This is a genomic window from Pantoea latae, assembly GCF_002077695.1.
Taxonomy (GTDB): Bacteria; Pseudomonadota; Gammaproteobacteria; order Enterobacterales; family Enterobacteriaceae; genus Pantoea; species Pantoea latae.
Genome location: NZ_MWUE01000004.1, coordinates 225763 through 339044, shown reverse-complemented (window position 1 = coordinate 339044; position 113282 = coordinate 225763). Strand labels below are relative to the sequence as shown.

General features: G+C 62.3%; 106 protein-coding genes, 3 tRNA genes and 1 riboswitch (2 of these 110 only partly in view). Of the genes, 72 read left to right on the top strand and 37 right to left on the bottom strand.

What is annotated here, in order from left to right:
* From sucC to B2J69_RS02995, 16 genes are all read left to right on the top strand, one after another.
* Positions 1–823: the 3' portion of an ADP-forming succinate--CoA ligase subunit beta gene (gene sucC / locus B2J69_RS03070; protein WP_033751700.1), read on the top strand. The gene continues 344 nt to the left of window position 1, outside the view; 823 of the gene's 1167 nt are visible here — the last part of the coding sequence; its start codon lies off the left edge, out of view; its stop codon occupies positions 821–823.
* Positions 823–1698: a succinate--CoA ligase subunit alpha gene (gene sucD / locus B2J69_RS03065; RefSeq protein WP_033751698.1), complete on the top strand. Its 876-nt coding sequence runs from the start codon at positions 823–825 to the stop codon at positions 1696–1698. The genes sucC and sucD overlap by 1 nt, the downstream gene beginning before the upstream one ends.
* A gap of 586 nt (positions 1699–2284) precedes the next feature.
* On the top strand, positions 2285–3856 hold the full coding sequence (gene cydA, locus B2J69_RS03060) for a cytochrome ubiquinol oxidase subunit I (protein WP_081136269.1): 1572 nt from the start codon (positions 2285–2287) through the stop codon (positions 3854–3856).
* Positions 3857–3867: 11 nt separating this feature from the next.
* On the top strand, positions 3868–5007 hold the full coding sequence (cydB, locus tag B2J69_RS03055) for a cytochrome d ubiquinol oxidase subunit II (protein ID WP_081136268.1): 1140 nt from the start codon (positions 3868–3870) through the stop codon (positions 5005–5007).
* A 15-nt stretch (positions 5008–5022) separates the two neighbouring features.
* Positions 5023–5136: a cytochrome bd-I oxidase subunit CydX gene (gene cydX, locus B2J69_RS03050; protein WP_081136266.1), complete on the top strand. Its 114-nt coding sequence runs from the start codon at positions 5023–5025 to the stop codon at positions 5134–5136.
* The gene (gene ybgE / locus B2J69_RS03045; protein ID WP_081136264.1) at positions 5136–5429 is read left to right on the top strand and encodes a cyd operon protein YbgE; all 294 of its coding nucleotides are present in this window, start codon (positions 5136–5138) and stop codon (positions 5427–5429) included. The genes cydX and ybgE overlap by 1 nt, the downstream gene beginning before the upstream one ends.
* Positions 5430–5605: 176 nt before the next feature.
* Entirely contained in the window at positions 5606–6010 is a 405-nt protein-coding gene (gene ybgC, locus B2J69_RS03040; protein WP_081136263.1) for a tol-pal system-associated acyl-CoA thioesterase, read from the top strand.
* Complete coding sequence (tolQ, locus tag B2J69_RS03035) at positions 6007–6693, top strand: Tol-Pal system protein TolQ (protein ID WP_081136261.1); 687 nt, start codon at positions 6007–6009, stop codon at positions 6691–6693. The genes ybgC and tolQ overlap by 4 nt, the downstream gene beginning before the upstream one ends.
* 12 nt (positions 6694–6705) lie before the next feature.
* Complete coding sequence (tolR, locus tag B2J69_RS03030; protein WP_033751683.1) at positions 6706–7134, top strand: colicin uptake protein TolR; 429 nt, start codon at positions 6706–6708, stop codon at positions 7132–7134.
* 27 nt (positions 7135–7161) lie between these two features.
* Complete coding sequence (gene tolA, locus B2J69_RS03025; protein WP_081136259.1) at positions 7162–8520, top strand: cell envelope integrity protein TolA; 1359 nt, start codon at positions 7162–7164, stop codon at positions 8518–8520.
* A 115-nt stretch (positions 8521–8635) separates the two neighbouring features.
* Positions 8636–9931, top strand: coding sequence for a Tol-Pal system beta propeller repeat protein TolB (gene tolB, locus B2J69_RS03020; RefSeq protein WP_081136257.1), 1296 nt, complete (start codon positions 8636–8638; stop codon positions 9929–9931).
* Between the two features lie 63 nt (positions 9932–9994).
* Positions 9995–10525 (top strand): peptidoglycan-associated lipoprotein Pal, encoded by a 531-nt coding sequence (gene pal, locus B2J69_RS03015; RefSeq protein ID WP_081136255.1) that lies wholly within the window; start codon positions 9995–9997, stop codon positions 10523–10525.
* A gap of 9 nt (positions 10526–10534) precedes the next feature.
* The gene (cpoB, locus tag B2J69_RS03010) at positions 10535–11329 is read left to right on the top strand and encodes a cell division protein CpoB (protein ID WP_081136253.1); all 795 of its coding nucleotides are present in this window, start codon (positions 10535–10537) and stop codon (positions 11327–11329) included.
* A 166-nt stretch (positions 11330–11495) separates the two neighbouring features.
* Positions 11496–11571 (top strand) — tRNA-Lys (locus B2J69_RS03005).
* 68 nt (positions 11572–11639) lie between these two features.
* Positions 11640–11715: transfer RNA gene (locus B2J69_RS03000), tRNA-Lys, on the top strand.
* A gap of 43 nt (positions 11716–11758) precedes the next feature.
* Positions 11759–11834: transfer RNA gene (locus tag B2J69_RS02995), tRNA-Lys, on the top strand.
* 248 nt (positions 11835–12082) lie between these two features.
* On the opposite strand, the gene B2J69_RS02990 is transcribed toward B2J69_RS02995, so the two are convergent.
* A complete protein-coding gene (locus tag B2J69_RS02990) occupies positions 12083–13546 on the bottom strand; it encodes an AlkA N-terminal domain-containing protein (protein WP_081136251.1) in 1464 nt (487 codons plus the stop codon).
* Between the two features lie 156 nt (positions 13547–13702).
* On the opposite strand from B2J69_RS02990, the gene B2J69_RS02985 reads away from it, so the two are divergent.
* The 3 genes from B2J69_RS02985 to pnuC all read left to right on the top strand — a co-directional run bounded on the left by B2J69_RS02985 (position 13703) and on the right by pnuC (position 16144).
* Positions 13703–14233, top strand: a complete 531-nt coding sequence (locus B2J69_RS02985; protein WP_081136248.1) for a methylated-DNA--[protein]-cysteine S-methyltransferase — start codon at positions 13703–13705, stop codon at positions 14231–14233.
* Positions 14234–14360: 127 nt separating this feature from the next.
* A complete protein-coding gene (gene nadA / locus B2J69_RS02980; protein ID WP_081136246.1) occupies positions 14361–15422 on the top strand; it encodes a quinolinate synthase NadA in 1062 nt (353 codons plus the stop codon).
* Positions 15422–16144, top strand: a complete 723-nt coding sequence (gene pnuC / locus B2J69_RS02975; protein ID WP_081136243.1) for a nicotinamide riboside transporter PnuC — start codon at positions 15422–15424, stop codon at positions 16142–16144. Before nadA ends, pnuC begins: the two co-directional genes overlap by 1 nt.
* On the opposite strand, the gene zitB is transcribed toward pnuC, so the two are convergent.
* The 4 genes from zitB to B2J69_RS02955 all read right to left on the bottom strand — a co-directional run bounded on the left by zitB (position 16138) and on the right by B2J69_RS02955 (position 21154).
* On the bottom strand, positions 16138–17097 hold the full coding sequence (zitB, locus tag B2J69_RS02970) for a CDF family zinc transporter ZitB (RefSeq protein ID WP_081136241.1): 960 nt from the start codon (positions 17095–17097) through the stop codon (positions 16138–16140). The two genes, pnuC and zitB, sit on opposite strands and share 7 nt — an antisense overlap.
* Positions 17075–20146, bottom strand: coding sequence for a hybrid sensor histidine kinase/response regulator (locus tag B2J69_RS02965; RefSeq protein ID WP_081136239.1), 3072 nt, complete (start codon positions 20144–20146; stop codon positions 17075–17077). The genes zitB and B2J69_RS02965 overlap by 23 nt, the downstream gene beginning before the upstream one ends.
* A complete protein-coding gene (locus B2J69_RS02960; RefSeq protein WP_081136237.1) occupies positions 20128–20709 on the bottom strand; it encodes a response regulator transcription factor in 582 nt (193 codons plus the stop codon). Before B2J69_RS02960 ends, B2J69_RS02965 begins: the two co-directional genes overlap by 19 nt.
* Before the next feature lie 88 nt (positions 20710–20797).
* Positions 20798–21154: a YbgS-like family protein gene (locus B2J69_RS02955; RefSeq protein WP_167376550.1), complete on the bottom strand. Its 357-nt coding sequence runs from the start codon at positions 21152–21154 to the stop codon at positions 20798–20800.
* A gap of 287 nt (positions 21155–21441) precedes the next feature.
* Here B2J69_RS02955 and aroG point away from each other — a divergent pair, with 287 nt between their 5' ends.
* Complete coding sequence (gene aroG / locus B2J69_RS02950; protein WP_081136233.1) at positions 21442–22494, top strand: 3-deoxy-7-phosphoheptulonate synthase AroG; 1053 nt, start codon at positions 21442–21444, stop codon at positions 22492–22494.
* 281 nt (positions 22495–22775) lie between these two features.
* On the opposite strand, the gene gpmA is transcribed toward aroG, so the two are convergent.
* From gpmA to modE, 6 genes are all read right to left on the bottom strand, one after another.
* The gene (gene gpmA, locus B2J69_RS02940; RefSeq protein WP_081136229.1) at positions 22776–23528 is read right to left on the bottom strand and encodes a 2,3-diphosphoglycerate-dependent phosphoglycerate mutase; all 753 of its coding nucleotides are present in this window, start codon (positions 23526–23528) and stop codon (positions 22776–22778) included.
* Between the two features lie 163 nt (positions 23529–23691).
* Positions 23692–24726 (bottom strand): galactose-1-epimerase, encoded by a 1035-nt coding sequence (galM, locus tag B2J69_RS02935; protein WP_081136227.1) that lies wholly within the window; start codon positions 24724–24726, stop codon positions 23692–23694.
* Positions 24720–25868 (bottom strand): galactokinase, encoded by a 1149-nt coding sequence (galK, locus tag B2J69_RS02930; RefSeq protein WP_081136225.1) that lies wholly within the window; start codon positions 25866–25868, stop codon positions 24720–24722. The genes galM and galK overlap by 7 nt, the downstream gene beginning before the upstream one ends.
* Positions 25865–26908 (bottom strand): galactose-1-phosphate uridylyltransferase, encoded by a 1044-nt coding sequence (gene galT / locus B2J69_RS02925; protein ID WP_081136223.1) that lies wholly within the window; start codon positions 26906–26908, stop codon positions 25865–25867. The genes galK and galT overlap by 4 nt, the downstream gene beginning before the upstream one ends.
* A 234-nt stretch (positions 26909–27142) precedes the next feature.
* A complete protein-coding gene (modF, locus tag B2J69_RS02920; protein WP_081136221.1) occupies positions 27143–28615 on the bottom strand; it encodes a molybdate ABC transporter ATP-binding protein ModF in 1473 nt (490 codons plus the stop codon).
* Positions 28616–28691: 76 nt separating this feature from the next.
* Complete coding sequence (modE, locus tag B2J69_RS02915; RefSeq protein ID WP_081136219.1) at positions 28692–29474, bottom strand: molybdenum-dependent transcriptional regulator; 783 nt, start codon at positions 29472–29474, stop codon at positions 28692–28694.
* 133 nt (positions 29475–29607) lie between these two features.
* Between modE and B2J69_RS02910 the strand changes: the two genes are divergently transcribed.
* The 4 genes from B2J69_RS02910 (at position 29608) to modC (ending at position 32412) form a co-directional block, all read left to right on the top strand.
* Positions 29608–29760 carry an AcrZ family multidrug efflux pump-associated protein gene (locus B2J69_RS02910; protein WP_033751635.1) on the top strand — a complete coding sequence of 51 codons (153 nt, stop codon included), beginning with the start codon at positions 29608–29610 and terminating at the stop codon, positions 29758–29760.
* Between the two features lie 134 nt (positions 29761–29894).
* Positions 29895–30668 (top strand): molybdate ABC transporter substrate-binding protein, encoded by a 774-nt coding sequence (modA, locus tag B2J69_RS02905; RefSeq protein WP_081136217.1) that lies wholly within the window; start codon positions 29895–29897, stop codon positions 30666–30668.
* Positions 30665–31354: a molybdate ABC transporter permease subunit gene (gene modB, locus B2J69_RS02900; RefSeq protein ID WP_081136215.1), complete on the top strand. Its 690-nt coding sequence runs from the start codon at positions 30665–30667 to the stop codon at positions 31352–31354. The genes modA and modB overlap by 4 nt, the downstream gene beginning before the upstream one ends.
* Complete coding sequence (gene modC, locus B2J69_RS02895) at positions 31354–32412, top strand: molybdenum ABC transporter ATP-binding protein ModC (RefSeq protein WP_081136213.1); 1059 nt, start codon at positions 31354–31356, stop codon at positions 32410–32412. Before modB ends, modC begins: the two co-directional genes overlap by 1 nt.
* Here the strand turns inward: modC and B2J69_RS02890 are convergent, their stop codons facing one another.
* A complete protein-coding gene (locus tag B2J69_RS02890) occupies positions 32413–33231 on the bottom strand; it encodes a pyridoxal phosphatase (protein ID WP_081136211.1) in 819 nt (272 codons plus the stop codon).
* A 159-nt stretch (positions 33232–33390) separates the two neighbouring features.
* Here B2J69_RS02890 and pgl point away from each other — a divergent pair, with 159 nt between their 5' ends.
* Entirely contained in the window at positions 33391–34389 is a 999-nt protein-coding gene (gene pgl, locus B2J69_RS02885; RefSeq protein WP_081136209.1) for a 6-phosphogluconolactonase, read from the top strand.
* A 48-nt stretch (positions 34390–34437) separates the two neighbouring features.
* On the opposite strand, the gene B2J69_RS02880 is transcribed toward pgl, so the two are convergent.
* Both B2J69_RS02880 and bioA read right to left on the bottom strand, forming a co-directional pair.
* Complete coding sequence (locus B2J69_RS02880; protein WP_081136206.1) at positions 34438–34914, bottom strand: kinase inhibitor; 477 nt, start codon at positions 34912–34914, stop codon at positions 34438–34440.
* 85 nt (positions 34915–34999) lie between these two features.
* Positions 35000–36289, bottom strand: a complete 1290-nt coding sequence (gene bioA / locus B2J69_RS02875; protein WP_081136203.1) for an adenosylmethionine--8-amino-7-oxononanoate transaminase — start codon at positions 36287–36289, stop codon at positions 35000–35002.
* Between the two features lie 88 nt (positions 36290–36377).
* Between bioA and bioB the strand changes: the two genes are divergently transcribed.
* Genes bioB through bioD form a run of 4 tightly spaced genes read left to right on the top strand, consistent with a single transcriptional unit; the run spans position 36378 to position 39952 of the window.
* Complete coding sequence (gene bioB / locus B2J69_RS02870; RefSeq protein ID WP_081136201.1) at positions 36378–37409, top strand: biotin synthase BioB; 1032 nt, start codon at positions 36378–36380, stop codon at positions 37407–37409.
* Positions 37409–38551: an 8-amino-7-oxononanoate synthase gene (gene bioF, locus B2J69_RS02865; RefSeq protein WP_081136198.1), complete on the top strand. Its 1143-nt coding sequence runs from the start codon at positions 37409–37411 to the stop codon at positions 38549–38551. Before bioB ends, bioF begins: the two co-directional genes overlap by 1 nt.
* Positions 38532–39287 (top strand): malonyl-ACP O-methyltransferase BioC, encoded by a 756-nt coding sequence (bioC, locus tag B2J69_RS02860; protein WP_081136196.1) that lies wholly within the window; start codon positions 38532–38534, stop codon positions 39285–39287. Before bioF ends, bioC begins: the two co-directional genes overlap by 20 nt.
* Entirely contained in the window at positions 39284–39952 is a 669-nt protein-coding gene (gene bioD / locus B2J69_RS02855; protein WP_081136193.1) for a dethiobiotin synthase, read from the top strand. The genes bioC and bioD overlap by 4 nt, the downstream gene beginning before the upstream one ends.
* A gap of 3 nt (positions 39953–39955) precedes the next feature.
* Here the strand turns inward: bioD and B2J69_RS02850 are convergent, their stop codons facing one another.
* The gene (locus B2J69_RS02850; RefSeq protein WP_081136190.1) at positions 39956–40678 is read right to left on the bottom strand and encodes an ABC transporter ATP-binding protein; all 723 of its coding nucleotides are present in this window, start codon (positions 40676–40678) and stop codon (positions 39956–39958) included.
* Between the two features lie 872 nt (positions 40679–41550).
* On the opposite strand from B2J69_RS02850, the gene uvrB reads away from it, so the two are divergent.
* Positions 41551–43572, top strand: a complete 2022-nt coding sequence (gene uvrB, locus B2J69_RS02845; protein ID WP_081136188.1) for an excinuclease ABC subunit UvrB — start codon at positions 41551–41553, stop codon at positions 43570–43572.
* A 4-nt stretch (positions 43573–43576) separates the two neighbouring features.
* Here uvrB and B2J69_RS02840 read toward each other — a convergent pair whose 3' ends face one another.
* Positions 43577–44482, bottom strand: coding sequence for a gluconeogenesis factor YvcK family protein (locus tag B2J69_RS02840; RefSeq protein ID WP_081136185.1), 906 nt, complete (start codon positions 44480–44482; stop codon positions 43577–43579).
* A 179-nt stretch (positions 44483–44661) separates the two neighbouring features.
* Positions 44662–44796: riboswitch (molybdenum cofactor riboswitch) on the top strand.
* On the opposite strand from B2J69_RS02840, the gene moaA reads away from it, so the two are divergent.
* The 5 genes from moaA to moaE all read left to right on the top strand — a co-directional run bounded on the left by moaA (position 44786) and on the right by moaE (position 47482).
* A complete protein-coding gene (moaA, locus tag B2J69_RS02835) occupies positions 44786–45772 on the top strand; it encodes a GTP 3',8-cyclase MoaA (RefSeq protein ID WP_081136183.1) in 987 nt (328 codons plus the stop codon). (Overlaps the previous riboswitch by 11 nt.)
* A 16-nt stretch (positions 45773–45788) precedes the next feature.
* Entirely contained in the window at positions 45789–46304 is a 516-nt protein-coding gene (gene moaB / locus B2J69_RS02830) for a molybdenum cofactor biosynthesis protein B (protein ID WP_081136180.1), read from the top strand.
* A 3-nt stretch (positions 46305–46307) separates the two neighbouring features.
* Positions 46308–46790, top strand: a complete 483-nt coding sequence (gene moaC / locus B2J69_RS02825; RefSeq protein WP_081136177.1) for a cyclic pyranopterin monophosphate synthase MoaC — start codon at positions 46308–46310, stop codon at positions 46788–46790.
* On the top strand, positions 46783–47028 hold the full coding sequence (gene moaD, locus B2J69_RS02820) for a molybdopterin synthase sulfur carrier subunit (protein WP_081136174.1): 246 nt from the start codon (positions 46783–46785) through the stop codon (positions 47026–47028). The genes moaC and moaD overlap by 8 nt, the downstream gene beginning before the upstream one ends.
* A 1-nt stretch (position 47029) precedes the next feature.
* Positions 47030–47482: a molybdopterin synthase catalytic subunit MoaE gene (gene moaE, locus B2J69_RS02815; RefSeq protein WP_081136171.1), complete on the top strand. Its 453-nt coding sequence runs from the start codon at positions 47030–47032 to the stop codon at positions 47480–47482.
* Here the strand turns inward: moaE and B2J69_RS02810 are convergent.
* A complete protein-coding gene (locus B2J69_RS02810; protein ID WP_081136168.1) occupies positions 47479–48264 on the bottom strand; it encodes an OBAP family protein in 786 nt (261 codons plus the stop codon). The genes moaE and B2J69_RS02810 overlap by 4 nt on opposite strands.
* Positions 48265–48419: 155 nt before the next feature.
* Between B2J69_RS02810 and B2J69_RS02805 the strand changes: the two genes are divergently transcribed.
* Both B2J69_RS02805 and B2J69_RS02800 read left to right on the top strand, forming a co-directional pair.
* Entirely contained in the window at positions 48420–49508 is a 1089-nt protein-coding gene (locus B2J69_RS02805) for a DUF1615 domain-containing protein (RefSeq protein WP_407944730.1), read from the top strand.
* 92 nt (positions 49509–49600) lie between these two features.
* Positions 49601–50308 carry a Bax inhibitor-1/YccA family protein gene (locus B2J69_RS02800; protein WP_081136162.1) on the top strand — a complete coding sequence of 236 codons (708 nt, stop codon included), beginning with the start codon at positions 49601–49603 and terminating at the stop codon, positions 50306–50308.
* 42 nt (positions 50309–50350) lie between these two features.
* On the opposite strand, the gene B2J69_RS02795 is transcribed toward B2J69_RS02800, so the two are convergent.
* The 3 genes from B2J69_RS02795 to B2J69_RS02785 are packed head-to-tail and all read right to left on the bottom strand — an operon-like array spanning position 50351 to position 53321.
* Positions 50351–51319, bottom strand: a complete 969-nt coding sequence (locus B2J69_RS02795; RefSeq protein ID WP_081136159.1) for a lysylphosphatidylglycerol synthase domain-containing protein — start codon at positions 51317–51319, stop codon at positions 50351–50353.
* A complete protein-coding gene (gene clsB, locus B2J69_RS02790; protein ID WP_081136156.1) occupies positions 51319–52563 on the bottom strand; it encodes a cardiolipin synthase ClsB in 1245 nt (414 codons plus the stop codon). Before clsB ends, B2J69_RS02795 begins: the two co-directional genes overlap by 1 nt.
* Positions 52560–53321, bottom strand: a complete 762-nt coding sequence (locus B2J69_RS02785) for an endonuclease/exonuclease/phosphatase family protein (RefSeq protein WP_081136153.1) — start codon at positions 53319–53321, stop codon at positions 52560–52562. The genes clsB and B2J69_RS02785 overlap by 4 nt, the downstream gene beginning before the upstream one ends.
* Positions 53322–53500: 179 nt before the next feature.
* Here B2J69_RS02785 and B2J69_RS02780 point away from each other — a divergent pair, with 179 nt between their 5' ends.
* The 4 genes from B2J69_RS02780 to B2J69_RS02765 all read left to right on the top strand — a co-directional run bounded on the left by B2J69_RS02780 (position 53501) and on the right by B2J69_RS02765 (position 57662).
* Complete coding sequence (locus B2J69_RS02780) at positions 53501–53893, top strand: YbhQ family protein (protein ID WP_081136150.1); 393 nt, start codon at positions 53501–53503, stop codon at positions 53891–53893.
* Positions 53894–54097: 204 nt separating this feature from the next.
* On the top strand, positions 54098–55447 hold the full coding sequence (gene rhlE, locus B2J69_RS02775; protein ID WP_081136148.1) for an ATP-dependent RNA helicase RhlE: 1350 nt from the start codon (positions 54098–54100) through the stop codon (positions 55445–55447).
* A gap of 4 nt (positions 55448–55451) precedes the next feature.
* Positions 55452–56402: a tRNA dihydrouridine(16) synthase DusC gene (dusC, locus tag B2J69_RS02770; protein WP_081136145.1), complete on the top strand. Its 951-nt coding sequence runs from the start codon at positions 55452–55454 to the stop codon at positions 56400–56402.
* 72 nt (positions 56403–56474) lie between these two features.
* Positions 56475–57662: an MFS transporter gene (locus tag B2J69_RS02765; protein WP_081136141.1), complete on the top strand. Its 1188-nt coding sequence runs from the start codon at positions 56475–56477 to the stop codon at positions 57660–57662.
* A gap of 16 nt (positions 57663–57678) precedes the next feature.
* Here B2J69_RS02765 and B2J69_RS02760 read toward each other — a convergent pair whose 3' ends face one another.
* Entirely contained in the window at positions 57679–59283 is a 1605-nt protein-coding gene (locus B2J69_RS02760; RefSeq protein ID WP_081136373.1) for an inorganic phosphate transporter, read from the bottom strand.
* Positions 59284–59512: 229 nt separating this feature from the next.
* Between B2J69_RS02760 and B2J69_RS02755 the strand changes: the two genes are divergently transcribed.
* The 7 genes from B2J69_RS02755 to B2J69_RS02725 all read left to right on the top strand — a co-directional run bounded on the left by B2J69_RS02755 (position 59513) and on the right by B2J69_RS02725 (position 67093).
* Positions 59513–61162 (top strand): ATP-binding protein, encoded by a 1650-nt coding sequence (locus B2J69_RS02755; protein ID WP_081136138.1) that lies wholly within the window; start codon positions 59513–59515, stop codon positions 61160–61162.
* A complete protein-coding gene (locus B2J69_RS02750) occupies positions 61159–61851 on the top strand; it encodes a response regulator (RefSeq protein WP_081136135.1) in 693 nt (230 codons plus the stop codon). Before B2J69_RS02755 ends, B2J69_RS02750 begins: the two co-directional genes overlap by 4 nt.
* A 159-nt stretch (positions 61852–62010) precedes the next feature.
* Positions 62011–63099 (top strand): ABC transporter substrate-binding protein, encoded by a 1089-nt coding sequence (locus B2J69_RS02745; RefSeq protein WP_081136132.1) that lies wholly within the window; start codon positions 62011–62013, stop codon positions 63097–63099.
* Between the two features lie 71 nt (positions 63100–63170).
* The gene (locus tag B2J69_RS02740; RefSeq protein ID WP_081136130.1) at positions 63171–64940 is read left to right on the top strand and encodes an ABC transporter permease; all 1770 of its coding nucleotides are present in this window, start codon (positions 63171–63173) and stop codon (positions 64938–64940) included.
* Positions 64933–66003, top strand: a complete 1071-nt coding sequence (locus B2J69_RS02735) for an ABC transporter ATP-binding protein (RefSeq protein ID WP_081136127.1) — start codon at positions 64933–64935, stop codon at positions 66001–66003. The genes B2J69_RS02740 and B2J69_RS02735 overlap by 8 nt, the downstream gene beginning before the upstream one ends.
* A 136-nt stretch (positions 66004–66139) precedes the next feature.
* Complete coding sequence (yajD, locus tag B2J69_RS02730; protein ID WP_081136124.1) at positions 66140–66487, top strand: HNH nuclease YajD; 348 nt, start codon at positions 66140–66142, stop codon at positions 66485–66487.
* Between the two features lie 78 nt (positions 66488–66565).
* A complete protein-coding gene (locus B2J69_RS02725; protein WP_094078472.1) occupies positions 66566–67093 on the top strand; it encodes a lysozyme inhibitor LprI family protein in 528 nt (175 codons plus the stop codon).
* Between the two features lie 39 nt (positions 67094–67132).
* Here the strand turns inward: B2J69_RS02725 and B2J69_RS02720 are convergent, their stop codons facing one another.
* Together B2J69_RS02720 and B2J69_RS02715 are read right to left on the bottom strand one after the other, a co-directional pair.
* Positions 67133–68212: a L,D-transpeptidase family protein gene (locus tag B2J69_RS02720; protein ID WP_081136120.1), complete on the bottom strand. Its 1080-nt coding sequence runs from the start codon at positions 68210–68212 to the stop codon at positions 67133–67135.
* Between the two features lie 163 nt (positions 68213–68375).
* Complete coding sequence (locus tag B2J69_RS02715; RefSeq protein ID WP_081136118.1) at positions 68376–70190, bottom strand: glycoside hydrolase family 15 protein; 1815 nt, start codon at positions 70188–70190, stop codon at positions 68376–68378.
* 118 nt (positions 70191–70308) lie between these two features.
* On the opposite strand from B2J69_RS02715, the gene B2J69_RS02710 reads away from it, so the two are divergent.
* Positions 70309–71091: an SDR family oxidoreductase gene (locus tag B2J69_RS02710; RefSeq protein WP_081136115.1), complete on the top strand. Its 783-nt coding sequence runs from the start codon at positions 70309–70311 to the stop codon at positions 71089–71091.
* On the opposite strand, the gene B2J69_RS02705 is transcribed toward B2J69_RS02710, so the two are convergent.
* The gene (locus B2J69_RS02705) at positions 71088–71663 is read right to left on the bottom strand and encodes a DedA family protein (RefSeq protein WP_081136113.1); all 576 of its coding nucleotides are present in this window, start codon (positions 71661–71663) and stop codon (positions 71088–71090) included. The two genes, B2J69_RS02710 and B2J69_RS02705, sit on opposite strands and share 4 nt — an antisense overlap.
* Positions 71664–71870: 207 nt before the next feature.
* Here B2J69_RS02705 and B2J69_RS02700 point away from each other — a divergent pair, with 207 nt between their 5' ends.
* From B2J69_RS02700 to B2J69_RS02690, 3 genes are all read left to right on the top strand, one after another.
* Positions 71871–72458, top strand: a complete 588-nt coding sequence (locus B2J69_RS02700; protein ID WP_081136111.1) for a Yip1 family protein — start codon at positions 71871–71873, stop codon at positions 72456–72458.
* 195 nt (positions 72459–72653) lie between these two features.
* Positions 72654–73601, top strand: coding sequence for a D-alanyl-D-alanine endopeptidase (gene pbpG / locus B2J69_RS02695; RefSeq protein WP_081136108.1), 948 nt, complete (start codon positions 72654–72656; stop codon positions 73599–73601).
* A 147-nt stretch (positions 73602–73748) separates the two neighbouring features.
* A complete protein-coding gene (locus tag B2J69_RS02690) occupies positions 73749–76187 on the top strand; it encodes a DUF3772 domain-containing protein (RefSeq protein ID WP_081136105.1) in 2439 nt (812 codons plus the stop codon).
* Between the two features lie 76 nt (positions 76188–76263).
* Here B2J69_RS02690 and dld read toward each other — a convergent pair whose 3' ends face one another.
* Positions 76264–77961 (bottom strand): D-lactate dehydrogenase, encoded by a 1698-nt coding sequence (dld, locus tag B2J69_RS02685; protein WP_081136102.1) that lies wholly within the window; start codon positions 77959–77961, stop codon positions 76264–76266.
* Positions 77962–78118: 157 nt separating this feature from the next.
* Here dld and bglX point away from each other — a divergent pair, with 157 nt between their 5' ends.
* The gene (bglX, locus tag B2J69_RS02680) at positions 78119–80416 is read left to right on the top strand and encodes a beta-glucosidase BglX (protein WP_081136099.1); all 2298 of its coding nucleotides are present in this window, start codon (positions 78119–78121) and stop codon (positions 80414–80416) included.
* A gap of 53 nt (positions 80417–80469) precedes the next feature.
* Positions 80470–81342, top strand: a complete 873-nt coding sequence (locus B2J69_RS02675; RefSeq protein WP_081136096.1) for an oxygenase MpaB family protein — start codon at positions 80470–80472, stop codon at positions 81340–81342.
* A gap of 84 nt (positions 81343–81426) precedes the next feature.
* Here the strand turns inward: B2J69_RS02675 and B2J69_RS02670 are convergent, their stop codons facing one another.
* Positions 81427–81720 (bottom strand): hypothetical protein, encoded by a 294-nt coding sequence (locus tag B2J69_RS02670; protein ID WP_081136093.1) that lies wholly within the window; start codon positions 81718–81720, stop codon positions 81427–81429.
* 263 nt (positions 81721–81983) lie between these two features.
* On the opposite strand from B2J69_RS02670, the gene B2J69_RS02665 reads away from it, so the two are divergent.
* The 3 genes from B2J69_RS02665 (at position 81984) to idi (ending at position 85805) form a co-directional block, all read left to right on the top strand.
* Positions 81984–83093: a suppressor of fused domain protein gene (locus B2J69_RS02665; RefSeq protein ID WP_081136090.1), complete on the top strand. Its 1110-nt coding sequence runs from the start codon at positions 81984–81986 to the stop codon at positions 83091–83093.
* Between the two features lie 163 nt (positions 83094–83256).
* Positions 83257–85152 carry a methyl-accepting chemotaxis protein gene (locus B2J69_RS02660; protein ID WP_081136087.1) on the top strand — a complete coding sequence of 632 codons (1896 nt, stop codon included), beginning with the start codon at positions 83257–83259 and terminating at the stop codon, positions 85150–85152.
* 119 nt (positions 85153–85271) lie between these two features.
* Positions 85272–85805, top strand: a complete 534-nt coding sequence (gene idi, locus B2J69_RS02655) for an isopentenyl-diphosphate Delta-isomerase (protein ID WP_081136084.1) — start codon at positions 85272–85274, stop codon at positions 85803–85805.
* Positions 85806–85838: 33 nt separating this feature from the next.
* Here the strand turns inward: idi and B2J69_RS02650 are convergent, their stop codons facing one another.
* Complete coding sequence (locus B2J69_RS02650) at positions 85839–87314, bottom strand: MFS transporter (RefSeq protein WP_081136081.1); 1476 nt, start codon at positions 87312–87314, stop codon at positions 85839–85841.
* Between the two features lie 208 nt (positions 87315–87522).
* Between B2J69_RS02650 and osmF the strand changes: the two genes are divergently transcribed.
* The 4 genes from osmF to B2J69_RS02630 are packed head-to-tail and all read left to right on the top strand — an operon-like array spanning position 87523 to position 91275.
* A complete protein-coding gene (gene osmF / locus B2J69_RS02645; RefSeq protein ID WP_081136078.1) occupies positions 87523–88437 on the top strand; it encodes a glycine betaine ABC transporter substrate-binding protein OsmF in 915 nt (304 codons plus the stop codon).
* A gap of 3 nt (positions 88438–88440) precedes the next feature.
* Complete coding sequence (locus B2J69_RS02640; protein ID WP_081136075.1) at positions 88441–89622, top strand: ABC transporter permease; 1182 nt, start codon at positions 88441–88443, stop codon at positions 89620–89622.
* Positions 89609–90544 (top strand): ABC transporter ATP-binding protein, encoded by a 936-nt coding sequence (locus B2J69_RS02635; RefSeq protein WP_081136072.1) that lies wholly within the window; start codon positions 89609–89611, stop codon positions 90542–90544. The genes B2J69_RS02640 and B2J69_RS02635 overlap by 14 nt, the downstream gene beginning before the upstream one ends.
* Positions 90544–91275, top strand: a complete 732-nt coding sequence (locus B2J69_RS02630) for an ABC transporter permease (RefSeq protein WP_081136069.1) — start codon at positions 90544–90546, stop codon at positions 91273–91275. The genes B2J69_RS02635 and B2J69_RS02630 overlap by 1 nt, the downstream gene beginning before the upstream one ends.
* 165 nt (positions 91276–91440) lie before the next feature.
* Here B2J69_RS02630 and B2J69_RS02625 read toward each other — a convergent pair whose 3' ends face one another.
* Entirely contained in the window at positions 91441–92181 is a 741-nt protein-coding gene (locus tag B2J69_RS02625) for a MerR family transcriptional regulator (RefSeq protein ID WP_081136066.1), read from the bottom strand.
* A 151-nt stretch (positions 92182–92332) separates the two neighbouring features.
* Between B2J69_RS02625 and B2J69_RS02620 the strand changes: the two genes are divergently transcribed.
* From B2J69_RS02620 to B2J69_RS02610, 3 genes are read left to right on the top strand one after another with little or no spacing between them, the layout of a single operon-like run.
* Positions 92333–92896, top strand: coding sequence for a helix-turn-helix domain-containing protein (locus B2J69_RS02620; RefSeq protein ID WP_081136064.1), 564 nt, complete (start codon positions 92333–92335; stop codon positions 92894–92896).
* Positions 92893–93420: a GNAT family N-acetyltransferase gene (locus B2J69_RS02615; protein ID WP_081136063.1), complete on the top strand. Its 528-nt coding sequence runs from the start codon at positions 92893–92895 to the stop codon at positions 93418–93420. Before B2J69_RS02620 ends, B2J69_RS02615 begins: the two co-directional genes overlap by 4 nt.
* Entirely contained in the window at positions 93417–93884 is a 468-nt protein-coding gene (locus B2J69_RS02610) for a GNAT family N-acetyltransferase (protein ID WP_081136062.1), read from the top strand. The genes B2J69_RS02615 and B2J69_RS02610 overlap by 4 nt, the downstream gene beginning before the upstream one ends.
* Here B2J69_RS02610 and B2J69_RS02605 read toward each other — a convergent pair.
* Positions 93869–95140: a histidine-type phosphatase gene (locus tag B2J69_RS02605; RefSeq protein WP_081136061.1), complete on the bottom strand. Its 1272-nt coding sequence runs from the start codon at positions 95138–95140 to the stop codon at positions 93869–93871. The genes B2J69_RS02610 and B2J69_RS02605 overlap by 16 nt on opposite strands.
* Before the next feature lie 183 nt (positions 95141–95323).
* Here B2J69_RS02605 and dinG point away from each other — a divergent pair, with 183 nt between their 5' ends.
* Both dinG and ybiB read left to right on the top strand, forming a co-directional pair.
* On the top strand, positions 95324–97501 hold the full coding sequence (dinG, locus tag B2J69_RS02600; protein ID WP_081136060.1) for an ATP-dependent DNA helicase DinG: 2178 nt from the start codon (positions 95324–95326) through the stop codon (positions 97499–97501).
* A 55-nt stretch (positions 97502–97556) separates the two neighbouring features.
* Complete coding sequence (gene ybiB, locus B2J69_RS02595; RefSeq protein ID WP_081136059.1) at positions 97557–98525, top strand: DNA-binding protein YbiB; 969 nt, start codon at positions 97557–97559, stop codon at positions 98523–98525.
* A gap of 1 nt (position 98526) precedes the next feature.
* On the opposite strand, the gene B2J69_RS02590 is transcribed toward ybiB, so the two are convergent.
* Entirely contained in the window at positions 98527–99684 is a 1158-nt protein-coding gene (locus B2J69_RS02590; protein WP_081136057.1) for a M20 aminoacylase family protein, read from the bottom strand.
* A 274-nt stretch (positions 99685–99958) separates the two neighbouring features.
* Between B2J69_RS02590 and B2J69_RS02585 the strand changes: the two genes are divergently transcribed.
* A complete protein-coding gene (locus B2J69_RS02585; RefSeq protein WP_081136055.1) occupies positions 99959–100258 on the top strand; it encodes a type II toxin-antitoxin system HigB family toxin in 300 nt (99 codons plus the stop codon).
* Complete coding sequence (locus B2J69_RS02580; RefSeq protein ID WP_081136052.1) at positions 100258–100632, top strand: helix-turn-helix domain-containing protein; 375 nt, start codon at positions 100258–100260, stop codon at positions 100630–100632. The genes B2J69_RS02585 and B2J69_RS02580 overlap by 1 nt, the downstream gene beginning before the upstream one ends.
* Before the next feature lie 78 nt (positions 100633–100710).
* Here the strand turns inward: B2J69_RS02580 and hutU are convergent, their stop codons facing one another.
* Positions 100711–102396 carry a urocanate hydratase gene (hutU, locus tag B2J69_RS02575; RefSeq protein ID WP_081136049.1) on the bottom strand — a complete coding sequence of 562 codons (1686 nt, stop codon included), beginning with the start codon at positions 102394–102396 and terminating at the stop codon, positions 100711–100713.
* Positions 102397–102406: 10 nt separating this feature from the next.
* A complete protein-coding gene (hutH, locus tag B2J69_RS02570; RefSeq protein ID WP_081136046.1) occupies positions 102407–103966 on the bottom strand; it encodes a histidine ammonia-lyase in 1560 nt (519 codons plus the stop codon).
* Between the two features lie 263 nt (positions 103967–104229).
* On the opposite strand from hutH, the gene hutC reads away from it, so the two are divergent.
* Positions 104230–104985, top strand: coding sequence for a histidine utilization repressor (hutC, locus tag B2J69_RS02565; protein ID WP_081136044.1), 756 nt, complete (start codon positions 104230–104232; stop codon positions 104983–104985).
* Here the strand turns inward: hutC and B2J69_RS02560 are convergent.
* Both B2J69_RS02560 and B2J69_RS02555 read right to left on the bottom strand, forming a co-directional pair.
* Positions 104969–105508, bottom strand: coding sequence for a HutD/Ves family protein (locus tag B2J69_RS02560; RefSeq protein WP_081136041.1), 540 nt, complete (start codon positions 105506–105508; stop codon positions 104969–104971). The two genes, hutC and B2J69_RS02560, sit on opposite strands and share 17 nt — an antisense overlap.
* Complete coding sequence (locus tag B2J69_RS02555) at positions 105505–106860, bottom strand: formimidoylglutamate deiminase (protein ID WP_081136038.1); 1356 nt, start codon at positions 106858–106860, stop codon at positions 105505–105507. The genes B2J69_RS02560 and B2J69_RS02555 overlap by 4 nt, the downstream gene beginning before the upstream one ends.
* Before the next feature lie 84 nt (positions 106861–106944).
* On the opposite strand from B2J69_RS02555, the gene hutI reads away from it, so the two are divergent.
* The gene (hutI, locus tag B2J69_RS02550; RefSeq protein ID WP_081136034.1) at positions 106945–108162 is read left to right on the top strand and encodes an imidazolonepropionase; all 1218 of its coding nucleotides are present in this window, start codon (positions 106945–106947) and stop codon (positions 108160–108162) included.
* A complete protein-coding gene (gene hutG, locus B2J69_RS02545; protein WP_081136029.1) occupies positions 108159–108950 on the top strand; it encodes an N-formylglutamate deformylase in 792 nt (263 codons plus the stop codon). The genes hutI and hutG overlap by 4 nt, the downstream gene beginning before the upstream one ends.
* On the opposite strand, the gene B2J69_RS02540 is transcribed toward hutG, so the two are convergent.
* The gene (locus B2J69_RS02540) at positions 108947–109579 is read right to left on the bottom strand and encodes a flavin reductase family protein (protein ID WP_081136026.1); all 633 of its coding nucleotides are present in this window, start codon (positions 109577–109579) and stop codon (positions 108947–108949) included. The genes hutG and B2J69_RS02540 overlap by 4 nt on opposite strands.
* Positions 109580–109720: 141 nt before the next feature.
* On the opposite strand from B2J69_RS02540, the gene rlmF reads away from it, so the two are divergent.
* Positions 109721–110641, top strand: a complete 921-nt coding sequence (gene rlmF, locus B2J69_RS02535; RefSeq protein WP_081136369.1) for a 23S rRNA (adenine(1618)-N(6))-methyltransferase RlmF — start codon at positions 109721–109723, stop codon at positions 110639–110641.
* A 2-nt stretch (positions 110642–110643) separates the two neighbouring features.
* Here the strand turns inward: rlmF and ybiO are convergent, their stop codons facing one another.
* Complete coding sequence (ybiO, locus tag B2J69_RS02530; protein WP_236722683.1) at positions 110644–112890, bottom strand: mechanosensitive channel protein; 2247 nt, start codon at positions 112888–112890, stop codon at positions 110644–110646.
* A 173-nt stretch (positions 112891–113063) separates the two neighbouring features.
* A protein-coding gene (gene glnQ / locus B2J69_RS02525; protein WP_081136020.1) for a glutamine ABC transporter ATP-binding protein GlnQ crosses the window boundary here: on the bottom strand, positions 113064–113282 show its final stretch. The gene runs 504 nt beyond the window's last position; the window shows 219 of its 723 coding nt (coding positions 505–723); the start codon falls outside the window, past its right edge; its stop codon occupies positions 113064–113066.

Here is a 113282-nt window from a genome sequence, read left to right as displayed (position 1 = left end):
TCGCGCAACCCGTCGCGTGGTCTTTATGGCCTCGACCGAAGGCGGCGTTGAGATTGAGAAAGTGGCGGAAGAGACCCCGCACCTGATCCACAAAATGGCGCTCGATCCGCTGACCGGCCCGCAGCCTTACCAGGGCCGCGAGCTGGCGTTTAAACTCGGCCTGACCGGCAAACAGGTTAGCCAGTTCACCAAGATCTTTATGGGTCTGGCGACGCTGTTCCTGGAGCGCGACCTGGCGCTGGTTGAGATCAACCCGCTGGTGATCACCAAACAGGGCGATCTGGTCTGCCTCGACGGCAAGCTGGGCGTGGACGGCAACGCGCTGTTCCGTCAGCCGGAGCTGCGCGAAATGCGCGATCCGAGCCAGGAAGACCCGCGCGAAGCGCACGCGACACAGTGGGAACTGAACTACGTGGCGCTGGAAGGCAACATCGGCTGTATGGTTAACGGCGCAGGCCTGGCGATGGGCACCATGGACATCGTTAAGCACCACGGCGGCCAGCCGGCTAACTTCCTCGACGTCGGCGGCGGCGCCACCAAAGAGCGCGTGACCGAAGCCTTTAAAATCATCCTCTCCGACGACGCGGTGAAAGCGGTATTCGTCAACATCTTCGGCGGCATCGTGCGCTGCGACCTGATTGCCGACGGCATCATCGGCGCGGTGGCTGAAGTGGGCGTCAACGTGCCGGTGGTGGTGCGTCTGGAAGGAAACAACGCTGAGCTGGGCGCACAGAAACTGGCGGACAGCGGACTGAATATCATTGCAGCAACCAGCCTGACCGACGCGGCACAGCGCGTTGTTGCGGCTGCGGAGGGGAAATAATGTCAATTCTGATCGACAAAAACACTAAAGTGATTTGCCAGGGGTTCACTGGCGGTCAGGGTACCTTCCACTCTGAGCAGGCGCTGGCATACGGCACCCAGCTGGTCGGTGGCGTGACGCCGGGCAAAGGCGGCACCACGCACCTTGGCCTGCCGGTGTTCAACACCGTGCGTGAAGCGGTAGAAGCGACCGGCGCGACGGCGACCGTGATCTACGTTCCGGCGCCGTTCTGCAAAGACGGCATCCTGGAAGCGATCGACGCGGGCATCAAGCTGATCATCACCATCACCGAAGGCATCCCGACGCTGGATATGCTGACCATCAAGGTGAAGCTGGACGAAGCGGGCGTGCGCATGATCGGACCGAACTGTCCGGGCGTGATCACCCCAGGCGAATGCAAAATCGGCATCATGCCGGGCCACATTCACCAGCCAGGCCGCGTCGGCATCGTGTCGCGTTCCGGCACCCTGACCTATGAAGCGGTAAAGCAGACCACGGACATCGGCTACGGCCAGTCCACCTGTGTCGGCATTGGCGGCGACCCGATCCCAGGCTCTAACTTTATCGACATCCTGAAAATGTTCCAGGATGACCCGCAGACCGAAGCGATCGTGATGATCGGCGAAATCGGCGGCAGCGCGGAAGAAGAGGCGGCGGCGTTCATTAAAGAGCACGTTACCAAACCGGTTGTCGGCTATATCGCGGGCGTTACCGCGCCGAAAGGCAAGCGTATGGGCCACGCAGGCGCCATCATCGCAGGCGGTAAAGGCACGGCGGACGAGAAGTTCGCGGCGCTGGAAGCGGCCGGCGTGAAAACCGTTCGCAGCCTGGCGGATATCGGCGACGCGGTAAAAGCGGTGCTGCCAGCTAAATAAGCGCGTTTCACACGCCATCAGCCACCTTTCGAGGTGGCTTTTTTTTGCCTGTCACAAAGCAAAAAGCGGCGTGCAGGCGCCGCTATTTTTATGCTCTCTTTTACTTATGAAGGTTAAAGAATATAAGGGGAAGGTAACTGTTTTCTTAATTAAGCAAACTGACTTTGACAACTAATTAACAATATTCTTTAGGCTACATATCTGGCGAATAAAAGCGTTAATTCAGATCAATAAACTTCGACATTTAACAAACTTTACCGCTGGCAAAGCCTAAGCCAACCGGTTTAAATTGCGCTGCATCAATTCAGTCGTTTCCAAAAACATCCAGGAGATTGTGCCAGGCGGCTATATAACCCCTGCCAGCGGCGCTTCTCTCTCGCCTGCCTGAACGCACTGAACTGATCGCTTTCGGGGAATTTTCACCACTGTTACTCGCTCACGTCGGGCCGCGGAGGAAGATGATCCGTCGGTAACAAAAACTGGAATCAATAATCAGTCGTTCCTGAATCTTACTCTGCGCATCACATCCTGTTGTTTGCCGTTGTTATTCGCAGAGCAAATTCATGCGAGGAGCAAGGAGTCATTAATGTTTGATATCGTCGAGCTGTCGCGTTTACAGTTTGCCTTAACGGCGATGTACCATTTTCTGTTTGTCCCGCTAACGCTCGGTATGGCGTTTTTGCTGGCGATCATGGAGACGGTCTACGTCCTGAGCGGCAAACAGATCTATAAAGATATGACCAAATTCTGGGGCAAGCTGTTCGGCATTAACTTTGCGCTGGGCGTCGCCACCGGGCTGACCATGGAGTTTCAGTTCGGCACCAACTGGTCTTACTACTCTCACTACGTCGGCGACATCTTCGGTGCGCCGCTCGCCATTGAAGGGCTGATGGCGTTCTTCCTCGAATCCACCTTTGTCGGGCTGTTTTTCTTCGGCTGGGATCGCCTGGGCAAACGGCAGCATCTGGCGGTCACCTGGCTGGTGGCGCTCGGCTCCAACCTCTCCGCGCTCTGGATCCTGGTGGCGAACGGCTGGATGCAGAACCCTATCGCCTCCGAGTTCAACTACGAAACCATGCGCATGGAGATGCTGAGCTTCTCCGAGCTGGTGCTTAATCCGGTGGCGCAGGTGAAGTTCGTGCACACCGTCGCGGCGGGCTACACCACCGGTGCGATGTTTATTCTCGGCATCAGCGCCTGGTATCTGCTGAAAGGGCGCGACATCGCCTTCGCGAAACGCTCGTTCGCCATCGCCGCCAGCTTCGGCATGGCCGCGGTGCTGTCGGTAATTGTGCTCGGCGACGAGTCGGGCTACGAGATGGGCGACGTGCAGAAAACCAAGCTGGCCGCCATCGAAGCCGAATGGGAGACCCAGCCCGCGCCGGCCGCCTTTACGCTGTTTGGCCTGCCGGATCAGGAGAACCAGGAGAACGCCGACGCGGTGCAGATCCCCGGTCTGCTGGGGCTGATCGCCACGCGATCCATCGATACGCCGGTCACCGGCCTGAAAGATTTGATGGCGCAGCATGAGGTGCGCATCCGCAACGGCATGAAGGCCTATACGCTGCTGAACCAGCTGCGCAGCGGCAGCGCGGATCCCGCGGTGCGCGAAGCCTTCAACCAGAGCAAGCAGGATCTGGGTTACGGCCTGCTGCTGAAACGCTACACGCCGAACGTGGCGGACGCCACCGAGGCGCAGATCCAGCAGGCGGTGAAAGACTCAATTCCGCGCGTGGCGCCGCTCTACTTCGCCTTCCGCATTATGGTGCTGGCAGGTGTGCTGCTGCTGGGCATCATTACCTTCTCCTTCTGGAGCGTTATCCGCAACCGCGTCGGCAAACATCGCTGGCTGCTGAAAGCGGCGCTCTACGGCATACCGCTGCCGTGGATTGCCGTCGAGGCGGGCTGGTTCGTCGCCGAGTATGGCCGTCAGCCCTGGGCGATCGGCGAAGTGCTGCCGACCTCGGTGGCCAACTCCTCGCTGACCGTGGGCGATCTGCTCTTTTCCATGCTGCTGATCTGCGGTCTCTACACGCTGTTCCTTGTGGCGGAAATGTATCTGATGTTTAAGTTCGCGCGTCTTGGCCCCAGCAGCCTGAAAACCGGACGCTATCACCATGAGCAGGTCGCGGCAGCGGCTGAGCCGGCACGCGGTTAAGGAGAGCAACCATGTTTGATTATGAAGTACTGCGCTTTGTCTGGTGGCTGCTGATCGGCATTCTGCTGGTGGGCTTCGCGGTGGCGGACGGCTTTGATATGGGCGTTGGCATGCTGACGCGTCTGATGGGGCGCAACGACACCGAGCGCCGCATTATGATCAACAGCATCGCGCCGCACTGGGACGGCAACCAGGTCTGGCTGATCACCGCCGGCGGCGCGCTGTTCGCCGCCTGGCCGATGGTCTATGCCGCCGCCTTCTCCGGCTTCTACGTGGCGATGATTCTGGTGCTGGCGTCGCTCTTTTTTCGTCCGGTGGGTTTCGATTATCGTTCTAAAATTGAAGATATGCGCTGGCGCGGCATGTGGGACTGGGGCGTCTTTATCGGCAGCTTCGTGCCGCCGCTGGTGATCGGTGTGGCGTTCGGCAATCTGCTGCAGGGCGTGCCGTTCCGCGCGGATGAGTATCTACGCCTTGATTACACCGGCAACTTCTTTCAGCTGCTCAATCCGTTTGGGCTGCTGGCGGGGGTGATCAGCGTGGCGATGATCCTGACGCAGGGCGCGACCTATTTACAGATGCGCACCGTCGGCGAACTGCACGCGCGGTCGCGCGCCGTGGCGCAGGTGACGGCGCTGGTGATGATGGCTGGCTTCGCGCTGGCGGGCGTCTGGGTGAAATATGGCATCGACGGCTATGTGGTGACCAGCGCCATCGACCACCACGCGGCGTCGAACCCGCTGGGGAAAACCGTGGTGCGCGAGGCGGGCGCCTGGCTGGCGAACTTTAATCATCTGCCGGCGCTGTGGCTCTTCCCGCTGCTCGGCGTGGTGCTGCCGCTGCTGACGGTGCTGTTCTCGCGCGCGGAGAAGGGCGGCTGGGCGTTTGTCAGCTCGTCGCTGACGCTGGCGTGCGTCATCATGACCGCCGGCATCGCGCTGTTTCCCTTTATTATGCCGTCGAGCATCGAACCCGGCATGAGCCTGACGATGTGGGACGCCACCTCGAGCCAGCGCACGCTGACGGTGATGACCTTCGCGGCGATGATTTTCGTGCCGATCATTCTGGCCTACACCAGCTGGTGCTACTACAAAATGTACGGACGCATCACCAAAGAACATATCGAGCGCAATACGCACTCTCTCTACTGATTAAGGAGTTGAAGCATGTGGTATTTTGCCTGGATCCTCGGCACGCTGCTGGCCTGCGCCTTTGGCATCATCACCGCGCTGGCGATTGAGCATGTTGAAGACAGCGCCGCGCAGGATGAGCGCGCCTGATGCGCAAGCTGATTCGGACGTCATATCGTCTGATGGACAAAGGGCCTTTGCGGGCCCTTTCGCTCATCCTGGCGCTGATCGTCGCGGGCTGTTTGTTCTGGGATCCCTCGCGCTACGCCGCGCACACCAGCACGTTGTCGGTCTGGCAGGGGGTGTTGGTGATCTGGGCGGTTTGCGCCGGGGTGATCCACGGCGTGGGCTTCCGTCCGCGCCGCACGCGCTGGCAGGCACTCTTCTCGCCGGCGCTGGCCCTGATCGCGCTGCTGTTCGCTCTCTACTGGTTCTGGCGCTAGCCGCCCGCATCGCCGCTGGCGATGGAGTATTGTCAGCGGTCGGTCAAGATATCTGCCGCAAATCCTTCCGATTGTTTCCGTCTGATAATTATTTTCTCCTGGCTCTGGCATCCCATTCCCAACCCCAAATCTCTTGCGTATAGTAGCAACGTTTAAAAACGAGACCGGGATGTAGAGTGAGTACAACGCTGTTTCGCTGGCCGGTTCGGGTCTATTACGAAGATACCGACGCCGGTGGCGTGGTTTACCATGCCAGCTATATCGCTTTTTATGAACGAGCACGTACCGAAATGCTGCGTCAGCGCCATTTCAATCAGCACACCCTGCTGGAGCAGCAGGTTGCTTTTGTGGTGCGGCGCATAACGGTGGACTATGTTTCGGCGGCACGTCTCGATGACCTTCTGGAGATCCAGAGCGAAGTCACCGCGATGACGCGTGCGACCATGACGTTTTCCCAGCGTATCGTGAATGCAGAAGGCAAAGTCCTGAATGAAGCAGAAGTCCTGATTGCCTGCATCAACCCACATCTTATGAAGCCGATTGCGCTTCCCAAGTCTATTGTCGCGGAGTTCAAGCAGTGACTGACATGAACGTTCTTGATTTGTTCCTGAAGGCAAGCCTTCTGGTCAAACTTATCATGTTGATTTTGATCGGCTTTTCCATTGCTTCCTGGGCCATCATTATTCAGCGCACCCGTATTTTGAATGCGGCGGGCCGCGAGGCGGAAGCGTTCGAGGACAAATTCTGGTCCGGCATCGAGCTGTCGCGCCTCTATCAGGAGAGCCAGGGGCGTCGCGAAGAGCTGAGCGGCTCCGAGCAGATCTTCTACGCGGGCTTTAAAGAGTTCGCACGCCTGCACCGCGCCAACAGCCACGCGCCCGAAGCGGTGGTGGAAGGCGCCAGCCGCGCGATGCGCATCTCGATGAACCGCGAGCTGGAGGCGCTGGAGAACCATATTCCTTTCCTCGGCACCGTCGGCTCGATCAGCCCCTATATCGGCCTGTTCGGCACCGTCTGGGGCATCATGCACGCCTTTATTGCGCTCGGCGCGGTGAAGCAGGCGACGCTGCAGATGGTCGCGCCCGGCATCGCCGAAGCGCTGATCGCCACCGCGATCGGCCTGTTCGCCGCGATCCCGGCGGTCATGGCCTATAACCGACTGAACCAGCGCGTCAACAAGCTGGAGCAGGGCTACGACAACTTTATGGAAGAGTTCACGGCCATCCTGCACCGTCAGGCTTTCTCCAGCGAAAACGCGAAGTAAGCGGAGGTAACCATGGCCAGAGTACGTGGTCGCGGCCGCCGCGACCTGAAATCGGAAATCAACATCGTTCCGCTGCTCGACGTCCTGCTGGTGCTGCTGCTGATTTTTATGGCGACAGCGCCGATCATTACCCAGAGCGTAGAAGTGGATCTGCCGGACGCCACCGACTCGAAAACGGTCTCCAGCGACGATAATCCGCCGGTGATCGTCGAGGTCTCAGGCGTCGGCCAGTACAGCCTGGTGGTGGATCACGATCGTATGGAGCAGCTGCCGCCGGAACAGGTGGTGAGCGAGGCGCAGCGTCGCATTGAGGCGAATCCAAAAACCGTCTTCTTGATCGGCGGCGCGAAGGATGTGCCCTACGACGAAATTATTAAAGCGCTGAACCTGCTGCATCAGGCAGGCGTTAAATCTGTCGGTTTGATGACGCAGCCGATTTAAAGTCGAACCGTTTTTTGGGAACCGAGTGTGTCGAAGGCAACCGAGCAAAACGAGAAGTTAAAGCGCGCGATAATCATATCGGTGGCTCTGCACATCGTGCTGATCGCGCTGCTGGTCTGGAGCTCGTTTAACGAGAATATAGAGGCGAGCGGCGGTGGCGGCGGCAGCGATATCGACGCGGTCATGGTCGATCCGGGCGCCGTGGTCGAGCAGTACAATCGTCAGCAGAACCAGAAAAGCGACAGCCAGCGCGCCGAGCAGCAGCGTGAAAAACAGGCGCAGCAGCAGGCTGAAGAGCTGCAGCAGAAGCAGGCTGCCGAACAGCAGCGTCTGAAAGCGCTGGAGAAAGAGCGCCTGCAGGCGCAGGAAGCGGCGAAGGCGCAGGCTGAGCAGCAGAAACAGGCGGAAGCGGCGGCGAAAGCGGCGCAGGAGCAGCAGAAAGCGGCCGAGGCGGCCGCCGCGCAGGCGAAGGCGGACGCAAAAGCGGAAGCGCAGGCGCAGGCGAAAGCGGCTGCCGAGGCGGCGCAGAAGGCGGAAGAGCAGGCGAAACAGGCCGCCGCCGACGCGAAGAAAAAGGCGGAAGAGCAGGCGAAAGCCGTGGCCGCCGCCGCCGCGAAAGAGAAAGCGGTCGCCGACGCGAAAGCGGCAGCCGACGCCAAAGCGAAAGCGGCGGCAGAGGCGAAGGCGAAGGCGGCGCAGGAGGCGAAAGCCAAAGCGGCCGAGGAAGCGAAAGAGAAAGCTGAAGCGGCCAAAGAGAAGGCGGCCGAAGAGGCGAAAGAAAAAGCTGAGGCGGCAAAAGAGAAGGCCGCTCAGGACGCGAAAGAGAAAGCCGAGGCGGCGAAAGCGAAAGCCGCGCAGGAAGCGAAAGAGAAGGCGGAAGCCGCGAAAGAGAAAGCGGCGGCCGAGGCGAAAGCCAAAGCGGACGCGGCGGCGAAGGCGAAAGCGGCGGCCGATGCGAAGAAAAAAGCGGCGGCGGAAGCGGCGAAAAACAGCAGCGACGTTGACGATCTGCTAGGCGGCCTGACTTCTGGTAAGAATGCACCGAAAAGTGGCACCGCCGGCACTGCTGGCGGCGCGGCGGCAGGGCAGGGCAATCAGAAGAAAGCCGGTGCGTCAGGCGCAGAGATTAACTCTTATCTGGGACAGGTTGTGGGGGCGATTCAGAGCCGCTTCTACGATGCTGACACTTTCAAAGGGAAAGAGTGTAACCTGCGTATCAAGCTGGCACCGGATGGTTTGCTGATTGACGTTAAATCGGAAGGTGGCGACCCGGCGTTATGCCAGGCAGCGATCACGGCGGCGAAGCAGGCGCGTATTCCTAAGCCGCCATCGCAGGCCGTGTATGAAGTGTTTAAAAACGCACCGATGCGTTTCAAACCGGAATAATGCAGTAACCCACGGCAGGTTGGACTAAGGTTAGCTTGCCGTACTTAACGAATACTCGTGTTTTTCAGGAACTGTGCGAATTATCATGAACTCAGGTTCAGGTAAGGGAGAAAAGATGAAGCAGGCACTTCGTGTAACCTTAGGTTTTTTTGTTCTGCTGTGGGCTGCGATGCTCCACGCAGAAGTACGCATTGAAATTACGCAGGGCGTCAACACCGCGCGCCCCATTGGTGTGGTGCCGTTTAAATGGGCGGGCTCAGGCGCGGCGCCTGAAGATGTTGGCGGCATTGTCTCTGCTGACCTGCGCAACAGCGGCAAATTCAATCCTATCGACCGTTCACGTCTGCCTCAGCAGCCGACCAGCGCGCAGGAAGTGCAGCCTGCCGCCTGGAGCGCCCTGGGCATCGACGCGGTGGTGGTCGGTCAGGTCACGCCTAATCCCGATGGCAGCTATCAGATCGCCTATCAGCTGGTGGACACCGGCGGCGCGCCGGGCACCGTTCTGGCGCAGAACTCCTACAAGGTCACCAAACAGTGGCTGCGCTACGCGGCGCACACCGCCAGTGACGAAGTGTTCGAGAAGCTGACCGGTATTAAAGGGGCGTTCCGCACCCGTATCGCCTATGTGGTGCAGACCAACGGCGGTCAGTTCCCGTATGAACTGCGCGTTTCAGACTACGATGGCTTTAACCAGTTTGTCGTTCACCGCTCGCCTCAGCCGCTGATGTCGCCGGCCTGGTCGCCAGACGGCAGCAAAGTGGCCTATGTGACCTTTGAAAGCGGTAAATCGGCGCTGGTGGTGCAAACGCTGTCAAACGGCGCCATCCGTCAGGTTGCCTCGTTCCCGCGCCACAACGGTGCGCCGTCCTTCTCGCCGGACGGCACCAAGCTGGCTTTCGCGCTGTCGAAAACCGGTAGCCTGAACCTCTATGTGATGGACCTGGCGTCTGGCCAGACCCGCCAAATCACCGACGGTCGCTACAACAGCACTGAGCCGAGCTGGTTCCCGGATAGCCAGACGCTGGCCTACACCTCGGATCAGGCTGGTGCGCCTCAGATTTATAAAATTGGTATCAACGGCGGTGCGCCACAGCGTATTACCTGGGAAGGAGCACAAAACCAGGATGCGGACGTCTCTGCCGATGGTAAAACCATGGTGATGATCAGCAGCGCCGGTGGCGCTCAGCATGTCGCCAAACAGGATCTGGTAACGGGAGCCGTTCAAACGTTAACGAGCACGTTCCTGGATGAATCGCCAAGTCTGGCGCCAAACGGCACGATGGTAATCTATAGCTCTACTCAGGGGATGGGTTCCGTGTTGCAGTTGGTATCAACAGATGGGCGTTTCAAAGCGCGTCTTCCGGCAACTGATGGACAGGTAAAATCACCTGCCTGGTCGCCGTATCTGTAATGCATAGGTCCCCTGCGTAGCGGGGGGTTAAATGTATGATAATCAATATAACAGGATAAAAAAATGCAACTGAACAAAGTGCTGAAAGGGTTGATGCTGGCTCTGCCGGTTCTGGCTGTAGCCGCGTGTAGCTCACACAAAAACAACAACAACGACCAGACCGGCATGGGCGCAGACGGCGCTTACGGCAACGGCGCTGGCATGAACGGCAGCGGCAACGGCAACATGTCTTCTGATGAGCAGGCGCGTCTGCAGATGCAGCAGCTGCAGCAGAACAACATCGTTTACTTCGGCCTGGACAAATATGACGTCCAGTCTGATTACGCTCAGATGCTGGACCAGCATGCTGCTTTCCTGCGTAGCAACCCGTCATACAAAGTGACCATCGAAGGTCACGCGGATGAGCGCGGTACGCCGGAATACAACATCGCGCTGGGCGAGCGTCGTGCTAACGCCGTGAAGATGTACCTGCAGGGCAAAGGCGTGTCGGCTGACCAGATGTCTATCGTCTCTTACGGTAAAGAGAAACCGGCTGTGCTGGGTCATGACGAATCGGCTTACTCTAAAAACCGTCGTGCCGTTCTGGTCTACTAAGAGAATCACATGATTAGTAACTTCAGACTTCATCTGTTGAGTCTGTCGTTACTGGTTGGCGTAGCGGCCCCCTGGGCCGCTAATGCCCAGGCGTCAATCAGTAGCGTCGGCTCTGGCTCGGTCGAAGACCGTGTCACCACTCTTGAACGAATTTCCAACGCCCAGGCTCAGCTTCTGCAGCAACTGCAGCAGCAGATGAGCGACAACCAAAGCGATATCGACGCGCTGCGTGGGCAAATCCAGCAAAACAGCTATCAGCTAAATCAGGTGATCGAGCGGCAGAAGCAGCTCTATCAGCAGATCGACAGCCTGAGCAGCAGTAGCACCAGCAGCGCGGCGCAAAGCGGCGCAGAGGCGCCAGCGGCAACCGCAGACGCGGGCGCGGCGGCAGGCGGCGCAGCAGCCTCGTCGGGCGCGCCGGTGCAGAGCGGCGACGCCAACAGCGACTACAACGCCGCGGTGGCGCTGATTCTGGAAAAGAAACAGTATGACCAGGCGATCGCCGCGCTGCAGGCGTGGGTGAAACGCTATCCCGATTCAACCTACCAGCCGAACGCCAACTACTGGCTGGGGCAGTTGAACTACAACAAAGGTAAAAAAGACGACGCGGCCTACTATTACGCCACCGTGGTCAAAAATTACCCGAAGTCGCCGAAGGCGTCTGAAGCGTTGCTAAAGGTTGGCGTCATCATGCAGGAGAAAAACGACACGGCGAAAGCCAAAGCGGTTTACCAGCAGGTGCTCAAACTTTACCCCAACACCGATTCAGCGAAACAGGCGCAAAAACGTCTCGACGGGCTGTAATTTGTGCAGCCAGCACCGGAATTTGCCTGATTTCTGGTCTGGCAGCATGAAAGGTAAGCAGTTGAACTCCCTTGCGGAAAATAAGGGTTGCGCTACCTCGGTAAATCAGTAATATATGCCGCCGTTGCCGGGACAGAATGCAAATGTGTCTGGCAAGCCTGAAGATGGGTCGTTAGCTCAGTTGGTAGAGCAGTTGACTTTTAATCAATTGGTCGCAGGTTCGAATCCTGCACGACCCACCATCTTCCCAGCGAGCAGATAACCGCTTCTGTTCCTGAGAAACTTCAGCACCGCTTCACAGCCTTAAGATGGGTCGTTAGCTCAGTTGGTAGAGCAGTTGACTTTTAATCAATTGGTCGCAGGTTCGAATCCTGCACGACCCACCATCTTTAACGCAGGCTTCAGGTTTGCGGGTTGTCAGCACCCAGCGGGTCGTTAGCTCAGTTGGTAGAGCAGTTGACTTTTAATCAATTGGTCGCAGGTTCGAATCCTGCACGACCCACCAATTCAAAAAGAAGCGCCCAATGGGCGCTTTTTTTGTTTCTGCGCTATGCCATTTCTTAAAGCCATTCCATTGTCACACTGGCGCGGGGTTAACGGGTCCGAAGAGCAAAGCGTCCGAGCCAGGAGGGCGAGGCCGACCCACAGGGAAGTGGGTTTCCTTTGCGATCGGACCCGTTAACCCTGTGCCACGCACGTACTCTGAAGCAACTCCGCCAAAACCCTTAGCCAGAACTTTAAAGTATTTAGCACCTACTTTGCTTTCGCAGGCGCCAGGCTCTCCCAGATATGCATCACCGCATAGCTGCGCCACGGCCGCCACTGCTGCGAGCGCGCCTCCGCCTCGGCGGGCTTCAGACCGCCCAGATTATTACGGATGGCGATATCCTCCTTAGGAAAGGCATCCGGCCAGCGCAGGGCGCGCATCGCAATATAGTGCGCCGTCCAGGGGCCGATCCCCGGCAGCGCCACCAGCTGCTTCATCACCGACTCCGGCGACTGAGTGGCGTTAAAGCGCAACGACTCCCCGGCGCACGCCTGCGCAAAGGCGATAATGGCGCGCGAGCGCGCGCTGACGATGCCGAGCGGCGCCACATCGTCCACCGTCAGGCTGGCGATGCGATCCGGCCGCGCGGCGCAGCGCGTCAGATCGGCAAAGGGCGTCTCGCAGAGCTCGCCAAAGGCGGCGGCAAAACGGCTGCTCACCGTGGTCGCGGCCTTCACCGTCACCTGCTGGCCGATAATGGCGCGCACTCCAAGCTCAAACGCGTCGAACGCGCCCGGCACGCGCAGGCCGGGGCTGCGCGCCAGACTCGGCGCCAGCAGCGCATCCTGCGCCAGACGGGCGGCGATAAGCTGCGGCTGCGCGTTGAGGTCGAAAAGATCGCGCAGGCGACGCAGCAGCAGCGGCAGCACCGGGGTCAGCGAGGTGGAAAACTCAACCCGCAGCGCGTTCTTAGCCGGCAAATGCGACACGCTCACCCAGCCGCGGCAGCGGCCCAGCGCCACGGTGCGCCGATAGGCGCCATCCTGCACCGCCTCCACCTCCTTCATCAGATGCGTCTGCAAAAACGCCAGCATCGCCGACCAGTCATACGGCGGGCGATAAACCAGCAGCAGCGTGGCGCTGTCGCCTGACTGCGCGTCGACCGCGGCGTCGACGCCCCTGCGCAGCGCGCTCGGCGTCATGCGATAGCGCGCCTGAAACACGTCGTTAAAGCGGCGCAGGCTGCGAAAGCCGCTGGCGTAGGCCACCTCCGTCACCGGCAGCCGCGTCTCTGTCAGCAGCTGCTTCGCCAGCAGCATACGGCGCGTCTGCCGCAGCTCCAGCGGCGACACCCCCAGCTCCTGCTGCACGATGCGGCGCAGCTGACGCAGGCTCATGCCGAACTCGGCGGCGATCGCCTCCAGCCCCTCGCGCTCCTCCAGCAGCCCCTCCTCAATGCGCTGAATCAGCCTGTCCGCCACGCGGTGAGGCTGATCGACCGGCGCGTTGCCGGGTGCCAGCTCGGGCCGACAGCGCAGGCAGGGGCGAAAGTGCGCCTTTTCCGCCGCTTCGGCGCTGGCGAAAAACAGACAGTTCTTCTGCTGCGGCGGCTTAACCGGGCAGATGGGGCGGCAGTAAATGCCGGTGGAGGTGACGCCAACGAAAAACACGCCGTCAAAACGGGTATCGCGCGAAGTCAGGGCCTGCCAGGCCGTTTCTGAATCAAACATAATCACTCCTGCAAATAAACAGAGCCTATACCCGCTTTGTGCTGCGCACTCGCTGTTTTCGGACAGCAAAGCAGTTTACCCTGATGACCGAAAACGGCCAGCGCGCCCGCGTCAACATGCAATAATGACCAGGACCTCAAACAGGGAGAACGCATCATGTATCACTACACACTGATCTCCACGCCGGTGGGCGAACTGAAGCTGGTGGCGAGCGATCGCGGGCTAACGGCCATCCTGTGGAAAAATGACGACCCGCAGGGCGCGCGCTTCCTGCCGCAAACCCGCGACGAGGCGCATCCCGTTCTTATCGAAGCTGAGCGGCAGCTGCGCGAGTACTTCGCAGGCGAGCGCCGCCTCTTTGCGCTGCCGCTCGACTTCGTCGGCACCGAATTTCAGAAAAAAGTGTGGAACGCGCTGGTGGCGATCCCCTTCGGCGAAACGCGCAGCTACGGCGAAATCGCCCGGCAGATCGGCCATCCGCAGGCGGTGCGCGCGGTCGGCGCGGCGAACGGCAGAAATCCGCTCTCCATCGTCGCGCCGTGCCATCGCGTCATCGGCGCCAACGGCAAGCTGACCGGCTTTGCCGGCGGGCTGGAGGTTAAGGCCTTTCTGCTGGATCTGGAAATGCCGCGTCAGGCGGCCGTGCTGCCGCTGTTCGCCGACGAGCCCGCGCCGCCGCGCGCCTAAAAAAGAGCACGACACCGCCGCGCGTTTCCGCTATCGTGTTTAGCATATAAAACACGATGGCGGGATGAACGCCTGTTTTCGCCATCTGTAGCGATTTTCGTTCATTTGACAAAACGAGAGCGGTGTAATGAGTGCTTTATTCGAAACAGAACACGCGGCCTGGCCCTTTCCGGCGAAGCCCGCCCGGCTCAGCGACGATGAAAAGGCGTTTTACCGTCACAAAATCAAACAGCTGCTAAAAGCGCGCAACGCGGTTATCGTGGCGCACTACTACACCGATCCGGAAATTCAGGCGCTGGCGGAAGAGACCGGCGGCTGCGTGGCGGACTCGCTCGAAATGGCGCGCTTCGGCAGCAGCCATCCCGCCTCCACGCTGCTGGTGGCGGGGGTGCGTTTTATGGGCGAAACCGCCAAAATCCTCAGCCCGGAAAAAACCGTGCTGATGCCGACGCTGCAGGCGGAATGCTCTCTCGACCTCGGCTGCCCGATCGACGAATTCAGCGCCTTCTGTGACGCTCATCCCGACCGCACCGTGGTGGTCTACGCCAACACCTCGGCGGCGGTCAAGGCGCGCGCCGACTGGGTGGTCACCTCCAGCATCGCGGTCGAGCTGATCGACCACCTCGACAGCCTGGGTGAAAAAATCATCTGGGCGCCGGACCGCCATCTCGGCCGCTACGTCACGCAGAAAACCGGCGCCGACGTGCTCTGCTGGCAGGGCGCCTGCATCGTGCATGATGAATTCAAAACCCAGGCGCTGCTGCGCATGAAGGCGCTCTATCCCGACGCGGCGGTGCTGGTGCATCCGGAGTCGCCGCAGGCGGTGGTGGACCTCGCCGACGCGGTCGGATCCACCAGCCAGCTGATCCAGGCGGCGCAGCGGCTGCCGCATCCGCAGATGATCGTGGCGACCGACCGCGGCATCTTCTACAAAATGCAGCAGGCGGTGCCGGAAAAAACGCTGCTCGAAGCGCCGACCGCCGGCGAAGGCGCCACCTGCCGCAGCTGCGCGCACTGCCCGTGGATGGCGATGAACGGCCTGAAGGCGATCGCCGACGGGCTGGAGCAGGGCGGGGCGCAGCATGAAATAGAGGTTGATGCCGCGCTGCGCGAGGCGGCATTATTGCCGCTCGACCGCATGCTCGCTTTCGCAGCGGAACTCAAACTGAAGGTCAAAGGGAACGCCTGATGGATTTTTTCAGCACCAGCAACATCCTGGTCCATATTCCGCTTGGCGCGGGCGGCTACGATCTCTCGTGGATTGAAGCCATCGGCACGCTGGCGGGGCTGCTCTGCATCTGGCTCGCCAGCCTGGAAAAGGTGATCAACTACCCGTTCGGCCTGATCAACGTCACGCTGTTCGCCGCCATCTTCTTTCAGATCCAGCTCTACGCCAGCCTGCTGCTGCAGCTCTTCTTCTTTGTCGCCAATCTCTACGGCTGGTACGCGTGGAGCCGGCAGAGCGACGATCGCCAGGCGGCGCTGAAAATCCGCTGGCTGCCGCTGCCGAAGGCGCTGGGCTGGGGCGCGGTCTGCGTGGTGGCGATCGCGCTGATGACGCGCTATATCGACCCGGTGTTCGCCTTCCTGACGCAGATCGCCGTGTCGCTGATGAACGCGCTCGGCCTGCAGGTGGCGATGCCAACGCTGCAGCCCGACGCCTTTCCGTTCTGGGACGCCAGCATGATGGTGCTCTCCATCGTGGCAATGATCCTGATGACGCGCAAATATGTCGAGAACTGGCTGCTGTGGGTGGTGATCGACGTCATCAGCGTGATGATCTTTGCGCGCCAGGGCGTCTACGCCATGGCGCTGGAGTATGTCATTCTGACGCTGATCGCCCTCAACGGCTCGCGCCTGTGGATAGCCAGCGCGCGCCAGCACGGCTCGCGCGCGCTGGCGCGTCAGTGATGATGCGCCTGTTCGTCGTGGTGGTGGTGATGATGCGCCGTCGCTGAGCCGTCGCCCAACCCCAGTTCGCAGTCGGGCGTGGCGCACGGCTGATACTCCATCTGCACCGTGGCGTGGCCAATCTGATACTTCTGGTGCAGATAGCGGTGGATACGCTGCAGCAGCGCGTCGTGATCGTAGGGCGGAATCACATGCACATGTAGCGTCACCACCGGCTTTTCGCCCACCTGCCAGACGTGCACATGGTGCACGTTGCGCACCTCAGGAATATTCAGCGTCAGGTCGCGCGACAGCTTCTCGGCGTCGATCACCAACGGCGCCCCTTCAAGCAGCTCATGCAGGCTCTCGCGCAGCAGCGACCAGGCGCTGCGCAGCACCAGCAGCGACACCAGCAGCGACAGAATCGGGTCAATGGGCGTCCAGCCGGTGTAGAGGATAACCAGCGCCGCCACAATCGCGCCCACCGAGCCGAGCAGATCGCCCATTACGTGCAGCGCGGCGGCGCGCACGTTGAGGTTCTTCTCTTCGCTGCCGTGGTGCAGCAGCCAGAACGACAGCATATTGGCCAGCAGGCCCGCCACGGCGATGCCGAGCATCAGCCCACCGGTCACCGGCTGCGGCTGGTAAAAGCGTCGCAGCGCCTCCCAGACGATCAGCGCGGTAATCGCCAGCAGGGCGATGGCGTTGACGAAGGCGGCCAGCGTGGTGAGGCGCAGCAGGCCGAAGGTATGACGTGCGTTGGGTTTGCGCTGGGCAAACTGCACCGCCAGCAGCGCCATCAGCAGCGCGGCGGCGTCGGTGAGCATATGCCCGGCGTCGGCCAGCAGCGCCAGCGAGCCGGAGATCCAGCCGCCGATCGCCTCTGCCAGCATAAAGATCGCCGTGACGGCAAAGGCGGCCGCGAGGCGTTTGCGATTGCCCGCCGGCGCGCTATGAGTGTGGTGATGAGCCATAAGAGTCCAGTTTTATCAGTAACCTGTTGGTGAGTAATAGTAGCAAATCCCATTCATCCGGCGCGTCCTGCTGCGCTTTGGCGCGATCCGCCAGCCGCTGGCTGAGGTCGGCACCCTGCTCCAGACCAATCAGCAGCCAGCTTCCCTTCATGCGGTGCGCCGCTTGCGCCAGCTGCGGCCAGTCGTGCGCCGCACGCGCCGTCGTGATGCGCGCCACGTCGCTGTTCAGCGCGTCGCGCAGGGTCTGGCTGAGGCGCGCGAGGAACTTCTCGCTCTTCTGCGCCAGCTGGCGCAGGTTGTCATCCAGCGCCGCCAGCGGATCCGGGTCGACATGCGCCAGCAGTGCGGCGAGATCGCCGAGCTGCACCGGCTTGATCAGCACGCGCTCGTTTGCCAGCAGCGGCAGGCTGAGCAGCTGTGCGTCGGCAGAGCAGATCACCCGCATCGCCGGTTTACCACGCTGGCGATCGCGGCGGCGCAGCAGGCGCAGCAGCAGCTGGCCGTCAGGGCGCGGCATCATCTGATCGATAAACAGCAGATCGTAGGGCTGCGTCGCGTCGGCGCGCAGCAGGGCGCGCCCGTCGGCGAAGCAGTCCGCCTCGATGGCGAACTGCGCCAGCTGCTGCTGCAGCACCATCAGATTGGCCGGATGATCGTCGACCACGGCGCAGCGCAGCGCGGCGTAGCGGGGCAGGGCGGCGCTCTCCTGCGGCGCGGCCTCGCACTGCTGCAGCGGCAGGCTCACCGTGACCTCAGTGCCTTCGCCGGGCTGCGAGTGCAGCGCGATGCTGCCACCCATGCGCTGCACGATCTCGCGGCAGATAAACAGGCCCAGCCCGCTGCCCTGCACCGACACCTTTTTGCCCGACGGCGCCTGATACCAGGGATCGAACAGCTTCGGCTGCTCGTCGGGCGGAATGCCGCTGCCGCTGTCGCGCACGGCGAAAATGAGCCGATCGGCGGCGGCGGCCAGCGTCAGGCGGATCTCGCCGTGGGCGGTAAATTTGAGCGCGTTGGTCATCAGGTTGTTAATCACCTGCTGCAGGCGATCGGCGTCAATCAGCACGCTCTCCGGCAGCGGCGTCAGCGCGTCGACCCGCAGCGTCGGGCCCTCTGCGCGCATCAGAGGATGATAGAACCGCTGCTGCTGCGCCAGCCACTCGCGCAGCGCCAGCGGACGCGGCGCCAGAGCGAAACTGTTGCTCTCGATGCGCGCGTGATCCTGCAGGTCATTGAGCAGCGTCATCAGCGAGCGGGCGCTGCTGTAGACCAGCGCCAGGTTCGACGAGCGCGCCTTCTCCAGCTCCAGCAGGCCGAGAATTGCCTGCATCGGCGTGCGCAGCTCATGGCTGACGGTGGCGAGAAACTGGCTTTTCATCGCATTGGCGCGCTCCGCCTGCTGACGCTGCAGGCGCTCGCGCCGCTGCTGCCAGTAGCGGCGCGCCAGCAGCACCAGCAGCACGACGATGGCGACGCCCGCCGCGGCGAGCACCAGCCGCGGCAGCGAGCGCATCGCCATCGCATTGCCCGGCTGCGGCGGCGTTAGCCAGCCGTCGCGCATCTGCCGCTGGGTATCAACGGGGATCTGCTGCAGCGCGCGGTTGATCAGCGGGCGCAGCAGCGGCTGGTCGGCGGCGACGCCCAGCGCAATCGGCCAGGCGATATCGCTGGCGGCGAAGGCGAGATGCAGGCGATCGTCGTAGCGCGCGGCGATGCGCCAGCGCGCCGACAGCACGTTATCGGCCAGCGCGTCGATCTGGCCGTTCGCCAGCGCCTCATACAGACTGGCGCGATCGGCAAAGACCTGCGGCGTCACCTCAGTCGGCAGCAGCTGCGTCGCGACGTCGTCGCGCAGAATACCGACGCGTTTGCCCGCCAGGTCATGCCAGCGGCTGATGGCGGCGTCGCGCTGGCTGTAGATGCCCCACAGCGCGCGCCACACCGGCAGCGTGGCGTTCTGCATCGCTTCGCCGTTCAGCGGCTGGGTGAGCCGCAGCATCGCCTGATGCTGCGCCAGCAGCGCGTCAGCCTGCTGTGGGCCGGCGACCCAGCGCGGAGCGAAGCGCATGCCGCTGCTCTGGGCGATGGCGTTAAGCAGATCGACGCTGTAGCCGCGCGCCGCGCCGCTGCTGTCGCGGTAGCTCCACGGGGCGTTGTCGCTCTCCGCCGCGTAGTAGATCACCGGATGGGCATCCAGCCACTGCCGCTCCGTCGCGCTCAGCATCAGGGTTTGCGTATCCTGATAGCGCGGCAGCGGCGCGCCCCAGCGCGACTGCAGATTGGTCACCAGCTCGGCGGGCAGCTGACGCAGGCTCTGGTTGAGCCAGTCGATCAGCGCCGCGTCGCGGGCGAAGGCGCGCAGCGTCAGCTGGCCGACATCCAGATCCGAGGCGATCTGATAGATCTCGCCCTGCTGCAGCTGGCTGAGCAGGAAGCTGGCGCTGATCTCATCCGCCACCACATAGTCGTTCTGCTGATTCAGCAGCGTAGAGAGCGCCTGCAGGTCGTTGCTGTAGGTGCGCCAGCGATGCTTTTGCGCCACCGCCGCGGGCAGCTGCGCCAGCGTCACGTCGCTGATGGCGAGCTGCGCGTTCTGGCTGTTGAACATCACGGCGCGCGCGTTGCGCTGGCTGCGATAGATGCGCAGCGGGCTGCTGAACCAGCTTTCGCTGTGCAGCACGCCCGCCGGCAGCGGGTTGGGCAGCGCGCCCAGCGCGAAATCGATCTGGCTGCTTTGCAGCGCCGCGACAAGCTGCGCGCGATCGGCGAACAGCGTCAGGGTAAAGCGGGCGCCGGTCAGCTGGTGCAGCGCCGCCAGCGCGTCGGCGTCAAGGCCGTAAAGCTCGTCGCCGACGCGCATCGTCCAGGGGGCGTTGCTCTCCTCCAGCAGCCCGACGCGCAGCGTTTTGCCCTGCATCGCATCGGCGCCGTTAACCGGCATCATCATCGGCAGATCAAGGCCGCTAACCGGCCGAATCTCTGCCCAGCCTGGCAGCGCGGTCAGGCAGAGCAGCAGCAGAAGCCAGCGCCTCACGGCTGCGCTTTCCACAGATCGGCCAGTTCCACCACCGAGCGCGCGCCGGTTTTTTCCAGAATATTCTTTTTATGGGTGCTGACGGTTTTATTGCTGATATGCAGCTGTTCGGCAATTTGCAGATTAGAGAGGCCGCTCGCCAGCAGCGCCAGCACCTGCTGCTCTTTGCTGGTGAGCGGCAGGGCCGGCGCGGTCACCTCGGGGGGAAAGGCCTGCTGTCCGCCCAGCACGGCGAGGATAGCGCTCAGCAGCTGCTCCATGCGCTGGCTTTTCACCACATAGCCCGCCGCGCCCAGCGCCTGCGCGCTGCGCAAATAGTGGCTGCTCTGCTGCGCCGAATAGATCAGCACCGGAATGGCGGGAAAGTGGATGTTAAGGCGCCGCAGGATCTCCAGCCCGTCGCCGTCCGGAAGGCCAATATCCAGCACAATAATGTCGGTGGGCTGCGTCAGCAGCTGGCGCGCCTGCTGTTCGCTGGCGGCGGAGCGTAAAAGGATGGGAAAGGGTGCCCGTTCGAGCGCGGCTTCCAGCGCCACTTCAACCAGCGGATGATCGTCTATTAACAACAGCGAGGCCATGAACATTTCCTGACAGAATTCATGGCCTCAGCATAGCGGAAGTTAACGCAGAGAAAAATAATGGAGAGCCGAAGCTCTCCAGAAGATATTACTGCGAGGTGCCGTCAGTTTTGCGGTCGACCTTGCCGCCGCCCTCTTTAGTTTGCACCTTGCTGTTGATATCCGGGCATTTGCCATCTTTACACTGGCTATTCTGGTCCATTTCGTTGGCGGACATATTGCTGCTGCCGGTGCTGCCGCCGTTGGCCGCAGGATTGGTATTGGTATCGGTGTTATTGATTTTGCTGTTGTCGACGTTGTTTGGCGGCAGATTCTGTTTCGCGCCGCCTGCGGCCGCGCCTGCTTCCGCCGCCTGGTTAGCGGTGCCGTTATTGTCGGCCAGTGCCGCGCCGCTGCCTAAAGCCATTGCTGTCGTCAGAAAGATCATTGCAAACTTATTCATCATTATGCTCCTGTAATCAATGATAGCTGCTGTTTTAAACCCGATGCTGCAGTTTGACGCAAAGCGGTTCCGGCGAAATTTAATTTCACCCAAAGGTCGTCCGGAAGGGATAAATAATGTAAGCGAAGCGTTCCTCAGTGCTTACATGTAAAAGCCTAGCTGAGAACCCTATAAATGCAAATTTCACGCATGCATTTAAGCGGCGCCCTGAATTTACACTCCGCACGCAACGGGATAAATTGGTCGGGTTGCGCCCGACGCGCGTTGGGCCAGAAATTAATGGATGAGTTATGAATTACCAGAACGATGATTTACGCATTCGCGAGATTAAAGAGCTGCTGCCTCCCGTTGCGCTGCTGGAAAAATTCCCCGCCACCGATAACGCCGCACGCACCGTCGCGCAGGCGCGCGACTCTGTTCACCAGATTTTGCAGGGCGAAGACGATCGCCTGCTGGTGGTGATTGGCCCCTGTTCGATTCACGATCCGCAGGCGGCGAAAGAGTACGCCGCGCGTCTGCTGACGCTACGCGACGAGCTGAAAGGCGAGCTGGAAGTGGTGATGCGCGTCTATTTTGAAAAGCCGCGCACCACCGTGGGCTGGAAAGGGTTGATCAACGACCCCTATATGGACGGCAGCTTCCAGCTGAACGACGGCCTGCGTCTGGCGCGCCAGCTGCTGCTGGAGATCAACGACAGCGGTCTGCCGGCGGCCGGCGAGTTTCTCGATATGATTACGCCGCAGTATGTGGCGGATCTGATGAGCTGGGGCGCTATCGGCGCGCGCACCACCGAGTCGCAGGTGCATCGCGAGCTGGCGTCGGGGCTCTCCTGTCCGGTCGGCTTTAAGAACGGCACCGACGGCACCATTAAAGTGGCTATCGACGCCATCAACGCCGCCGGTTCGCCGCACTGCTTCCTGTCGGTCACCAAGTATGGTCACTCTGCGATTGTCGAAACCAGCGGCAACGCGGACTGCCATATTATTCTGCGCGGCGGCAAAGAGCCGAACTACAGCGCGCAGCACGTCAGCGCGGTGAAAGCCGGGCTGGAGAAGGCGGGTCTGCCGCCGCAGGTGATGATCGACTTCAGCCACGCCAACAGCAGCAAGCAGTATCAAAAGCAGCTGGAAGTGGCGGACGACGTGGCGGCGCAGATTGCCGGCGGCGAGCGCGGCGTGATTGGCGTGATGATCGAAAGTCATCTGGTGGAAGGCAACCAGAGCCTGGAGAGCGGCGAGCCGCTGGTCTACGGCAAAAGCATCACCGACGCCTGCATCGGCTGGGATGACACCGACAAGGTGTTGCGCCAGCTGGCCGCCGCCGTGAAGCAGCGCCGCGGCTGATTAACAACGGCGGAGATGCTTGAAACGCGAATGGCATAAACCGAAGAGCAAAGCGTCACGCGGCAGGGACAAAAATGCCGGGAGCATTTTTGAACAACGCAGCGCGTTGGCCCGTTTACGGGCGCACCTCAGGGATGAGGTGCGTATCGGCGCGTGCCGAGCTGGCAGGGATGCCGTCTTTTGCGTCTTTGCGATCGGTTTATGCTGTTCGCGTCAGCGCCAAATCCGCAGCCATAAAAAAGGCCAGACAGTGTCTGGCCTTTTAACCTTTCAGCTCACGCTTACTTTGCTTTACCCTGGTTAGCGACGGCAGCGGCTTTCGCTGCGATCTCGTCGGCATCGCCCAGATAGTAGTGTTTGATCGGTTTGAAATTCTCGTCGAACTCATACACCAGCGGCACGCCGGTCGGGATGTTCAGCTCGAGGATCTCATCTTCGCTCATGTTGTCGAGATATTTCACCAGCGCGCGCAGCGAGTTGCCGTGCGCCGCGATGATCACTTTCTCACCGCTCTTGATGCGCGGCAGAATGCTCTCGTTCCAGTATGGGATCACGCGATCGATGGTCAGCGCCAGGCTCTCGGTGGTCGGCAGCTGCTCAGCGCTCAGCTTCGCATAGCGCGGGTCGTGGCCAGGGAAACGCTCGTCGCCGCGATCCAGCTCCGGCGGGGTCACCGCGAAGCCGCGACGCCACTGTTTCACCTGATCGTCGCCATATTTGGCGGCGGTTTCCGCTTTGTCCAGACCCTGCAGCGCACCGTAGTGACGCTCGTTCAGACGCCAGCATTTCTCAACCGGCAGCCAGGCCTGATCCAGCTCATCAAGAACGTTCCACAGGGTGTGAATGGCGCGTTTCAGCACGGAGGTGTAAGCAAAATCAAAGACGAAACCTTCTTTTTTCAGCAGCTGACCGGCTGCTTTGGCTTCGGTGCGACCTTTGTCAGAAAGATCCACGTCATACCATCCGGTAAAGCGGTTTTCCTGGTTCCACTGACTTTCGCCGTGGCGGACCAGAACCAGCTTAGTTACGGCCATAGTTAACTCCTTAACTCTTTGATGTTTCTACGATAATGGAAACCTTGCTGCAACCAACCCGACGCGCGCGCCCGGCGGCACATGGATAGCGCCATACCATAGCGGAAAACGGCGCAGGGTGTAAGCCTGTCGGTGACGCACTGCGCGTTTTTCCGCCGGCGGCTTAGCGCGGGGTGAAGCGGTAGCGCGTCACCGACTCCCAGCGCTCGCCCGGCTGCAGCCAGCATGACGGCTGCGGCCACTCGGGATGATTGGGCGAATCGGGTAAATATTCGCTCTCCAGCGCAATGCCCTGGAAAGCAGTATAGCTTTCCTGTTCCCGCGCGCGCGTTCCCGCCAGATAGTTGCCGCTATAGAACTGCAGCGCGGGCGCGGTGGTGGTCACGGTGAGCTGCAGTTCGCCGTCGGCAGACCAGAGCTGCGCGGCGGGCTGGCTGACGTCGCCGGCGCTGCTGAGCAGAAAGGCGTGATCGTAGCCTTTCACCGCCTGCTGATCGGCGTCGGCGAGGAAATCCTGCGCCACCGTTTTTGCCGCGCGAAAATCGAAGCTGGTGCCCGCCACTGCTTTCAGCGGCGCGTTGGGAATACCCTCGCTGTCGACAGGCAGATACTGTTCGGCCAGCAGTTGTAAGCGATGCTGGCGCGCGTCGCCATGATGCGCGTCAAGGTTAAAGTAGGCGTGGTTAGTCAGGTTGACCGGGCAGGGCCGATCGACCTCCGCCTGATAGCTGATCGACAGACAGTTATCGTCGTCCAGCGTATAGCGCACCTGCGCCAGCAGATTGCCGGGATAGCCCTGGTCGCCGTCCGGCGAGTCGAGGCGGTAGACCACGCTGCTTTCGCTCTGGCTGACAATCTGCCAGCGGCGCTTGTCAAAGCCCTGCGGCCCGCCGTGCAGCTGGTGCTCGCCCTGATTCGCCGCCAGCGCGATCCCCTGCTGCGTCAGCGTCGCTTTATTGATGCGGTTGGCGTAGCGGCCGATAGTGGCGCCGAGATAGGCCTCCTGATGCAGATAGTCGGACGGCGTGGCGCAGCCGAGCAGCGCTTCACGCACGCTGCCGTCGCGCATCGGCACCCGCGCCGAAAGCCAGGTGGCGCCCCAGTCCATAAAGGTCACCACCATGCCGCTGGCGTTGCGCAGCACGGTGATGCGCCACGGCTGACCGTCTGGCGCATGAGAGTTGACGTCGCTTAGCATTGGCCCGCTCCTTCTGAGGCGGTGCAGACGTAAAAGGTCTCTTTAATGCCGGTTTTCGCTTCATACTGCTCTGCCACCGCCGCTTTAACCCGATCGACCAAATCGAACGGCATCAGCGCCACCACGCAGCCGCCGAAGCCGCCGCCGGTCATGCGCACGCCGCCGCGATCGCCAATCTCCGCCTTAACGATCTCTACCAGCGCGTCAATCGGCGGCACGGTGATTTCGAAGTCGTCGCGCATCGAGGCGTGCGATTCCGCCATCAGCTCGCCCATGCGCTTCAGATCGCCCCGGCTCAGCGCGTCGGCCGCCTCTACCGTGCGGGCGTTTTCGGTCAGCACGTGACGCACGCGTTTCGCCACCTGCGGATCCAGCTCATGCTCTACCGCTTTGAACTGGTTGATATCCACGTCGCGCAGCGCCGGCTGAGCAAAAAAGCGCGCGCCGGTTTCGCACTGCTCGCGGCGCGTGTTGTATTCGCTGCCCACCAGATTGCGGCGGAAGTTGGAGTTGATGATCACCACCGCGATCTCTTTCGGCATCGGCACCGGACGGGTGCCGAGGGTGCGGCAGTCGAGCAGCATGGCGTGATCTTTCTTGCCCAGCGCGGAGATCAGCTGGTCCATAATGCCACAGTTGCAGCCGACAAACTGGTTCTCCGCCTCCTGGCCGTTAACCGCGATGGCCGCGCCGTCGAGCTTGAGATGATAGAGCTGCTGGAACACGGTGCCGACCGCCACTTCCAGCGACGCCGAGGAGCTCAGACCCGCGCCCTGCGGCACGTCGCCGGCAATCACCATATCGACGCCACCGAAGCTGGCGTCGCGCTGCTGCAGGTGCTTCACCACGCCGCGCACGTAGTTGGCCCACATCGGCTCTTTTACGCTCAGGATCGGCGCGTCGAGCGAGAAGCTGTCCTGCTGGTTATCGTAATCCACCGCCACGACGCGCACCTGGCGATCGTCGCGCTTCGCGCAGGCGATAACGGTCTGGTAGTCGATGGCGCACGGCAGCACGAAGCCGTCGTTGTAGTCGGTGTGTTCGCCAATCAGGTTAACGCGCCCCGGTGCCTGAATGGCGTGGGTCGGCGCATAGCCGAAGGACTCGGTGAAAATCTGCTGCGTGGTGGTTTTTAACATTATTCTGCCTCGCGGAAGTGAATATCGCTGACGGCGCGCAGGCGTTCCGCCGCCTGTTCCGCCGTCAAGTCGCGTTGGGTTTCGGCCAGCATCTCGTAGCCGACCATAAATTTGCGCACCGTGGCTGAGCGCAGCAGCGGCGGATAGAAGTGGGCGTGCAGCTGCCAGTGATCGTTCTCTTCGCCGTTAAATGGCGCGCCGTGCCAGCCCATCGAGTAGGGGAAAGAGCACTGGAACAGGTTGTCATAGCGGCTGGTTAGCTGCTTAAGCGCCTTCGCCAGGTCTGCGCTCTGCGACGGCGAGAGATCGGTGAGGCGTTTAACCGGCGCTTTCGGCAGCAGCAGCGTCTCAAACGGCCACGCCGCCCACCAGGGCACCACCGCCAGCCAGTGTTCGGTCTCAACCACGGTGCGGCTGCCGTCGGCTAACTCGCGCGCGGCGTAGTCCACCAGCATCGGCGAGCGGTGCGCGGCGTAATAGGCGCGCTGATGATCATCTTCGCGCTGCGCTTCGTTGGGCAGAAAGCTGTTGGCCCACACCTGACCGTGCGGATGGGGATTGGAGCAGCCCATCGCCGCGCCTTTGTTCTCAAACACCTGCACCCAGGGATAGTGCTGGCCGAGATCGGCGGTCTGCGCCTGCCAGGTTTTCACCACCTCTTCCAGCGCCGGCAGCGACATCTCCGGCAAAGTTTTGCTGTGGTCCGGCGAGAAGCAGATCACCCGGCTGGTGCCGCGCGCGCTTTCGCAGCGCATCAGCACGTCGCTGCTCTCTGGCGCTTCCGGCGTGTCGGTCATCAGCGCGGCGAAATCGTTGGTGAAAACGTAGGTGCCGGTGTAGTCAGGGTTCTTGTCGCCGGTGACGCGCGTGTTGCCGGCGCAGAGGAAACAGTCGGGATCGTGCGCCGGCAGTTTCTCCTGCGAAGGGGTTTCCTGCGCGCCTTGCCACGGACGTTTGGCACGGTGGGGCGAAACGAGGATCCACTGATCGATCAGCGGATTGTAACGGCGATGCGGATGATCGACCGGGTTAAATTTTTCCATGTTGAGTCCTGGTTAACGTCAAAAAGCCAGACCGGCAATGTTAAAAAGTAGCACATCAGCGCCCGTTAAAGCGTGATCAAGTCTGGATAAATGGAATCGTTTACACAAGCTGAAAAATCTTATTCAACGCCTTTTTACCGCTAAATATCACCATGAAAAAGCGATGCAATGGTAGCGGTTACATCTGGCGCGCGGTGAGGGAGGAGAGGACGCCGCCAGGCGGCGTCTCAGAGGTTAACGCAGGCCATCCTGCTGATAGCGGTAGCCTTCTGCGGTCGGCACAAAGCTCAACCGATGGGTGATGCACTGCGGGGCATCTTCCGCATGGTGCGACACGAACAGCAGCTGGGTGCGGCCTTCGCCAATCAGGATATCGACGAAGCGACGCACCAGCTGGCGGTTAATGGGATCCAGCCCCTGCAGCGGTTCGTCGAGGATCAGCAGCGCGGGATGTTTCACCAGCGCGCGAGCAATCAGCACCAGCCGCTGCTGGCCCCAGGAGAGGCTATGGAAGGGCGCGTCGGCCAGCGCGTTATCCATGCCGAGCAGCGCCAGCCACTGCCGCGCCAGCGCCTTCTGCCGCTCCGACACCGCCTGATAAAGGCCGATAGAGTCAAAAAAGCCGGAGAGGATCACGGTGCGCACGTTGACGCTGACGCGATAGTCCAGGTGCAGGCTGCTGCTGACGTAGCCGATATGCTGCTTGATGTCCCAGATGGTTTCGCCGCTGCCGCGCCGGATGCCGAACAGCGTGAGATCGTTGCTGTAGCCCTGAGGATGATCGCCGGTCACCAGGCTCAGCAGGGTTGACTTGCCAGCGCCGTTCGGTCCGACGATCTGCCAGTGCTCGCCCGCGTTGACCTGCCAGCTCAGCCCGTCGATGATCGCCTTGTCGTTATAGGAGACCACGCCGTTGCGCAGGCTGACGCGCGGCGTCTCTTCCGCCAGCGGCGGCAGCTGATCGGGAACGTCCGGTTCCGGCAGCGCCATGCCCTCCAGTTGCTCGCTGTGCGCCAGCTGCGCCACCAGCGCCTCCGCCAGAATCGCCTCGCGCGCGCCGACGTGGGTCAGGGTGCACTCGGCCAGCACGCCGACCTGCTGAATAAAAGCGGGGATGTCGTCAAAGCGATTGAGCACCAGCACCAGCGCAAAGCCGGGCTGCTGCAGGCTCGCCAGCGTCTCGGTCAGGCTGGCGCGCGAGGCGACGTCGAGGCCGTCGAAGGGTTCGTCGAGGATCAGCAGATCGGGCTGTTTCATCAGCGCCTGGCAGAGCAGCACCTTGCGCGTCTCGCCGGTAGAGAGGTATTTAAAACGCCGCTCCAGCAGGTAGCCGATGGCGAACCGCTCCGCCAGCGCCTGCGCGCGCGCCTCATCCTTTATCTCATCCTGAATGATCTCCCGCGCGGTGCGGCCGGTATCGGTTTCGCCTTCGCTCAGCAGATCGGTGTTGTTGCGTTCCCATTCGTCGGCGACCAACTTTTGCAGCTGCTCCAGCGACAGGCGCGTCGGACGGGCGAAACGGCTTTCGAACGCCCCGTGTTCCGACGCCAGCTCGCCCGCCAGCGCGCGCGCCAGCGACGATTTGCCGCTGCCGTTGGCGCCGACGAAGGCCCAGCTCTGGCCGCCCGTCAGCCTTAAATCGTTCAGGTGGAGTAAACGGGTGTCGCTAAGGCGAAACGTGCCTTGCGAAATTTGCAATAATGCCATGATTTGTCCCACTTTACGCATCGAGTTACTGAGTTGTAACCAGAGCCGTCAGCGAAGTCAAATCATGGCGTGTCCCTTAGAGCAGCGTGGCGATAATCGCGTGTTCGGCATTGAAGCTGGCCGTTACGCTGTCGCCGGGCTGCAGATTGAGCTGTGCGACCTGCTGATTAAGCAGGGTGGCGCAGAGGGTTTCGCCGCTCGGCAGCGTCATCAGCACTTCGCTCATCTGCTCGCCAGGCTCAATCTGGCCAATCTGCGCGCGCAGCTGGTTATCAGACTGCGACGCTTCGCGGCTCACCTGGATCCACGGCGCCTTAATTAACACCAGCACCTCTTTACCTGGCTCCAGCTGCAGGCGCTCGACGCTGCGCTGCGTCAGCGCGACGTTGATCTGGTTGGCACCGTCGGCCAGCCGCACCTGCAAATGCTGTACTACATGCTGGTCGTCATGGGCCACCACGGTGCCGAACAGCTGGTTGCGCGCGCTGGTCTGCAGCGAGACGCGGGCGATGGTCGCCAGCAGGCTGTCGAGCGGCACCGAGTCGTTTTGCAGCGCGTCGAACGCCTTTTGCTGGATCTGCTCCAGCAGATGAAACAGCTGAATAAGCCGCTCGCCGTAGCGCGTCAGCTGCGCGCCGCCGCCGCCTTTGCCGCCGGTGGCGCGCTCGACCAGCGTTTCATCCGCCAGCTGGTTCATCTCGTTAATGGCGTCCCAGGCGCTTTTGTAGCTGATGCCCGCCAGCTTTGCGCCCTGGCTAATAGAGCCGGTTTCGCGAATGCGCTTCAGTAGCGCCATGCGGCGCGGATCGGCGAACAGCTTTTGCTGCAGCCGGATAGAGAGGGAAAGTTCAGCCTGCATAGCGGTGCTCCAGAACGGGGAAATATAGCGATCATAGCGGTGCCGGGCGTAAAAAGTAAAAGCACGAAAAGGGCAGTGCGTTTTTTTCCTCAGACGTTACAATCACTTTTTTGCTTTGCTGAGTGAGACTTCCATGCTGGAACTGTTAAAAAGCCTTGCTGTGGCGGTGATTATGGTGCCGGTGGTGATGGCGATTATGCTGGGCCTGATTTACGGTCTGGGCGAGGTGTTCAACGTCATCTCGAAATTCGGCCGCCGCGAACACGCTTCACGCTCCACCCGCTGATTTTACGACGCCCGCCTGAGCGGGCGTTTTTATTTGCTTCTGCTCAACCTTCCTCTCTTTCTGCCGATAATTTTGTCACGCTCCCCAGAACCGCGTTGTATCATCGTCTATACAACGTAAACAGGAGAAAAACCATGTCATTACCCTCCACCCGCTGGGGCATCGCCGCCGCGCTGAGCGTCACGCTGGCCGGACAGGCCGTGGCCGCGGAAAAAGTCACCGTCTTCGCCGCCGCGTCGCTGACCAACGCGCTGCAGGAGATAGCGACGCAGTATAAAAAGCACACCGATGTCGAGGTGGTGTCGTCGTTCGCCTCTTCCTCGACGCTGGCGCGCCAGATTGAGCAGGGCGCGCCCGCCGATCTCTTTATCTCTGCGGATCAGCAGTGGATGGACGACGCGGTGGCGAAAAAGAGCATGGATGACGCCACGCGCGTCACGCTGCTCGGCAACGAGCTGGTGCTGGTCGCGCCGCGTAGCGACAGCGCGAAACCGGTGACGCTGAATCAACAAACCGACTGGAAAAGCCTGCTGAAAGGCGAGCGGCTGGCGGTGGGCGATCCCGACCATGTGCCGGCCGGCATCTACGCCCAGGAAGCGCTGCAAAAGCTCGGCGCCTGGGAGACGGTTTCGCCGTCGCTGGCGCGCGCCAATAATGTCCGCGCCGCGCTGGCGCTGGTGGAGCGCAATGAAACCCCGTACGGCATCGTCTACGGCTCAGACGCGGTCGCCAGCGCGAAGGTGCAGGTGGTCGGCACCTTCCCGGCCGACAGCCATAAGCCGGTAGAGTACCCGATGGCGATAGTCAAAGAACATAACCGCGCCGCGGTAAAGGCGTTTTATGACTATCTGAAAGGGCCGGAAGCGGCCGCGGTGTTTAAACAGTACGGATTCTCCCCGAAAGCATGATACTCAGCGATCCCGAATGGCAGGCGGTTCTGCTTAGCCTGAAAGTCTCCAGCATTGCGGTGCTGTTTAGCCTGCCGTTTGGCGTTCTGATGGCCTGGATCCTGGTGCGCTGCCGGTTTCCAGGCAAATCGCTGCTCGACAGCCTGATCCATCTGCCGCTGGTGCTGCCGCCGGTGGTAGTGGGCTATCTGCTGCTGATCGGTCTGGGGCGACGCGGCGTGATTGGCCAGGTTCTTTACGACTGGTTCGGCTTTAGCTTCGCCTTTAGCTGGCGCGGCGCAGCGCTCGCCTCGGCGGTGATCGCCTTTCCGCTGATGGTGCGCGCCATTCGGCTGGCGCTGGAAGCGGTCGATCCGCGGCTGGAGCAGGCGGCGCGCACGCTCGGCGCCGGGCGCTGGCGCGTTTTTTTCACTATCACGCTGCCCCTGACGCTGCCTGGGGTGATCGTCGGCACCGTGCTGGCCTTTGCCCGTTCACTGGGCGAGTTCGGCGCCACCATTACCTTTGTTTCCAACATCCCGGACGAGACGCGCACGCTGCCGCTGGCGATGTTTACCCTGATTGAAACGCCAGGCGCCGAGGGCGCGGCGGCGCGGCTCTGCATTATCGCCATCGCGCTGGCGTTGATCTCGCTGCTGATGTCCGAATGGCTGGCGCGCTGGGGCCGCAAAAGGATGGGTGCCTGATGCTAAAACTCAACTTTTCCCAGCGGCTGGGCGATCACCAGATCGATATCGACGCGCAGATCCCGGCGAAGGGCATTACTGCGGTGTTCGGCGTCTCTGGCGCCGGCAAAACCTCGCTGATCAACGCCATCAGCGGGCTGACGCAGCCGCAGCGCGGCACCATTTCGCTCAACAATCGCCTGCTGCTCAACGTGGAAAAGGGCGTGATGCTGCCGCCGGAAAAACGCCGCGTCGGCTATGTTTTTCAGGACGCGCGGCTATTTCCGCACTATCGGGTGCGCGGCAACCTGCAGTACGGCATGGCGCCCACAATGAAAGCGCAGTTCGACGCGCTGGTGGCGCTGCTCGGGCTGGAAACGCTGCTGAATCGCTTTCCGCTGTCGCTGTCAGGCGGCGAAAAGCAGCGCGTCGCCATTGGTCGCGCGCTGCTGAGCGCGCCCGATATTCTGCTGATGGACGAGCCGCTCGCCTCGCTCGATCTGCCGCGCAAGCGCGAACTGATGCCCTATCTGCAGAAGCTGGCGAAGCAGGTGGAGATCCCGCTGCTCTACGTCACGCACAGCCTGGATGAGATCCTGCAGCTGGCGGAGAACGTGCTGGTGCTCGATCGCGGCGGCGTCAAGGCGTTTGGCCCGCTGGAGAAGGTCTGGAGCAGCAGCGCGATGCGTCCCTGGCTGCCGGTCAACGAGCTGACCAGCGTGCTGCGCGTGCAGGTGCTGGAGCATCATCCCGACTACCCGATGAGCGCGCTGTCGCTGGGCGACCAGCATATCTGGGTGAGCCGGGTAAACTATCCGGTGAAAACCGCGCTGCGCATCCGCATCGCCTCGACCGACGTCTCGCTGGCGCTGCAGCCGCCGCAGCACAGCTCAATACGTAATATCTTGCCGGCGCAGGTGGTGGAACTGCTGGAGGTGGGCGATCAGATCGAGGTGCGTCTGCGCATCGGCGTCAGCGAACTCTGGGCGCGCATTTCGCCCTGGGCGCGGGATGAACTGGGCATTCGGCCGGATCAGTGGCTCTATGCCCAGATTAAAAGCGTGTCGGTGAGCGCCTGACTACAGCAGCAGTTGCTCAATCACCTCGGCGATGCCCGGCTCCAGATTGGTGCCGATCACCCGGCTGGCGCGCGCCTTGATCGCCTCGTCGGCGTTGCCCATCGCCACGCCCAGCCCGACGGCTTCCAGCATGCTGAGATCGTTGTAGTTGTCGCCGAAGGCGATCACATCCTGCATGCTGAGACCGAGCGAGGCGACCCACTCCGCCAGCCGCTTGCCTTTGCTGTTGCCGGACTGCGCGATATCCACCTGATCGTGCCACGACCATTCGCACGCCAGCCCCAGCTCCGCCTCTACCTGCGTGGCGAACCGCTGCAGTTCGTCGGTGTTCTCATGGGAGAGCGCGAACTTCCAGATGGCGTGCGCGTCGCGCGCCGCCTGCGCCAGGTCCGGCACCTGCACAAACCGCGGACGCTGATGCGGCGGCAGCGACTCCGCCCATTTCAGCGTGCGCGTGACGTGGCCGGTCGGGGTCTGATAAAGCATCGCGTCGTCCACGTAGAGCAAACCGTGAATGTGCTGGTCATCCAGCATTTCAATCACGCGCAGCGCCTGAGCCTTGTCCAGCGGATCGGCCGTCAGCACCTTTTTCGCCTGATAATCATACAAATAGGTGCCGTTACAGCAGATTGCGGGTGTATCGAGTTCCAGCGCCTGATAAAAAGGGTGGATGGCGCAGTGGTGACGCCCGGTGACGATAGCCACCTTAACGCCCGCCTGCCGCGCGCGTTTCAGCGCCTCGATCGACTGAGGCAGGATGGTTTTAGCGGGCGTCAGCAGTGTGCCGTCGAGGTCGAGGGCGATTACGCGATAGCTCATGACTTATTCCGTCTGAAGGGATTAACGAGGCATCGAGTCTACACCCGGGCGCGGTCCTGAGACAAAAAGCAGGGCACAAATCATTCCGGCGCACCGTGGCAAAACAGGCTACAGTGAGCCACAGAGATACTACAGACAGGCTGCGAACAAGGAGAATGCATGAAACAAGTCGTTTATACCGCCAGTCCCGAGAGCCAGCAGATCCACGCGTGGCGGTTAGATGAAGAGGGCGCACTTTCGCTGTTGCAGGTGACGGACGTCTCCGGCCAGGTTCAGCCGATGGTGGTCAGCCCGAAGAAAGATTTTCTCTATGTCGGCGTGCGCCCGAACTTCCGCGTGCTGGCGTTCCGCATTGCCGCCGACGGCACCCTGAGCGAAGCGGGCGACGCGCCGCTGCCGGGCAGCCCGACCCATATTTCCACCGATCGCGCCGGCCGCTTTCTGTTCTGCGGCTCCTATAACGACGCCTGCGTCAGCGTCAGCCCGATTGGCGAAGATGGCCTGCCGCAGGCGCCGACTCAGGTGATCCGCGAGCTGGACGGCTGCCACTCCGCCAATATCGATAACGCCAACCAGACGCTGTTCGTGCCGGCGCTAAAGCAGGATCGCATCTGCCTCTACACCCTGAGCGCCGACGGCACCCTGACGCCGCGCCCGCAGGCGCAGGTGACCACGGTTGAGGGCGCAGGCCCGCGTCATATGGCGTTTCATCCCAACGGCAGCTACGCCTACTGCGTCAACGAGCTGGACAGCACCGTTGACGTCTGGGCGCTGAATAACGCGCATGGCGAAGTAGCCCGCGTGCAGTCGCTGGATATGATGCCGCCGGACTTTAACGAAACCCGCTGGGCTGCGGATATTCATCTGACGCCTGACGGCCGCTTCCTTTATGCCTGCGATCGCACCAGCAGCACGATTACGATCTTCAGCGTCAGCGAAGATGGCGGCCTGCTCACCATTGAGGGCTATCAGCCGACGGAAACCCAGCCGCGCGGCTTTAATATCGACCATAGCGGTCGCTATCTGGTGGCGGCGGGGCAGAAGTCGCACCATATCGAACTCTACCGTATCAGCGAGCCACAGGGCCTGCTGACGCCGCTGGCGCGCTACGCGGTGGGCCAGGGCCCGATGTGGGTGGTGATCCATCAGCTGGATTAAGAAGATAACGCCGGCGCAGCGGCTCCGCTGCGCCGCTTTTACGCGCCGTTACGAATAGTTCACCGTGATGCTGGCGCTCGCCAGCGCATGAAAATGCACGTTAAAGCCGACCATCGCGCCGCTCGCCTCGGCGTCCACCTCAATCGCCTCTACATCCAGCGCATGCACGGTAAAAATATAGCGATGGCTTTCGCCCTGCGGCGGTGCCGCGCCGCCGTAGCCCGCTTTGCCGAAATCGGTGCGCGTCTGCAGCGCGCCCGGCGGCAGCTGCGCCAGGCCCGAGCCAGCGCCTTGCTCCAGCAGCGTCGTGCTGGCGGGAATATTCACCACCACCCAGTGCCACCAGCCGGAGCCGGTCGGCGCGTCAGGATCGTAGCAGGTCACCACGAAACTTTTGGTGCCTTCCGGCGCCTCATCCCACGCCAGATGCGGGGAGATATTGTCGCCCTGATAGCCCATCCCGTTAAACACCTGACGCTCCGGCATCTTGTCGCCGTCTTTAAAGTCATTGCTGAAAACGCGCATCTTCTCTCCTCGGTTGTCTAAACCTTCCGTATCAACGCCTTTCATCTTAGCGAAAAACGCAGGTGGTTCCAGCCGTTAGCGCTTGTCAGGCAAAATGCGCCTCAACGCTCAGCGCCTCGGCAATTGCCTGGGTCAGCTGGCGCAGCGCCTCCTGCGTGACAATATAGGGCGGCATCAGGTAGATCAGACGGCCAAAGGGACGGATCCAGACGCCGCGCTCGACGAAAAAGCGCTGCAGCGCAGCCATATTGACGGGACGATGCGTTTCAACCACGCCAATCGCCCCCAGCACGCGCACATCCGCCACCTGCGGCGCGGCGCGCAGCGGCAGAAGCTCGTCGCGTAGCTGCTGTTCTATCCGCGCCACCTGCTGCGGCCAGCGCCCTTCGTTCAGCAGCGCGAGGCTCTCCGCCGCGACGGCGCACGCCAGCGGGTTGCCCATAAAGGTCGGGCCGTGCATAAAGCAGCCCGCCGGGCTGTTGCTGATGGCGTCGGCGACGTGGCGTGTGGCGAGGGTTGCCGCCAGCGTCATCATGCCGCCGGTCAGCGCCTTGCCGACGCAGAGAATATCGGGCGTCACCTCGGCATGCTCGCAGGCGAAAAGTTTGCCGCTGCGGCCGAAGCCGGTGGCGATCTCGTCGGCGATCAGCAGCACACCGTAGCGGTCGCAGCATTCGCGCACCCGCTGCAGGTAACGCGGGTGATAGAAACGCATCCCGCCCGCGCCCTGCACGATCGGCTCGAGGATCACCGCCGCCAGCCTGGGGTGATGCAACGCCATCAGGCGCACAAAATCATCCGCATCGCGCTCGTCCCAGGGATCGTCAAAGCCGCACTGCGGCGCGGCGGCGAAGTGATGTTCCGGCAGATAGCCGCGCCACAGGCTGTGCATCGAATTGTCGGGATCGCACACCGACATCGCGGCAAAGGTGTCGCCATGATAGCCACGCTGCAGCGTCAGGAACTGCTGACGCGTTTCGCCGCGCCCCAGCCAGTACTGCATCGCCATCTTCATCGCCACTTCCACCGCCACCGAACCGGAGTCGGCGAGAAACACGCACTCCAGCGCGGCGGGGGTCATCGCCACCAGCTGGCGGCAGAGCGCGACCGCCGCCGGATGCGTAATGCCGCCGAACATCACATGCGACATCTGCGCCATTTGATCCTGTAGCGCCTGGTTGAGACGCGGGTGGTTGTAGCCGTGGATCGCCGCCCACCACGAGGACATGCCGTCCACCAGCTCGCGGCCGTCGGCCAGCTGCAGATGGATCCCCTGCGCGGCGACCACGGGGTAGCAGGGCAGCGGATCGCGCATTGAGGTGTAGGGGTGCCAGATATGCTGGCGATCAAATTCGGCGTCCTGGGGCGTAAACATGGTAGTTGTAAACCAAAATAAAAAGATTTAGTTTACAAGTATAACCACGATAACCGTCGGGATGAACCCCTTTTTTTTGGAGTAAGCAATGGCACAACACTGGACGCTGGCGCAGGCGCAGGCGCTGTTTGATAAACCTTTTCTCGAGTTGATGTTTGAGGCGCAGCAGGTTCACCGCCAGCATTTCGACCCGCGTCAGGTTCAGGTCAGCACCCTGCTGTCGATCAAAACCGGCGCCTGCCCGGAGGATTGTAAATACTGTCCGCAGAGCGCGCGCTATAAAACCGGGCTGGAGTCAGAGCGGCTGATGGAGGTGCAGGAGGTGCTGGCGTCGGCGCGCAAAGCGAAAGCGGCGGGTTCCAGCCGTTTCTGCATGGGCGCAGCGTGGAAAAACCCCCACGACCGCGATATGCCCTATCTTGAGCAGATGGTGCAGGGCGTGAAGGCGCTGGGGATGGAAACCTGCATGACGCTCGGCACCCTCAGCGACAACCAGGCGCAGCGTCTGGCGGGCGCGGGACTCGATTTTTACAACCATAACCTCGACACCTCGCCGGAGTTTTACGGCAGCATTATCACCACGCGATCCTACCAGGAGCGGCTGGATACGCTCGGCAAAGTGCGCGGCGCAGGGATTAAAGTTTGCTCGGGCGGCATTGTCGGGCTGGGCGAAACCGTCAGCGACCGCGCCGGGCTGCTGGTGCAGCTGGCGAACCTGCCGACCCCGCCGGAGAGCGTGCCGATCAACATGCTGGTGAAGGTGAAAGGCACGCCACTGGCGGACAACGACGACGTCGAGCCGTTCGATTTTATCCGCACCATCGCCGTGGCGCGCATCATGATGCCGACCTCGCACGTGCGCCTGTCGGCGGGCCGCGAGCAGATGAGCGAGCAGACCCAGGCGATGTGCTTTATGGCGGGCGCCAACTCAATTTTCTACGGCTGCAAGCTGCTGACCACGCCGAACCCGGAAGAGGATAAGGACCTGCTGCTGTTCCGCAAGCTGGGCCTTAACCCGGAGCATAGCCACACCGCGCACGGCGACAACGAGCAGCAGCAGCAGCTAAGCGAGCAGCTGTTACACGCCGACAGCGAACAGTTCTACAACGCGGCGCTGTAATGAGCTTCCCGGCCCGAATGGCGCAGGCGCTGGAAGCGCGCCGCGCCGCTGCTGGCTGGCGTCAGCGCCGCCTCGTCACGCACAACGACACCCGCACGCTGGAGGTAGAGGGAAAGAGTTACCGTCACTTCTCCAGCAACGACTATCTCGGCCTGAGCCAGCATCCGGCGGTGATCGCCGGCTGGCGTCAGGGCGCGCCCGGCGCCGGCGCGTCGGGCCACGTCACCGGCTACAGCCGCTGCCACGCCGAACTGGAGTCGCAGCTCGCCGACTGGCTCGGCTATTCGCGCGCGCTGCTGTTTATCTCTGGCTTTGCCGCCAACCAGGCGGTGGTGCATCTGCTGGCGCAAAAACAGGATCGCCTGATCGCCGACCGGCTGGCGCACGCCTCGCTGCTGGACGCGGCGAGCCACACGCCCGCCGAGCTGCGTCGCTTTCACCATAACAACGTCGACAGCCTGACGCAGCGGCTGGCGTCGTCGTGCAGCGGCGAAACGCTGGTGATCACCGAGGGCATCTTCAGCATGGATGGCGACAGCGCGCCGCTGGCGGCGATCGCCGCGGCCACCCGACGCGCTGACGGCTGGCTGCTGGTGGATGACGCTCACGGCATCGGCGTGGTGGGCGAGCAGGGGCGCGGCAGCTGCTGGCAGCAGGATGTCAGGCCCGATCTGCTGGTGGTGACCTTCGGCAAAGCCTTCGGCGTCAGCGGCGCGGCGCTGCTGTGCGACGACGCCACCGCCGACTATTTTCTGCAGTTTTCCCGTCATCTTATCTACTCCACGGCGATGCCGCCCGCACAGGCGAGCGCGCTGCTGGCGGCGCTGGGCGAAATTCAGCGCGGCGACGCGCTGCGCCAGCGGCTCCAGGACAATATTCAGCGCTTCCGCACCGGCGCGGCGGGCCTGCCCTGGTCGCTGATGCCCTCTGCCAGCGCGATACAGCCGCTGATCGTCGGTGAAAATGGCGCCGCGCTGGCGCTGTCGCAGCGGCTGGCGCAGGCGGGCTGCTGGGTCAGCGCCATCCGTCCGCCCACCGTGCCGCCCGGCACCGCGCGGCTGCGCATCACCCTGACCGCCGCGCACCGGCCGGATGATATCGACGCACTGCTGGAGGCGCTGCATGACGCTGCCGGTGAATAAAGCCGCGGTGGCGCGCGCCTTTGGCCGCGCGGCGGGCCACTACGAACAGCACGCCGAGCTACAGCGCCGCTGCGGCGACGCGCTGCTGGCGCTGGCGCCGCCCACGACGTGCGGCGATCTGCTGGACGCGGGCTGCGGCACCGGCTGGTACAGCCGCCTGTGGCGCGAGCGCGGGCAGCGCGTGGTGGCGCTCGACCTCTCGCCGCAGATGCTGCAACAGGCGCGCCGCCTCGACGCGGCCAGCCTCTATCTGGCGGGCGATATTGACGCGCTGCCGCTGGCGAGTGGGAGCGTTGATCGGGTGTGGAGCAACCTGGCGGTGCAGTGGAGCAGCGATCTGCGCACCGCGCTGCAGCAGTTCGCCCGCGTGCTGCGTCCCGACGGCGTCATGCTCTTTTCGACCTTGCTGGCCGGTTCGCTGCAGGAGGTGCACGACGCCTGGCGGCCGCTGGGCGGCGGCGAGCGCGCCAACCGCTTTTTAACCGAGGCGCAGGTGCGCGCGGCGGGCGACGGGCTGAATCTGCGCTTTGTTCCGCAGACGCTGGTGATGCACTTTCCCAGCGCGCTGAGCGCGATGCGCTCGCTGAAAGGGATCGGCGCCACCCATCTGCATCAGGGCCGGGACGGCACGCCGATCACGCGGCAGCGGCTGGCGCAGCTGGAAACGCTGTGGCCGCGCGACGCGCAGGGCTACCGTCTGACCTATCAACTGCTTTTTGGAGTCACACAACGATGAAATGGTTTATCACCGGCACCGACACCGAGGTCGGCAAAACCGTGGCGAGCGGCGCGCTGCTGCAGGCGGCAAACGCGGCGGGCTATCGCACCGCGGGCTATAAGCCGGTTGCCTCCGGCAGCGAACAGACGCCAGAGGGGGTGCGCAACAGCGACGCGCTGGCGCTGCAGCGCTACAGCAGCCTGACGCTTAGCTACCAACAGGTAAATCCGCTGGCGTTTATCGAGCCGACGTCGCCGCATATCGTCAGCGCGGAAGAGGGCAGGCCGATAGCGTTCGAGGCGCTGTCGCAGGGGCTGCGCGCGCTGGAGGCAGAGGCGGAATGGGTGCTGGTAGAGGGCGCAGGCGGCTGGTATACGCCGCTGTCAGAGACGCAAACCTTCGCCGACTGGGTGACGCAGGAGCAGCTGCCGGTGATCCTGGTGGTCGGGGTCAAACTGGGCTGTATTAACCACGCGATGCTCACCGCCGATGCGGTGCTGGCGCGCGGCCTGCGGCTGGCGGGCTGGATCGCCAACGATATCGAGCCGCCGGGCAAGCGCCATCAGGCCTATATGGCGACGCTGAAACAGCGCCTTCCCGCGCCGTTTCTCGGCGAGATCCCCTGGTTGCCGGATGCGGCGGCGCAGGCGGAGTGCGGCCGCTTCCTGACGCTGCCGACGTAGCCTTCAGCCCACCGTCAGCCACTTGTCGACGGTGACGTCGTCGAGCTGCGCCACGCGCCCCTGCGCCACGTTGCGGCCGCGGTGCAGCAGCAGAAAGTAGTCGGCGACGCGGCGGATCAGCGACACGCGCTGCTCCAGCAGCAGAATGGTGAGGCCGTAATCGAGATTGAGGCGGCGGATCAGGTTGCCCATCTCCTCTTCCAGCCACGGCGACATGCCGTCGGTTGGCTCGTCGAGGATCAGCAGCCTGGGACGCAGCACCAGCGCGCGCGCCAGCGCCAGCTGCTGCTGCTGGTCGACCGGCAGCTCGCCGCTGCGCTGCTGCCGCAGCGAATAGAGCGCGGGAAACAGGTCAAACACCATCTCAGGGATAACGTGCGATTTGTCCCCCTGGCCGCTGCCTGCCAGCAGGGCGATCAGCAGGTTATCCTCTACGCTCATCTGTGAAAAAATATGCCGCCCCTGCGGCACATAGCCAATGCCCATGCGCGCGCGCTGTTCGGCGGGCTGCAGCAGCATATCGCGCGGCGGCGATCCATCTTCCTGCCAGGTCATTGAGCCGCTGTTAATAGGCAGCCGACCCATGATGCAGTTCACCAGCGTGGTTTTGCCCATGCCTGGACGGCCCAGCACGCCGGTGCAGGTGCCGGGCGGCAGGTCGAGATCCACATCCCACAGAATATGGTTCTGCCCGTAAAACTGATTCACCGAACGTAAACTCAGCATCTGACTCTCCTCTTTCCAGATTTCGCCTGAATGCTTCCGCGCTTTGACGTATGGCAAACAAGTCTTCCACGGCGGCGCGCTCGCCCCGACATTTTCTTGCGGAAATACCCTGCAATTAGCGGGCCAGGATCGTCTTCCCCTTAAACCGGCGCGGGCAGGCACGATTTACCGGTTATTGGTAAATGGTGCTTAACAATTGCCAGGGTTAATCAGGGTGCTGCACTTTCACGGTGCTAATGACTTAACGTTTCTGGTGCATTAGAGCAACAAACGGGCAGCCTGTTGAATTATGTCCTGTCTTGCTGGCGGAGGCGGCTGAGCAAAAAGCAGGCGGCAGGCTGAAAAAGCATAGCGAAGGTCGCCGTTTCTGGCAGGAATTAAAGCGGAAAAAATTTTTTTTCACGCGTGCGGCTTAAGGACAAAAAATTATGCACAGCCGATGGGCAAAGGGCTGTGCTTAGTTATCCACTATTCCTGTGGATAACCTTGTGCATTAGACCGTGAAAACAGAGCGCAAGCGAGGAAATACGCGGCCTGGTTACATAATGCTGAGAAACTGGGCTTTTAGCATAATTTTTTTAAAAACAGCGAGTTATTAAAAAACAAGCCTGAGATTTATCCGCTGCGTAACCTGACTGAAATTTAATGACGTTCTCTTGACAAATGTTATAAATCCGCTCCGGCTGGGGATAACCTTGCGCAACGGCAAAAACCTTTTCTCCTTGTTACGCCTGCTTAAGCGCGGCGCGGCCTGCGCACCTCACTTTGCCCGCTTACTGGTGATTTATCCAGTATTATTTTCTGGCAAAATCGCCACGGCAGAGTAAAATGACTCGGCTACCCGCCGCATTCTTCAGCAGGAACCGCAAGTCATGAGTAAAGTCTTTAAACTAAATTCCGCCTTCCAGCCCTCCGGCGACCAGCCAGAGGCGATTCGTCGCCTCAAAGAGGGGCTGGAGGATGGTCTTGCCCATCAGACGCTGCTCGGCGTGACCGGCTCCGGCAAGACCTTTACCGTCGCCAACGTGATCGCCGATCTCAACCGGCCGGCGATGGTGCTGGCGCCCAACAAAACCCTGGCGGCGCAGCTCTATGGTGAGATGAAAGAGTTCTTCCCCGATAACGCGGTGGAGTTCTTCGTCTCCTATTACGACTACTATCAGCCAGAAGCCTATGTGCCCAGCTCCGACACCTTTATCGAAAAAGACGCCTCGGTAAACGAACATATCGAGCAGATGCGTCTGTCCGCCACCAAAGCGCTGCTGGAGCGCCGCGACGTTATCGTGGTGGCGTCGGTCTCCGCTATCTATGGCCTGGGCGACCCCGATCTCTATCTGAAAATGATGCTGCACCTGACGCGCGGCATGATTATCGACCAGCGCAGCATTCTGCGCCGTCTGGCGGAGCTGCAGTATGCGCGCAACGACCAGGCGTTTCAGCGCGGCACCTTCCGCGTGCGCGGTGAAGTGATCGATATTTTCCCGGCGGAGTCGGAAGATACCGCGCTGCGCGTCGAGCTGTTCGACGAAGAGGTCGAGCGGCTGTCGCTGTTCGACCCGCTGACCGGGCAGATCCTCTCTACCGTGCCGCGCTTTACTATCTATCCGAAAACCCACTACGTGACGCCGCGCGAACGTATTTTGCAGGCGATGGAAGATATCAAAGTCGAGCTGGCGGATCGCCGGCGCGTGCTGCTGGAGAACAATAAGCTGCTGGAAGAGCAGCGCCTGACGCAGCGCACCCAGTTCGATCTGGAGATGATGAACGAGCTGGGCTACTGCTCAGGCATCGAAAACTACTCGCGCTACCTCTCCGGGCGCGGGCCGGGCCAGCCGCCGCCGACCCTGTTCGACTACCTGCCCGCCGACGGGCTGCTGATCGTCGATGAATCGCACGTCACCATTCCGCAGATCGGCGGCATGTATAAAGGCGACCGCGCGCGCAAAGAGACGCTGGTGGAGTATGGCTTCCGCCTGCCTTCAGCCCTCGACAACCGTCCGATGAAATTTGAAGAGTTCGAGGCGCTGGCGCCGCAGACCATCTACGTTTCGGCGACGCCAGGCAACTACGAACTGGAGAAATCGGGCGGCGAGGTAATCGATCAGGTGGTGCGTCCGACCGGCCTGCTCGATCCGCTGCTGGAGGTGCGCCCGGTGGCGACCCAGGTGGACGATCTGCTGTCGGAGATCCGCAAGCGCGTCACCATTAACGAGCGCGTGCTGGTGACGACGCTTACCAAGCGCATGGCGGAAGATCTCACCGAGTATCTCGAAGAGCACGGCGAGAAGGTGCGCTATCTCCACTCCGATATCGATACCGTCGAGCGTATGGAGATCATCCGCGATCTGCGCCTCGGCGAGTTTGACGTACTGGTGGGGATCAACCTGCTGCGCGAAGGGTTAGATATGCCGGAAGTGTCGCTGGTGGCGATCCTCGACGCGGACAAAGAGGGCTTCCTGCGCTCTGAGCGCTCGCTGATCCAGACCATTGGCCGCGCCGCGCGTAACGTTAACGGCAAGGCGATCCTCTACGCCGATCGCATCACCAACTCGATGGCGCGCGCCATTGAGGAGACCGAGCGTCGTCGCGAGAAGCAGCAGAAGTACAATGAGGAAAGGGGCATTGTGCCGCAGGGGCTCAACAAGAAGATCACCGATATCCTCGAGCTGGGTCAAAACGTCATCAAGACGCGCGGCAAGGCCAAAGCCAGCAGCCGCAGCGCCGCCGAGGCGGACGCCAGCTATCTGGCGCTGACGCCACAGGCGCTGCAGAAGAAAATCCACGAGCTGGAGACGCAGATGCAGCAGCACGCGCAAAACCTGGAGTTCGAAGAGGCGGCGAACGTGCGCGACAAGCTGCATCAGCTGCGCGAGCTCTTTATCGCCGCCTCCTAGCGGCTTAGCTAAAGCGCTGGATGGCGTGCTCCAGCGCCACGCGCAGCAGCTGGCGGTCGTGACGATAGGGGATATCGGCGGCCTCCAGCGGTTCGCGCACGATCAGGCGATCTTCCACGCCAGCCGTGTCGGCGGAGGGGCTGACCACCACCGCGTCAACCACCCGTTTGCCGATATATTTCTCCATCATTGCCAGCTTATCCGCCACCGTCAGGCTGGCGGCGGCCGGACTCAGCTCGCGCCCCAGGTTGCCGATAAACACCATGGTGGCAGGGGTGCGCCGCAGCGCGCGCGCCATCTCCTCCATCAGCAGGCTCGGCATCAGGCTGGTGTAAAAGCTGCCAGGGCCGATAAGGATCAAATCCGCTTCGGCGATCGCCTCCAGCGCTTCGCGCGTTGGCGCGACGTTGGGGTGCAGCATCAGCTCCTGCGGCGGCTGCTGCATGGCGTCGATAGCCGTTTCGCCGTAAACCATATTGCCTTCGCTGTCTAACGCCACGAGATCCACCGGCTGCTCCGACATCGGGATCAAAAAGGCGTCGACCTTGAGCAGGTTGCGAATGATATTGATCGCCTCCAGCGGGCGCACGCTCAGGTGATCCAGCGCCTTCAGCATCAGGTTGCCCAGGTTATGTCCGGCGAGTTCGCCGTTGCCGGCGAAGCGATACTCAAACATCGCCGAGGCGACGCTCGGCTCGGTGATCAGCTGATTAATGCAGTTGCGCATATCGCCCCAGGCGATGCCGCCCTCTGAGCGACGTATGCGTCCGGTAGAGCCGCCGTTGTCGGTGGTCGTGACGATGCCGGTCAGGCGCGAACCCAGCGGCGACAGCGCGGACATCACGCGTCCCAGGCCGTGTCCGCCGCCCAGCGCCACCACGCGATCGAGATCTGACAAAGTTCGGTTCATAGTTCCTCTTTACGCCCGCAGCCGACACGTCGTACCGGCGCCTTTTTTAGCGGGCTATTTTAACCCTACTGTCGCGAAAATGCGGCGAAAATACGTTATATATCAATATATATAGCGCACATAGTGGATGGCAGAGCGGCAAAAATCGCGCTACCATTTGCCAACCATGTCGTCCATGTGGGCGACATACACTCAAAGCCTGAATGCCTAAGTCAAACGATAGGGGGTTCAGGCCGCAGCCGACGCGCTGCCAGGGTGCAGAAAGAAATGCCTGCATCTCCCGTACTTGGAAAAGGTGTTCTGGTGTCACAATTTACTGATGCATTTGCACGTCGGTTTTACTACCTGCGTCTCTCGGTGACGGATGTCTGTAACTTCCGCTGCACCTACTGCCTGCCCGACGGCTATAAACCGCAGGGCGTGCGCAACAAAAGCTTTCTCTCGCTCGATGAGATCCGACGCGTCACGCGCGCCTTCGCCGCGGCCGGCACCGAAAAGGTGCGTCTGACCGGCGGCGAGCCGTCGCTGCGTCGCGATTTTACCGACATTATCGCCGCCGTGCGGGAAAACCGCGCCATTCGCCAGATCGCCGTCACCACTAACGGCTATCGGCTGGCGCGCGACGTCGCCGCCTGGCGCGACGCCGGACTGACCGCGCTGAACGTCAGCGTAGACAGCCTCGACGCGCGCCAGTTCCACGCCATCACCGGTCAGGACAAATTCCATCAGGTGATGGCGGGCATCGACGCCGCTTTTGACGCCGGTTTCCAGCAGGTTAAAGTCAACAGCGTGCTGATGCGCGACCTCAACAGCCGCAGCCTGCACACCTTCCTGGAGTGGATCCGCACCCGCCCGATCCAGCTGCGTTTTATCGAGCTAATGGAGACGGGCGAGGGCGGCGCGCTGTTCCGCGATCAGCACGTCTCTGGCGCGGTGATCCGCGACCAGCTGGTGGCGCAGGGCTGGCAGCGCCGCGAACGCGGCCGCAGCGACGGCCCGGCGCAGGTGTTCTGGCATCCTGACTACGTCGGCGAGATCGGCCTGATTATGCCCTATTCGCGCGACTTCTGCGCCAGCTGCAACCGTCTGCGCGTCTCGGCGCACGGCAATCTGCATCTCTGCCTGTTCGGCGACAGCGGCGTGTCGCTGCGCGATCTGCTGGTTTCCGACGATCAGCAGGCGGAGCTGCAGGCGCGCATTGCCCACAGCCTGGGCGAGAAGAAGCAGACGCACTTCCTGCACCAGGGCAATACCGGCATCACGCAGAACCTTTCCTTTATCGGCGGATAATCTCAGGAGCGAGACAATGGGCAAATCTACGGGTGAGTTTATTCCGGTCAACCTGGCGGTGCTGACCGTCTCTGACCGACGCGACGCCAGCAGCGACACCTCTGGCGACTACCTGCGCGCCGCAGCGCATGAAGCCGGTCATGTGGTAGTGGATCACGCCATTGTCGGTGAAGATCGCTACCGCATTCGCGCCATCGTGTCGCGCTGGATCGCCAGCCTGGACGTGCAGGTTGTGGTGATCAACGGCGGCACGGGATTCAACGCGAAGAACATCACGCCAGAGGCGATTGAGCCGCTGTTCGATCGCAAAATAGAGGGCTTTGGCGAGCTGTTCCGCATGTTCTCCTGGGAGGATATCGGCGGCTCGACGCTGCAGTCGCGCGCCGTCGCCGGCATCGCTAACGGCACGCTGATCTTCGCCGTGCCGGGATCGACCAGCGCCTGCGAGAGCGCCTGGGAGCGCATTATCGCCGACCAGATCGACGCCCGCACCGGCCCCTGTAATTTCGTTTCACACTTAAAGAAGCTGTAAGCCATGCAACTGACCCATATTAACGCCGCGGGCGAAGCCCATATGGTCGACGTCTCGGCCAAAGCGGAAACGGTGCGCGAGGCGCGCGCGGAAGCGCTGGTGCTGATGGCCGCCGATACGCTGCAGATGATCGTCGACGGCAGCCACCACAAAGGCGATGTCTTTGCCACCGCGCGTATCGCCGGCATTCAGGCCGCCAAGCGCACCTGGGAGCTGATCCCGCTCTGTCATCCGCTGATGCTGAGCAAGGTCGAAGTCAACCTGGTCGCCGAGCCGGAACATCAGCGCGTGCGCATCACCTCGCTTTGCCGCCTGAGCGGCAAAACCGGCGTCGAGATGGAGGCGCTGACCGCCGCCTCGGTGGCGGCCCTGACCATCTACGACATGTGTAAAGCGGTGCAGAAAGATATCGTTATCGACCAGCTGCGTCTGCTGAGCAAAAGCGGCGGCAAGTCCGGCGATTTCCAGGCGGTGACCCATGATTAACGTGCTGTTTTTCGCCCAGGTGCGCGAGCTGGTAGGCACCAGCGCGCTGCAGATGCCCGAGGCCTTCCCCGACGTGGCGACGCTGCGCGACGCGCTGGCGCAAAAAGGCGACCGCTGGGCGCTGGCGCTCGATTCCGGCAAGCTGCTGGCCGCCGTGAACCAGACGCTGGTGCCGATGTCGCATCCGCTGCAGGCGGGCGATGAAGTGGCCTTTTTCCCGCCGGTCACGGGAGGCTGAGATGGCAACGCAGATCCGCGTCGGCGCGGCGCCGTTCAGCATGGCCGACGAGTACGCCTGGCTCTCTACCTCCGACGCCGACGGCGCGGTGGTGACCTTTAGCGGAAAAGTGCGCAATCACAATCTCGGCGACAGCGTCGCGGCGCTGACGCTCGAACACTATCCCGGCATGACGGAAAAGGCGCTGCAGGAGATTGTCGACGAGGCGCGCAGCCGCTGGCCGCTCCAGCGCGTCAGCGTGATCCACCGCATCGGCGAGCTGTTTCCCGGCGATGAGATCGTGTTTGTCGGCGTCACTAGCGCGCACCGCGGCAGCGCCTTCGCCGCCGCAGAGTTCATTATGGACTACCTGAAAACCCGCGCCCCGTTCTGGAAGCGCGAGGCCACCGAACAGGGCGATCGCTGGGTCGACGCCCGCGACAGCGACCATCAGGCCGCGCAGCGCTGGGATTAAGGCTTACTGAGCTGCTCCGCCGGGCCAAAATGGGTCTGGCCGTGCGCATGCTCGCCGCCGCCAGAGACGCGTTTAAGCTGGATCACCTCGCCGCGCTGCCAGGCGTTGGCGCCCGGCAGCACCGGCTGCGTGACGATATCGGCGCGCGACGCCCGCACCTTGCGGCTGTCGATATCAAAGCGTTTGTCGCGATCGGCCAGCAAACGATTATCGAGCTGACCGTCGGCGGTAAAGCCCATCATTAGCGCCGGAATGCCGATTGGCAGGGTTTTATCGCGATCGGTGTGCCAGGTGTGCCAGGTTTTGCCGTAGGTGTTGGCGATGCGCGCCATCAGCGCATGATCCGCCGCCTGCGGCAGGCCCGGCGCAATCAGGGTGCCTGACTTCACCTCATATTCGTGGCTGTGCCACAGCTTTTTCTCCTCCGGCGGCAGCGTCTGATAGAGCCGCGCGCTGATAATGTACTCCACGCCCATCAGCCGCGCGTCTTTGGTATTGCCGTCGTAAATCACCGCCTGCATCACGTCATCGTTCAGCACCGTCACATAGTGATGCGCCTCCATCTGGCCGTTCTGGTCGCCATTGTAGAAGTGAAAGCCGTCGAGATAGGTGTTGATCGCCTCGATAGGCGGTCGTGACTGCAGCAGGTCTGCGCCGGTGGCGAGCGCTTTCATTTTGGCCGAGGTGGGCGCACCGGGCGAGGCGACCTGCGCCGGCGTGTTGTTGGCGCCGCAGCCGCTGAGCAGGAGCGCCACTGCGGCGCCGATCCAGAGTTTTTGCATAACTATGTCCTTTTACGCGAGAAAACTGGAGTCTGGCTGAGAAACGCCGATTCGCAAGCGCGACGGCAAGGCGGGAATTTACGCCCTGTCTGATGGTTTGTCGGCGCGTCAGTGCTAAGGTAAGGGTTTGTTTTCCTGCAGGGAGCGCTCTCTCAGTGTCATTTTCGCTTAAACGTTTCTCGCTGCTCGCCGCGCTGGTGCTGGCGGGCTGTAGCACCAAAAAAACGCCCGAGGCGCCGGCGCGCCAGCCGGCCGACGTCAAGGCGCAGATCCAGCGTCTGCTGCCCGCCCACGTCAGCGACAAGCCGGGCTGGGCCACCGATATCTACACCGCGTTCCGCACCCAGCAGATCGACCCCAGCGTCAGCAACCTGTGCGCTGCTATCGCCGTGGCGGATCAGGAGTCGAACTTCAGCGCCGAGGCGGCGGTGCCCGGCCTGCCGAAAATCGCCTGGGGCGAAATCGATCGCCGTGCGGCGAAGGTGCATGTGCCGGCGTTTGTGGTGCGCACCGCACTGATGATTAAATCCTCAAACGGCGAAAGTTATGCGGCGCGGCTCGATAAGGTGCGCAGCGAAAAAGAGCTAAGCGCGATTTTCGACGATTTTATCGATATGGTGCCGATGGGGCAGACGCTGTTCGGCAACCTCAATCCGATTCACACCGGCGGCCCAATGCAGGTCAGCATCAGCTTCGCCGAAGCGCACGCCAAAGGCTATCCCTGGCCGATCGACGGATCGATCCGCCGCGAGGTCTTTACCCGTCACGGCGGCATGTACTTCGGCATTATGCATCTGCTGGGCTACCCGGCGGACTACAGTAAACCGATCTACCGCTTCGCCGATTTTAACGCCGGCTGGTACGCCAGCCGCAACGCCGCATTCCAGGCGGCGGTGGCGCGCGCTACCGGCATGAAGCTGGCGCTGGACGGCGATCTGATCCTCTATGGATCCGACAAGGCGGGCGCGACGGAGCTGGCGGTGCGCACGCTGGCGAAGCAGATCGACATGAGCGACAGCGCCATCCGCCGCGACCTGGAGAAAGGGGAGCAGGCGAGCTTTAGCGACAGCACGCTGTGGAAGCAGGTTTTCGCGCTGGCGGACAAGATGGCCGGTCGGCCGCTGCCGCGCGAGATGCTGCCGGGCATCAAGCTGGAAAGCCCGAAAATCACCCGTAATCTCACCACGGCCTGGTTCGCCCAGCGCGTCGACAGCCGTTATCAGAGCTGCCTGTCGCGCCGCTGAGTGCGGCATTGTGGCGCAGTTAAGGCGTGCTGTGCCACACTTAAGCCTGTCCGTCGGTTTTCCGACGCCTTTTCACCAACATGAGGTGCATCATGGACCGATATCCACGCAATGACTCGCTCGTGCAGCCCGCCGCCACCGGCCTGCAAACCTTTATGGCCCAGGTCTACGGCTGGATGACCTGCGGCCTGCTGCTGACCGCCTTTGTCTCCTGGTATGCGGCCGGCAACGAGCGCATTATGTTCTTTATCTTCTCTAACCGGATGACCTTCTTCGGCCTGATTATCGCTCAGCTGGCGGTGGTGTTTGTGCTCTCTGGCATGGTGCATCGCCTGAGCGGCGCGCTGGCGACCGGGCTGTTTATGCTCTATTCGGTGCTCACCGGGCTGACGATGGCCAGTATCTTCCTCGCCTACACCTACACCTCTATCGCCAGCACCTTCTTTGTGACGGCGGGAATGTTCGGCGCCATGAGCTTCTACGGCTACACCACCAAACGCGACCTGAGCCGCTTCGGCAGCCTGCTGTTTATGGCGCTAATCGGTATTGTGCTGGCGTCGCTGGTGAACTTCTGGCTGAAAAGCCCGGCGCTGATGTGGGCGATTACCTATATCGGCGTGGTGGTGTTTGTGGGTCTGACCGCCTATGACACCCAGCAGCTACGCCAGATGGGCGAGCAGATCGACGTGCGTGACCGCGAATCACTGCGCCGCTACTCCATCATGGGCGCGCTGAAGCTCTACCTCGACTTTATCAACCTGTTCCTGATGCTGCTGCGCATCTTCGGCAACCGCCGCTAAAGAGAAGCCCCATCCCTGATAAGGGGATGGGGCGAATCTGCGTTACGCACTCTTCTGCAGTTTCTGTTCATTCTTCGCGCGCAGATGCTTCGCGCGACTCTCCAGCATCAGATAGAGCACCAGCGCCAGCAGCAGCGGCAGGATAAAGTAGAGCACGCGATAGGCGAGCAGCGCGGCGATAATGGTGCCGTGCGACGCGTGCTGCCCGCTCAGCAGCGCCAGGAACACCGCCTCCAGCACGCCGATCCCCGCCGGGATATGAATAATCACCCCTGCGATACTGCTGATCAGCAGCACGCCGAGCACGATGGGGTAGTCCACCTGACGCGCCAGCAGCAGCCAGATAATCGCGCCCATTACCAGCCAGTTAGCGGAAGAGACCGCGAACTGAAACAGCGCCATGCGCAGCGACGGCAGCTGCAGCGTCTGACGTCGAATGGTCCACTTGCGGCGCTTTGAAAAGGCGCAGGCCCAGAGAAAGACCGCCACCACCGCCAGCAGCACCACGCCGATAATGCGCAGCGTGGTCTCGCCGATAAACCAGCCGCCGGGAATCGGCACCATGCCCGCACTAAACACCACGCCCGCCAGCAGGATATAGCCGAGCCAGTTGGTGGCGATGCTGAGGGAAAAGATGCGCGTGATGGTGGCGCTGTCCAGCCCCAGCCGCGAATAAAGCCGGTAGCGCATCGCCACGCCGCCAACCCAGGTGCTGAGCGTCAGGTTAAAGGCGTAGCAGATAAACGACACCAGCATCACCTGTCGCTTCGCCAGCTTGTGGCCGCAGTAGGCGCGGCCGATCAGGTCGTAGCAGCCGTAGGTGAGATAGCTGACGATCACCAGCGCCACGGCGCTCAATACCGCCAGGCGGTTATAGTTGACGATAACGTTGTAGACATCTTCCCAGTTGACCTTGCGGGCGTAGACCACCAGCAGCACGATCACCGCGATAAAAAAGAGCCAGGTGAGCACCTTTTTCGCCAGCTTCCATTTAGGATGTTTTTCCGCCATCAGGATTTTGCCCCTTCATTGTCTGTTTCGACCCGGTCCTGCGTCTCCATTTCCGGTTGAACCGGCGGATCGACCTGCGCAATCAGCGGCGTATGCGCGGGCAGCCAGCCGGCGATCGCCGGGAAATGGCGTAAGAAGTGAAACACCACCACGCTTTTGGTCAGCTGCCACCAGTTGCGCGGCGGCAGCCGATCCTCCTGCACGCGCTGGCAATCCTTCGCCAGCAGCTGCTCCAGATTATCGCGCAGCGTCTGGTTGAAATCGCGATCGTAGATAATCAGGTTGGCTTCGAGGTTAAGCGACAAACTGAGCGGATCGAGGTTGCTGGAGCCGACGGTGGCCCACTGGCGATCCTGCACCGCCACCTTGCCGTGCAGCGGGCGACGAATATATTCATAGACCTCGACGCCGGCATCCACCAGATAGTTGTAGAGCAGCTCCGCGCCAACCTTGACGATCGGCATATCGGGCTCGCCCTGCACGATCAGCCTGACCCGCACGCCGCGCTGCGCCGCGCTGCGCATCTCGCGCAGCAGGCGGTAGCCAGGGAAAAAGTAGGCGTTGGCGATAATCACATCCTCTTTGGCGGTGCGCAGCATATCGAGATAGTGCTTTTCGATATCGTCGCGATGCTCATCGTTGTCGCGATAGACGAACAGCACCTGCGCGTTGCCGGGCGTGGCGTTGACGGCGGGGCGGTGCGAGCGGCCGCCCCACCAGCGGCGCGTCACCGCTTCGCTGCCCATCGCCTCGCGCACGTAGCGGGTGATATCCGCCACGATGGGGCCTTTGACCTCGACCGCATAGTCCTGCTTCGCCTCCGGTCCGTAGCTGGTGTTGTGCTCGGCGGAGAAGTTAATGCCGCCGACAAAGGCGATGGTGTCGTCCACCACCACGGTTTTACGGTGCAGGCGGCGGAAGACGTTGGTGCGCATCCCCATCACCAGCGGGCGCGGATCGTAATAGATGAAGCGCACGCCCTCCGCCGTCAGGCTGTTGACGAAGTTATCGGAGAGATCCGGCGAGCCATAGCCGTCCACCATCACCTCGATCTTCACGCCGCGCTGCGCAGCGGCCAGCAGCTCGCGGTGCAGCGCGTTGCCGACATCGTCCTCAAACAGGATAAAGGTTTCCAGCAGCACGCTGCGCTCGGCGCGCTGTATCGCGCCGAACACGCGCGGGAAAAATTGTTCGCCGTTCTCCAGCAGGCGCAGCTGATTGCCATCTCGCCATTCAAAATTCATAGGTGGATCTCCACGGCGAGCGGGGCGTGATCGGACAGGTGCGACCAGGGACGGCGCGGCAGCGCCCAGGGGTGACTGACGGTGGCGTTACGCACGTAGATGCGATCGAGGCGCAGCAGCGGAAAGCGCGCCGGAAAGGTGCGCGCCGGCCGGCCGTGCTTCATGCTGAACACCTCTTTTAGCCCCGCGCCGTGCTTCAGAATGCGGTTGGCGCGCAGCTGCCAGTCGTTGAAATCCCCGGCGACCACCAGCGGCGCGTCAGGCGGCAGCGAGGCGACCATCTCGCACATCATCTTCATCTGCGCGTGGCGGTGCGCCGCTTTCAGCCCGAGATGCACGCAGATAACGTGCAGCGTGCCGTGCGGTTCTGGCAGGGCGATCTGGCAGTGCAACATGCCGCGATTTTCACTTCCTGCAACAGAAATATCACGATTTTCATACTCCTGGATGGGAAAGCGTGACAAAATCGCGTTCCCGTGGTGCCCTTCCGGATAGACGGCGTTGCGCCCGTAGGCGAAATCGTTCCACATGGTGTCGGCCAGAAACTCGTAGTGCGGCGTGCCAGGCCAGTTCTCGTGGTGTAAAGGATGGATGGCATGCGTGCCCATCACCTCCTGCAAAAAGACGATATCCGCCGAGGTGGCGCGAACCGCTTCACGCAGTTCCGGCAGGATAAAGCGCCGGTTAAAGGTGGTAAATCCCTTGTGGGTATTGATCGTCAGGACTTTAAGGGAAAATCCTTGCTTAGTTTGTGGCATACTCTCGACGCACTCCTTTTCATCAGCAACAGAAGTAAAGTGTAGTCTTTGTCACAAACGGGTGCGGATGAGGATGGAAATTTAGGGCGTTGTCCGAAAATTGCTTTACAGTGAGGAAACCGTTTCCGGCCTGGGCCGGTTGCACTTGGGCGACCCGTTGGGTCTGCCAGGAGAAAAGAATGAAATGGTCTAATCGTGTTCAAATCATCACCGGACAAACCTGCGTGCATATCGCCATGCACGCGCTGGTGATCGCCGCGCTGGTCTGGGGCTGGCAGCACAAAGCCCTGACCGAAGTGTGCAGCACGCTGGTAGCCGCCTATGCCGTGGTGTTTATCGCCATGCTGGTCCTGCAGCGTAGTGTTCGTTTGCGTCGCATCGGTGATTATCTTGAAGAAGCGACCACCACGTACTACTTTGGCGCGGCGATGATGACGCTGTTTATCGTCTCGCGCTATGTCCACAATGCGTTGCTGATCGGCACGCTGGGCGTAGTGATGCTGGTGGGACCGGCGCTGGTTTCGCTGCTGGCGAAAGAGCCGCCAGGACGTATCCAGAAGAAACGCAGCTAACGCGCCGCGTTCGCCACAGGGCCACCTTCGGGTGGCCTTGTTGTTTGCGGCCTTCTCGCACCCTGCGGCGAAAGCTGCTACACTGCCTGCCTTACGCATCGTAGTTTGTGCCCTTTTCACACGTTAGCCCCCGGCTGGCGTCACTTTCCCCCCTGAAAACTACACCGTGAATCGCGGTCAGGGCGGACCGGAGTAACACACTTAATGTCTTTTGACTCTCTCGGCCTGAGCGCCGATATTTTGCGTGCGGTCGCTGAACAGGGCTACCGTGAACCTACGCCTATTCAGCGCCAGGCGATCCCTGTGGTGCTCTCCGGCCGCGATCTGCTGGCCAGCGCGCAAACCGGCACCGGCAAAACCGCTGGCTTTACGCTGCCGCTGCTGCAAAAACTTTCTACTCAGGCCGCATCGGGCCGCGGTCGCCGTCCGGTGCGCGCCCTGATCCTGACCCCGACGCGCGAACTGGCCGCCCAGATCGGCGAAAACGTGCGCGACTACAGCAAATACCTCGAGCTGCGTTCGCTGGTGGTGTTCGGCGGCGTCAGTATTAACCCGCAGATGATGAAGCTGCGTGGCGGCGTCGATATTCTGGTCGCCACGCCGGGCCGTCTGCTCGATCTGGAACACCAGAACGCGGTCGATCTGTCGCAGATCGAAGTGCTGGTGCTGGACGAAGCGGATCGCATGCTCGATATGGGCTTTATTCACGACATCCGCCGCGTGCTGGCGAAGCTGCCGGCGAAGCGTCAGAACCTGCTTTTCTCTGCCACCTTCTCCGACGACATCAAAACCCTGGCGGAAAAACTGCTGCACAACCCGGAGCAGGTCGAAGTGGCGCGCCGCAACACCGCCTCTGAGCAGGTGTCGCAGCTGGTGCACTTCGTCGACAAAAAGCGCAAGCGGGAACTGCTCTCGCAGCTGATCGGCGAAGGCAACTGGCAGCAGGTGCTGGTGTTTACCCGCACCAAGCACGGCGCCAACCACCTGGCGGAACAGCTGAACAAAGACGGCATCACCGCGGCGGCGATCCACGGCAATAAAAGCCAGGGCGCCCGTACCCGCGCGCTGGCCGACTTTAAAACCGGCGCCATCCGCGTGCTGGTCGCCACTGATATCGCCGCGCGCGGTCTCGATATCGAAGAGCTGCCGCACGTGGTGAACTATGAACTGCCGAACGTGGCGGAAGATTACGTGCACCGCATCGGTCGTACCGGTCGCGCCGCTGCCACCGGCGCCGCGCTCTCGTTGGTCTGCGTGGATGAGCACAAGCTGCTGCGCGACATCGAGCGTCTGCTGAAGCGCGAGATCCCGCGTATGGCGGTGCCGGGCTACGAGCCGGATCCGAGCATCAAGGCGGAGCCGATTCAGAACGGTCGCGGACAGCAACAGCAGCCGCGCGGCCGCGGTCGTGGACAGGGCGGCGCGCCGTCGTCAGCGCGTCCGCAGGGCGATAAACGTGCGCCGCAGCCGCGCCGTCAGGGCCAGCCTGCGCAGGGCGACAGGCCTGCGCGTCCGTCGCGTCGTCCGGCTGCGAAGAAAACCGGAACCGCGTAACGCCATGCGGGTGTTGCTTGCCCCGATGGAGGGCGTGCTGGATTCGCTGGTGCGCGAGCTGCTGAGCGAGGTCAACGACTACGACCTCTGCGTCACCGAGTTTTTGCGCGTGGTGGATCAGCTGCTGCCGGTAAAATCCTTTTACCGGCTCTGTCCCGAGCTGCACAACAGCAGCCGCACGCCATCCGGCACGCGGGTGCGTTTGCAGCTGCTGGGGCAGTATCCTGAATGGCTGGCGGAGAATGCGGCGCGCGCGGCGGAATTAGGCTCGTGGGGCGTCGATCTCAACTGCGGCTGTCCGTCGAAGCTGGTTAACGGCAGCGGCGGCGGTGCCACGCTGCTGAAAGATCCGGAACTGATCTACCGCGGCGCGAAAGCGATGCGCGAGGCGGTGCCGGCGCATCTGCCGGTGACGGTAAAAGTGCGGCTCGGCTGGGATTCCGGCGAGCGGCGCTTTGAAATCGCCGACGCGGTGCAGCAGGCAGGTGCCAGCGAGCTGGTGGTGCACGGCCGTACCAAAGAGGATGGCTACCGCGCTGAGGCGATCAACTGGCAGGCGATTGGCGAGATCCGCCAGCGGCTGCGTATTCCAGTGGTGGCGAACGGCGAGATCTGGGACTGGCAGAGCGCGCAGGCGTGCATGAACGCCACCGGCTGTGATGCGGTGATGATCGGTCGCGGCGCGCTTAACGTGCCGAATCTCAGTCGGGTGGTGAAGTACAACGAGGCGCCGATGGCCTGGCCCGACGTGGTGGCGCTGCTGCAGAAATACGCGCGGCTGGAGAAGCAGGGCGATACCGGCCTCTACCACGTCGCGCGCATCAAGCAGTGGCTCGGCTACCTGCGCAAAGCCTATCCGCAGGCTGACGGCCTGTTCACCTCTATCCGCACGCTGAAACACTCCGCCGCTATCGCCGAGGCGATTGATCAACAGGCGCTTTCGCTGGCCCTGTGACAAAAATTCAGGCGACCCGTTAGCAGGCTAAGCGTATAGTGAAAGCCATTTTTCACAACAAGCCAGCCTGCTATGTCTGATGTCGCGGTACTGACTAACGGTCAACTCAACAAACGCATTCTCTCTGTTCTGATCTTCACCTTCTTCTGCTATCTCTCTGTCGGGCTGCCGCTGGCGGTGCTGCCGGGCTTCGTGCATAACCAGCTCGGCTTCAGCTCCTTTATGGCGGGGCTGATCATCAGCCTGCAATACTTCGCCACGCTGCTGAGCCGTCCGCAGTCGGGCCGGCTGGCGGATCGTCTGGGGCCGAAGCGGGTGGTGATGCTCGGCACGCTGCTGTGCGGCATGAGCGGCGTGCTGACCATCGCCGCCGCGCTGTGCCGCGACTGGCCGTGGCTCAGCCTGCTGCTGCTGGCGATTGGCCGCCTGTTCCTCGGCGTCGGCGAAAGCTTTAGCAGCACCGGCTCCACGCTGTGGGGCATGAATATCGTCGGACCGCTGCAGACGGCGCGCGTCATCTCCTGGAACGGCGTCGCCACCTATCTGGCGATGGCAATCGGCGCGCCGCTCGGCGTGCTGCTCAATCAGGGACTCGGCATCAGCGGCTTCGCCGGCCTGGTTGCGGTGATGGGCGTGGTGGGCTACCTGCTGGCGAGCCGCAAGCCGGCGGTCGAGGTGAATCAGGGGCAGCGCATTCCCTTTCACCGCGTCTTTTCACGCGTCTGGCTGTTCGGCCTGGCGCTCGGCTTCGGCACCATCGGCTTCGGCGTGATCTCGACCTTTATTACCCTCTATTTCGCCAGCCGCGACTGGAGCGGCGCCGCCTTTGCGCTGTCGCTGTTCAGCCTCGGCTTTGTGCTGTTTCGCCTGCTGTTCAGCCGCACCATCACGCGCTTCGGCGGGCTGCGCGTCGCGCTGCTCTCGTTTCTGCTGGAGTGCGCGGGGCTGCTGATTATCTGGCAGGCAGAGAGCAGTGTGCTGGTGGATCTCGGCGCGCTGCTGACCGGCTGCGGCTTCTCGCTGATTTTCCCGGCGCTGGGCGTGGAGGCGGTAAAGCAGGTGGAGCGGCAGGATCAGGGCTCGGCGCTCGGCGTCTACTCGGCGTTTCTCGATCTGGGGCTCGGCCTGACCGGCCCGGTGGCGGGCTTGCTGATCGGCTACTGGGGCATGCAGTCGGTTTATCTGGCGGCGGCGATGATGGTGCTGGGCGCCTTCGCCATCACGCTGCGTCTGACGCGGCGCGACAGCGGCGCGGCATAGCGCCGCGCCGCCAGCGTCAGAACTGCGAGAAGAGGGCGTAGAGCCCGGCGGCCAGCAGGACAGAGACCGGCAGCGTCAAAATCCACGCCATCGCCAGATTGCGCAGCGTGGCGAGCTGTAAACCCGAGCGGTTCGCCGCCATGCTGCCCGCCACGCCCGACGAGAGCACGTGGGTGGTGGAGACCGGCAGGCCGAAGCTGTCCGCCGCGCCGATGGTCGCCATCGCCACCAGCTCCGCGCTGGCGCCCTGCGCATAGTTGAGGTGGGTTTTGCCGATGCGCTCGCCAACGGTGACCACAATGCGTCGCCAGCCCACCATGGTGCCAAGGCCGAGCGCAATCGCCACCACCACTTTCACCCACATCGGAATAAAGCGCGTGGCGCTGTCCAGCTCCTGCTTGATCGCCGTCAGATTGCGCTGCGTCTCTTCCGGCATCGGCACCTTATTCGCCTGAATATGCTTGATCGACTCCGAGGTCAGGTACATCTGATTACGGGTGTTGGAGACCGCCTGCGCTGGAATATTCTCCATTGAGCCGTAGCGGCGGATCTGATCGCTGATATCGCCCAGCGTCAGCGCCAGCGCGGGCAGCACGTTGGGGGTCAGCTGGTTGGTGCGCACATAGTCGGTGAGCACGTCGCGCGCGGCGGGCGGCTGCGCGCTGGCGGGCTGCAATTGCAGCAGCTGGTTTTCCGTCACCTGCGCCAGCGCCGCCACGCGCGGGATTTGATCCGGCGGCAGCGAGCGGTTTAGCGCATAGGCGATCGGCATCGTGCCCACCAGAATCAGCATAATCAGCCCCATGCCTTTCTGGCCGTCGTTGGAGCCGTGGGCGAACGAGACGCCGGTGCAGGTGAGGATCAGCAGGCCGCGGATCCAGGCGGGCGGCGGCGCGTCGCTTGTCGGCGCCTCATAGAGGTCGCGGTTGCGGATAAACGCCTTCATCGCCAGCAGTAGCAGCGCGGCGCAGATAAAGCCCACCAGCGGCGAGAGGATCAGCGAGTAGCCGATCTTAATCGCCTGATCCCAGTCGACGCCGCTCATGCCGCTGCGGCCGTGCAGCAGCGCGTTGGCGACGCCGACGCCGATAATCGAGCCGATCAGCGTGTGGGACGAGGAGGAGGGCAGGCCCAGATACCAGGTGCCCAGGTTCCAGATGATGGCGGAGAAGAGCAGCGCATAGACCATGGCGAAGCCGCCGCCGCTGCCCGCCTGCAATATCAGCTCCACCGGCAGCAGCGAGATAATGCCGAACGCCACCACGCCGCTGGAGAGCAGCACGCCGAGAAAGTTGCACAGCCCGGACCAGACCACCGCCACGCCGGGCGTCAGCGAGTGGGTGTAGATCACCGTCGCCACCGCGTTGGCGGTGTCGTGAAAGCCGTTAACGAACTCGAACCCGAGCGCGATCACCAGCGCCAGGCCGAGCAGAAAGAAAGGAACATAGCTGGTGACCGGCGTATCGGTCTCCTGCACGTCGCTGAACAGATTGAAGCCGGCGAAAGAGAGTCCGGCGACCAGTAAAATCAGAAACAGCGGTCTGGAAAACCGGTTGCGCTTGCTCGCTAGATTGGGACGGCCGGCAACCGATGGGGAAGACGATAAGCTGTTTTCGCTCATAAACACCTCGGTGGAGAGTAGCGGGCGCGCCCTGTTCGCGCCCATTACTGGCAAGGGATACGCGCTTTATATGACAGAACAATGAAGTGGCGCGGCTGAAAAAGTCGCGCCGGTCGCGCGGCAAGACGCTAGCCAGCTCACAACTCCCGCTTTCGCCGGTCATCGCCCGGCGGTCGTCGTGCTAGTCTCTCGCTATGCCTCGCTTCCGCCGTGCTCGACGACAGGTTGTATGAAACGCCGATACCCTTTTCAGGTAAAACTCTTTCTCTCGCTGGTGCTGTTCTCCTGCCTGCTGCTGGCGCTGCAGGGCGTGATCCTGTTTCATTTTATCGACCGCCAGCTGCATCACGATTTGGGGCAGCGCGCGCGGGTGCAGGCGAGCGAAATCGCGCTGATGCCCGGGCTGGCGGAGAAGGTGGCGAGCCGCGACCTCGCCGCTATCGCCAGGCTGATCCAGCCGCTGCGCGATCAAAGCGACGCCAGCTATATCGTCATCGGCGACGTGCATCAGCAGCATCTCTACCACTCCGAATCGCCCGAGCGCCTTAATCTGCCGCTGATTGGCGGCGACAACGCAGAGGTGCTGCAGGGGAAAACCATTATTTCGGTGCGCAAAGGGGGCATCGGCGTTTCTCTGCGCAGCAAAGCGCCTGTTTTCAACGCGCAACATCAGGTGATCGGCATCGTCTCGGTGGGCTATCTCACCTCCTATATCGCCAATATCAACGTTAGCCTGCTGTGGCAGGCGAGCCTGTACGGGCTGGCGCTGCTATTGCTGCTGTTTCTCTTTTCGTGGATGTTTAGCCGCAACCTTAAAAAACAGATGTTCTGGCTGGAGCCGAAAGATATCGCGCTGCTGGTGCTGCAGCAAAAAGCGCTGCTGGAGGCGATGTATGAAGGGGTGTTCGCCGTCAACGCCGAGCGGCAGCTGATTTTGATCAACCGCGCCGCCAGAGAGCTGCTGGCTATCGATCGCAGCGAGAGCGAGCTGCTGGGTAAGCCGCTCGATGAGGTCATTCAGATCCATCCCGCCTTTCTCAGCCAGTCCGTCGGCGACGAGAGCGGTCGGCAGCACGATCGCATCACCGTGCTCAATCAGCGCCAGGTGATCGTCAATCGGGTGGCGATCGATCTGCAACCCGGCGAGCCCGGCGGCTGGGTGTGCAGCTTTCGCGACAAAAACGATATTAATACCCTGAGCAGCCAGCTCAGCCAGGTCAAACGCTATGCGGACAGCCTGCGCATTATGCGCCACGAGCAGCTTAACTGGACCGCCACGCTGGTGGGCCTGCTGCAGATGCAGCGTTACGACGACGCGATGCGCTACATTCAGGCGCAGTCCGCCGGGGCGCAGCAGGTGCTGGATTTTGTCTCGGCGCGCTTCACCTCGCCCGCGCTGTGCGGGCTGCTGCTGGGGAAATATGTCGGCGCGCGGGAGAAGGGGGTGGAGCTGAAATTCGACCCCGCCTGTCAGCTGAGCCGTCTGCCCGCCGCCATCAGCGAAACCGCACTGATGTCGGTGGTGGGAAACGTGCTGGATAACGCCGTCGACGCCACGCTCAGCGTCAGACGACCGGCGCCGCCGGTGGAACTCTATATTTCCGATCGCAACCACGAGCTGGTGATCGAGGTGGCCGATCAGGGCTGCGGCGTGGATGAGGCGTTAAAACCGCATCTGTTCGAGCAGGGCGTCACCAGCAAGCCCGCCCGCGACGACGATCTGCTCGGCGCGGAGCACGGCATCGGCCTCTATCTGGCGGCGAGCTATGTGCATCAGGCGGGCGGCAGTATCGAAATCGAAGAGAATTCGCCGCAGGGCACTATCTTCTCAGTGTTTATTCCGTTTCAGCCTCTCGCCTCGACAGGGATCGCCCTATGAGCAACGCAAAAGCGCTTAATGTCGTGATTGTGGAAGATGAGCCGCATCTGGCCGATCTGCATCGCGAGTTTATCGAACACCATTTTCATCTGCGCGTGGTGGGCATTGCCGCCACGCTGGCGCAGGCGCGCCAGCTGATCGAACAGCATCAGCCGCGCCTGGTGCTGCTCGACAACTATCTGCCGGACGGCCAGGGCGTCAGCCTGATCGACGATCCGCTGCTGAAGCGCTTTGAATGCTCGGTGATTTTCATCACCGCCGCCAGCGACATGCAAACCTGCAGCCACGCGATGCGCAGCGGCGCGCTGGACTATCTGCTTAAACCGGTGTTTTTTCATCGCCTGCGCGCCTCGCTGGAACGCTTTATGCTGCTGGTGCAGACGATGCGCCAGATGAAAAAGGTCGATCAGCACGCGCTGGACCGGCTGTTTAATTTGCCGGCCAGCGAGGCGCCGGCGGCGCCGTCGACCAAAGGCATCGAGTCGCTGACGCTGGAGCGGGTGAAGCGCGTCTTCAGCGAGGCGCCCGGCAGCAGCTGGTCGGTGGAGCAGGTGGTAGAAAGCGTCGGCATCAGCAAAACCACGGGACGCCGCTATCTGGAGTACTGCGTGGAGATCGGTTTTATCGGCGTGGAGATGCAGTACGGCAACATTGGCCACCCGCGGCGGCTTTATCGCAAAAGCGGGTGATCGGGCGCAGGCGAGGGCGCGGTTTTAATGGTGTTAATTGCCGAAAAACCGCCAATAATCACACTTCGCGAAGATAACGCTCCGCCACCTCTTGTCTCGCCAGAGCGATCGGCTATGTTGACCTTTAGTTCCCAAAGTGTAACTAAAAGGTTAAATATAATGTCGAACAGATCTTCTCTTTCTCTGGTTGCCGCGACCGTACTCTTCTCCTGCTCCGCCTTCTCTGCGCCGCCGCAGGGCTATCCGGCGGACTATCAAAGCGTCATCGACGGCGCAACGAAAGAAGGCAAGGTAGTGATCTACTCTACTACCGACACCAAAGCCGCCGGGCCGCTGATCAAAGGGTTTGAGGCCGCCTATCCCGGCATCAAGGTTGAATACAACGATATGAACAGCACCGAGCTGTACAACCGTTTTATCAGCGAGCAGGCCTCGGGCGGCACCAGCGGCGACGTGGTGTGGAGTTCTTCTATGGACACCGGCCTGAAGCTGGCCACCGACTACGCGCAGGAGTATCAGTCGCCGGAGCTGCCGCAGCTGCCGAAGTGGGCGGTGTGGAAAAACAGGGCCTACGGCACCACCTACGAGCCGGTGGTGATCATCTATAACAAACGGCTGATCCCCGCCGGCGACGTGCCCGACTCGCACGCCGCGCTGGCAAAGCTGATCGCCAGCCAGACTGACAAATTCAAAAGCAAGGTCACCACCTACGACATCGAGAAATCGGGCCTCGGCTTTATGCTGTCGGTGCAGGATGCCAAAGCCGATCCGCACTATTTCACTACCCTGGCCGACGTGGCCAAAGGCGGCCTGGCGGTGCAGTCCTCTACCGGCACCATGATGGAAAGGGTGTCGTCCGGCGAAAACCTGATCGGCTTCAACATTCTCGGCTCCTACGCGGAGGCGCGCGCCAAAACCGATCCGTCGCTGGGTATCGCCTATCCGAAGGATTATATGCTGGTGCTGTCGCGCGTCTCCTTTATCAGCCAGCAGGCGCAAAACAGCCATGCGGCGAAGCTGTGGCTCGACTACGTGCTCTCAGAGAAGGGGCAGAGCATCCTGGCGAACCAGTCTGACATTCCCTCGCTGCGCAACGATATCGAAGGCAAAAACGACATCGACGGCCTGACCAAAATGGCAGGCAACGCGCTGAAGCCGATCCCGGTGGACGAAACGCTGCTGGAGTATCTGCAGCCGAAAAAACGTCTCGATTACATCAAACAGTGGCGCGCGGCCGCCGGTAAATAACGGCAGTACGGAAGCGCGGCTCGCTGCGCCGCGCTTCTCTTTCTCTTGATTTCGCCATTCAGGGTCTCGATATGAGTGCATTGCGCAGAAAGTGGCAAAGCCTGCCGCGTGGCGTGGTGGTGCTGATAACCACGCTGGTTATCTACGTTCCGCTGTCGTTTATTGTTATCCAGAGTTTTTTATCCGCGCCGTTTTTTGCGCCGTCGAAGGCGTGGAGCCTGGAGTCGTTTGAATTTATTTTTACCGATCCCGATTTTTATAAAGCGCTGAGAAGCGGTTTTATTCTCGCCTTTGGGCTGGTGGCGATCGCTATTCCGCTGGGCGGCATTCTGGCGTTCCTGATGGTGCGTACCGACTTACCGGGCAGGCGCATTATCGAGCCGCTGATCCTCGTGCCGATTTTCGTCTCGCCAATGGTGCTGGGGTTCGGCTATGTGGTGGCCGCCGGGCCGGTCGGCTTCTTTTCGCTCTGGGCGCAGTCTCTGCTCGGCTTTGTGCCGTGGAATATTTACGACATGTCGAGCATCGTGGTGATTGCCGGCCTGACGCACGTTCCTCACGCCTATCTCTATATCTCTTCGGCGCTGCGCAGCGTCGGCTCGGATGTGGAAGAGGCCGCGCGCATCGCCGGCGCCTCGCCGCTGCAGGTGATGACGGCGGTGAGCCTGCCAATGGTGCGACCCTCAATTCTTTACGCCGTCGTGCTGCTGTTTTTCCTCGGGCTGGAGGTGTTTGGCCTGATGCTGGTGCTGGGCGATCCAGAAGGCAACATGGTGCTCGCCACCTATCTCTATCAGCTGACCAATAAGCTCGGCACGCCTTCCTATCACCTGATGGCCGCGGTGGCGGTGGTGCTGATCTGCATCACCATCCCGCTGGTGATGCTGCAGCGTCGCCTGATGCGCACCGCCAACCGTTTCGTGACGCTGAAGGGTAAAGCCTCCCAGGCGCGCGCCCTGCCGCTGGGGAAATGGCGCTGGGTGGCGGGCGCGGTGGTGGCGTTCTGGCTGACGGTGACCATCGGCGTGCCGCTGATCGGCGTAGTGCTGCGCGCCTTTATCTCTAACTGGGGCGTCGGCGTTTCGCTGTGGGATGAGCTGTCGATTAAAACCTTCCAGACCATCTGGGCGCAGCCGAACCTGCTGCGCGCCATCGTCAACTCCATGGCGATCGGCGTCATCGGCGGCGCGCTGGCGGTGGGATGCTATCTGTTTATCGGCATCGCCATGCACCGTAAGCCCGACAACACCACGCGCTTTCTCGACTACAGCGTGCTGGTGCCGCGCGCGGTGCCGGGGCTGCTGGCGGGTCTGGCGTTTCTCTGGGTGTTTCTGTTCCTGCCGCTGTGGCTGGACAACGCGCTGAAGTCGGGCTGGCTCTCCGACTTCGCCTGGTCGCAGTGGCTGCGCGATAACCTGGTCGTCTGGCTGCGTTCGCTGCGCAGCACCATCTTCAGCGTCTGGCTCGCCTACACCGTGGTGTGGATGGCCTATGGCCTGCGGCTGATCTCCTCGACGCTGCTGCAGGTCGGGCCGGAGCTGGAGGAAGCGGCGCGCAGCACCGGCGCCACGCGCGGGCAGATTACGCGTCACGTTACCATTCCGCTCTCTCGCTACGGCCTGATTGGCTCCTGGCTGCTGATGTTTCTGATTTTTGAACGCGAATACTCTACCGGCGTTTACCTGCTTTCGCCCGGTACGGAAACCATCGGCTCGATGCTGGTTTCCCTGTGGGCGGCGGGCGCCATTGATATCGTCGCCGCGCTCTCTTTTATCAACATCCTGCTGGTGGTGGTCGGTCTGGGTATCGCCCTGCGATTCGGAGTTAAATTACATGACTGAGTTATCGGTAGAAGATCTGCATTTAACCTATGGCGACAACCCGGTGCTGAAAGGGGTCTCCATGAACCTGCAGCGCGGCGAGGTGGTTTCACTGCTGGGCCCCTCCGGCAGCGGTAAAACCACGCTGCTGCGCGCCGTGGCCGGGCTGGAAAAACCGACGCAGGGCACCATCGTTATCGGCAAAAACCGGGTTTACGCCGGCACGCCGCGCAGCGAGATCCCGGCGGAAGAGCGTAATCTGGGGCTGGTGTTCCAGTCCTACGCGCTGTGGCCGCATAAAACAGTGTTCGAGAACGTGGCCTATCCGCTGAAGCTGCGCAAGGTGCCCTCGACGGAGATCGCTCAACGGGTGCAGGATGTGCTGAACCAGCTGGGGCTGGGCCATCTTGGCAAGCGCCATCCGCACCAGCTTTCCGGCGGACAGCAGCAGCGCGTCGCGATTGGCCGCGCGCTGGTCTATAACCCGCCGGTGATCCTGCTGGATGAACCGCTGTCGAACCTCGACGCCAAACTGCGCGAAGAGGCGCGCGTCTTTCTGCGCGAGCTGATCATTAAACTCGGCCTCTCCGCGCTGATGGTCACGCACGATCAAAACGAGGCGATGGCGATTTCCGATCGCATCCTGCTGCTGAATAACGGCAGGATCGAGCAGCAGGGCACGCCGCAGGAGATGTACGGATCGCCTCAAACCCTGTTCACCGCCGAGTTTATGGGCAGCAACAACCGGCTGCACGGGAAAATTACCGAGCTGCGCGACGGCAACGCGCGCATCGAGGGCAAAGGCTGGACGCTGTGGGGCAAGGCGGGCGAAGGGGTGCAGCTCGGCCAGGAGGCCACGGCGGTGATCCGGGTCGAGCGCGTGAAGCTGGTGGAGGGGCCGGGCGAAAACCAGCTGGAACTGCCGCTGCTCACCAGCATGTACCTTGGCGATCGCTGGGAATACCTGTTCCGCACTGCGGGCGACGATTTTGTCATCCGCGCCTACGGCAGCGAGCTGCGCGATCCGCAGCACTGCCACCTGGCGCTGCCTGAAAATCACGTGTGGATCTTCCCCAAATCCTGATAGCGCGGGGCGGCGTCTGCCGCCCCCGCAACAGCTGCGACTCGCAACATAGAGCGGACGCGGCAGTCAACTTGATGTACCTTGTTAGCCAGACTATCCCGGCAACACGATTTTTCTCTGACAGGTAACATCGACCATGGCTCTTATCCCCAAAAACTACGCGCGGCTGGAAAGCGGCTACCGTGAGAAGGCATTAAAAATCTATCCCTGGGTCTGTGGACGCTGCGCGCGTGAGTTTGTCTACTCCAACCTGCGCGAATTAACCGTGCATCATATCGACCATGACCATACCAACAACCCGGAAGATGGCAGCAACTGGGAGCTGCTGTGTCTCTATTGTCATGACCACGAGCACTCAAAATATACCGAAGCGGATCAGTACGGCACTCGCGTGGTGGCGGGAGAGGATGCGCAAAAAGAGGTGGGTGAAGCCACCTATAATCCGTTTGCCGATTTAAAGTCGATGCTGAATAAGAAGAAGTAGCCAGGAGCGGCCTTGCCGGCCCACGTTTAGTGCCGATGAATTCAGTGCCGCTCAGCCTTTCAATCAAGAGGAGGTGTTATGCTGAGAACGCTTATCCACACCACCGGCGCGCTGCTGCTGGTCAGCCTGGCGGCGCCGGTTTTTGCCGCGACGGAGCGGGCCGCTTTACCGGGCAGCACGCGGGAGAACGGCGCAGAGATCTTCCAGATAAGCTGTCCGGATAATCCCCAGCAAACCACCCTCGATATGAACGCGTGCTATGGAGAGATGAAGGCGCAGGTAGAAGCCGTTAAGGCGCACTATCTGACGGCGATAAGGAAGCGCCTTGCCGAGAACGGCGATGAGCCGGCAGAACAAAGCCAGGAACAGCTGGCGGCGTTCGAGGCGGAAAATAACGCCTGGGACGCGCTGGAAGAGAAAGCCTCCGCCGCCACCGCAACCTACTGGCAGGGCGGTACTATTCGCGGCGTGATGGGCGCCGATCGCGCTATCCAGCTTATCGAGCTGCGTATCCATAACCAGTGGGAGAACTGGCTGCGCTATCAGGACTCCACGCCCGCGCTGCTGCCCGAACCTAAATTCAGGTCCGAGGGCGTCAGCCCGTAAAAAAGCCCGCCGAAGCGGGCTTTTTTCTACGAGATAACCTTATGACGGATTATCAGCGGCAGCGGGCTGCGGCTGCGGCGCCGCATTCGGGTCGACGACGTTCGCGCCCTGCGGCGTTACCGGCGTCATCGGCTCCTCTTTCGGCTGCGCGCCCGGCGCTTCCGGCATCTCGGTCGGCGCGGTCTGCACGCTGTCGGCAACGCCGTTGACTTTCGTCGGCATCCCGGTGCGGTTCTGAATCGCGGCGTTAACCTGATCCTGGCTGACGCTGGCGTCGGTGATCACTTTGGTCACCGCGGAGGTCAGGGTAATCGGCACCACTTCGCGCGAGTTAAACTGCTCTTCGGTGGTAGAGAGCGGGTTGTGCACCTCGACATAGCGCGAACCGTCCGGCTCCACCGTGGCCTTCACCGGCTGGTCGATAAACTGCACGCGCGTGCCGACCGGCACGTTTTCAAACAGCCATTTGATATCGTCGGCGCGCAGACGCACGCAGCCGTGGCTGACGCGCAGGCCGATGCCGAAATTGGCGTTGGTGCCGTGGATGGCGTAGAGACGACCGATATAGAGCGCGTAGAGGCCCATCGGGTTGTCCGGGCCGGCCGGGAAGACTTCCGGCAGGTTCTCGCCGCGCGAGGCGTACTCCGCGTGCATCGCTTTGGTCGGCGTCCAGGTCGGGCCCGCTTTCTTACGCTGCACTGAGGTGGTCCAGTTGATCGGGGTGTCTTTGCCCAACTCGCCGATACCGATCGGCAGCACAACCACGGTTTTGGTGCCTTTCGGGTAGTAGTAAAGGCGCATCTCCGCGCTGTTGATCACAATGCCTTCGCGCGGGGCGTCAGGCAGAATCAACTGCTGCGGAACGATCATTTTTTTGCCCGCCTGCGGCAGATAGACATCCATGCCAGGGTTGGCTTCCAGCATATTGCTGAGGCCCATCTGGTATTGCGCCGCAAAGGCTTCCAGCGGCAGCTTGTTATCCTGCGGGACGGTGATCTCAATATTTTGCCCAACCAGACGGCTGTTGGCGGCTGGTAAGGGGTAAACCACAGCGAAGGCGGACTGACTGAATGCAGCCAGCGCCAGAGCCATTGAAGCGAACGCGCGAATCATTTTCATATTTTACAAGTCGTTATGGCCTGTTAGCAGGCTTGTCAGTTTATCGAACCCGTACCGGTCAGCGTGACCGGCTGCACATTATATGGGCATTGTTTCGATGTTGTGAATCAGGATTTTAGCAGCCAGCGCAGACTTTAGGTATCCAGCTGTGTCATCGGGGCCGTCAGGGCTGCCATAAGGTCACCTCGCCGCTCAGTTTCCGGTTGAGAAAAAAGGCGGCGCTAATCAGCGCCAGATGGGTCAGCGCCTGCGGCATATTGCCCAGCGCGCGGCCGTGGCTGTCAAACTCCTCGGCATATAATCCGAGCGGATTGGCGTAGCTCAGCAGCTTTTCAAACTCGAAGTGCGCCTCATGGATGCGTCCGGCGCGCGCCAGACACTCCACATACCAGAAGGAACAGGCGCCGAACGATCCTTCCGAGCCGGTCAGGCCGTCGGCGGGCGTCTCGTCGATATTGTAGCGGCGCACCATGCCGTCGCTCACCAGCTCGCGCTTGATGGCGTCAAGCGTCGACAGCCACTCTGGATCGGTGGCGCCGACGAAGCGCACCAGCGGCATCAGCAGCATCGAGGCGTCGAGATGGTCGCCGTGACGCGTCGAGACGAAGTGGCCGCGCTCGGCGTTCCAGAAGTTTTGCCAGATATCGGCGCGGATCTCGCTGCGCGCGCTGTCCCAGCGGGCGTAGGGCATCGGCAGCGAGCGCTTCATGCCGAGACGCAGCGCGCGGTCCAGCGCCACCCAGCACATCAGGCGCGAGTGCAGAAAGTGCTCCGGCTCGCCGCGCATCTCCCAGATACCGGCGTCGGGCTGATTCCAGTTTTCGCACACCATGTCGATCATCTGCGCCACGTGCTGCCAGCCGCGCTCCGAGATCGCTTCGCCATACTTATTCGCCAGATAGACCGCATCCATCAGCTCGCCGTAAATATCGAGCTGCGTCTGCTGCCAGGCGTCATTGCCGATGCGCACCGGCTGCGAGTCGGCGTAGCCGGAGAGGTTAAGCAGCTCGATTTCGTGCAGTTCGATGCCGCTGTCGAGACGGTACATCACCTGCAAACGCATCTCGTCGTGGTGGCTGTTCTCGACGCAGCGGCCGACCCAGCGGGTAAAGTTTTTCGCTTCGTCCACGTAGCCGAGGCGCATCAGCGCATACATGCTGAACGAGGCGTCGCGGATCCAGGAGGCGCGATAGTCCCAGTTGCGCTCGCCGCCCAGCTCTTCCGGCAGGCCGAAGGTGGCGGCGGCGGCAATAGAGCCGTGCTGGCTGGAGGTGAGCAGCTTCAGCGCCAGCGCCGAGCGCTGCACCATCTCCTGCCAGCGTCCGCTGTAGTTGCTTTTTTTGCTCCAGCGTCGCCAGTAGTTAATGGTCTCTTCAAAGCAGGTTTCGGTGGCGACGGCGCCGATGCGCGCGTCCTCCTGGTTGCCAAACTCGAACTCGACGTGCTCGCCCGACTGGAGTTGAAAACGCGCCGTGGCGGCGTGCGCGTCGCAGCTCAGCGGCACCGTGGCGGCGAGGCGCAGCGTCGGCTGACCCTCGGCGTAAAAATCGACGCAGTCGCCTGCAGCCTGCGCGCGGGTTGAGGCGCGCGCGTAGTCGTGACGCGGCGCGCAGCGCATAGTGAACCAGGCGCTGCCGCGCACCATTTTGACACGGCGGATCAGGCGCGGCTGTTTTTTCGCGTCGTCGCAGATCGGCATATAGTCGGTGATCTCCGCGACGCCTTCCTCGCCCAGCCAGCGCGTCTGAAGAATGTTGGTGTCGGGCAGATAGAGCTGCTGGCGCCGCACGTTTTTCCACTCCGGCGCCAGCGAAAAGAGTCCCGCGTCGTCGCTGTCGAGCAGCGCGGCGAACACCGACGGGCTGTCGAGCGCCGGCCAGCAGAGATAATCGATGGTGCCGTCGTTCGCCACCAGCGCGCAGGTGCGCAGATCGCCAATGATGCCGTGATCTTCAATCGGGCGTTTTATCTTGCTCATCCTCATCTCCATAGCGGGCAATCTGTTAACTATAGACAAAGCGGCTCAGGAGGCGGCGGCTGGACAACCGCGGAGAGCTTCTATACTTCAGCTTACCCGACACCCTGAGGAAGCAACTATGACCACACCACAGACCAAAGTCGCCGTCGTCACCGCATCCGACTCCGGCATTGGCCGCGCCAGCGCCCTGATGCTGGCGGATCTGGGCTACGATCTCGGCATCACCTGGCGTTCCGACGAAGCGGGAGCGCAGGAGACCGCGCGCCTGGTGCGCGACAAGGGCCGCCGCGCCGAAATCATTCATCTCGATCTCGCCGATCCGCAAGAGGGCGGCCGTGCGCTCTCGGCGCTGATCGACAGGTTAGGGCGCATCGACGCGCTGGTGAACAACGCCGGCGCCAACGCCAAATCGCCTTTCCTCGAGACGCCGTTTGACGAGTGGCGCAAGGTGTTCAGCGTCGACGTCGACGGTGCCTTTGTGTGCGGCCAAATCGCCGCGCGCAAAATGGTGGAGCAGGGCGACGGCGGACGCATCATCAATATCACCTCGGTGCATGAGCATACGCCGCTGCCCGACGCCGTCGCCTACACGGCGGCGAAGCACGCCATGGGCGGCCTGACCAAATCGATGGCCATCAGCCTGATCAAAGAGAATATTCTGGTGAATTCAGTGGCGCCTGGCGCCATCGCCACGCCGATGAACAACATGGGCGACGGCGACGCGCAGAAGATCAAGACGCCGGAAATCCCGATTGGGCGGCCCGGCGACGTGCGCGAAATCGCCAGCCTGGTTGCCTGGCTCTGCTCGGAGTGGGCCAGCTACACCACCGGACAATCCTTTATCGTCGACGGCGGCTTTATGCTGGCCAACCCGCAGTTCTACGGCGGAAAAGATATCTAACCGGCGCGGCGGGTGTTCCAGCGACGGATCACCCAACGCAGCGCAAAGGCGAAGATCACCGCCGCGACCAGCCACAGAATATGTTTCAGGTGCTGGTCGAGCTTGTGCAGCCAGGGGGCGATCATGCCGCCGGCAAAGTAGCCCAGGGCGACGAAGATGGTCGCCCAGATCGCCGCGCCGACGATATTCAGCAGGAAAAACTTCATCGGCTTCAGGTGACTGGCGCCGATGATAATTGGGCCGATAATGCGAAAGCCGTACATAAAGCGCACGCCAATAACAAACAGGCTGGGATGACGCTGGATCAGACGGTTCGCCTTGACCACTTTGTCCTGATGTTTTTTCAGCTTGCGCAGGATCTTCGTGCCGTAACGACGGCCGATCCAGTAGAGCAACTCATCGCCGATCACCCCGCCGGCCATCGCCGCCAGTACGACGCCGCCAAAATTCAACAGCCCTTCATGCGCCGCGACGCCGCCCAGCAGGGTAAAGGTTTCGCCCTCGGCGATACAGCCGATCAGCATCGCCAGGTAGCCGTACTGCGTAATTAATCCATTGATATCGAAATGCAAAAGAGAACTCCCTGCTTTGTCCGCGATCTCTACATTCTATACCGCTTCGGCCAATCCTTCCGGCGGACGACGCGCGGCGCGACAATTTTTTGCCGATCGCCGGCGCGCTGGCTACAAAAGCAGCAACCCCGTTTATACTTCAGTGACGCTGCCTGAAAAATCGCTCGGCATGGATAAGGCGGCTTATCGCATCAGAGAGGTGATGATATGAACCATGTCTGGGGTCTTATGGCGCATCCCGATCGGGAGATGCGTGATATCAAGCAAGAGAACGAGAGCGTTTCGCACCACTACACCCACCACGTTCTGCTGATGGCGGCGATCCCGGTGATCTGCGCCTTTATCGGCACCACGCAGCTGGGCTGGAACCTGGGCGAAGGGCAATTTATTCAACTCAACCTGCTGACCGGCATTGCGCTCGGCGTCCTGTTTTACCTGATTATCTTAGGCGGCGTGGCGGTGATGGGCCGCGTGATCCACTGGATGGCGCGCGACTACCCGCAGCGGCCCAGCATACAGCGCTGCACCGTGTTTGCCGGCTATGTGGCGACGCCGCTGTTTTTAAGCGGCCTGGTGGCGCTCTATCCGCTGGTCTGGCTCTGCGTGCTGGTGGGCGCGCTGGCGCTGGTCTATACCGGCTATCTGCTCTATCTCGGCATTCCGCTGTTCCTGAATATCGACCGCGACGAGAGTCTGCGCTTCTCCGGCTCGACGCTGGCCATTGGCGTGCTGGTGTTTGAGGTGCTGCTGGCGCTGACCGTGGTGCTGTGGGGCTACGGGCCGCGACTCTTTTAACGCGCCGCTCAGCTCACCAGGCGTTCCGCCGGCTTAGCGTCGCGGAACGCTTTTTTTTAACGGTCGGAAACATTCTCACCAGGAAATTTCTTACGCTTCCGCGTATTATGCCCCTGCCAGCCTCCGCGTGATTGGCTTTGCGGCGGGCGGCCTGTGTCTGACACGGCGTACTGTCTTAATCGGTCTTTTTATAAGATGCCTGTAACCATTCGCTATTCACTGCTTTCGCTGGCGCTGCTGTTCGGCGGCCAGGCGGCCATTGCGCCCGCCCAGGCGGCAACCTCACTTTCTCAGCTGGCGCCGGTCGCCGAGCCGCAAATCGCCTCAGGCAGCGCGATGATTGTCGACCTTAATACGGGGAAAGTGCTTTTCTCCAGCCATCCCAACCGCGTTCGGCCTATCGCCTCGATCACCAAGCTGATGACGGTGATGGTGGCGCTGGATGCGAAGCAGCCGCTGGATGAGCCGATTTCGGTGGATATCAGCCACACGCCTGAGATGCGCGGCGTCTTCTCCCGCGTCAAACTCAACAGCGAAATCAGCCGCCGCAATATGATGCTGCTGGCGCTGATGTCGTCGGAGAACCGCGCGGCGGCCAGCCTGGCGCATCACTATCCCGGTGGCTACGACGCCTTTATTCGCGCCATGAACGCCAAAGCGCGCGCGCTGGGCATGACCCACACGCGCTACGTCGAGCCGACCGGCCTGTCGACGCAAAACGTCTCCAGCGCGGAGGATCTGGTTAAGCTGCTGCGCGCCACGCGCGACTATCCGCTGCTCGGCCAGCTGAGCACCACCAAAGAAGAGACCGCCGTCTTTACCCATCCGAGCTACGCGCTGCCGTTCCGCAACACCAACCATCTGGTCTATAAAAGCGACTGGCGCATTCAGCTGACCAAAACCGGCTACACCGACGAGGCGGGCCACTGCCTGGCGATGCGCACCACGATCAATAACCGGCCGGTGGCGCTGGTGGTGCTGGACGCGTTCGGCAAATATACCCATTTCGCCGACGCCAACCGTCTGCGCGACTGGCTGGAAACCGGCAAGGCTGCGCCGGTGCCGGCGGCGGCGCTGGCCTATAAAAAGCAGAAGGCGGGGCTGGTGGTGAATAACGTCCACGGCGCGGCGGTGGTCGAATAACCCTGTTACCGGCGTCCGCCCGCGCGGACGCCTTGTTTCACTCGCTGAGAACGGCCAGCATTCCTATAGTTTCCCGGTGCGCCTGGCCCTAAACTACGCGCCAATGCGATAACTGATCGCCTGAATTTGTGCTGGAATCCCACGCTTATGTATAGGTTACGCCTCTTTTTCCCGCTGCTGCTGCTGTTGACGGCGGCGCTGTTCCCCGCCGTGAGTCAGGCAGACGACGCGGCAACCGATGCCGCGCAGCAAACCGACGCCGCGCCCAAAGTGAACGCGGCGGTTGAACTGCCGAAAATGCAGAAGGTCCTCGACAAGATCAAAGGTCAGGTGTCGGGGCAGACCAACGAAAACCAGCTGACGCAGCTGAATGAGATGGCGCTGGAGCTGTCGGGCAACGCCGATACGCTGGCGCAGGCGCTTCAGCCGCAGCGTCAGCAGCTCGACGCGCAGCTGGCGGTGCTGGGCCCGGCGCCCAAAGCAGACAGCGGCGTGAAAGAGACGCCGGAAGTGACGCGAAAACGCAGCTCGCTGGAGGCGCAAAAAGGCAAGCTGGACGACCAGATCAAGCAGGCGGACGGCATCAAAAATAGCGCGCTGATGCTTTCGTCGCAGATCACCAACCTGCGGCGCGATCTGATGAAAACCCAGCTGGCGCTTAACTCCGGCAGTATTCTCGGCCCGCGCTTCTGGGCACCGCTGTTTGTGAAGCAGGATCTCGATAACGAGAAGATCGACGATTTTCTGCAGGACCTGAAAGACACCGCCGCGCTGTCGTGGGAGCCGGGCTACCGCTTCGGCACTATCGCCTGGCTGCTGGCGGCGATGCTGGTAATGACGCTGGGGCGCCGCTACAGCGAAGAGTTTCTCGCCTGGATCAGCATTCATAAGATGCCGGAAGGGCGGCTGCGCCGCAGCTTCCTCGCCGCGGCCATCGCCCTGACCACGCTGGCGGCGGTGGTGCTGACCTTTAACTTCACCGCGCTGGCGTTTGCTCGCCGCGATGAGGTTTCCGGCGACGTGCAGGATTTTGTGGTCAGCCTGGTGAAGCTTAGCGTCTTCTGCGGCCTGATCGCCGGCCTCGGTCGCGCTTTTCTCTCGACGCGTCGTCCAAGCTGGCGTCTGCCCGCCATCTCTAACGAGGTGGCGCTGGCGCTGAAGCCGTTCCCGCCGATCACCGCCGCGCTGGTGTTTATCTTCCAGACGGTAGAGAACTTCAACTACACCGTCGGCACCAGCCTGAACACCACGATTTTCGCCAACGGCCTGACGGCGCTACTGATCGGCAGCACCGCGCTGGCGATCAGCATGCGCACCAACCGCGTGCGGCGTCGCATGGTGCAGGAAGGGAGCGCGCCGGAGGTGCGCTCGACGCTGGTGGGGCTGATCCAGATGGCGCTGACGCTGACGGCGGTCGCTATTCTGCTGTCGCTGATCATCGGCTACGTCACCCTGGCGCGCTTCCTGAGCTACGAGGTGGTGTGGTGCGGCATTCTGTTCGGCTCGTTCTACTTCCTTAGCCATCTGGTTAACGACGGCTGCGAAAGCCTCTTTTCCGTCAACAGCCTGACCGGCCGACGCCTGCAGACCTCGCTCAATATCGACGAGCGCCATTTGCAGCAGGCGGCGACGCTGCTGGCGGCGCTGGGCAAAACCCTGCTGATCGGCTTTGTGGCGCTGGCGCTGCTTAACGGCACCTTCGCCTCGTCAACGCCGATTGAGCTGCTGCAGAAGGCGATTGAGTTCTGGGGCGGCAAAGGGCTGGAGTCGCTCAATATCGTGCCGGCGCATATGGTTAACGCCATTATCTGTCTGGTGGTGGGCATCTATGTGCTGCGCGCCGTGCGCCGCTGGCTCGACAACGATTTCCTGCCGAAGACCACCATGGACGCCGGTATGCGCGTGTCGCTGGTGACGCTGTTCAGCAATATCGGCTATGTGCTGGTGATCCTGCTGACGCTGTCGATTATGGGCCTGCAGTGGAACAAGCTGGCGTGGATTGTCAGCGCGCTGTCGGTCGGTATCGGTTTTGGCCTGCAGGAGATTGTGAAGAACTTTATCTCTGGTCTGATCCTGCTGACCGAACGTCCGGTGAAGGTGGGCGATCTGGTGACCATCAGCGGCATCGAGGGAGATATCCGCCGCATCAACGTGCGCGCCACCGAGATCCAGCTGGGCGACAAGTCGACGGTGATCGTGCCGAACTCGCAGTTTATCTCGCAGAACGTGCGCAACGCCACCATGGGCAACGCGCAGGGCGTGGTGACGATTACGCTGACCTTCCCGCTCAATATCGATCCGGTGCGGGTGCGCGAGCTGCTGCTGGAGGTCTATAACGAGAACGAACGTATTCTCGACACGCCGGAGCCGTCGGTCTCCTTTAAGGATCTGACGTCGCAGGGCATCGTGCTGAGCGTCACCGGCAACGTCGCCAGCCAGCGCCAGATTTCCGGCGCGAAAAGCGATCTGCTGTTCGATATTCTGACGCGCCTGCGCAAAGAGGGCATCGTGCTGTCGACGCCGCAGACCATGATTATCGAGCGCCGCCAGCAGATGGCGGAGCAGGCGGCCGATCCGCTGCCTTAAGCCCGACGCGGATGACGGGATATGACCGTCATCCGCATTGCCTGTCAGGACATCCTCACCTGAAAGCGCCGCTTTCTTACGCCTTCACCGCCCAGCCTTTCTGCTTGCTGGTTTTGCCAATCCCTGGATTAAACGTATTGGTCGGGTCGAGCTGGCGATAGAAGTCCGCCAGCTGCGGCTTCGCCCGATAGAGATGGCCGACGTTATGCTCCGCCGGATACTCCGCGCCGCGCGCCTCCAGAATCGCCAGCATCTGCGCCTTCAGCGCATGGGCGTCCACCCCTTTTTTCACAATGTAATCCTGATGGAAAACGTGGCAGAAAAAGTGGCCGTAATAGAGGCGATGGCTCAGCGACTGGGTAATCTCCGGCGGCAGGGTTTCAAACCAGTCGCGATCGTTGCGGCGCAGGGCAATATCGAGCGCCAGAATCTCTTCGACCTCGTCGGCGTGCACCGCGTGATAGCGCACCGCCGCACCCGCCGCCGCGAAGCGATGCAGAAAGGCGTGCGCCCCTTCTTTGCCTTCGCACTCGAAAAACTCGCCGCCGCCTTCGCGGAAATAATCCTTCAGATAGTCGCGCGCTTCGTCCACGCCCGCGCCGGACATCTTCAGCAGCAGATGATGGGCATACCTGTCGCGATACTGCTTCATGCGCGTCGGCAGATGCGCCGGGAACAGGGCGCTGAGGCGCTGCAGCAGGCGATCGGTAAAGTGCGGCTTGACAAAGCTCAGCTTCGCCAGCCAGCCGTCGACGCGGCCTTTTAGCGTGAAAAACAGCGGCATCTTGTCGGTGCCGAGTTTGTCGATCATCAGAAAGGTGTCTTTGCCGTAGACTTCGGCGATGTCATAGATATCGCGATGCATATATTCGCCCGCCACCGGCAGGTGAGTGAAGTGGGCGAGAATATGGCGGCGGATCTCGCTCAGCACCGCGGGATCGTTGGTGCCGATATAGAACACCTGCTGCTGCGGCTCGCAGGGGAAGGTATCCAGCCGCACCGCGAACACCGCCAGCTTGCCAGCACAGCCAGAGGCCTCGAACAGCCGACGCGCATCGGCGTTGAAGCGCGCCGGGGTATCGGCGTCGACGTGTCGCACGCGATCGGCGTAGTCGGGATCGGAAGCGTGACGTTCGTCGTGCTGCACATCCTCCGCGCGCCAGCGCTCGTCGTCCAGCCGTCCCAGTATCTCTTCCGGCGAGGCGCCGAGATCGATGCCGAGATGGTTCACCAGCTTCAGCTTGCCCGTGTCATCCACCTGGGCGAACAGCGCCATCTCGCTGTAGGCGGGACCGCGTTTAATCAGCGAGCCGCCGGAATTATTGCAGATGCCGCCCAGCACCGAGGCGCCGATGCAGGAGGAGCCGATCACCGAATGGGGTTCGCGATTGAGCGGCTTCAGCGTTTTCTCCAGCTGATACAGGGTGCTGCCTGGGAAAGCGAGCACCTGCCTGCCGTCGTCGATCAGCTGCAGCTTATCGAGACGCCGCGTGCTGATAATCACCACTGGCCGATCGTAATCGCTGCCGCTGGGCGTCGATCCTTCCGTCAGGCCGGTGTTGGCCGCCTGCATCAGAATAATGGCGTCGGCGCTCACCAGCGTCTGCAGCAGCCGCCACAGCTCCAGCAGCGTGCCGGGAAACGCCACCGCCAGCGCGTCGCCCTCGCCGGAGCGAAAGCCTTTGCGGTAGCGGGCGGTCTGCGCCGGATCGGTCAGCAGATGGGAGGCGCCAACGTGGCGGCGCAGGTCGGCAAGTAAAGCGGAATGGATCATGTGCAACTCCCTTGTCATAACATGGCGCCCTTACTGTAGCACGTCAGGGAAAAGCGGGGCGCAGTGTGACGCTGACGGCTACCTGCTATTCTCAACTTGTGGCACACTGCCGCCTGTTAATTCGATATTGCGCAGTTACTTAAGAGAACCCGACCTGATGAAATGGATTTACTCTGTTAGTCTCGCTGTCTCCCTCGCGCTGCAACCCGCGCTGGCTGAGGAGCTAATCGGCCCTCATCCGATGAACGCGCAGGCGCGCGACGCCTTTGTTAACCAACTGCTTAGCCAGATGACGCTGGATGAAAAAATAGGCCAGCTCAGGCTGATCAGCGTCGGGCCGGATAACCCGAAAGAAGCGATTCGCGACATGATCCACAAAGGGCAGGTCGGCGCCATCTTCAACACCGTAACGCGTCAGGATATTCGCGCCATGCAGGATCAGGTGATGCAGCTCAGCCGCCTGAAGATCCCGCTCTTTTTCGCCTATGACGTGGTGCACGGCCAGCGCACCATTTTCCCTATTCCCCTTGGCCTCGCGTCGAGCTGGGATCTCGACGCCGTCAGCGCAGTCGGGCGCGTCTCCGCCTATGAAGCCGCCGACGACGGGCTGAACATGACCTGGGCGCCGATGGTGGACGTCAGCCGCGAGCCGCGCTGGGGCCGCATCTCCGAAGGGTTCGGCGAAGACACCTGGCTCTCCTCGCAGATGGGCAGCACCATGGTGAAGGCGATGCAGGGCAAAAGCGCCGCCGATCGCTATGCGGTAATGACCAGCGTCAAGCACTTCGCCGCCTATGGCGGCATCGAGGGCGGCCGCGACTACAATACGGTGGACATGAGTTCGCAGCGCCTGTTTCAGGACTATCTGCCGCCCTATAAAGCCTCGCTGGACGCGGGCAGCGGCGGCGTAATGGTGGCGCTTAACTCGCTCAACGGCGTGCCAGCCACCGCCGACGGCTGGCTGCTGAAAACGGTGCTGCGCGACGAGTGGAAATTCAAAGGCATCACCATCAGCGATCACGGCGCCATCAAAGAGCTGCTCAAGCACGGCGTGGCGAGCGATCCCGAGGATGCGGTGCGCGTCGCCCTGAAGTCGGGCATCGACATGAGCATGAGCGACGAGTACTACAGCAAATATCTGCCGGGGCTGGTGAAGCGCGGTGCGGTAAGCATGGCGGAGATCGACGACGCGGCGCGTCATGTGCTCAACGTCAAATATGATATGGGGCTGTTTAACGATCCCTACAGCCACCTCGGCCCGAAAGAAAGCGACCCGCAGGATACCAATGCGGAAAGCCGTCTGCATCGCGCCGACGCGCGCGACGTGGCGCGCAAAAGCATTGTGCTGCTGAAAAACCGTCTGGAAACCCTGCCGCTGAAGCGCGCCGGTACCATCGCACTGATTGGCCCACTGGCCGACAGCCAGCGCGACATCATGGGCAGCTGGTCGGCGGCGGGCGTGGCGAAACAGTCGGTGAGCCTGCTGCAGGGCATGCGCAACGCCACGGCGGGCAAAGCGACGCTGCTCTACGCCAAAGGCGCCAATATCAGCGACAACAAAGGCATTCAGGACTTCCTTAATCTCTACGAGCAGGCGGTGTCGGTCGACGCGCGCACGCCGCAGGCGATGATCGACGAGGCGGTGGAGAAGGCGAAGCAGGCGGACGTGGTGGTCGCAGCGGTCGGCGAAGCGCAGGGGATGGCGCATGAGGCCTCCAGCCGCAGCGAACTCACTATTCCGGCCAGCCAGCAGAAGCTGCTGGCGGCGCTGAAGGCCACCGGCAAACCGCTGGTGATCGTGCTGATGAACGGGCGGCCGCTGACGCTGGTCAACGAAGATCGCATGGCGGACGCGCTGGTGGAAACCTGGTTCAGCGGAACGGAAGGGGGCAACGCCATCGCCGACGTGCTGTTCGGCGACTACAACCCGTCCGGCAAGCTGCCGATCACCTTCCCGCGCTCGGTGGGTCAGATCCCGCTCTACTACAACCATCTGCCGACCGGACGTCCCTATAACTACGCCAAACCGAACAAATACACCTCGCACTACTATGATACGGTGAACGGCCCGCTCTACCCGTTTGGCTATGGGCTGAGCTACACCCGCTTCAGCGTCTCGCCGGTGAAAATGTCGGCGAAAACCATGCCGCGCAACGGCACGGTTGAGGCGAGCGTCACGGTGACCAACACCGGCGATCGCGACGGCGCGACGGTGGTGCAGATGTATCTTAACGATCCGGTCGCCTCTGTCAGTCGTCCAGTGCGCGACCTGCGCGGCTTTAAGCGCATCATGCTGAAAGCGGGCGAGTCGCAGACGGTCAGCTTTAAGATCGACGTGGACGCGCTAAAGTTCTGGAACCAGCAGATGCAGCAGGTGGCGGAGCCAGGCACGTTTAACGTGATGATTGGGCTGGATTCGGTACGCACCCAGCGCGCGCAGTTCGATTATCTGTAACCCCACACCCTGTCTTCTCCCGGCGCAGCCGCCGGGAGAACGAGGTCCCCGCTGTGAACACCATTCGCAATCGTATTCAGAATCAGGTTTTTCGCGTTAACGGCCTGGCGCTCAATGAATTTGACATCTCGCAGCCGCCTGGCGATCCCGGCCTGTTCGGCCCGGACAGCGTCATCTGGCGCGTGCACGGCGACTTTCCCTCGATGCTGTGCGGCGGCATCAGCGCCTTGCTGCTGCAGATGCTGCACCCTTCCGCGCTGGCGGGGGTCTGGGATCACTCTAACTTTCGCCAGGATATGCTCGGCCGCCTGCGCCGCACCAGTCAGTTCATCGCCGTCACCACCTTTGGCAATCGCCACGACGCCAGCCTGCTGATTGAGCGGGTCAAAAAGATCCATCTGCGCGTCAGCGGCGTCGACAACTACGGCCAGCCCTATGCCGCCAGCGATCCACATCTGCTCACCTGGGTGCACGTCGCCGAAACCAGCGCCTTTCTCGCCGCCCATTTGCGCTTTAAAAATCCACGGCTCAGCCTGGCGGAGCAGGATCGCTACTATCAGGAGGCGGCGCTGATCGCCGAGGCGCTGGGGGCAACAGAGGTGCCGAAAAGCGTCGCGGCGGTGGCGCGCTATCTGCATGACATGCGCGGCGAGCTGCGCTTTGATGCGCGCACCGCCGAGGTCACGCGGCTGCTGCGCGAGGCACCCGCGCCGACGTGGCAGGCGAAACCGGCGATGCATGTGATGCTGAGGTCAGGTATGGCGCTGCTGCCCGACTGGGCGCAGGCGATGTCGGGACAGCAGATCGGTGCGCTGTCGCGCGCGCTGCTCGACGCCGAGATGCGGCTGCTGGCGAAAACCCTGCGCTGGTCGATTACGCGCGGCGCTTATCACCGCGCCATGCTGCGCATGGGGCGGCAACCTTAACGTCTTCTTAACGGTTTACTGGCGTAATGCAGGCGCCGCTGCAGCGCGGCTTAACCGCGCCGCGTTGCAAAAGATAACCCGGCGTTAAGTACGGAACTCATCGTGCGGCCGGGTATAGCTGCGCGGCCTGCGCGCCTGACGGCGCAGCGTCGCCTGGCGCTGCTGACAGTGGTGCGCCAGCACGCCGAGTCCGACGCCGATCGTTCCCAGCGACAGCAGGCTTGGCCAGAGATCGGCGGGCAGCAGCGCCAGCGCCATCAGGCCCAGCGCCATCAGCGCAATCGCCAGCGTCAGCGAGGTGTAGCGATAGAGAAGCAGGAGAAAAAGGGCAAGCAGCGCTAACTCGCGCCAGGAAAAATCGGGAACCAGCAGCATCATGCGCCTCCGATAAAAGAGATAACGCGACCATAGCATGGGGCGACTGCGGAAAAACGCGAATAGCGTTTCACCCTCACGGCGGGCAATGAATTAGCGCCGCTGAGCAGTTGCGCAGCTTTTTGCGTCGCCTGCTTAACCGTTGCTTACTCTCGGGAGCGGGCGTCGATCTGACTTTGAGAGTTTTACCCTTGTCTCACGTGGCGGCAGTGCGGATCCTGCTCTACTCTCGGGGAAATGGATCCCTAAGGCTTTGTCGAGGCGCTATGACTTACCAACCTCTGATTGCTGAGGTCCACAATCAGCAACATACACTGACGGCGATTGTCGAGCAGGATGCGCGCACCGCTTACTTTTACATCTGGCCGACGGATCTGTTCCGCAGTCAGTATGCGGTGCGCGGCTGCTGGCTGCGCAATCTGCTGCCGGCGCCGGCCCAGGAGGATCGCGAGGCGATGGAGCAGGGCATCGCGCCGCTGCTCAGCGCCGAGTTCTGCCGCACCCTTGAGGCGGAGCCGCCGCTCGATCCGGCGGGTCTGCAGGTGCTCTGGGAGCCGAGCGACGACGGCGCGGCGCTCTGGTATTACGGCCAGCTGCTGGCGGTGATCCCGGGCTGGAGCCTCTATCAGGAGAAACAGGTGAGCTTCTCCTCCGGCTGTATCAAACCAAACCGGCTCACCGCGCCGCTCGGTTCCGCCTCCACCAACGACTACTACGCGCGCGCCGAGCACCAGCGTCAGTTCTGGCGCGACTGGTATGACGGCAATGAGTGGGACCGCGTGCAGCAGGCGCTGCTGCAGCGCTATCAGGCGCAGTTCGGCGAGTCGGTAAAATATTACGCTATCGATCAGGGCAGCTGGCCGCCGATGGCCATCTCCCAGCACTGGCATCAGGGCGTCTGGTATTTCCTCACGCTCGGCATGAGCATCCGTCCGATGCCGCAGGTCGACTATCTGTTTGACGAGCTGGCGCCGCAGTATCGCCGCATCGAGCTGGCGATGGCGGTGGACGGCGAGGTGATGACCGAGAGCAATGCGGTGCAGATGGCGAGCGCGCTGGCGGAATTCGCCCATCTGCCCTGGGCGCGCCTCACCTGGCTGGGCGAGGGCCACACGCTGGCGTCGGAAGTGGCGCCGGTCGGCTTCGAGAGTTTCCTGCTGGCGAACGCGCTGGCGGACGAGAGCGCGCAGTTTAGCCTGCCGAAGCGCGACGGCGATCGACCCAGCCTGCTGTGGGCGACGCCCATCACCGAAGCGGAGCGCCTGTTCGCCCAGGCGGACGAGCTGGGCGGCCAGCAGCTGGCGGAGCGGCTACTGGCGGCGGGCAATAACCACATTTTCCGTCCGCGCCAGCAGGTAGTCGAGAGCGACATCTGACGGCGGCGCGCTGTTCAGGCAGCGCGCGGGCCGTGGTCAGCAACTAAATAATCACCCCTGTCAACGAGTTGTTAAATTTGTGATCGCGCGCGCCTCAAGTTACCTCTGCCCGCGCCGTTAACCCTGATCAGGCAATCGCGCCGATTCTGCCAGGGGAAAGCAGATGCTTAAAACAACTCAATCCCGCTTCACCGCGGTTCTTGTTCTCTTTTTTCTCGTTCTGATGCTGATCACGGTCGTGGTGATCAAGCAGTTTATCGCGCCACAGCTAACCGCTAACCAGAGCCAGCTGGTGCGCTACCAGGTCGACGCGCTGGCGACCGGCATCGTCGAGCAGATGAACCGCGTGCAGGCGCAGCAGCGCGCCATTACCGAGGCGGCGAGCGTAATGGAGAGCGCCACCATCGACGCTCTGCTGCCGACGCTGGTGAACCAGTATCAGGACAGCAACGTCTTCGGCGGCGGCATCTGGCCGCTGCCTAATCGACGCGATGCGGCGAAAGAGAAAGACAGCAGCTTCTTTGCGCGCAACGCCAGCAACCAGCTGCAGGTCAACACCTACTGGAACTCCGACGCCGCCGACAAATACTGGGAGCAGCCCTGGTACAAAGATGGCATGGCCGCGCCAAAAGGGCAGTGCGCCTGGGCGAAAGCCTACCAGGACGCCGCCAGCCCGCAGCCGCGCACCAACTGCGCCATGGCGATCTATCGTGACGGCACCGTCTGGGGCGTCGCCACTATCGACGTCACGCTCGGCTTCTTCAACCATCTGGCGAAAGAGATGGGCGACGCCATTCAGGGCCGCGTGCTGATTGTCGAGGCCGACGGCAAAGTCGTAGGCAACGCCGCGCTGGTGGACGGCACGCCGAAGCTGGAAAACCTGAGCGATCTGCAGCTGCCGATGGCGGCGTCGCTGAAAACCCTGCTGGGCAGCGCCGGTAGCCAGCCGACGGAAACCACCTTCGACGGCGAGGATGGCGAACATACGCTGTTCCTGCAGGCGATCGCCGGCAGCCCCTGGTATCTCGCCAGCGACGTGCCGACCAGCCTGCTGACCGCGCAAACGCACAGCATGCTGACGCGTCTCGGCCTGGTGCAGATCCCGCTGGCGATCGTGCTGCTGCTGGTGCTGCTGGGCTTTATCCGCTCGATGATGCAGCGCCTTAACCTGCTGCATCGCAATATCGACGCGCTGGCGCAGGGCGGGGCCGATCTGACCCAGCGCTTGCCCGCCAGCAACAGCCCGGAATTCAACGCCGTGGCGCAGAGCTTCAACAACTTTATCAGCTATCTGCAGGGGCTGATGCGTCAGGTCGGCGACAGCGCGCTGGCGATTACCGCCGCCTCACGTGAAATCGCCAGCGGCAACGCCAACCTCTCGTCACGCACCGAAGAGCAGGCCAGCTCGATCGTTGAAACCGCGGCCTCTATGGAGCAGCTGACCGGCACGGTGCGGCAGAACGCCGATAACGCCACCCACGCCAACCAGCTGGCGGGCAACGCGTCGCAGGTGGCGTCGCGCGGCACTGAGGTGGTGCGTCAGGTAGTGAACACCATGGGCGAAATCCATCACTCCTCGCGCAAAGTGGTCGATATTATCAGCGTCATCGACAGCATCGCCTTCCAGACCAACATCCTCGCGCTCAACGCCGCGGTGGAGGCAGCGCGAGCAGGCGAGCAGGGCCGCGGCTTCGCGGTGGTCGCCTCGGAAGTGCGTAACCTGGCGCAGCGTTCGGCCAACTCGGCGCGCGAAATCAAAAAGCTGATCGAAGAGTCGGTGGCTAATATTGACGCCGGCAGCCAGCTGGTGGAGCAGGCGGGAGAAACCATGGACGAACTGATGCAGGGCGTCAGCAGCGTGACGACGCTAATGAGCGAAATCATGTCCGCCAGCCGCGAGCAGAGCATGGGCATCGAGCAGGTCAACGTCGCCATCACCCAGCTCGACGGCACCACGCAGCAGAACGCCGCGCTGGTGGAGCAGGTCTCCGCCGCCGCCCAGGCGATGGAGGAGCAGAGCGTGCAGCTGGAGCAGGTGGTGCAAAGCTTCCGTCTGTAATCTTTACCCGGAGGGGCTCGCGCAGGCGGGCCCTTTTTTTGCGGGAAACCGCACGAATTCACGCGGCATGAAACGGCAGGGATGTGCCAGAATAGTAGGAGTTATCTTAAGGAATCCCCATGTCTGCTATCGAAGTTATCCTCGTCGACCATCTCGATCGTCCCACCGGTAAAATGGAAAAGCTGGAAGTGCATGAGAAGGGATTGCTGCATCGCGCGGTGACGGTTTACGTGTTCAATTCGCGCGGCGAACTGCTGCTGCAGCGCCGCGCCAGCGGCAAATATCACTGCGGCGGCCTGTGGAGCAACACCACCTGCGGCCATCCTTATCCCGCCGAGCCGACCCAGCAGGCGGCGGAGCGCCGCTTGTATGAGGAGATGGGGCTGGAACTCTCGCTGACGCCGGTATTCGAGCTGAGCTATAACCTGCCGCTCAGCAACGGTCTCACCGAGCATGAGTATGGTCATGTCTATTTCGCCATCAGCGACGACCTGCCGACGCCGGATCCGCAAGAGGCGGACGACTGGCGCTATCTCTCGGTGAGCGACATCCAGCGCGCGATGCTGGAGGAGCCGCAGCAGTTCACCCCCTGGTTTCTCTACACCTTTCCGCGCATACCCGCCTATTTAAATGCGCTGAGTATGCCGGCGTAAAGAGAAATGGCCGCCCGGTGGGCGGCCATTTCTTTAACGTCCGGCAAAATCCTCCGCGTCCACATCGTAGCCCGACGGCTCCCAGCGGATCGCCAGCAGCGCCAGCAGTCCCGCCAGCGGCGCGAGGAAAATCACCCAGAACACGCCGGTGCCGAGCGCGGCAACCAGCACCGGAAACAGAAACAGCGACACCGTGGAGCTGCCGCGCATCAGCGTCTGGTTAAAGCCGACGCCGACGCCGCGCAGCGAGGTGGGATAGCTAAGCGAGGCGAAGGTCATGGTGTGCGACCCCGGTCCAAAGCCCTGACCGAACAGGAACAGCGCCAGCATAGCGATAGCGACACCCGCCTCCTGGCCGCCTTCGGGCCGCCCAATCAACGCCAGGCCCAGCAGCGCCACGCACTGACAGGCGTAGCCCGCCACTGACATCTTCCACGCGCCGAGACGCGGCACCATCCGCACCGCCAGCACGCCGCCGACAAAGGCGAACAGCAGATTAAGCGCCAGCGACACTAAAATAGTGGTCAGCATCGACTGGGCGAAAAAGCTGCTAATAATCACCGGCAGGCCAAACGCCACCGCGTTATAGGCGAAAGAAGAGGCGACGGAGGTAATGGTCGCCAGCAGCGTGCGGCGCAGGTAAACGCCCCGCAGCAGCGCGCCGTAATTGCGCCAGCTGGCGCGACGCGCGGGCTGAGGCGGCGTCGCCGCCGCATCCTCCGCCACCTGCGCGTTAATATTCCAGCCGCTGCGCAGAATCGCGGCCGCGCCGTTGAGATCGCCCTGATTCGCTGCCCACACCGGCGACTCGCTCATATAGCGGCTGCGGATGGCGATAATAATCAGCGCAGGCACCGCGCCGAAGCCGAGAATAAGCCGCCATAGCCAGCCGGTGTGGCTCTCCGGCAGCACCGCGTAGAGCAGCAGCACCAGCAGATAGGAGATGCTGATCGCCGCATACCAGGTGGGGCACCACATCGCCACGCTGGCCGCCTTATTGCCTTTGCCGCGCAGGCGGGAAAATTCGGCGAGAAACGCCATCGCCACCGGCAGATCGATGCCGACGCCCAGCCCCATCACAAAGCGCGCGCCGCCCAGCACATACTCGTTGGGCGCAAAGGCGCAGGCGAGCGCCGCCACCACGAAAAAGAACATATCCGCCATAAAAACCCGATAGCGGCCGATTTTATCGGTGAGATAGCCGCCGATCAGCGCGCCGACGATGGCGCCGAAGGTAATGGCGGAGGCGACCATGCCGGTGCCGGTCGGGGTCAGGTTGAACTCGCGCGCCACATCCTTGATGCCGAACGCCAGCGCGCCAAGATCGTAAGCGTCCAGAAACACGCCGCCCAGCGCGATCGCCACCACGATGCGCGCGTTGTTGCGCGCGCCGTCGCCGCTATTGATCAGGCGCGACACATCCGCCGCGCTGCGGATCCACTGGGTTTCGCCGCCGGGCTGGCTCCCTGTCAACGCCACGTGGGCGGAAGAAGAAGTAAGATCGGTCATGATGTTGTCTGTGATTATTGTGAGTGAACGGACAGCTTACCGTCCAGACGTCTGGACGTAAATTCTTTTCAGTTATAACCAGACCGATAACGGTATGAAAAAGTTGAGGCGCGACACTTCACGCTTCAGGCAATGTGTTACGCGATGCATGACGAAACGACTATTCTCTATAAGCACCTCACAAATAACCGAATTAAAGGAATACCTCATGGCAAGGTCTGGTTTTCTGGCATTGACGGCAGCCGCGCTGCTGCTGGCGACGGGCGCGGCGCAGGCCGCCGATCCGGTGCGCGTGGGTTCGAAAATCGATACGGAAGGGTCGCTGCTCGGCAATGTGATCCTGCAGGTGCTGGAGAAGCACGGCGTGAAAACGGTGAATAAAATCCAGCTCGGCACCACCCAGGTAGTGCGCGGCGCCATCACCGCGGGCGAACTCGATATCTATCCTGAATATACCGGCAACGGCGCCTTCTTCTTCAACGACGAAAAAGATGCCGCCTGGAAAAACGCGCGCCAGGGCTATGAGAAGGTGAAAAAGCTCGACGCCGATAAAAATCAGCTGGTGTGGCTGACGCCTGCGCCGGCGAACAACACCTGGACCATCGCGGTGCGCCAGGATGTTGCGCAGCAGAACCAGCTCAGCTCGCTGGAGGATCTCAGCCGCTACCTGAAAAAAGGCGGCACCTTCAAGCTGGCGGCCTCGGCGGAGTTTATCGAGCGCGGCGACGCCCTGCCGGCGTTTGAAAAAGCCTACGATTTTAAATTAACCCAGAGCCAGCTGCTCTCGCTGGCGGGCGGCGACACGGCGGTGACCATTAAGGCGGCGGCGCAGCAGACCTCCGGCGTCAACGCGGCGATGGCCTACGGCACCGACGGCCCGGTGGCGGCACTGGGCCTGCAAACCCTGAGCGATCCCAAAGGCGTGCAGCCGATCTATGCGCCGACGCCGGTGATCCGCGCATCGGTGCTGAAAGCCTATCCCGACATCGACAGCTGGCTGAAGCCGGTTTTCAGCAAGCTGGATGAGAAAACCCTGCAGCAGCTGAATGCGAAAATCGCCGTCGAAGGCCAGGACGCCAGCAGCGTGGCGAGCGAATGGCTGCAGCAGCAGAAGCTGCTGTAAACCATGGCGCTATCGCGGGAAGCGATGCTGCCGGCGCGGCGGCAGCCGGTCGCGCTGCTGCTGCTGTTGCTGCTGAGTCTGGCGCTCTACTGGCTGCCGTTCCTGAGCTACGCCCCGAACCGGCTGGTCTCCGGCCAGCCTCTGATGCTCGGCCAGGCGGAAGACGCCGGCTGGCTGGCGCTGCCGCTGGCGGCGCTCTGGCTGCTGCTGTGGGCGCGGCCGTCACGCGTCTCGCTGGCGCTGATGCTGCTCGCCTGCGACGCGTTGCTGACCGGCATGATCTGGCTGAGCGGGCACGAGGCGGCGCGGCTGGCGGCGCAGGGCAGCGCGCTGGCGCGCACCAGTTTTGGCGGCGGGCTGTGGCTGGCGTGCGGCGTCACGCTGCTGCTCGGCGCGGAGCTGGCGCGCAACCTGACGCGCAACAGCCTCTGGCGGCTGCTGCTTAATCTACAGATCTGGCTGCTGCCGCTGCTGATGCTGTTTAGCGGCGAGCTGAACGCGCTGTCGCTGCTAAAAGAGTACGCCAACCGTCACGCGGTGTTCGACGCGGCGCTGGCGCGTCACCTGACGCTGCTCTGCGGCACCCTGCTGCCGGCGCTGCTGATCGGGCTGCCGCTCGGCGTGCTGCTACACCGGCGTCCGGCGTGGCAGAGCGGCGTCTTCAGCGTGCTGAACGTTATCCAGACCGTGCCGTCGGTGGCGCTGTTCGGCCTGCTGATCGCACCTCTTGCCGGACTGGCGAAAACCTTTCCCTGGCTCGGCGCATGGGGCATCAGCGGCATCGGCATGGCGCCGGCGCTGATCGCGCTGACGCTCTACGCGCTGCTGCCGCTGGTGCGCAGCGTGGTGGCCGGGTTGCAGCAGGTGCCGCGCGACGTGCGTGAAAGCGCGCGCGGCATGGGCATGAGCCCGCTGCAGCGCTTTTTCGCCGTCGACGTGCCGCTGGCGCTGCCGGTGTGGCTCGCCGGCCTGCGCGTGGTGGTGGTGCAGACGCTGGGCATGGCGGTGGTCGCCGCGCTAATCGGCGCGGGCGGCTTCGGCGCCATTATTTTTCAGGGGCTGCTCAGCAGCGCGCTCGATCTGGTGCTGCTCGGCGTGATCCCGGTGATCGCACTGGCGGTTATCATCGACGCGCTGTTCCGCCTGCTGATTTCCCTGCTGGAGAGAACCCATGATTCACTTTAACGGCGTGAGTAAACATTTCGCCGGCAAGGCGGCGGTGAAAGATCTGACGCTGCAGATTGGCGAGGGCGAGTTCAGCGTGCTGCTCGGCACCTCCGGCTCCGGCAAATCGACCACGCTGAAGATGATCAACCGGCTGGTGGAGTTTGACGAAGGCGAGATCCTGTTCGCCGGCGAGTCGATTCGCCGGCTCGAGGCGCGCGACCTGCGTCGCCGCATGGGCTATGCCATTCAGTCGATCGGCCTGTTTCCCCACTGGACGGTGGAAAAAAATATCGCCACCGTGCCGGCGCTGCTCGGCTGGCCAAAAGCCCGCATTCGCGCGCGGGTAGAGGAGCTGCTGGCGCTGCTGGGACTGGACGCCCAGCTGGCGCGTCGCCTGCCGCATCAGCTCTCCGGCGGGCAGCAGCAGCGCGTCGGCGTGGCGCGCGCGCTGGCGGCCGATCCAGAGGTGCTGCTGATGGATGAGCCTTTCGGCGCGCTCGATCCGGTGACGCGCGGCGCGCTACAGCAGGAGATGCTGCGTATTCACCGTCTGTCGGGCCGCACCATTGTGCTGGTAACGCACGATATCGACGAGGCGCTGACGCTGGCGGACAACATCGTGCTGATGGACGACGGCGAAATCGTGCAGCAGGGCAAGCCCGCTGCGCTGCTGACCCAGCCGAAAAACGATTTTGTGCGCGACTTTTTTGGCAGAAGCGAGCTGGGCGTGCGCCTGCTGTCGCTGGGGCAGGTAGGCAATGCGGCGCGGCGCGGCGAATGGCTGGAAGGCGAGCCGCTGGCGGCCGCCCAGTCGCTGCGCGAGGCGCTGTCGCAGTTTATCGCGCAGCGCACCGACAAACTGCCGGTGGTGGATGAGCGTCAGCAGCCGCTCGGCGTGCTCTACTTCAGCGATCTGCTGACGCTGCGCGAGGGACAATAATGCGCTGGCTGAAGGATCCGCTGCTGTGGCTGATTATCCTGTTTATCGCGCTGCTGGTCGGTTTGCCCTACAGCGGTCCGCTGTTCGCCTGGTGGTTCCCGGAGCAGGCGCGGCCGCTCTATCAGCAGGAGAGCTTTGTGCAGCTGGCGCTGGCGCATCTCTTTCTGGTGGTGACCGCCAGCACGCTGGCGCTGCTGGCGGGCGTTGGCAGCGGTGTGCTGGTCACGCGGCGCGCAGGACGGCGCTTTCGACCGCTGGTGGAGACCATCGTGGCGGCCGGCCAGACCGTTCCGCCGGTTGCGGTGCTGGCGATCGCCGTGCCGGTGATGGGGTTCGGCGCCTGGCCTGCGGTTGCGGCACTGTTTCTCTACGGGCTGCTGCCGATTTTACAGGGCACGCTGGCCGGGCTGGACAGCGTGCCCGCCAGCAGCCGGGAGATTGCCGACGGCGTCGGCATGAGCCCCTGGCAGCGTTTATGGCAGGTCGAGCTGGCGCTGGCGGCGCCGGTGATTCTGGCAGGGGTACGGACGTCGGTGATTGTGAATATCGGCACGGCGGCGATCGCCTCGACCGTGGGCGCGGAGAGTCTCGGCTCGCCGGTGATCATCGGCCTGAGCGGCTTTAATACCGCCTATGTAATTCAGGGGGCGCTGCTGGTGGCGCTGCTGGCGATTGTCAGCGATCGCCTGTTTGAGCGCCTGCAGCGCTGGCTTAGCGTGAGTGGAGAATAAGGGTGTAGCCGACCAGCATCAGCCCGCCGGTGCCGCCGACGGCCATAATGAAAAACAGCGTTGCGAAGAAGATTTTTTGCCAGTTCATGCGGAAACCTGATTAGTGCCAGAAAGGCGGGGATGATAACGCGGGCAGGGCGAGGCGAAAAGGGCCCTGCGTGCGTTTTACTGAAAGCGCGTTTCGTGCGCGCGAATGGTAAAACCCTGTTCCTGCCAGTGCGTCAGCTGCTCCTGCTGGCGACGGGTCAGCTTTTTGCCGGTCCAGACAAAAATCGTCTGGCCGGGAAAGAGTTCCGGCCGCGGCAGATCCAGCGGCTCCGCCAGCACGTCAAGCCGCCATCCCTCCTGCGAGAGACGCCAGGCTTCCAGCCAGATGCGGGTGCGATCTTCCACCGCCCAGCCGAGGATCAGCGCATCTTTACCCGCTTTTTTGCGGCTGGCGGCGAGACAGAAGGCGACGTAGTCGATAAGCGCGCCGTCCAGCAGGCTGCTCATCACGCGCGCAGTGTTTTGATCCAGCCCGAGCTTTTGCCGTACCGGCATAATGACGTGATCGATCAGGGCATCCACCGGATTTTCGCGTCCCAGCGTGGCGATTTTCGCCCGCAGCTTGGCCGGTCTGACGTGGCGCAGCACGCTCATCAGCTCTTCCTGAAGATTGACCCAACCGTCATGAACGTTAACGTTTTCGCCTTCAAGCAGCGCCTTGACTTTGCCCACCGGCACGCCGCTCTCGATCCAGCGTTTAATTTCTTCAATGCGCTGAACATCCTCGTCATCAAACTGACGATGTCCACCCTCAGAGCGTTGCGGCTTCAATAAGCCATAACGACGTTGCCACGCGCGCAGCGTGACTGGATTTATTCCACAGCGTTCGGCAACGTCGCCGATACTGTAAAAGGCCATAACTTCCCCAAACTTCCTGCAGCAATCCCATAACATTAACCAACAGGATCAACTTGTACAAATGTTTTTTAAGTGTACAAGTTGACCCTGGCGCGTATTTCACGCTTAATCTCATCTGTGAGATAATTTTCCCATATGTGAGATAAAGCGGATGCTGATTGCAGAAACTGAACAACGCCTGGCGGCTCGCCTGGCGGAACTGCGCCTCCAGCGCGGCTGGTCGCTTGATGAGCTTGCCACGGCAACCGGCATCAGCCGGGCGTCATTGTCGCGTATTGAGCGCGGCGAAACCAGCCCTACGGCTGCGTTATTAAATCGTTTATGCGTCGCCTACGGTCTTACCATGTCACGGCTGCTAAGTGAAGTGGAAGAGGGCGTCGATCTGCTTTTGACGCCCGAGCAGCAGCCAGTATGGCGCGACGAGAGCAGCGGATTCGTGCGGCGCAACGTTTCGCCGCCCGCCGCTCATTTTCGCGCGGAGCTGGTCGAAGGCCAGCTGCGTCCCGGTGCGCGCATCGACTACGACGCGCCGCCCGTGCAGGGGCTGGAGCAGCATATCTGGCTGCAGCAAGGCGGCCTGACCATCACCATGGACGGGCAGAGCTGGACGCTGCAAACCGGCGACTGCCTGCGTTTTCATCTCACAGGCCGCTCCGCGTTTGAGGCGCACCTCACCGACGGCGCGCGCTATCTGCTGGTGGTGTGCAAGCCATGACAAATTTTGCCTGGATGGATGTCGCGCAGGCGCGCCAGCGGCTGACCCAGCTGAGCGATCTGCTGCAGGCGTGCGTCGCGGACGGCGCCAGCATCGGCTTTACCGACCCGCAGGATCTCGCCGTGATAGAGCAGTTCTGGCGCAGTCGGGCGGCGAACCTCGTCAGCGGCGAGAGCGAGCTGCTCATCGCCTTTCAGCACAACGTTGTAGTGGGCTGCGTCATGCTCGGCGTCGGCAGTATGCCGAATGGCCGCCATCGCGCGGAGGTGAGCAAGCTGCTGGTGCATCCGCGCGCGCGCCGACAGGGCATTGCGCGCCAGCTGATGCGGCTGGCCGAGCAGCGGGCGCAGGCGCTGGACAAAACGTTGCTGGTGCTCGATACCCGCAGCGGCGACGTCGCCACCGATCTTTATCTGTCGCTTGGCTGGCAGATCGCTGGCGCGATCCCCGGCTACGCCGAGTCGATTACCGGCGAACGGGAGGCGACGACGGTGATGTTTAAGCGGCTGGAGCGCCGGCCATGATTCAGGTGGCGCGTGAAAGCGCGGATCATCCTGACGCGCGCTGGCTGCTGGATCAGCTTTCCGACACGCTGGCACGGCTGACCGGCAGCAGCGGCCGCGCCCGCTTTGATGCGGCGGAGATGGAGATGCCGGGACGCCTGTTCGCCGTGGCCCGCAATGCGCAGCGGCAGCCGGTCGGGTGCGGCGCGTTCCGTCCGTTACAGCCTGGCGTGGCCGAACTTAAACGCATGTTCGCCTTGCCGGGGAGCCACGGTGTCGGCGCGGCGCTGCTGACCTTCCTCGAGCAGCAGGCGCGGCAGGCAGGCTACCAGCAGCTGTGGCTGGAAACGCGACGCGTAAACGGGCGCGCGCTGGCATTTTACGCGCGTCACGGCTATCAGCCGATTGCGTCGTTTGGCCCCTATGCCGCGATGCCGCAGGCGCAGTGCCTGGGCAAGCGGCTGGACGGTCAGGGCGAGGCATAGCTGACCGGCGTCACCGCCTGCTGGTCGATCTGCTGGCTTAACGCGCGCACGGCGCTTTTTAGCGGGCAGAGGGTGCCGACCGGCGTCACGCGACAGTCAGCCTGCCGCCACTCTTCGCGCAGCAGCGGATGCGCCGCATCGATCGGCTGCAGGCGGCGCAGCGCATCCAGACTCTGCGCCTGAAAATAGAGGCGCAGAAAGCGCTGGCCGCTGGCGTTGTCGCGCCAGCGCTCCAGCACCAGACTGCTACCGGGCGGAATATTGCCGCGCGTATAGCCAGGCAGCGTCCAGCTAAAGCCCATCAGGGTGCGCACCATGGCGATATTCGTGTCGTGCGCCACCAGCAGCAGCCAGCGCGCATTCGGCGCGGCATCCTCTCCCGCGATCTGTTTTAGCATGGCGTCGAGCAAAATTGAGCCGCGCTTCTGCGCGGTATAGAGCACATCGTTGCTGAGGTCGTAGTTCGCCGTCAGCAACGGCAGGATAGCGCCGATCTGCGAGGCGCGCGTGATGTTGCCCCAGGCGATCTGGCTGAGCGGCAGGTTTTCGCTCCAGCCGAGGCGCAGCGTCTCCGCCATGCTCGCCATGACGCTCAGCCCGGCGACATAGGGCTTGCCGCTTTTGCTCTGGCGGATCTGCCAGGGCTGATCGAACAGCGCGCAGCGAGCCTCGGAGAGGCACACCGCCTGTTTCAACGCCTGAATGGCCGGCTGCAGCGCCCGCTGGCGCGCGGCCAGATCCCCTGCTGTCGCCGCGACCGCCGCGCGCTGCCGCGCGGGATCAGGGCGGGTCGCGGCAAAAGCCTCGGTCTGGAACAGCGGATCGTCATCGCCCGCCACGTGATGGATCGCGACGCCGCAGCCGGGAAAAGCGCCGTCAACCAGCGCCTCGGCGGTGGCGCGGGTACGCTGCAGCGGGCTGGCGCGCACATAAATGGTCTGTGGCTGCGGGCAGCCGGCGGTCAGCAAACCGAGCTGGCGATAATGGTCGCCTTCCCAGCGTCCCTTATTCACCACCGCCGCGTAGCCGTGGCCGGTCAGCTCGCCGTCGCGCGTGCGCCATATCGGCCAGGGGCGCTGCGTGGCGGCCTCCATCTCCCTGCGGTTGCCGGGCGTCGGCGGGCGAACGCCGTGGCGGCTTAGCTCCACCACCTTTTCCAGCTGATAGTCTGGCTGCGCGCTCGCCTGAGCGGCGAAAAACAGCAGCGCGAGAGCTGGAAACAGGCGTGCCACAAGCGTCATACGGGCAAAAGTCATCTCTCTTTTCTTATGAGAATGGCTGTGAGGGCACACCATAGCGCCGAATCTGGGCCGCTGGCCAGGCGAAGAGGGTGTCGGTGCTGAATTCTACGAGGCGGCGCGAAAAAATGCGCCCTGAAGCTGACGCTGGCGGATTACTGTGTAAAAATACAGGCCATTTTCACCCGGCGGTAAACGACTATGGCCCTGACAGCAGCAATTAAAAGCCAGATAGCGCAGTGGTATAAGGCGCTACAGCAGCAGGTGCCGGACTTTATTCCCCGCGCGCCGCAGCGCCAGATGATCGCTGAAGTGGCGAAGTGCCTGGCGGGCAACGACGCGCGCCATCTGGCCATCGAAGCGCCAACCGGCGTCGGCAAAACCCTCTCTTATTTGATCCCCGGCATCGCCGCGAGCCGCGCCGAAGAGAAAACCCTCATCATCAGCACCGCCAATGTGGCGCTGCAGGATCAAATCTTCACTAAAGATCTGCCACTGCTGAAAAAGATCATTCCCGATCTGACCTTTACCGCCGCTTTCGGGCGCGGGCGCTACGTCTGTCCGCGCAACCTGGCGGCGCTGGCCGCCAGCGACGATCAGCAGGGCGATCTGCTGCTCTATCTTGACGACGAAGCGGTAAGCAGCACCAAAGAGGAGCAGACGCAGTGCGCGCGGCTGGAAAAATCGCTCGGCGGCTACGCCTGGGATGGTCTGCGCGACCACAGCGAGGAGAACATCAGCAACAGCCTGTGGCAGCGTCTCTCCACCGACAAGGCGAGCTGTCTCGGCTCCCACTGCCGCTGGTATCGCGAATGCCCCTTCTTCGTCGCTCGCCGTGAAATTGAGCAGGTTGACGTGGTGGTAGCGAACCACGCGCTGGTGATGGCGGCGATGGAAAACGAGTCGGTGCTGCCGCCGGCGAAACAGCTGATGCTGGTGCTGGACGAAGGACATCATCTGCCGGATGTGGCGCGCGACGCGCTGGAGATGAGCGCGGACATCACGCCCGGCTGGAGCAGCCTGCAGCTTGATCTCTTCGTGCGGCTGGTAGAGGGCATTATGACGCAGATGCGCCCGAAATCACCGCCGCCGCTCAGCAATCCGGAGCGCCTTAAAGCGCACTGCGACGAGCTGCGCGAACTGCTGACTACGCTGAGCCAGGCGCTGAATCCGCTGCTGCCCGCCGATCATCAGCCAGGAGAATTTCGCTTTGTGCTGGGCGAGCTGCCAGAAGAGCTGCTGTCGCTCTGCGCGCGCCTGTTCAAACTATGCGATGCGCTGCGCGGGCTGGCGGAGGGGCTAATCAACGCCCTGAGCGAGCAGACCGGCAGCGTCGATTTGATGCGCCTGCACCGCAATTTGCTGCAGCTTAACCGCCAGTTCGGCTGGTTCGAGTCCGTCAGCAAGCTGTGGCGGCTGGCGGCGATGCCGAAAGCCTCGGGCGCGCCGGTGTCCAAATGGATCAGCCGCGAGCTGCGCGAAGGCCAGCCGCATCTGCTGTTTCACTGCGCCGGCATTCGCGTCAGCGATCAGCTGGAGAAGCTGCTGTGGCGTAAAATTCCCCATGTGGTGGTGACCTCCGCCACGCTGCGCTCGCTTAACAGCTTCAGTCGCCTGCAGGAGATGTCTGGCCTCAATGAAAAAGCGGGCGATCGCTTTGTGGCGCTCGACTCACCCTTCAATCACGTCGATCAGGGCAAGCTGGTGATCCCGCAGATGCGTTATGAGCCGCTGATGGCGACCGAGGCGGAGCATATCGCTGAGATGGCGGCTTTCTTCCGTCAACAGATGAAAACCGCAAAGCACAAAGGGGTGCTGGTGCTTTTCGCCAGCGGCCGCGCGATGCAGCAGTTTGTCGCGCAGCTGCCGGAGCTACGCCTCACGATGCTGGTGCAGGGCGATCAGCCGCGCTCGCGCCTGGTGGATCTGCATCGCAAACGGGTGACGAAGGGCGAAACCAGCATTCTGATCGGCCTGCAGTCGTTCGCGGAAGGGCTGGATTTGAAAGGCGACCTGCTGAGTCAGGTGCATATTCATAAAATCGCTTTTCCCCCGGTGGACAGTCCGGTAATTTTGACCGAGGGCGAATGGCTGAAAAGCCTGAACCGCTATCCGTTTGAAGTGCAGAGCTTGCCCAGCGCCTCTTTTACGCTGATTCAGCAGGTGGGCCGTCTGATCCGCAGCCATCAGTGCTACGGCGAAATCGTGATTTACGATCGCCGTTTGCTGAGCAAAGCCTATGGCAGCCGCTTGCTGGCCGCGCTGCCGGTGTTTCCCATCGAGCAGCCGGAAGCGCCCGCTGCGCTGAAAGTGAAACGCGCGCCGGCGTCGGCAACAAATTCGCGCCGTCCCGCGCGTCGAACAGCGGCGAAGCGATAAACCCTGAACCTCTTTTGGCCGCCGTTCTGCGGCGGTCTCTGACCGGAAGCGAAGAATGGAACTGAATAAAGTGATTAAGGAGATCGGGCGCGGCAAAAACCACGCGCGCGATCTGGATCTTGCCACCGCGCAGGCGCTTTACGCGGCGATGCTGGCGGGCGAGGTGCCCGATCTGGAGCTGGGCGGCATCCTTATCGCGCTGCGCATCAAAGGCGAAGGCGAAGAGGAGATGCGCGGATTCTATCAGGCGATGCAGGCATGCATGATGCGGCTACAGGCGCCCGCCCACCGTCCGCAGCCCATCGTCATCCCCAGCTACAACGGCGCGCGCCGCCAGGGCAACCTGACGCCGCTGCTGGCGCTGCTGCTGCATCGACTGGGCTTTCCCGTGCTGGTGCACGGCGTTAGCGATGATGCGACGCGCGTCACCAGCGAACAAGTGTTCGCCGCGCTTGGGATCGCGGCGGTGACGACGAGGCAGCAGGCGCAGGCGGCGCTCGACAGGGGCGACATCGCCTTTATCACTATTGACCATCTCTGTCCGCCGATGGCGAAACAGCTCTCGCTGCGCTGGCGCATGGGCGTGCGCAGCAGCGCGCATACGCTGGTGAAGCTGGCGACGCCGTTCGGTGAACGCGAAGCGCTGCGTCTCTCCAGCGTGTCGCACCCGGAATATGTGCCGCGCGTCGCGAAATTTTTTAGCGACATCGACGCGCCCGCTATTCTGCTGAACGGCACGGAGGGCGAGGTCTACGCCAGCCCGCTGCGCTGTCCGTCAATAAGCTTTATCGGCGGGGCGGAACGTGATGCGGAAGTGTGGGTGGAGCGTCAGCCGGAAGTGGCGCTGGAACTGCCTGCCGATAAATCGGCGCAGGTGACCGCGCGCTGGAGCGAAGCGGTGCTCAATGGCGAGCGTCCGGTGCCGCAGGCGCTGCGCCTGCAAATCGCCTGCTGTTTCCGCGCCAGCGGGGAATGCGCGTCGCTGGAAGAGGCGCTGGCACGCCTGAGCGACGCGGGGTTCTAGCTTAGTTTTGCGGCAGTGCCTGCTCGACCAGCCGCTGCCAGAATTCGACGCCCAGCGGGATCAGCGCGTCGTTAAAGTCATATTCGGCATTGTGCAGCGGCGCGGAAGGGGTAGCACCATCGGCGCCCAGCCAGAAATAGGCGCCGGGACAGACATCCAGCATGCAGGCGAAATCTTCTGACGCCATCGAAGGATTGACCTGCCAGCGCACGGCATCGTCGCCCAGCATCTGGCGCGCCACCTCGCGCACCTGTTCAGCCGGTGCGGCGTGGTTGGCGGTGATGGGATAGCCGGGAAACCAGTGGATCTCGCCGCTGACGCCGAACGGGCGCGGCAGGGTAGTCACAAACTCTTCAATCAGACCGCGTACCCGGTTGCGTACGTCGGTCTGCAAACATCGCACCGTGCCGCGCAGCACCAGGGTTTCCGGGATGACGTTAATCGCCTCGCCGCCGTGGATCTGCGTCACGCTGACCACCGCCGAGGCGAGCGGTGACAGGCGACGCGATGGAATGGTTTGCAGCGCCAGAATCAGCTCGGCGGCCACCACCATCGGATCGGCGCCGCTCTCCGGCATCGCTGCGTGGCAGCTCTTGCCGTTAAGGGTAATTTCAAACGAGTCGAGCGAGGCCATCATCGCGCCGGGATTGACCGCCAGCGAGCCGACCGGCATGCCTGGCCAGTTGTGCAGCGCATAGACTGCATCCATCGGGAAGCGCTGAAACAGCCCCTCTTCCACCATTTTTCGCGCGCCGCCCAGGTTCTCCTCGGCGGGCTGAAAGATAAAGTGCACCGTGCCGCGGAAGCGGCGCGTCGCCGCCAGCTGCAGCGCCGCCGCCAGCAGAATGGCGGTATGTCCGTCATGGCCGCAGGCGTGCATCACGCCCTGACGCGTCGAGCGCCACTGCGGGCTGCCTTTTTCCGTGATGGGCAGCGCGTCCATATCCGCGCGCAGGCCAATGACAGGGCCTTCGCCGTTGCGCAGCGTGCCCACCACGCCCGTGCCTGCCAGGCCGCGATGCACCTGTAATCCCGCCAGCTCCAGCTCCTGAGCAACCCGATCGCCTGTGTTGTGCTCCTGATAGCCGAGTTCCGGTTCGCGGTGAAACTGATGGCGCCACTGTTGGGCCTGGTCGAGCAGGGCAGGGGATAAGGTCATGCGAAATCGCGCTCCTGTAGTGATGAATCTCCACTGTAGTGGCAAGGCGCAGGCGCGTCTATCTTCCGCAGCGGGAATTTGGCTATAGGTCAGAACCAAAGGGAATAAGGGGCAGCAGACGGCGCGCGGGCGGCGCGGAATGACGATCCTGCGCGTAATGCGGCGTGGGCACTTTCGGAAGTCAGTCTTGCTGAAAATAAAATACGTCTAAAATCTGGCAGTCCCATTATGGGACTGTTATATTAGTCCCATAATGGGATAACAAGGAACGTCAGTGCGAATTATATCGATCGCGTCTCTCAAACGGTTCTGGGAAAGTCATAATCAGGCGGAGCAGCCTCTGAAAGCCTGGGTAGATGAAGTCAGCAAGGCACAATGGAAAACGCCCCAGGACATTAAGGACATGTACAGGACAGCAGATTTTCTGAGTAACAATCGGGTGGTGTTTGATATTAAGGGCAACCACTACCGTCTGATTGTTGCAGTGGCATACAGGTTTCAGGCGGTCTACATCAAGTTTGTTGGAACACACGCGGAATACGACAAAACAGACGCAAACACGGTGAATATGTGATGACCTACAAAATCAAACCGATTCACAACGAAGCAGATTATGAGGCAGCCCTGGCCGCCGTATCACCCCTGTTCGACAGTGAGCCGGAGCCGGGAAGTGAAGCAGGGGATTTTCTCGAAGTCATGATCCTGCTGATCGAAAAATATGAGCAGGAACACTACCCCATTGAGGCACCCGATCCGGTAGAGGCGATTAAATTCCGCATGGAGCAAATGGGGCTGACGGCGAAAGACCTGGTGCCGGCGATTGGACGCCCAAACCGCGTCTATGAGGTGCTGAACAATAAACGTGCGCTGACGCTGCCTATGATCCGTAATCTGCATGAAATGTTCAATATCCCGCTGGCGTCGCTGGTTGGCACAGCACAAACCTGACAGGTGAAGTGCAGTAACCAAAGCCCGCCGCGAGCGGGCTTTTTTATTCACCAGGTGCGTGGTTAAATCCGGCGCCCCTCACTTCATCATCGGCAAATTAAGTCCGTGCTCGGCCGCGCAGGCCTGCGCGCTCGCATACCCGGCGTCCGCATGGCGCATCACGCCGGTGGCGGGATCGTTCCACAGCACGCGGCCCAGACGCTGGTCCGCCTGCTCGCTGCCGTCGCAGACAATCACCACGCCGGCATGCTGCGAAAAGCCCATGCCAACGCCGCCGCCGTGGTGCAGGCTCACCCAGGTCGCGCCGCCCGCGGTGTTCAGCAGGGCGTTAAGCAGCGGCCAGTCGGACACCGCGTCGGAACCATCCTTCATCGACTCGGTTTCGCGGTTCGGCGAGGCGACAGAGCCGCAGTCGAGGTGGTCACGGCCAATCACAACCGGCGCCTTCAGCTCGCCGTTGCGCACCATCTCGTTGAACGCCAGCCCGGCCAGATGCCGCTCGCCCAGACCCAGCCAGCAGATGCGCGCCGGCAATCCCTGAAAGGCGATGCGCTCCTGCGCCATATCGAGCCAGCGATGCAGGCTTTTATGCTGCGGAAACAGCGCCTTGAGCTTCGCGTCAGTTTTATAGATATCCTCTGGATCGCCCGACAGCGCCACCCAGCGGAACGGCCCTTTGCCCTCGCAGAACAGCGGACGAATATAGGCCGGCACAAAGCCAGGGAAATCAAAGGCGTTCTCTACGCCCTCATCCAGCGCTACCTGGCGGATATTGTTGCCGTAGTCCACCGTGGGAATGCCCATATGGCAGAAGTCGAGCATCGCCTGCACGTGCACCGCCATCGAGGCGCGCGCCGCCTTTTCCACCGCTTTCGGCGCGCTGGCGCGTTCAGCCTGCCAGCGCGCCACGTCCCAGCCAATCGGCAGATAGCCGTTCACCGGATCGTGCGCCGAGGTCTGATCGGTTACGATATCGGGCTTCAGGCCGCCCGCGCGGGCGCGTTTCACCATCTCCGGCAGGATCTCGGCGGCGTTGCCCAGCAGGCCGACGGAGATCGCCTGCTTCGCCTGCGTCGCGGCCTCAATGAGCTGCAGCGCTTCGTCCAGCGTATAGGCTTTATGGTCGACATAGCGGGTGCGCAGACGAAAGTCGATACGCGACTCCTGACACTCGATAGCCAGCACGCAGGCGCCCGCCAGCACGCCCGCCAGCGGCTGCGCGCCGCCCATGCCGCCGAGACCGGCGGTCAGGATCCAGCGTCCGGCCAGATCGCCGTTATAGTGCTGGCGGCCCGCTTCGACGAAGGTTTCGTAGGTGCCCTGCACGATGCCCTGCGCGCCGATGTAAATCCAGGAGCCGGCGGTCATCTGGCCGTACATCATCAGCCCCGCCTTATCCAGCTCGTGAAAGTGATCCCAGTTGGCCCAGTGCGGCACCAGGTTAGAGTTCGCCAGCAGCACGCGCGGCGCGTCGGCATGGGTACGAAAAACGCCCACCGGCTTGCCGGACTGGATCAGCAGGGTTTCGTCGGGCTGAAGCAGCTCCAGCGAGCGCAGGATCTGCTCAAAGCAGTCCCAGTTGCGCGCCGCCTTGCCGATGCCGCCATACACCACCAAATCTTCCGGCCGCTCGGCCACGTCGGGATCGAGGTTATTCTGGATCATGCGCCACGCGGCTTCGATCAGCCAGTTGGCGCAGTGCAGCGTAGTGCCGTGCGGCGCACGCACTTCGCGCGCCACGGCCTGGGAGAGAGTTTCACTCATCGCGGATTCCTTATTCACCAGAAGAGACGGTCTGCTGGCTGGGCAGCAGCGCCGTGAGAAAGTCGGGCCAGTCGCAGCGGCTGGCCCAGAGACGCATGGCCTCGATATCGGGCGCCAGCAGGCGGTCTTCCTCAAGGAAGGCGACCTGCTGACGAATGCGGGCAATCTCCTGCTCAAGCTGCGCCGAGCTTTGCAGCGGACGGTGGAACTCAATGCCCTGCGCGGCGGCCATCGCTTCGATGCCGACCACCGCCGCGGTGTTAAAGCACATACTGCCGAGACGGCGCGCCGCATAGGTCGCCATTGAAACGTGATCTTCCTGGTTGGCAGAGGTCGGCAGGCTGTCGACGCTGCCTGGATGCGCCAGCGATTTATTCTCTGAGGCGAGGGCGGCGGCGGTGACCTGCGCAATCATAAAGCCGGAGTTGACGCCGCCGTCGCGCACCAGAAAAGGCGGCAGCCCCGACAGGCCGGTGTCGAGCAGCAGCGCCATGCGGCGCTCGGAAATGGCGCCGATTTCGGCGACGGCCAGCGCGATAATGTCGGCGGCGAAGGCCACCGGCTCGGCGTGGAAATTGCCACCGGAGATCACGTCGCCGCTGTCGCTGAACACCAGCGGGTTATCGGAGGCGGCGTTGGCTTCAATCTGCAGCACGCGCGCGGCGTGGGTGAGGTTATCGAGGCAGGCACCCATCACCTGCGGCACGCAGCGCACCGAGTAGGGATCCTGCACGCGGCCGCAGTTGACGTGCGAGCCGAGGATCTCGCTGCCTTCAACCAGCGCCTCTACCGCAGCGGCCACGGCGATCTGTCCGCGCTGGCCGCGCGCCTGATGAATGCGCGCGTCATAGGGTTTCAGCGAGCCTTTGATCGCCTCCAGCGACAGCGCGCCCGCTACCAGTCCGGCGGCCATCAGGTTTTCCGCCTCGAACAGGCCGCGCAGCGCCAGCGCGGTCGAAACCTGGATGCCGTTCAGCAGCGCCAGGCCCTCTTTCGGGCCGAGCACGAAGGGTTCCAGCCCCACCGAGGCAAGCCCTTCACGCGCCGGCATCAGCGCGCCGTCGACGCGCACCTGGCCTTCGCCCAGCAGCATCAGCGAAAGATGCGCCAGCGGCGCCAGATCGCCCGACGCGCCCACCGAGCCTTTTTCGGGAATGCAGGGCATCACGCCGGCGTTGAACAGCCGCAGCAGCGCCTCGATCAGCGCGATACGCACGCCGGAGTGGCCACGCGCCAGGCTGATGATTTTCGTCGCCATCACCAAGCGCGTCACGTTGTCGGGCAGCAGATCGCCCAAGCCGACGCTGTGCGACAGCACCAGGTTGCGCTGCAGATCCGCCAGGCGGCTGGCGGGGATTTGCGTCTGCGCCAGCTTGCCGAAACCGGTGTTGATACCGTACACCACTCTGCCGGAGGCAACGATATCGTCCACGGTTTGCTGCGCGCGCAGAATAGCCTCCTGCGCCCGCTCATCGAGCGTCAGCGTAATGCCGCCCTGATACACCCTGCGCAGCGCGGCAAGATCCACTTCACCGGGAACCAGGCGCATCGCCTGAGCTGAACCTGACATAGTCTACTCCTGTCTATACAAGTAAGCGCGTTAAGCAAAAACCCAAAACGGTTTTCCTCGGCGCAGCAAATAAAATCGAGTGAAACATAAGTGTCTATTCTTGTCTATACAACTGGCAAGCTATAAGCATTTGCTATGCCAGCGCGATCACAAATTACCGTGACGGGCATAGCGCGCTGGCAAGGCGAAGGCGGCTGCAGATGTATATACATTCGCGCCGCGAGACAGTAAACTTCAGGCACTATCGTGATAAGGAAATGAATATGGTTGAGCATTCGGCAATAGCGCAGCTGGCGGCCGCGATGAGCGATGAGCCGGCGCCCATCTACCAGCGCGTGAAGCAGGCGATTATCAGCCAGATCCGCGCGGGTAGCTGGAAGGCGAATCAGCGCGTGCCGTCCGAAAGCGAACTGGTCAACGAACTGGGCGTGAGCCGTATGACCATCAACCGCGCGCTGCGCGAACTCACCAGCGAGGGGTTTCTGGTGCGCATGCAGGGCGTCGGCACCTTCGTGGCGGAGATGAAAGGTTACACGGCGATGCTGGAAGTGCATAACATCGCCGATGAGATCGCCCAGCGCGGCCATCAGCACCGCTGTCAGATCCTGGCGATCGGTCAGAATAAAGCCGATCCCGAGCAGGCGGCGGTGCTCGGCTTAAGCACCGGGCAGACCATTTTCCATTCGCTGATGGTGCACTACGAAGATGACCTGCCGGTTCAGCTGGAGGATCGTCTGGTCAATCCGCAGGTGGCGCCCGACTATCTCAGCCAGGACTATCAGCAGTTTACCCCCTACACCTACCTGATGCGGGTCGCGCCGCTGACCGCCGGCGAGCATATTGTCGAGGCGGTGCTGCCGGATGCGCGCCAGCGCAAACATCTGTCGCTGGACGAGCATGAGCCCTGCCTGCTGATCCGGCGGCAGACCTGGAGCGACACCCGCATCGTGACCTACGCCCGTCTGCTCTATCCGGGATCGCGCTATAAGCTGCTGGGCCGCTTCAAGGGACACGGCTAAGGCGCGTCAGCAGCAGCCTGGCGTCCGGCGTTGCGGGCGTCAGCTGCGTCTCCTCATCGAGCCACCACACGCCTTCCGCAGCGCCCAGGCGTTCGCCGCTCGCCAGTTGCCACTCGCCTGCGATCGCCCAGGCGACGCCGTGCAGGCTGACGGCGGCCTGCTCCGTCACCGTGACCTGCGCCTGCCAGCTGTCGCGCCGCGTCATGATATTAAAATCCTCGCTTTTCCCCTGCAGCACCGCTTCGATCGCCCATTCGCCGGGGAAGCGCCAGGGCTGGAGCGGCTGCAGGAGGTGCACGCTGTCCGGCGCGCTCAGGCGCACCGCGTCGCCGCGCAGCAGGGTGATCACCCGATCGACGCCGGGAAAGCGCGAAAAGGGGCCGTCGCAGGCGAGGGTAGCGATACTGGCGCGCCAGGCGAAATTTGCTTCGCCCGGCGGATAGCTGACGATTTCTCGCGTTTCACCGCCGCCGTTGCGCCAGCGGCTGACCGGGAGATCGGCGTAGCGGAAGCGCGTTCTCATCGCAGCGCCGCCATCGCCTGTTGAAACGCGGCGGCGCAGGCCTCTTCCGCGGCGTGACGTCCCGCCGCGATCACCGCGCGGCCCGCCACCCACACCTCGCGGATCTGCTCCCGCCGTCCGGCAAACAGCCAGCGGTTGAGCAGCGCCGCGTCGTCGACGCCGCCGAGCCACTCATCCTGCGCCAGCACCAGCCAGTCGGCGCGTTTGCCCGGCGACAGCGCGCCGAGCGCGACGCCGCACGCCTGCGCGCCGCCCTGCGCTGCGCCGTGCCACAGCAGATCGCCCACCGACGGCTGCGCCGCGGTGGCGATGCGGTTGCGGCGGCGATCGCGCAGCCGCTGGCCATACTCCAGCCAGCGCAGCTCCTCCTGCGCGCTGAGCGAAACGTGGCTGTCGGAGCCGATGCCCCAGCGCCCGCCCTGCGCGATAAACTCCACCGCCGGGAAAATGCCGTCGCCCAGGTTGGCCTCGGTGGTGGGGCAGAGGCCGGCCACCGCGCGGCTGGCGGCGAGCTGCGTGATTTCGCGCGCGTCGAGATGCGTGGCGTGGATCAGGCACCAGCGCGCATCCACTTCGAAGCGGTTAAGTAACCATTCCACCGGGCGTTCGCCGCTCCAGGCGACGCAGTCGTTGACCTCTTTCTCCTGCTCGGCGACGTGAATATGCACCGGCAGCCCGCTGTCGCTGGCGTCCAGCGTTTCGCGCAGCTGCGCCTCGCTGACCGCGCGCAGCGAGTGAAAGCAGAGGCCGCGATTGAGCAGCGGCTTATCGCGCAGGCTTGCCGCCAGCCGCTCCTGCTGGCGCAGATACGCCTCGGTTTGCTGAATAAAGCGTTTTTGCCCCGGCAGCGGCGGCTGCGCGCCGAAGCCGCTGTGGCTGTAGAGCACCGGCAGCAGCGTCTGGCCGATGCCGGCGATCTCCGCCGCCTGCATCAGCTGCTGCAGCATCGCGTCCTGCGCGTAGGGCGCACCGCTGGCGTCGTGATGCAGATAGTGAAACTCCGCCACCTGGGTATAGCCGCCTTTCAGCATCTCGATATAGAGATACGCGGCGATGACGCCGACCTGCTCCGGCGTCAGGCGCTGCACCATGCGATACATCAAATCGCGCCAGGTCCAGAAGCTGTCCTGCGGATCGCCCGCCACCTCCGCCAGCCCCGCCATGGCGCGCTGGAAGGCGTGCGAATGCAGATTGGCGATGGCGGGGATCACCGCGCCCGGCAGGCGAACAGCATCCTGCGCGTCGCTGTCGGGCGTTACGCTCTCGATGATCCCGGCGTCGTTAACGGTGATGCGCACCTGATGTCGCCAGCCGTCGGCCAGCAGCGCGCGTGGAGCAAAACAGGTTGCCATAGTTGATCCTCAGCGGATGTAGTTGTATATACATATACATACTTTAGCGGGCGGAGTAAATCGTCCATCGCAGGAGGAGAGGGTATGGCGGAGAGCGGAGAGATAGAGAGCCTGTGGCTGGGGGCCAATCTGGTCACCATGCGTGAAGGCAAATATCACATTATCGAAGATGGCGCGCTGGCGGTAGACGCCGGCAAGCTGGTCTGGGTAGGGCCGCGCGCAGAGATGCCCGCTTTTACGCCGCGCCATCAGCACCGCTTCGACGGCGGCATCGTGACGCCAGGGCTGATCGACTGCCATACCCATCTGGTGTTCGGCGGCGACCGCAGCGCGGAGTTCGAACAGCGTCTTAACGGCGTTAGCTACGCCGAGATCGCCGCGCAGGGCGGCGGCATTCTCTCCACGGTGCGCGCCACGCGCGCCGCCAGCGAAGAGGCGCTGGTGGCGTCGGCGCGCTGGCGGCTTAACCGGCTGCTGGCGGAAGGGGTCACCACGGTAGAGATTAAGTCGGGCTACGGGCTGGATGAGGAGAGCGAGCTGCGCATGCTGAGCGCGATACGCCAGCTTGGCGCGAGTGCGCCAGCTGACGTGCTGGCGACCTGCCTGGCGGCGCACGCCTTTCCACCGGAATTCAAACAGGATCCTGACGGCTGGGTCGACCTGATTTGCCAGCGCATCCTGCCGCAGGTAAAGGCCAACGGGCTGGCGGACGCGGTAGACGCCTTCTGCGAGCATCTCGCCTTCTCGCCGGCGCAGGTGGCGCGTGTGTTCGACAAGGCCGTCGAGCTGGGCCTGCCGGTGAAGCTACACGCCGAGCAGCTCTCCTCGCTGGGCGGCGCGCGGCTGGCGGCGCGCTACGGCGCCCTCTCCGCCGATCATCTGGAATACGCCACCGAAGAGGACGCGCGGGCGATGGGCGAGCAGGGCACGGTGGCGGTGCTGCTGCCCGGCGCTTTCTATCTGCTGCGCGAAACCCAGCGGCCGCCGGTGGCGCTGTTTCGTCAGCACGGCGTGCCGATGGCGCTGGCCAGCGATGCCAATCCCGGCACCTCGCCCGCGCTCTCGCTGCGCCTGATGCTCAATATGGGCTGCACGCTGTTCGGCATGACGCCGGAAGAGGCGCTGGCGGGCGTCACGCTCTGGGGCGCCAAAGCGCTGGGGCTGCAGAGAACGCACGGCTCGCTGGAGGCGGGCAAAGTGGCGAACTTCGTCCACTGGCCGCTGGCGCGCCCGGCGGAACTGGTTTACTGGCTGGGCGGCGAGCTGCCCTGTACCGTTATCTATCGTGGAGATGCGCAATGACACCTTTTCACTTTACGCCGGGCAGCCTGCCGCTGCTGGTCAGCATTCCCCATGCCGGCACCCAGCTCACGCCAGAGGTGGACGCGGGGCTGAGCGAGGCGGCGCGCGGCCTGCCCGACACCGACTGGCATATTCCGCTGCTGTTCGATTTTGTGCGCGATCTCGGTGCCAGCGTGCTGATCGGCCACTATTCACGTTTCGTTATCGATCTCAATCGACCGCCGGACAATCAGCCGCTCTACGCCACTGCCACCACCGGCCTCTTTCCAGAAACCCTGTTCAACGGCTCGCCGACTTTTGCGCCGGGCAGCACGCCCACGGCGGCGCAGCGCGCAGGCTATCTCGCCGATATCTGGCAGCCCTATCATCAGCAAATCCAGCAGGAGCTGGCGCGCCTTAAGGCGGAGCACGGCTACGCGCTACTGTTTGACGCCCACTCTATCGCCAGCGAGATACCGCGCCTGTTCGAAGGACGTCTGCCGGATCTGAATATCGGCACTAACGACGGCAAAAGCTGTCGCGCCGAGGTGACGCAGGGGCTGGAAGCGGTCTGCGCGGCGCAGAGCGACTACAGCTGGGTGGTGAACGGACGCTTTAAGGGCGGCTACATTACGCGTGCTTACGGTCAGCCGGCAGAGAATATTCAGGCGGTGCAGCTGGAGCTGGCGCAGCTCAACTATATGGACGAGACGCCGCCGTTCGCCTGGCGGCAGGAGCGGGCTTCAGCCCTGCAGAAGGTGCTGAAGCCGCTGGTGCAGCGCTTTATCGCCTGCGGTCACATCGCTTAACGACGGCGCGCGTCTGGGCGCATCAGGTCGAAGCGCTCGTTCTCGCTGATGCCGTAGTAGGCGCTCGGCCCGCCGGCGCGCAGGATCGGCTCGGCGCGCGCCGTCTGATAGATCCCCTCATCCAGCAGCGATTCGTCGATATGAATGGCGATCGCTTCACCCAGCACCAGCCAGCTGTCAATGGGATTGCCCTGGGCGTCCTGCAGCTGGATCAGCTGGGTCAGGCGGCACTCGAAGTTAACCGGGCTTTCCGCTACCAGGCTCGCCTTAACCTGCGAGGCGGCCAGCGGCGTCACGCCCGCCAGCGCGAATTCATCCTGATCCGGCGGCACCGAGGCTGAACTCTCGTTCATCGCTTCCGCCAGCGGACGCGTTGCCAGGTTCCAGACGAACTCTTTGCTTTCGCTGATGTTGCGCACGCTGTCTTTCCAGCCGCTGCTGGCGAAGCCGATAATCGGCGGATGGTAGTTAAAGCAGTTGAAGAAGCTGTAGGGCGCCAGGTTGCGCTGGCCGGCGGCAGAGATTGAGCTGATCCAGCCAATGGGACGCGGCCCGATAATGGCGTTCAGCGGGTCGTGCGGCAGGCCATGACCGGCGCGCGGCTGGTAGGAGTAGCGTTTATGCGTCATCTTTTATCCCGTAGCGAAGTGTTAACAATATCTTAGCGCTACAGCATCGGCTGCATCGGGAAGAAATGCGTAAGCGGATTGTGCGACTTTATTTTCCCGGCGCTGCGGCGTATTGTACGCGCCTGCAAATCGGGAGACGCCATGAACAAGCCAGCCAGTAATCTTTTCCACGCCCGCAATCGCCATCAGGGTGAATATGACTTCGCCGCCTTGACCGCCGCGCATCCGCCGCTGGCGCCGAAAGTGCGGCCCAACGGCTACGGCGCGCAGTCGATCGATTTTGCCGACGCGGAAGCGGTGATGCTGCTGAACCAGGCGCTGCTGAAGCTGTTCTACGGGCTGGAGTGGCAGCTGGCGCCCGGCGCGCTCTGTCCGCCGGTGCCAGGCCGCGCCGACTATCTGCACTATCTGGCCGATCTGCTGGCGCTGGACAACCGCGGCGCGATCCCGATGGCGGACATCCTCGATATCGGCTGCGGCGCCAACTGCATCTATCCGCTGATCGGCCACGCAGAGTATGGCTGGCGTTTTACCAGCACCGATATCGACGAGGCGGCACTCAAGGCGGCTAACCGCATCGTGGCGGCCAATCCAGGCCTGCAGCGCAGCATTCGCCTGCGTCGCCAGAAAAATCCCGACGCGGTGCTGGCGGGCGTCATCAGCAAAAACGAGTTTTTCCATGCGGTGATCTGCAACCCGCCGTTCCACGCCTCGGCGGCAGAGGCGGCGGCCGGCTCGCAGCGCAAAGTGCGCAATCTGAAGCTGGAGAGCGCCACGCCGCTTAACTTCGGCGGCCAGCATAACGAGCTGTGGTGTGAAGGCGGCGAGAAAGCCTTTGTCGGCAAGATGATCGCCGAGAGCGCGACCCTGGCGCGCCAGTGCGTCTGGTTTACCTCGCTGGTGTCGCGCCGCGAGCACCTGCCGCTGCTGGAAAAACAGCTGCAGGCGCTCGACGCGGCGGAGGTGCGCGTGGTGAACATGGCGCAGGGCCAGAAGCAGAGCCGTTTCCTTGCCTGGAGCTTTATGCCCGCCGCCACGCGCGCGCAGCGGCTGGCGAAATAACCTTACTCTGGCGCCGGCAGCGCGGGCAGGGCCGCCGCGCTGGCCACGCTGGTGCCGGTTTGCATCACCTCTACCGTCTGGCGCGGCGCTTTTATTCCGGCTGCGTCGAAATGCTTCTTCACCATGCTGTCGAGCGCGAAGCGCACCGTCCACTGTTTCAGCGGCTGAGTGGTAAAGGAGACGCGCACGGTAAAGGCCTGATTGGTTAAGCCCACCAGCCCGGCGAAGTTCGGTTCGCCAATCACCATGCTGCGGATATCCGCATTCTCCAGCAGCTCGTTCACCGCCTCCTGCAGCACGCGATTAGCACGATCGCTATCCTCGCCGCGCTCGACGTCGTAGTTGGCGACGAAAGAGCCGATGCCGCGCACAAAGTTGGCGAAGGTGGTGATCGAAGACCAGGGAATAATGTGATAGGCGCCGGTATCCTGACGCACGCCCACCGAACGGATCGACATCCGCTCCACCGTGCCGGTAATGGCGCCGATGGTCACCAGATCGCCGGTATTCATGCCGTTTTCAAACTGAATAAAGATGCCGGTGATAATATCCTTCACCAGCGTCTGCGAGCCGAACGACACCGCCAGACCGAGCGCGCCCGCGCCCGCCAGCAGCGGCGCGATATTGACGCCGATTTCCGACAGCAAGGTCATAATGGTAATGGTGCTGATCACCACCGCCAGCGCGTTGCGGAACAGCGTCAGCAGCGTGCGGGTGCGGGCGCTCGGCATCGGGCGGCCGTGCGAGTCCGAGGCGAGACGGCTCTCGATCAGGCTCGCCAGCACCGTCCAGCCGATGGCCGACAGCAGCAGGATCATCACAATGCGGATCAGCACATCTACCATCTTTTCGCCAGCGCCCACCGTGAGCCAGTGCCAGAGATCGAACAGGTTCCAGGCGTTGAGCAGCAGCAGCAGCGTGGCGAACACGGTGATGATGCGCGCCAGCTTCAGCAGCGCCTTGACCCAGTCGTTGACGCGCTTTTGCAGCGCCGGATAGTTACGGCGCAGATCGGGCGACAGGGTAATAGTCTTGCCAATCCAGCGCGTCAGGATGCCGGAGACAAAGGCAGCGATGCCGATAATCGCCAGCGTGCGCACCGAGGCGGACATCATAAATTTCAGGCTGTCACCGGGGTTAAAGATCGAGAGCAGAAACAGCGCGATAAAGTAGGCGCTCGCCAGCCAGTGCCACACCAGTGCGAAGGCGCGAATAAAAAAGGCGAAAAACGCCATGCTGCGATCCGACAGCTGCTGCAAGGCATGATGAATGCTGCGGCGGTTGGAGAAGATCAGCGTCAGCGCCCAGGCGGTCATGATCCCCATAATCGCCACGTTGACCAGCGCCGCGACCTGCACGTTGACCTGATTAGAGACAATCGGCACGATCACCAGCAGACCATAGCCGATAAGGCCGGAGAGCCAGCTTAGCCGCGTGTTCCAGTAGCGGGCGCGCCCGTCGCTGAGGTGGAAGAAGCGCAGATCGCTAAAGCCCGGACAGAAGATCAGGCGCAGCACCGCTTTGAAAAACTCGATCAGCGCGAAGGCGTTAAGAAACAGCCCCTGCTGGTAGGCAATGGTGCGGCTGTTGCCATGATAGTTGTCGCTGATAATCTGGCCGACAAACAGCGTCAGCGCCAGCAGCAGCAGGTCGATAACAAAGGCGCCGATAATCGCCACCGGCAGCTGCACCCAGTTGTGCTGCTCGCGGTTCTTCGCGCGTCCCCAGCGCCCCATGCGACGATAGAGCGGCGCGATCGCCCGACGCGTCAGCCAGTAAAAGGCGAACAGCGCCGCCGCCAGCACCACGAAGTGGCGCAGCGCGTTGAAAAAGGTGTCGGGATTAAAGGTTTTATGCGGCGCCTCGGCGATGTTGTCATGCAGGCGAACAAATTTTTCCGCCACGTTGCCGCCGAATTCGCGCGTCACGTCGGTCACGCCCTGCAGCACGGTTTTATCCTCATCCTCTTCGCTGGGCGGCGTCAGCGCTGGCGTATTATTTTTCGCCGTCGCGCTGGCGGCGCCGCGCAGCTGGGCAATCAGCGCTTTGCGTGACTGGTCATCTTCCAGAATATTCGCCAGCGCGGCGTAGGCGGCTTTTTTCTCGTCGAGCGTCGGCTCGCTTTGCGCACCGCTGGCGGATCCCGATGACTTTTGCGCGGCGACCGCCGCCTGCGGCAGCGTGACGGCCGCCTGTGCGGCGGGCAGCGCGCTGCAAAACAGCAGAAACAGCGCGATCCCTTGCCGCATCAGGCGACAACATATGTGGGCTGACGACATGGCTTTCTCCTTAGCAACCTCTGGCTCACAGGTGGAGAAGTATAGTCAGGCGTCAACCAGGCACGCGGTGAAAGGCATTAATCGTACGGTAGAGGAAAGGCAGGGGAAGAAAGCGACGGGCCGACAGGCGTCGGCCCGAAGGATCAGGAGACGTGCTGCAGGAACTCGCGCAGGCGATCGCTTGGCGGCTGGGTAATCAGCGCGTCGGGATCGCCATCTTCCGCGATGGTGCCTTTGTCGATAAAGATCAGGCGCGAGGCGACTTTCTGCGCGAAGCCGACTTCGTGGGTGACGATGACCATGGTCATGCCTTCTTCCGCCAGATCCTGCATCACCTTCAGCACCTCGTGACGCAGTTCGGG

Coding starts and splice junctions, on each gene's coding strand:
- B2J69_RS02880 (WP_081136206.1), bottom strand. CDS start 34,914: ATGCGCGTTTTCAGCAATGACTTTAAAGACGGCGACAAGATGCCGGAG.
- hutU (WP_081136049.1), bottom strand. CDS start 102,396: ATGAGTGAAACTCTCTCCCAGGCCGTGGCGCGCGAAGTGCGTGCGCCG.
- B2J69_RS02620 (WP_081136064.1), top strand. CDS start 92,333: ATGCTGATTGCAGAAACTGAACAACGCCTGGCGGCTCGCCTGGCGGAA.
- zitB (WP_081136241.1), bottom strand. CDS start 17,097: ATGGCTCATCACCACACTCATAGCGCGCCGGCGGGCAATCGCAAACGC.
- dusC (WP_081136145.1), top strand. CDS start 55,452: ATGCGGGTGTTGCTTGCCCCGATGGAGGGCGTGCTGGATTCGCTGGTG.
- B2J69_RS02840 (WP_081136185.1), bottom strand. CDS start 44,482: ATGAACCGAACTTTGTCAGATCTCGATCGCGTGGTGGCGCTGGGCGGC.
- modC (WP_081136213.1), top strand. CDS start 31,354: ATGCTAAAACTCAACTTTTCCCAGCGGCTGGGCGATCACCAGATCGAT.
- B2J69_RS02890 (WP_081136211.1), bottom strand. CDS start 33,231: ATGAGCTATCGCGTAATCGCCCTCGACCTCGACGGCACACTGCTGACG.
- B2J69_RS02610 (WP_081136062.1), top strand. CDS start 93,417: ATGATTCAGGTGGCGCGTGAAAGCGCGGATCATCCTGACGCGCGCTGG.
- ybiO (WP_236722683.1), bottom strand. CDS start 112,890: ATGCGGCAAGGGATCGCGCTGTTTCTGCTGTTTTGCAGCGCGCTGCCC.
- bioF (WP_081136198.1), top strand. CDS start 37,409: ATGAGCTTCCCGGCCCGAATGGCGCAGGCGCTGGAAGCGCGCCGCGCC.
- bioC (WP_081136196.1), top strand. CDS start 38,532: ATGACGCTGCCGGTGAATAAAGCCGCGGTGGCGCGCGCCTTTGGCCGC.
- bioB (WP_081136201.1), top strand. CDS start 36,378: ATGGCACAACACTGGACGCTGGCGCAGGCGCAGGCGCTGTTTGATAAA.
- pnuC (WP_081136243.1), top strand. CDS start 15,422: ATGGATTTTTTCAGCACCAGCAACATCCTGGTCCATATTCCGCTTGGC.
- sucD (WP_033751698.1), top strand. CDS start 823: ATGTCAATTCTGATCGACAAAAACACTAAAGTGATTTGCCAGGGGTTC.
- cpoB (WP_081136253.1), top strand. CDS start 10,535: ATGATTAGTAACTTCAGACTTCATCTGTTGAGTCTGTCGTTACTGGTT.
- B2J69_RS02745 (WP_081136132.1), top strand. CDS start 62,011: ATGTCGAACAGATCTTCTCTTTCTCTGGTTGCCGCGACCGTACTCTTC.
- nadA (WP_081136246.1), top strand. CDS start 14,361: ATGAGTGCTTTATTCGAAACAGAACACGCGGCCTGGCCCTTTCCGGCG.
- hutI (WP_081136034.1), top strand. CDS start 106,945: ATGGCGGAGAGCGGAGAGATAGAGAGCCTGTGGCTGGGGGCCAATCTG.
- B2J69_RS02615 (WP_081136063.1), top strand. CDS start 92,893: ATGACAAATTTTGCCTGGATGGATGTCGCGCAGGCGCGCCAGCGGCTG.
- B2J69_RS02720 (WP_081136120.1), bottom strand. CDS start 68,212: ATGAAAATGATTCGCGCGTTCGCTTCAATGGCTCTGGCGCTGGCTGCA.
- B2J69_RS02795 (WP_081136159.1), bottom strand. CDS start 51,319: ATGGCGGAAAAACATCCTAAATGGAAGCTGGCGAAAAAGGTGCTCACC.
- B2J69_RS02710 (WP_081136115.1), top strand. CDS start 70,309: ATGACCACACCACAGACCAAAGTCGCCGTCGTCACCGCATCCGACTCC.
- B2J69_RS02630 (WP_081136069.1), top strand. CDS start 90,544: ATGCGCTGGCTGAAGGATCCGCTGCTGTGGCTGATTATCCTGTTTATC.
- pbpG (WP_081136108.1), top strand. CDS start 72,654: ATGCCTGTAACCATTCGCTATTCACTGCTTTCGCTGGCGCTGCTGTTC.
- moaD (WP_081136174.1), top strand. CDS start 46,783: ATGATTAACGTGCTGTTTTTCGCCCAGGTGCGCGAGCTGGTAGGCACC.
- B2J69_RS02670 (WP_081136093.1), bottom strand. CDS start 81,720: ATGATGCTGCTGGTTCCCGATTTTTCCTGGCGCGAGTTAGCGCTGCTT.
- ybiB (WP_081136059.1), top strand. CDS start 97,557: ATGGAACTGAATAAAGTGATTAAGGAGATCGGGCGCGGCAAAAACCAC.
- aroG (WP_081136233.1), top strand. CDS start 21,442: ATGAATTACCAGAACGATGATTTACGCATTCGCGAGATTAAAGAGCTG.
- B2J69_RS02800 (WP_081136162.1), top strand. CDS start 49,601: ATGGACCGATATCCACGCAATGACTCGCTCGTGCAGCCCGCCGCCACC.
- B2J69_RS02780 (WP_081136150.1), top strand. CDS start 53,501: ATGAAATGGTCTAATCGTGTTCAAATCATCACCGGACAAACCTGCGTG.
- B2J69_RS02810 (WP_081136168.1), bottom strand. CDS start 48,264: ATGCAAAAACTCTGGATCGGCGCCGCAGTGGCGCTCCTGCTCAGCGGC.
- B2J69_RS02590 (WP_081136057.1), bottom strand. CDS start 99,684: ATGACCTTATCCCCTGCCCTGCTCGACCAGGCCCAACAGTGGCGCCAT.
- bioA (WP_081136203.1), bottom strand. CDS start 36,289: ATGTTTACGCCCCAGGACGCCGAATTTGATCGCCAGCATATCTGGCAC.
- B2J69_RS02625 (WP_081136066.1), bottom strand. CDS start 92,181: ATGGCCTTTTACAGTATCGGCGACGTTGCCGAACGCTGTGGAATAAAT.
- idi (WP_081136084.1), top strand. CDS start 85,272: ATGTCTGCTATCGAAGTTATCCTCGTCGACCATCTCGATCGTCCCACC.
- B2J69_RS02985 (WP_081136248.1), top strand. CDS start 13,703: ATGTATCACTACACACTGATCTCCACGCCGGTGGGCGAACTGAAGCTG.
- hutG (WP_081136029.1), top strand. CDS start 108,159: ATGACACCTTTTCACTTTACGCCGGGCAGCCTGCCGCTGCTGGTCAGC.
- B2J69_RS02650 (WP_081136081.1), bottom strand. CDS start 87,314: ATGACCGATCTTACTTCTTCTTCCGCCCACGTGGCGTTGACAGGGAGC.
- B2J69_RS02735 (WP_081136127.1), top strand. CDS start 64,933: ATGACTGAGTTATCGGTAGAAGATCTGCATTTAACCTATGGCGACAAC.
- B2J69_RS02715 (WP_081136118.1), bottom strand. CDS start 70,190: ATGAGCAAGATAAAACGCCCGATTGAAGATCACGGCATCATTGGCGAT.
- moaC (WP_081136177.1), top strand. CDS start 46,308: ATGCAACTGACCCATATTAACGCCGCGGGCGAAGCCCATATGGTCGAC.
- clsB (WP_081136156.1), bottom strand. CDS start 52,563: ATGAATTTTGAATGGCGAGATGGCAATCAGCTGCGCCTGCTGGAGAAC.
- bglX (WP_081136099.1), top strand. CDS start 78,119: ATGAAATGGATTTACTCTGTTAGTCTCGCTGTCTCCCTCGCGCTGCAA.
- modA (WP_081136217.1), top strand. CDS start 29,895: ATGTCATTACCCTCCACCCGCTGGGGCATCGCCGCCGCGCTGAGCGTC.
- B2J69_RS02635 (WP_081136072.1), top strand. CDS start 89,609: ATGATTCACTTTAACGGCGTGAGTAAACATTTCGCCGGCAAGGCGGCG.
- B2J69_RS02725 (WP_094078472.1), top strand. CDS start 66,566: ATGCTGAGAACGCTTATCCACACCACCGGCGCGCTGCTGCTGGTCAGC.
- dld (WP_081136102.1), bottom strand. CDS start 77,961: ATGATCCATTCCGCTTTACTTGCCGACCTGCGCCGCCACGTTGGCGCC.
- galT (WP_081136223.1), bottom strand. CDS start 26,908: ATGGAAAAATTTAACCCGGTCGATCATCCGCATCGCCGTTACAATCCG.
- osmF (WP_081136078.1), top strand. CDS start 87,523: ATGGCAAGGTCTGGTTTTCTGGCATTGACGGCAGCCGCGCTGCTGCTG.
- B2J69_RS02760 (WP_081136373.1), bottom strand. CDS start 59,283: ATGAGCGAAAACAGCTTATCGTCTTCCCCATCGGTTGCCGGCCGTCCC.
- modB (WP_081136215.1), top strand. CDS start 30,665: ATGATACTCAGCGATCCCGAATGGCAGGCGGTTCTGCTTAGCCTGAAA.
- cydB (WP_081136268.1), top strand. CDS start 3,868: ATGTTTGATTATGAAGTACTGCGCTTTGTCTGGTGGCTGCTGATCGGC.
- B2J69_RS02690 (WP_081136105.1), top strand. CDS start 73,749: ATGTATAGGTTACGCCTCTTTTTCCCGCTGCTGCTGCTGTTGACGGCG.
- gpmA (WP_081136229.1), bottom strand. CDS start 23,528: ATGGCCGTAACTAAGCTGGTTCTGGTCCGCCACGGCGAAAGTCAGTGG.
- B2J69_RS02640 (WP_081136075.1), top strand. CDS start 88,441: ATGGCGCTATCGCGGGAAGCGATGCTGCCGGCGCGGCGGCAGCCGGTC.
- B2J69_RS02560 (WP_081136041.1), bottom strand. CDS start 105,508: ATGAGAACGCGCTTCCGCTACGCCGATCTCCCGGTCAGCCGCTGGCGC.
- B2J69_RS02955 (WP_167376550.1), bottom strand. CDS start 21,154: ATGATGAATAAGTTTGCAATGATCTTTCTGACGACAGCAATGGCTTTA.
- B2J69_RS02555 (WP_081136038.1), bottom strand. CDS start 106,860: ATGGCAACCTGTTTTGCTCCACGCGCGCTGCTGGCCGACGGCTGGCGA.
- pgl (WP_081136209.1), top strand. CDS start 33,391: ATGAAACAAGTCGTTTATACCGCCAGTCCCGAGAGCCAGCAGATCCAC.
- B2J69_RS02755 (WP_081136138.1), top strand. CDS start 59,513: ATGAAACGCCGATACCCTTTTCAGGTAAAACTCTTTCTCTCGCTGGTG.
- cydX (WP_081136266.1), top strand. CDS start 5,023: ATGTGGTATTTTGCCTGGATCCTCGGCACGCTGCTGGCCTGCGCCTTT.
- rhlE (WP_081136148.1), top strand. CDS start 54,098: ATGTCTTTTGACTCTCTCGGCCTGAGCGCCGATATTTTGCGTGCGGTC.
- B2J69_RS02750 (WP_081136135.1), top strand. CDS start 61,159: ATGAGCAACGCAAAAGCGCTTAATGTCGTGATTGTGGAAGATGAGCCG.
- uvrB (WP_081136188.1), top strand. CDS start 41,551: ATGAGTAAAGTCTTTAAACTAAATTCCGCCTTCCAGCCCTCCGGCGAC.
- tolR (WP_033751683.1), top strand. CDS start 6,706: ATGGCCAGAGTACGTGGTCGCGGCCGCCGCGACCTGAAATCGGAAATC.
- B2J69_RS02850 (WP_081136190.1), bottom strand. CDS start 40,678: ATGCTGAGTTTACGTTCGGTGAATCAGTTTTACGGGCAGAACCATATT.
- B2J69_RS02540 (WP_081136026.1), bottom strand. CDS start 109,579: ATGACGCATAAACGCTACTCCTACCAGCCGCGCGCCGGTCATGGCCTG.
- pal (WP_081136255.1), top strand. CDS start 9,995: ATGCAACTGAACAAAGTGCTGAAAGGGTTGATGCTGGCTCTGCCGGTT.
- tolB (WP_081136257.1), top strand. CDS start 8,636: ATGAAGCAGGCACTTCGTGTAACCTTAGGTTTTTTTGTTCTGCTGTGG.
- ybgE (WP_081136264.1), top strand. CDS start 5,136: ATGCGCAAGCTGATTCGGACGTCATATCGTCTGATGGACAAAGGGCCT.
- modE (WP_081136219.1), bottom strand. CDS start 29,474: ATGCAGGCTGAACTTTCCCTCTCTATCCGGCTGCAGCAAAAGCTGTTC.
- B2J69_RS02910 (WP_033751635.1), top strand. CDS start 29,608: ATGCTGGAACTGTTAAAAAGCCTTGCTGTGGCGGTGATTATGGTGCCG.
- moaB (WP_081136180.1), top strand. CDS start 45,789: ATGGGCAAATCTACGGGTGAGTTTATTCCGGTCAACCTGGCGGTGCTG.
- moaE (WP_081136171.1), top strand. CDS start 47,030: ATGGCAACGCAGATCCGCGTCGGCGCGGCGCCGTTCAGCATGGCCGAC.
- dinG (WP_081136060.1), top strand. CDS start 95,324: ATGGCCCTGACAGCAGCAATTAAAAGCCAGATAGCGCAGTGGTATAAG.
- B2J69_RS02990 (WP_081136251.1), bottom strand. CDS start 13,546: ATGTTTGATTCAGAAACGGCCTGGCAGGCCCTGACTTCGCGCGATACC.
- cydA (WP_081136269.1), top strand. CDS start 2,285: ATGTTTGATATCGTCGAGCTGTCGCGTTTACAGTTTGCCTTAACGGCG.
- B2J69_RS02785 (WP_081136153.1), bottom strand. CDS start 53,321: ATGCCACAAACTAAGCAAGGATTTTCCCTTAAAGTCCTGACGATCAAT.
- B2J69_RS02740 (WP_081136130.1), top strand. CDS start 63,171: ATGAGTGCATTGCGCAGAAAGTGGCAAAGCCTGCCGCGTGGCGTGGTG.
- B2J69_RS02605 (WP_081136061.1), bottom strand. CDS start 95,140: ATGACTTTTGCCCGTATGACGCTTGTGGCACGCCTGTTTCCAGCTCTC.
- B2J69_RS02660 (WP_081136087.1), top strand. CDS start 83,257: ATGCTTAAAACAACTCAATCCCGCTTCACCGCGGTTCTTGTTCTCTTT.
- rlmF (WP_081136369.1), top strand. CDS start 109,721: ATGAACAAGCCAGCCAGTAATCTTTTCCACGCCCGCAATCGCCATCAG.
- B2J69_RS02700 (WP_081136111.1), top strand. CDS start 71,871: ATGAACCATGTCTGGGGTCTTATGGCGCATCCCGATCGGGAGATGCGT.
- bioD (WP_081136193.1), top strand. CDS start 39,284: ATGAAATGGTTTATCACCGGCACCGACACCGAGGTCGGCAAAACCGTG.
- yajD (WP_081136124.1), top strand. CDS start 66,140: ATGGCTCTTATCCCCAAAAACTACGCGCGGCTGGAAAGCGGCTACCGT.
- B2J69_RS02960 (WP_081136237.1), bottom strand. CDS start 20,709: ATGGCCTCGCTGTTGTTAATAGACGATCATCCGCTGGTTGAAGTGGCG.
- B2J69_RS02580 (WP_081136052.1), top strand. CDS start 100,258: ATGACCTACAAAATCAAACCGATTCACAACGAAGCAGATTATGAGGCA.
- B2J69_RS02665 (WP_081136090.1), top strand. CDS start 81,984: ATGACTTACCAACCTCTGATTGCTGAGGTCCACAATCAGCAACATACA.
- B2J69_RS02765 (WP_081136141.1), top strand. CDS start 56,475: ATGTCTGATGTCGCGGTACTGACTAACGGTCAACTCAACAAACGCATT.
- hutC (WP_081136044.1), top strand. CDS start 104,230: ATGGTTGAGCATTCGGCAATAGCGCAGCTGGCGGCCGCGATGAGCGAT.
- hutH (WP_081136046.1), bottom strand. CDS start 103,966: ATGTCAGGTTCAGCTCAGGCGATGCGCCTGGTTCCCGGTGAAGTGGAT.
- modF (WP_081136221.1), bottom strand. CDS start 28,615: ATGGCATTATTGCAAATTTCGCAAGGCACGTTTCGCCTTAGCGACACC.
- galM (WP_081136227.1), bottom strand. CDS start 24,726: ATGCTAAGCGACGTCAACTCTCATGCGCCAGACGGTCAGCCGTGGCGC.